The 112,809-nt window shown below is 60.0% G+C and carries 107 protein-coding genes and 1 riboswitch (2 of these 108 running past the window's edge); of the genes, 56 read left to right on the top strand and 51 right to left on the bottom strand.

The window, feature by feature from the left end; translation table 11 throughout:
- The 5 genes from QA646_RS23750 to QA646_RS23730 all read left to right on the top strand — a co-directional run.
- Positions 1–122: the end of a DUF2282 domain-containing protein gene (locus tag QA646_RS23750; RefSeq protein ID WP_104826442.1), read on the top strand. It extends 193 nt beyond the left edge of the window; 122 of the gene's 315 nt are visible here — the last part of the coding sequence; its start codon lies off the left edge, out of view; it ends in the stop codon at positions 120–122.
- Between the two features lie 33 nt (positions 123–155).
- Positions 156–1,082 carry a DUF692 domain-containing protein gene (locus QA646_RS23745; RefSeq protein ID WP_283059195.1) on the top strand — a complete coding sequence of 309 codons (927 nt, stop codon included), beginning with the start codon at positions 156–158 and terminating at the stop codon, positions 1,080–1,082.
- Positions 1,069–1,884 (top strand): DNA-binding domain-containing protein, encoded by an 816-nt coding sequence (locus tag QA646_RS23740; protein ID WP_283059194.1) that lies wholly within the window; start codon positions 1,069–1,071, stop codon positions 1,882–1,884. The genes QA646_RS23745 and QA646_RS23740 overlap by 14 nt, the downstream gene beginning before the upstream one ends.
- A 70-nt stretch (positions 1,885–1,954) precedes the next feature.
- Positions 1,955–2,422, top strand: coding sequence for a DoxX family protein (locus QA646_RS23735; protein WP_283060548.1), 468 nt, complete (start codon positions 1,955–1,957; stop codon positions 2,420–2,422).
- A 101-nt stretch (positions 2,423–2,523) separates the two neighbouring features.
- Positions 2,524–2,979, top strand: a complete 456-nt coding sequence (locus tag QA646_RS23730) for a DCC1-like thiol-disulfide oxidoreductase family protein (RefSeq protein ID WP_283059193.1) — start codon at positions 2,524–2,526, stop codon at positions 2,977–2,979.
- Positions 2,980–3,047: 68 nt separating this feature from the next.
- On the opposite strand, the gene QA646_RS23725 is transcribed toward QA646_RS23730, so the two are convergent.
- The 3 genes from QA646_RS23725 to QA646_RS23715 all read right to left on the bottom strand — a co-directional run bounded on the left by QA646_RS23725 (position 3,048) and on the right by QA646_RS23715 (position 5,332).
- Positions 3,048–4,052 carry an inorganic phosphate transporter gene (locus QA646_RS23725; protein WP_283059192.1) on the bottom strand — a complete coding sequence of 335 codons (1,005 nt, stop codon included), beginning with the start codon at positions 4,050–4,052 and terminating at the stop codon, positions 3,048–3,050.
- Positions 4,052–4,669 (bottom strand): DUF47 family protein, encoded by a 618-nt coding sequence (locus QA646_RS23720; RefSeq protein ID WP_283060546.1) that lies wholly within the window; start codon positions 4,667–4,669, stop codon positions 4,052–4,054. Before QA646_RS23720 ends, QA646_RS23725 begins: the two co-directional genes overlap by 1 nt.
- Positions 4,670–4,936: 267 nt before the next feature.
- A complete protein-coding gene (locus QA646_RS23715) occupies positions 4,937–5,332 on the bottom strand; it encodes a hypothetical protein (RefSeq protein ID WP_283059191.1) in 396 nt (131 codons plus the stop codon).
- 537 nt (positions 5,333–5,869) lie between these two features.
- On the opposite strand from QA646_RS23715, the gene QA646_RS23710 reads away from it, so the two are divergent.
- Positions 5,870–6,340, top strand: a complete 471-nt coding sequence (locus QA646_RS23710) for a hypothetical protein (protein ID WP_283059190.1) — start codon at positions 5,870–5,872, stop codon at positions 6,338–6,340.
- A 196-nt stretch (positions 6,341–6,536) separates the two neighbouring features.
- Here QA646_RS23710 and QA646_RS23705 read toward each other — a convergent pair whose 3' ends face one another.
- A complete protein-coding gene (locus QA646_RS23705; RefSeq protein ID WP_283059189.1) occupies positions 6,537–7,184 on the bottom strand; it encodes a response regulator transcription factor in 648 nt (215 codons plus the stop codon).
- Positions 7,181–8,605, bottom strand: a complete 1,425-nt coding sequence (locus QA646_RS23700; RefSeq protein ID WP_283059188.1) for a sensor histidine kinase — start codon at positions 8,603–8,605, stop codon at positions 7,181–7,183. The genes QA646_RS23705 and QA646_RS23700 overlap by 4 nt, the downstream gene beginning before the upstream one ends.
- 305 nt (positions 8,606–8,910) lie before the next feature.
- Here QA646_RS23700 and QA646_RS23695 point away from each other — a divergent pair, with 305 nt between their 5' ends.
- Positions 8,911–9,609 carry a hypothetical protein gene (locus QA646_RS23695; protein WP_283059187.1) on the top strand — a complete coding sequence of 233 codons (699 nt, stop codon included), beginning with the start codon at positions 8,911–8,913 and terminating at the stop codon, positions 9,607–9,609.
- Positions 9,610–9,951: 342 nt separating this feature from the next.
- The gene (locus QA646_RS23690) at positions 9,952–10,665 is read left to right on the top strand and encodes a sterol desaturase family protein (RefSeq protein ID WP_283059186.1); all 714 of its coding nucleotides are present in this window, start codon (positions 9,952–9,954) and stop codon (positions 10,663–10,665) included.
- Positions 10,666–10,732: 67 nt separating this feature from the next.
- Here the strand turns inward: QA646_RS23690 and hutC are convergent, their stop codons facing one another.
- Positions 10,733–11,488 (bottom strand): histidine utilization repressor, encoded by a 756-nt coding sequence (gene hutC / locus QA646_RS23685; protein WP_283059185.1) that lies wholly within the window; start codon positions 11,486–11,488, stop codon positions 10,733–10,735.
- 193 nt (positions 11,489–11,681) lie between these two features.
- Here hutC and QA646_RS23680 point away from each other — a divergent pair, with 193 nt between their 5' ends.
- The 6 genes from QA646_RS23680 to solA all read left to right on the top strand — a co-directional run bounded on the left by QA646_RS23680 (position 11,682) and on the right by solA (position 17,561).
- Complete coding sequence (locus QA646_RS23680; RefSeq protein WP_283059184.1) at positions 11,682–12,527, top strand: transporter substrate-binding domain-containing protein; 846 nt, start codon at positions 11,682–11,684, stop codon at positions 12,525–12,527.
- Between the two features lie 117 nt (positions 12,528–12,644).
- Entirely contained in the window at positions 12,645–13,367 is a 723-nt protein-coding gene (locus QA646_RS23675) for an ABC transporter permease subunit (RefSeq protein WP_283059183.1), read from the top strand.
- A 9-nt stretch (positions 13,368–13,376) separates the two neighbouring features.
- Entirely contained in the window at positions 13,377–14,081 is a 705-nt protein-coding gene (locus tag QA646_RS23670) for an ABC transporter permease subunit (protein WP_283059182.1), read from the top strand.
- Positions 14,082–14,113: 32 nt separating this feature from the next.
- Positions 14,114–14,890: an ATP-binding cassette domain-containing protein gene (locus QA646_RS23665; protein WP_283059181.1), complete on the top strand. Its 777-nt coding sequence runs from the start codon at positions 14,114–14,116 to the stop codon at positions 14,888–14,890.
- On the top strand, positions 14,887–16,383 hold the full coding sequence (hutH, locus tag QA646_RS23660) for a histidine ammonia-lyase (protein WP_283059180.1): 1,497 nt from the start codon (positions 14,887–14,889) through the stop codon (positions 16,381–16,383). The genes QA646_RS23665 and hutH overlap by 4 nt, the downstream gene beginning before the upstream one ends.
- An 8-nt stretch (positions 16,384–16,391) precedes the next feature.
- The gene (gene solA / locus QA646_RS23655; protein WP_283059179.1) at positions 16,392–17,561 is read left to right on the top strand and encodes an N-methyl-L-tryptophan oxidase; all 1,170 of its coding nucleotides are present in this window, start codon (positions 16,392–16,394) and stop codon (positions 17,559–17,561) included.
- 26 nt (positions 17,562–17,587) lie between these two features.
- Here solA and QA646_RS23650 read toward each other — a convergent pair whose 3' ends face one another.
- The 4 genes from QA646_RS23650 to QA646_RS23635 form a co-directional block, all read right to left on the bottom strand.
- Positions 17,588–18,361 (bottom strand): slipin family protein, encoded by a 774-nt coding sequence (locus QA646_RS23650; RefSeq protein WP_283059178.1) that lies wholly within the window; start codon positions 18,359–18,361, stop codon positions 17,588–17,590.
- 34 nt (positions 18,362–18,395) lie between these two features.
- A complete protein-coding gene (locus tag QA646_RS23645) occupies positions 18,396–19,751 on the bottom strand; it encodes a nodulation protein NfeD (protein WP_283059177.1) in 1,356 nt (451 codons plus the stop codon).
- A gap of 217 nt (positions 19,752–19,968) precedes the next feature.
- The gene (locus tag QA646_RS23640; RefSeq protein ID WP_283059176.1) at positions 19,969–21,288 is read right to left on the bottom strand and encodes an MFS transporter; all 1,320 of its coding nucleotides are present in this window, start codon (positions 21,286–21,288) and stop codon (positions 19,969–19,971) included.
- A gap of 147 nt (positions 21,289–21,435) precedes the next feature.
- Entirely contained in the window at positions 21,436–22,308 is an 873-nt protein-coding gene (locus QA646_RS23635) for a LysR family transcriptional regulator (RefSeq protein WP_283059175.1), read from the bottom strand.
- Between the two features lie 213 nt (positions 22,309–22,521).
- Between QA646_RS23635 and QA646_RS23630 the strand changes: the two genes are divergently transcribed.
- Positions 22,522–22,677, top strand: coding sequence for a DUF1127 domain-containing protein (locus QA646_RS23630; protein WP_283060545.1), 156 nt, complete (start codon positions 22,522–22,524; stop codon positions 22,675–22,677).
- A 24-nt stretch (positions 22,678–22,701) separates the two neighbouring features.
- On the opposite strand, the gene QA646_RS23625 is transcribed toward QA646_RS23630, so the two are convergent.
- From QA646_RS23625 to QA646_RS23615, 3 genes are all read right to left on the bottom strand, one after another.
- On the bottom strand, positions 22,702–23,736 hold the full coding sequence (locus QA646_RS23625) for a GH25 family lysozyme (protein WP_283059174.1): 1,035 nt from the start codon (positions 23,734–23,736) through the stop codon (positions 22,702–22,704).
- 162 nt (positions 23,737–23,898) lie between these two features.
- The gene (locus QA646_RS23620) at positions 23,899–24,177 is read right to left on the bottom strand and encodes a hypothetical protein (RefSeq protein WP_283059173.1); all 279 of its coding nucleotides are present in this window, start codon (positions 24,175–24,177) and stop codon (positions 23,899–23,901) included.
- 7 nt (positions 24,178–24,184) lie between these two features.
- Positions 24,185–24,982 (bottom strand): thioredoxin family protein, encoded by a 798-nt coding sequence (locus tag QA646_RS23615; protein ID WP_283059172.1) that lies wholly within the window; start codon positions 24,980–24,982, stop codon positions 24,185–24,187.
- Between the two features lie 122 nt (positions 24,983–25,104).
- Between QA646_RS23615 and QA646_RS23610 the strand changes: the two genes are divergently transcribed.
- The 8 genes from QA646_RS23610 (at position 25,105) to QA646_RS23575 (ending at position 33,272) form a co-directional block, all read left to right on the top strand.
- Positions 25,105–26,325 carry a helix-turn-helix domain-containing protein gene (locus QA646_RS23610; RefSeq protein WP_283059171.1) on the top strand — a complete coding sequence of 407 codons (1,221 nt, stop codon included), beginning with the start codon at positions 25,105–25,107 and terminating at the stop codon, positions 26,323–26,325.
- 9 nt (positions 26,326–26,334) lie between these two features.
- Positions 26,335–26,991, top strand: a complete 657-nt coding sequence (locus tag QA646_RS23605; RefSeq protein ID WP_283059170.1) for a PQQ-binding-like beta-propeller repeat protein — start codon at positions 26,335–26,337, stop codon at positions 26,989–26,991.
- 428 nt (positions 26,992–27,419) lie between these two features.
- Entirely contained in the window at positions 27,420–27,665 is a 246-nt protein-coding gene (locus tag QA646_RS23600) for a helix-turn-helix transcriptional regulator (protein WP_283059169.1), read from the top strand.
- A 368-nt stretch (positions 27,666–28,033) separates the two neighbouring features.
- Positions 28,034–29,560, top strand: coding sequence for an ABC transporter substrate-binding protein (locus tag QA646_RS23595; protein ID WP_283059168.1), 1,527 nt, complete (start codon positions 28,034–28,036; stop codon positions 29,558–29,560).
- A gap of 57 nt (positions 29,561–29,617) precedes the next feature.
- A complete protein-coding gene (locus QA646_RS23590; RefSeq protein ID WP_283059167.1) occupies positions 29,618–30,559 on the top strand; it encodes an ABC transporter permease in 942 nt (313 codons plus the stop codon).
- 8 nt (positions 30,560–30,567) lie between these two features.
- The gene (locus QA646_RS23585) at positions 30,568–31,428 is read left to right on the top strand and encodes an ABC transporter permease (RefSeq protein ID WP_283060544.1); all 861 of its coding nucleotides are present in this window, start codon (positions 30,568–30,570) and stop codon (positions 31,426–31,428) included.
- Positions 31,429–31,431: 3 nt separating this feature from the next.
- The gene (locus QA646_RS23580; RefSeq protein WP_283059166.1) at positions 31,432–32,634 is read left to right on the top strand and encodes an amidohydrolase/deacetylase family metallohydrolase; all 1,203 of its coding nucleotides are present in this window, start codon (positions 31,432–31,434) and stop codon (positions 32,632–32,634) included.
- A 140-nt stretch (positions 32,635–32,774) separates the two neighbouring features.
- A complete protein-coding gene (locus QA646_RS23575) occupies positions 32,775–33,272 on the top strand; it encodes a RidA family protein (protein ID WP_283059165.1) in 498 nt (165 codons plus the stop codon).
- A 15-nt stretch (positions 33,273–33,287) separates the two neighbouring features.
- Here the strand turns inward: QA646_RS23575 and QA646_RS23570 are convergent, their stop codons facing one another.
- A complete protein-coding gene (locus QA646_RS23570; protein ID WP_283059164.1) occupies positions 33,288–34,085 on the bottom strand; it encodes an IclR family transcriptional regulator in 798 nt (265 codons plus the stop codon).
- A 149-nt stretch (positions 34,086–34,234) separates the two neighbouring features.
- Between QA646_RS23570 and QA646_RS23565 the strand changes: the two genes are divergently transcribed.
- The 3 genes from QA646_RS23565 (at position 34,235) to QA646_RS23555 (ending at position 38,330) form a co-directional block, all read left to right on the top strand.
- Positions 34,235–35,434 carry an aminotransferase class V-fold PLP-dependent enzyme gene (locus QA646_RS23565; protein WP_283059163.1) on the top strand — a complete coding sequence of 400 codons (1,200 nt, stop codon included), beginning with the start codon at positions 34,235–34,237 and terminating at the stop codon, positions 35,432–35,434.
- A gap of 22 nt (positions 35,435–35,456) precedes the next feature.
- Positions 35,457–37,292: an ABC transporter ATP-binding protein gene (locus tag QA646_RS23560; protein WP_283059162.1), complete on the top strand. Its 1,836-nt coding sequence runs from the start codon at positions 35,457–35,459 to the stop codon at positions 37,290–37,292.
- A 117-nt stretch (positions 37,293–37,409) separates the two neighbouring features.
- Complete coding sequence (locus tag QA646_RS23555; protein ID WP_283059161.1) at positions 37,410–38,330, top strand: alpha/beta hydrolase; 921 nt, start codon at positions 37,410–37,412, stop codon at positions 38,328–38,330.
- Here the strand turns inward: QA646_RS23555 and QA646_RS23550 are convergent, their stop codons facing one another.
- Both QA646_RS23550 and QA646_RS23545 read right to left on the bottom strand, forming a co-directional pair.
- Positions 38,331–40,334: a CocE/NonD family hydrolase gene (locus QA646_RS23550; protein WP_283059160.1), complete on the bottom strand. Its 2,004-nt coding sequence runs from the start codon at positions 40,332–40,334 to the stop codon at positions 38,331–38,333.
- Positions 40,335–40,355: 21 nt separating this feature from the next.
- Positions 40,356–41,936: an ABC transporter substrate-binding protein gene (locus tag QA646_RS23545; RefSeq protein WP_283059159.1), complete on the bottom strand. Its 1,581-nt coding sequence runs from the start codon at positions 41,934–41,936 to the stop codon at positions 40,356–40,358.
- Positions 41,937–42,058: 122 nt separating this feature from the next.
- On the opposite strand from QA646_RS23545, the gene QA646_RS23540 reads away from it, so the two are divergent.
- A complete protein-coding gene (locus QA646_RS23540) occupies positions 42,059–42,844 on the top strand; it encodes a helix-turn-helix transcriptional regulator (protein WP_283059158.1) in 786 nt (261 codons plus the stop codon).
- Positions 42,845–42,905: 61 nt separating this feature from the next.
- On the opposite strand, the gene QA646_RS23535 is transcribed toward QA646_RS23540, so the two are convergent.
- The 9 genes from QA646_RS23535 to QA646_RS23495 form a co-directional block, all read right to left on the bottom strand.
- Positions 42,906–44,537 carry an ABC transporter ATP-binding protein gene (locus QA646_RS23535; protein WP_283059157.1) on the bottom strand — a complete coding sequence of 544 codons (1,632 nt, stop codon included), beginning with the start codon at positions 44,535–44,537 and terminating at the stop codon, positions 42,906–42,908.
- Positions 44,530–45,357: an ABC transporter permease gene (locus QA646_RS23530; protein ID WP_283059156.1), complete on the bottom strand. Its 828-nt coding sequence runs from the start codon at positions 45,355–45,357 to the stop codon at positions 44,530–44,532. The genes QA646_RS23535 and QA646_RS23530 overlap by 8 nt, the downstream gene beginning before the upstream one ends.
- Positions 45,354–46,361, bottom strand: coding sequence for an ABC transporter permease (locus tag QA646_RS23525; protein WP_283059155.1), 1,008 nt, complete (start codon positions 46,359–46,361; stop codon positions 45,354–45,356). The genes QA646_RS23530 and QA646_RS23525 overlap by 4 nt, the downstream gene beginning before the upstream one ends.
- A gap of 97 nt (positions 46,362–46,458) precedes the next feature.
- Positions 46,459–48,048: an ABC transporter substrate-binding protein gene (locus QA646_RS23520; RefSeq protein ID WP_283059154.1), complete on the bottom strand. Its 1,590-nt coding sequence runs from the start codon at positions 48,046–48,048 to the stop codon at positions 46,459–46,461.
- A gap of 127 nt (positions 48,049–48,175) precedes the next feature.
- The gene (locus QA646_RS23515) at positions 48,176–48,958 is read right to left on the bottom strand and encodes a carnitinyl-CoA dehydratase (RefSeq protein WP_283059153.1); all 783 of its coding nucleotides are present in this window, start codon (positions 48,956–48,958) and stop codon (positions 48,176–48,178) included.
- A 6-nt stretch (positions 48,959–48,964) separates the two neighbouring features.
- Entirely contained in the window at positions 48,965–51,022 is a 2,058-nt protein-coding gene (locus QA646_RS23510; protein ID WP_283059152.1) for an acetate--CoA ligase family protein, read from the bottom strand.
- 4 nt (positions 51,023–51,026) lie between these two features.
- Complete coding sequence (locus QA646_RS23505) at positions 51,027–52,187, bottom strand: acyl-CoA dehydrogenase family protein (protein WP_283059151.1); 1,161 nt, start codon at positions 52,185–52,187, stop codon at positions 51,027–51,029.
- Between the two features lie 12 nt (positions 52,188–52,199).
- Entirely contained in the window at positions 52,200–53,687 is a 1,488-nt protein-coding gene (locus QA646_RS23500; protein ID WP_283059150.1) for a carnitine 3-dehydrogenase, read from the bottom strand.
- A gap of 7 nt (positions 53,688–53,694) precedes the next feature.
- A complete protein-coding gene (locus tag QA646_RS23495) occupies positions 53,695–54,597 on the bottom strand; it encodes a 3-keto-5-aminohexanoate cleavage protein (protein WP_283059149.1) in 903 nt (300 codons plus the stop codon).
- Positions 54,598–54,695: 98 nt separating this feature from the next.
- On the opposite strand from QA646_RS23495, the gene QA646_RS23490 reads away from it, so the two are divergent.
- Positions 54,696–55,691, top strand: a complete 996-nt coding sequence (locus tag QA646_RS23490) for a GlxA family transcriptional regulator (RefSeq protein ID WP_283059148.1) — start codon at positions 54,696–54,698, stop codon at positions 55,689–55,691.
- Here the strand turns inward: QA646_RS23490 and QA646_RS23485 are convergent.
- Complete coding sequence (locus QA646_RS23485) at positions 55,666–56,541, bottom strand: LysR substrate-binding domain-containing protein (RefSeq protein WP_283059147.1); 876 nt, start codon at positions 56,539–56,541, stop codon at positions 55,666–55,668. The genes QA646_RS23490 and QA646_RS23485 overlap by 26 nt on opposite strands.
- Before the next feature lie 116 nt (positions 56,542–56,657).
- On the opposite strand from QA646_RS23485, the gene QA646_RS23480 reads away from it, so the two are divergent.
- A complete protein-coding gene (locus QA646_RS23480; protein ID WP_283059146.1) occupies positions 56,658–57,566 on the top strand; it encodes a DMT family transporter in 909 nt (302 codons plus the stop codon).
- 233 nt (positions 57,567–57,799) lie between these two features.
- Here the strand turns inward: QA646_RS23480 and thiD are convergent, their stop codons facing one another.
- Together thiD and QA646_RS23470 are read right to left on the bottom strand one after the other, a co-directional pair.
- Positions 57,800–58,603 carry a bifunctional hydroxymethylpyrimidine kinase/phosphomethylpyrimidine kinase gene (gene thiD / locus QA646_RS23475; protein ID WP_283059145.1) on the bottom strand — a complete coding sequence of 268 codons (804 nt, stop codon included), beginning with the start codon at positions 58,601–58,603 and terminating at the stop codon, positions 57,800–57,802.
- 180 nt (positions 58,604–58,783) lie between these two features.
- A riboswitch (TPP riboswitch) is annotated at positions 58,784–58,880 on the bottom strand.
- A 46-nt stretch (positions 58,881–58,926) separates the two neighbouring features.
- Positions 58,927–60,402 (bottom strand): DHA2 family efflux MFS transporter permease subunit, encoded by a 1,476-nt coding sequence (locus QA646_RS23470; protein WP_283059144.1) that lies wholly within the window; start codon positions 60,400–60,402, stop codon positions 58,927–58,929.
- A gap of 383 nt (positions 60,403–60,785) precedes the next feature.
- Here QA646_RS23470 and QA646_RS23465 point away from each other — a divergent pair, with 383 nt between their 5' ends.
- Together QA646_RS23465 and QA646_RS23460 are read left to right on the top strand one after the other, a co-directional pair.
- Complete coding sequence (locus tag QA646_RS23465) at positions 60,786–60,932, top strand: DUF1127 domain-containing protein (protein ID WP_283059143.1); 147 nt, start codon at positions 60,786–60,788, stop codon at positions 60,930–60,932.
- A 527-nt stretch (positions 60,933–61,459) separates the two neighbouring features.
- Complete coding sequence (locus QA646_RS23460) at positions 61,460–63,088, top strand: hypothetical protein (protein WP_283059142.1); 1,629 nt, start codon at positions 61,460–61,462, stop codon at positions 63,086–63,088.
- Between the two features lie 36 nt (positions 63,089–63,124).
- On the opposite strand, the gene QA646_RS23455 is transcribed toward QA646_RS23460, so the two are convergent.
- Positions 63,125–63,709, bottom strand: coding sequence for a cation transporter (locus QA646_RS23455; RefSeq protein WP_283059141.1), 585 nt, complete (start codon positions 63,707–63,709; stop codon positions 63,125–63,127).
- Between the two features lie 222 nt (positions 63,710–63,931).
- On the opposite strand from QA646_RS23455, the gene QA646_RS23450 reads away from it, so the two are divergent.
- Positions 63,932–66,001, top strand: a complete 2,070-nt coding sequence (locus tag QA646_RS23450) for an acyltransferase family protein (RefSeq protein WP_283059140.1) — start codon at positions 63,932–63,934, stop codon at positions 65,999–66,001.
- A 38-nt stretch (positions 66,002–66,039) separates the two neighbouring features.
- Here the strand turns inward: QA646_RS23450 and QA646_RS23445 are convergent, their stop codons facing one another.
- The 4 genes from QA646_RS23445 to QA646_RS23430 all read right to left on the bottom strand — a co-directional run bounded on the left by QA646_RS23445 (position 66,040) and on the right by QA646_RS23430 (position 72,224).
- Complete coding sequence (locus QA646_RS23445) at positions 66,040–67,644, bottom strand: DHA2 family efflux MFS transporter permease subunit (RefSeq protein ID WP_283059139.1); 1,605 nt, start codon at positions 67,642–67,644, stop codon at positions 66,040–66,042.
- Between the two features lies 1 nt (position 67,645).
- Positions 67,646–68,791, bottom strand: a complete 1,146-nt coding sequence (locus tag QA646_RS23440; protein WP_283059138.1) for an HlyD family secretion protein — start codon at positions 68,789–68,791, stop codon at positions 67,646–67,648.
- Positions 68,792–68,961: 170 nt separating this feature from the next.
- The gene (locus QA646_RS23435; RefSeq protein ID WP_283059137.1) at positions 68,962–70,350 is read right to left on the bottom strand and encodes a sigma-54 dependent transcriptional regulator; all 1,389 of its coding nucleotides are present in this window, start codon (positions 70,348–70,350) and stop codon (positions 68,962–68,964) included.
- Positions 70,347–72,224, bottom strand: a complete 1,878-nt coding sequence (locus tag QA646_RS23430; protein WP_283059136.1) for a sensor histidine kinase — start codon at positions 72,222–72,224, stop codon at positions 70,347–70,349. The genes QA646_RS23435 and QA646_RS23430 overlap by 4 nt, the downstream gene beginning before the upstream one ends.
- A 221-nt stretch (positions 72,225–72,445) precedes the next feature.
- On the opposite strand from QA646_RS23430, the gene QA646_RS23425 reads away from it, so the two are divergent.
- Positions 72,446–73,771: a dicarboxylate/amino acid:cation symporter gene (locus QA646_RS23425; protein ID WP_283059135.1), complete on the top strand. Its 1,326-nt coding sequence runs from the start codon at positions 72,446–72,448 to the stop codon at positions 73,769–73,771.
- Between the two features lie 345 nt (positions 73,772–74,116).
- On the top strand, positions 74,117–74,593 hold the full coding sequence (locus tag QA646_RS23420) for a hypothetical protein (RefSeq protein WP_283059134.1): 477 nt from the start codon (positions 74,117–74,119) through the stop codon (positions 74,591–74,593).
- 15 nt (positions 74,594–74,608) lie between these two features.
- Here the strand turns inward: QA646_RS23420 and QA646_RS23415 are convergent, their stop codons facing one another.
- From QA646_RS23415 to QA646_RS23400, 4 genes are all read right to left on the bottom strand, one after another.
- Positions 74,609–74,752: a hypothetical protein gene (locus QA646_RS23415; RefSeq protein WP_283059133.1), complete on the bottom strand. Its 144-nt coding sequence runs from the start codon at positions 74,750–74,752 to the stop codon at positions 74,609–74,611.
- 15 nt (positions 74,753–74,767) lie between these two features.
- Positions 74,768–75,061, bottom strand: coding sequence for a BON domain-containing protein (locus tag QA646_RS23410; protein WP_283059132.1), 294 nt, complete (start codon positions 75,059–75,061; stop codon positions 74,768–74,770).
- An 83-nt stretch (positions 75,062–75,144) separates the two neighbouring features.
- Positions 75,145–75,507: a hypothetical protein gene (locus tag QA646_RS23405; protein WP_283059131.1), complete on the bottom strand. Its 363-nt coding sequence runs from the start codon at positions 75,505–75,507 to the stop codon at positions 75,145–75,147.
- 67 nt (positions 75,508–75,574) lie between these two features.
- On the bottom strand, positions 75,575–76,300 hold the full coding sequence (locus QA646_RS23400) for an MgtC/SapB family protein (protein WP_283059130.1): 726 nt from the start codon (positions 76,298–76,300) through the stop codon (positions 75,575–75,577).
- A gap of 133 nt (positions 76,301–76,433) precedes the next feature.
- Here QA646_RS23400 and QA646_RS23395 point away from each other — a divergent pair, with 133 nt between their 5' ends.
- The 5 genes from QA646_RS23395 (at position 76,434) to QA646_RS23375 (ending at position 79,698) form a co-directional block, all read left to right on the top strand.
- The gene (locus QA646_RS23395) at positions 76,434–76,661 is read left to right on the top strand and encodes a hypothetical protein (protein WP_283059129.1); all 228 of its coding nucleotides are present in this window, start codon (positions 76,434–76,436) and stop codon (positions 76,659–76,661) included.
- A 175-nt stretch (positions 76,662–76,836) separates the two neighbouring features.
- On the top strand, positions 76,837–77,271 hold the full coding sequence (locus QA646_RS23390) for a CBS domain-containing protein (RefSeq protein WP_283059128.1): 435 nt from the start codon (positions 76,837–76,839) through the stop codon (positions 77,269–77,271).
- A 34-nt stretch (positions 77,272–77,305) separates the two neighbouring features.
- Entirely contained in the window at positions 77,306–77,953 is a 648-nt protein-coding gene (locus QA646_RS23385; protein WP_283059127.1) for a protein-L-isoaspartate(D-aspartate) O-methyltransferase, read from the top strand.
- A gap of 193 nt (positions 77,954–78,146) precedes the next feature.
- Positions 78,147–79,160: a substrate-binding domain-containing protein gene (locus tag QA646_RS23380; RefSeq protein ID WP_283059126.1), complete on the top strand. Its 1,014-nt coding sequence runs from the start codon at positions 78,147–78,149 to the stop codon at positions 79,158–79,160.
- A gap of 58 nt (positions 79,161–79,218) precedes the next feature.
- Entirely contained in the window at positions 79,219–79,698 is a 480-nt protein-coding gene (locus tag QA646_RS23375; RefSeq protein ID WP_283059125.1) for an NUDIX hydrolase, read from the top strand.
- Positions 79,699–79,725: 27 nt separating this feature from the next.
- Here QA646_RS23375 and QA646_RS23370 read toward each other — a convergent pair whose 3' ends face one another.
- Genes QA646_RS23370 through QA646_RS23355 form a run of 4 tightly spaced genes read right to left on the bottom strand, consistent with a single transcriptional unit; the run spans position 79,726 to position 83,893 of the window.
- A complete protein-coding gene (locus QA646_RS23370) occupies positions 79,726–80,928 on the bottom strand; it encodes an FtsX-like permease family protein (RefSeq protein ID WP_283059124.1) in 1,203 nt (400 codons plus the stop codon).
- 4 nt (positions 80,929–80,932) lie between these two features.
- Positions 80,933–82,084 (bottom strand): ABC transporter permease, encoded by a 1,152-nt coding sequence (locus QA646_RS23365; RefSeq protein ID WP_283059123.1) that lies wholly within the window; start codon positions 82,082–82,084, stop codon positions 80,933–80,935.
- Positions 82,085–82,089: 5 nt separating this feature from the next.
- A complete protein-coding gene (locus tag QA646_RS23360; RefSeq protein ID WP_283059122.1) occupies positions 82,090–82,800 on the bottom strand; it encodes an ABC transporter ATP-binding protein in 711 nt (236 codons plus the stop codon).
- Positions 82,801–82,810: 10 nt separating this feature from the next.
- A complete protein-coding gene (locus QA646_RS23355) occupies positions 82,811–83,893 on the bottom strand; it encodes an efflux RND transporter periplasmic adaptor subunit (protein WP_283059121.1) in 1,083 nt (360 codons plus the stop codon).
- A 159-nt stretch (positions 83,894–84,052) separates the two neighbouring features.
- Here QA646_RS23355 and QA646_RS23350 point away from each other — a divergent pair, with 159 nt between their 5' ends.
- The 7 genes from QA646_RS23350 (at position 84,053) to QA646_RS23320 (ending at position 92,162) form a co-directional block, all read left to right on the top strand.
- Entirely contained in the window at positions 84,053–85,078 is a 1,026-nt protein-coding gene (locus QA646_RS23350) for an AraC family transcriptional regulator (protein WP_283059120.1), read from the top strand.
- 353 nt (positions 85,079–85,431) lie between these two features.
- Positions 85,432–86,316, top strand: a complete 885-nt coding sequence (locus tag QA646_RS23345) for an AraC family transcriptional regulator (protein WP_283059119.1) — start codon at positions 85,432–85,434, stop codon at positions 86,314–86,316.
- A 211-nt stretch (positions 86,317–86,527) separates the two neighbouring features.
- A complete protein-coding gene (locus QA646_RS23340; RefSeq protein WP_283059118.1) occupies positions 86,528–87,613 on the top strand; it encodes a sugar ABC transporter substrate-binding protein in 1,086 nt (361 codons plus the stop codon).
- A 92-nt stretch (positions 87,614–87,705) separates the two neighbouring features.
- Positions 87,706–88,527 carry an ATP-binding cassette domain-containing protein gene (locus QA646_RS23335; RefSeq protein WP_283059117.1) on the top strand — a complete coding sequence of 274 codons (822 nt, stop codon included), beginning with the start codon at positions 87,706–87,708 and terminating at the stop codon, positions 88,525–88,527.
- Complete coding sequence (locus QA646_RS23330) at positions 88,524–89,774, top strand: sugar ABC transporter permease (RefSeq protein WP_283059116.1); 1,251 nt, start codon at positions 88,524–88,526, stop codon at positions 89,772–89,774. The genes QA646_RS23335 and QA646_RS23330 overlap by 4 nt, the downstream gene beginning before the upstream one ends.
- Before the next feature lie 25 nt (positions 89,775–89,799).
- Entirely contained in the window at positions 89,800–90,528 is a 729-nt protein-coding gene (locus tag QA646_RS23325; RefSeq protein WP_283059115.1) for an SDR family oxidoreductase, read from the top strand.
- A gap of 2 nt (positions 90,529–90,530) precedes the next feature.
- Positions 90,531–92,162 (top strand): FGGY-family carbohydrate kinase, encoded by a 1,632-nt coding sequence (locus QA646_RS23320; protein ID WP_283059114.1) that lies wholly within the window; start codon positions 90,531–90,533, stop codon positions 92,160–92,162.
- Between the two features lie 33 nt (positions 92,163–92,195).
- Here the strand turns inward: QA646_RS23320 and QA646_RS23315 are convergent, their stop codons facing one another.
- The 9 genes from QA646_RS23315 to QA646_RS23275 form a co-directional block, all read right to left on the bottom strand.
- Positions 92,196–93,128: a dihydrodipicolinate synthase family protein gene (locus QA646_RS23315; RefSeq protein WP_283059113.1), complete on the bottom strand. Its 933-nt coding sequence runs from the start codon at positions 93,126–93,128 to the stop codon at positions 92,196–92,198.
- A gap of 10 nt (positions 93,129–93,138) precedes the next feature.
- Positions 93,139–94,092, bottom strand: coding sequence for an oligopeptide/dipeptide ABC transporter ATP-binding protein (locus tag QA646_RS23310; protein WP_283059112.1), 954 nt, complete (start codon positions 94,090–94,092; stop codon positions 93,139–93,141).
- Entirely contained in the window at positions 94,093–95,109 is a 1,017-nt protein-coding gene (locus QA646_RS23305; RefSeq protein ID WP_283059111.1) for an ABC transporter ATP-binding protein, read from the bottom strand. It lies immediately after the preceding gene.
- Positions 95,110–95,117: 8 nt separating this feature from the next.
- Entirely contained in the window at positions 95,118–96,035 is a 918-nt protein-coding gene (locus tag QA646_RS23300) for a dihydrodipicolinate synthase family protein (RefSeq protein WP_283059110.1), read from the bottom strand.
- A gap of 19 nt (positions 96,036–96,054) precedes the next feature.
- Complete coding sequence (locus QA646_RS23295) at positions 96,055–96,933, bottom strand: ABC transporter permease (RefSeq protein WP_283059109.1); 879 nt, start codon at positions 96,931–96,933, stop codon at positions 96,055–96,057.
- 2 nt (positions 96,934–96,935) lie between these two features.
- Positions 96,936–97,895, bottom strand: coding sequence for an ABC transporter permease (locus QA646_RS23290; protein WP_283059108.1), 960 nt, complete (start codon positions 97,893–97,895; stop codon positions 96,936–96,938).
- A 61-nt stretch (positions 97,896–97,956) separates the two neighbouring features.
- The gene (locus QA646_RS23285; RefSeq protein ID WP_283059107.1) at positions 97,957–99,540 is read right to left on the bottom strand and encodes an ABC transporter substrate-binding protein; all 1,584 of its coding nucleotides are present in this window, start codon (positions 99,538–99,540) and stop codon (positions 97,957–97,959) included.
- Positions 99,524–100,267 carry a FadR/GntR family transcriptional regulator gene (locus tag QA646_RS23280; protein ID WP_283059106.1) on the bottom strand — a complete coding sequence of 248 codons (744 nt, stop codon included), beginning with the start codon at positions 100,265–100,267 and terminating at the stop codon, positions 99,524–99,526. The genes QA646_RS23285 and QA646_RS23280 overlap by 17 nt, the downstream gene beginning before the upstream one ends.
- A 268-nt stretch (positions 100,268–100,535) precedes the next feature.
- Positions 100,536–101,540, bottom strand: a complete 1,005-nt coding sequence (locus QA646_RS23275; RefSeq protein WP_283059105.1) for a LacI family DNA-binding transcriptional regulator — start codon at positions 101,538–101,540, stop codon at positions 100,536–100,538.
- A 218-nt stretch (positions 101,541–101,758) separates the two neighbouring features.
- Here QA646_RS23275 and QA646_RS23270 point away from each other — a divergent pair, with 218 nt between their 5' ends.
- The 9 genes from QA646_RS23270 to QA646_RS23230 all read left to right on the top strand — a co-directional run bounded on the left by QA646_RS23270 (position 101,759) and on the right by QA646_RS23230 (position 110,986).
- Positions 101,759–102,898: a sugar ABC transporter substrate-binding protein gene (locus tag QA646_RS23270; RefSeq protein ID WP_283059104.1), complete on the top strand. Its 1,140-nt coding sequence runs from the start codon at positions 101,759–101,761 to the stop codon at positions 102,896–102,898.
- A gap of 80 nt (positions 102,899–102,978) precedes the next feature.
- Positions 102,979–104,517 (top strand): sugar ABC transporter ATP-binding protein, encoded by a 1,539-nt coding sequence (locus tag QA646_RS23265; protein ID WP_283059103.1) that lies wholly within the window; start codon positions 102,979–102,981, stop codon positions 104,515–104,517.
- Complete coding sequence (locus tag QA646_RS23260; protein WP_283059102.1) at positions 104,514–105,509, top strand: ABC transporter permease; 996 nt, start codon at positions 104,514–104,516, stop codon at positions 105,507–105,509. The genes QA646_RS23265 and QA646_RS23260 overlap by 4 nt, the downstream gene beginning before the upstream one ends.
- Positions 105,506–106,489: an ABC transporter permease gene (locus QA646_RS23255; RefSeq protein WP_283059101.1), complete on the top strand. Its 984-nt coding sequence runs from the start codon at positions 105,506–105,508 to the stop codon at positions 106,487–106,489. Before QA646_RS23260 ends, QA646_RS23255 begins: the two co-directional genes overlap by 4 nt.
- A gap of 99 nt (positions 106,490–106,588) precedes the next feature.
- Positions 106,589–107,365 carry a precorrin-6A synthase (deacetylating) gene (gene cobF / locus QA646_RS23250; protein WP_283059100.1) on the top strand — a complete coding sequence of 259 codons (777 nt, stop codon included), beginning with the start codon at positions 106,589–106,591 and terminating at the stop codon, positions 107,363–107,365.
- 78 nt (positions 107,366–107,443) lie between these two features.
- Positions 107,444–108,856, top strand: a complete 1,413-nt coding sequence (cobG, locus tag QA646_RS23245; RefSeq protein ID WP_283059099.1) for a precorrin-3B synthase — start codon at positions 107,444–107,446, stop codon at positions 108,854–108,856.
- A gap of 2 nt (positions 108,857–108,858) precedes the next feature.
- Positions 108,859–109,491 (top strand): precorrin-8X methylmutase, encoded by a 633-nt coding sequence (locus QA646_RS23240; RefSeq protein ID WP_283059098.1) that lies wholly within the window; start codon positions 108,859–108,861, stop codon positions 109,489–109,491.
- Positions 109,488–110,225, top strand: a complete 738-nt coding sequence (locus QA646_RS23235; RefSeq protein ID WP_283059097.1) for a precorrin-2 C(20)-methyltransferase — start codon at positions 109,488–109,490, stop codon at positions 110,223–110,225. Before QA646_RS23240 ends, QA646_RS23235 begins: the two co-directional genes overlap by 4 nt.
- The gene (locus QA646_RS23230; RefSeq protein WP_283059096.1) at positions 110,222–110,986 is read left to right on the top strand and encodes a precorrin-3B C(17)-methyltransferase; all 765 of its coding nucleotides are present in this window, start codon (positions 110,222–110,224) and stop codon (positions 110,984–110,986) included. The genes QA646_RS23235 and QA646_RS23230 overlap by 4 nt, the downstream gene beginning before the upstream one ends.
- On the opposite strand, the gene QA646_RS23225 is transcribed toward QA646_RS23230, so the two are convergent.
- Complete coding sequence (locus QA646_RS23225) at positions 110,950–111,720, bottom strand: cobalt-precorrin-6A reductase (protein WP_283059095.1); 771 nt, start codon at positions 111,718–111,720, stop codon at positions 110,950–110,952. The genes QA646_RS23230 and QA646_RS23225 overlap by 37 nt on opposite strands.
- On the opposite strand from QA646_RS23225, the gene cbiE reads away from it, so the two are divergent.
- Positions 111,719–112,809 carry the 5' portion of a precorrin-6y C5,15-methyltransferase (decarboxylating) subunit CbiE gene (gene cbiE, locus QA646_RS23220; protein ID WP_283059094.1) on the top strand. It continues 142 nt past the right edge of the window, so 1,091 of the gene's 1,233 nt are visible here — the first part of the coding sequence; it begins with the start codon at positions 111,719–111,721; its stop codon lies off the right edge, out of view. The genes QA646_RS23225 and cbiE overlap by 2 nt on opposite strands.

Raw genomic sequence — 112,809 nt, 5'->3', positions numbered from 1 at the left:
GCACCTCGACCGTCGATTTCCAGGGCAACTCGTGGAAGTTTGTTCAGGGCGGCACCTGCGCCTCACTCGACATTCCCGGCGGCCGCCACGGTTCGCTGATGCCGCTCAAGCGCGATCTCTGATCGAAACATCTATCGGAAAGCGGAGAAGAGACGATGAACGCCCACAATCGAACCGTCGCTCCTGTCGTCGAAGCGGGTGCCAATCTCCGCTTTCCCTCCTATCCCGTTCACGGCTTGGCCGGGACGAGCTTCAAGCCGGAACATCTGTCCGCCATTCTTGCCGAAAAAGGACCGCAAGGCTTTTTCGAAATCCATGCCGAGAACTATATGGGTGCCGGTGGCCCTCCTCATCACGCGCTCGAACTTGTCCGCCGGGAGCACCCGATCTCGCTTCATGGTGTCTGCATGTCGCTCGGTGGTCCGCAGCCGCTGAACAAGGATCATCTCCGGCGGTTTCGCGAGCTGGTGATCAGATATGAGCCCGCCCTCGTGTCCGAACACCTAGCATGGTCGACCCATGAAAACGCCTATCTGAACGATCTGCTGCCCTTGCCTTACACAAGCGCTACGCTCACGCATGTCTGCGATCACATTGACGAAATGCAGACGGTGATCGGACGCCCCATTCTGCTGGAAAACCCATCGACCTACGTGCTGTTTTCCGAATCTTCGATGAGCGAAACGGATTTTATCGGCGAGATTGCAAGGCGGACCGGTTGCGGGCTTTTGCTAGACGTCAACAACGTCTTTGTTTCGGCCACCAACCACGGCTATTCGGCCCTGGACTATCTTGCCGATTTTCCCTTGCCGAAAGTCGGCGAAATCCACCTCGCGGGCCACGCGGAGCAGACGGATGACGAAGGCGAGCTGCTGCTGATCGACAGTCACGACGGACCTGTCGCGGACGCGGTCTGGCGTCTCTACGAGATCGTCATCGATCGATGCGGGCCAATTCCCTCGCTGGTGGAATGGGACAGCAAAATCCCCGATTGGCCGGTCTTGCGTGCCGAAGCGATTGCGGCGCAGGCGATCCTCGATCAGCAATCCCTGAGTTCAGGAAAATCCCATGCGGTCCGCTGAAGTCCTATCCATCCGGCACGGCCATCCGTCCTTCGCTTCGGCCTTTTCCAAGCCGCTGTTGGATCCTGAACAGCAAACGCCTGCTTCGGTGGTCGGCCCGCATGGGAAAGCCGCCGACAAGCGCTATAACGTCTACCGCAACAACGTCACCGTGAGTCTGATCGAGGCGCTGATTGCGATTTTTCCCGCGACCCAGCGCATAACGGGATCGGATTTCTTTCGTGCGATGGCGCGTTTCCACATTCGCGAGAAGCCGCCAACTTCGCCACTTCTGTTCGAATATGGCCGCGACTTCCCCGCTTTTGTCGATGCCTACGAATATGCACAGTCGATGCCTTGGCTGGGCGATGTCGCGCGCCTGGAGCGCGCCTGGTTGGACGCCTACCATGCTGCCGATTGCCCGGTCATCTCGGCGGATGATCTCGCGCGCGTTGCGCCGGAGGAGTTGCCCGCACTTCGATTTCGCGTCCATCCGGCCACAAGAATTCTCTCCTCCGAGTTCCCGGCCGTGACGATATTCGCCGCCAACCGGGGCTCCGAGCCAGTGCGACGCATCGAGCATATCGTTCCCGAGGATGCGTTGATCACGCGGCCGGAGCTTGAGGTCGTGGTCCGCCTGCTGCAGCCGGGCGGCGCGGCATTCCTCCTCTGCCTTGCCGATGGCGGCGCCCTCGGGGCGGCAGCGGCAGCGGCGCTGAACGTCAATCCTGCCTTCGATCTTGCCGGCATGGTCACGGAGATGATCGAAGCCGGGGCCTTTACTGAGATTTATGTGGAGAATTCCAATGTCGAAAACGCTTGACACGGCGGCTGTCCATAAGCCGTTCGCAACCATTGTTGCATTGGTCGAAAAGGCAAGCCGGCTGGTGCAGATGATTGCTCAGCCATCCCTCGTGCAACTCGTCCTTCGTGTCGGCTTGGCCGTGCCATTTTGGCGTTCCGGCATCCTCAAATGGGATGGATTCCTGCAGTTGAGCGATACGGCGGTCGAGCTCTTCACGAGCGAATTCATGTTGCATCTTCCGGGTGGGCCATATCCCTTTCCCGCGCCAGCGGTGATGGCATTTCTGTCGGGTTCAGGGGAGGTCGTATTTTCGATGCTTCTGGTGCTCGGCCTTGCCACGCGCTTTGCCGCGACCGGTCTTCTCGTCATGACCGCTGTCGTGGAGCTGACCGTTCCCGATGGATGGCCCGTTCATATCACCTGGGCGGCGATGGCGCTCGGTATCATGGCCTGGGGGCCTGGACGTTTGTCCTTGGACTATCTCCTCCGACGGTTTTTGGGGTTGGAGGCACAGTTACGGACGACCTCGTCTGCAGAAAGTGGCCGCAGGGCGTGAGTTGCTGGCTCTCGCCGAAATGACGTGTGCCTGACGGCTCCAACTTTCGCTTGACGCAAAACGTATCGCGACATTCACTCCGCTTCGGAGATATGCTGCCAATGACCGAACTTGCTTCATACAGTTTCAGAAATGACCCGAACGTGCCGTCTCACGATCATGACAAGGGTCTTATCGTTTTGGACCACGAGTGCATTTTCTGCTCCTCATTCATCCGTTTTGTCTTCGCCCACGACCCTTCCGGCCGTTTCCTGTTCACGGCCGCGCAGTCTCCGCTTGGACAGGCGCTTTATCGGCACTATGGCCTCTGTACGACGGACTTTTCGACCAATCTGGTGATCGTGGACGGCATCCTGCACACGAAAATGGATGCGTTTGCCACCGCCATGCGGTGTCTCGGCTTTCCTTGGAGCCTGCTTGCGGTGGTGAACCTGATGCCGCGGCGGATTGCTAATGCGGCATATGATCTGATCGCCAAAAACAGATACCGCATTTTCGGAAGATACGAGACCTGCCTTATGCCATCCAAGGAATTGAGAGCGCGCATTATCGAGTAGCATTGCCGGAGCGATTAGCCTTGCCGAGATGGTAGAGCCGGAAGACGCGGTTCTGGCGCACTCGGTTCCTACCCCACCCAGTTGGTGGTCCAATAGGTCAGAGCTGAGATGAAGGCTGCGGCGGGCAGGGTTATGACCCATGCGACGACGATGTTGCCTGCCAATCCCCATCGCACCGCCGAGACGCGCCGTGCGGCGCCGACGCCGATGATTGCACCCGTGATCGTATGGGTGGTGGAGACGGGAATGCCGAGCCATGTCGCGGCAAACAAGGTCAGCGCACCGCCCGTCTCGGCGCAGAAGCCCTGCATTGGATTGAGCCTGGTGATCTTCGAACCCATCGTGTGCACGATCCGCCAACCGCCGAGGAGCGTGCCGAGCGCCATTGCGGATTGGCAGGACAAGACGACCCAGAGAGGTACATGGAATTGCGCTCCGGTATGGCCCTGGGAGTAGAGCAGAACTGCGATGATCCCCATCGTTTTCTGCGCATCGTTACCGCCGTGCCCGAGGGAATAGAGGGAGGCGGAGACGAACTGCAGCACGCGGAAAACGCTGTCGACAGCGAAGGGTGTCTGGCGAACGAATATCCATGTCACGCAAAGAACGAGGAAAAGTGCGAGCAGGAAGCCCAACAGTGGCGACATAACGATGGCGCCGGCCGTCTTCAGCAGGCCTGACCAGACGATGGAACTTACGCCTGTCTTGGCCAATCCGGCGCCGACGAGACCGCCGACCAGCGCGTGCGAGGAGCTTGACGGAATGCCGAAGATCCAGGTCACGATATTCCAGACGATCGCGCCCACCAGGGCAGCAAAGATGACCTGCGGCGTAACGATGCCTGGATCGATTATACCGGTGCCGAGAGTTTCGGCGACGTGTAGCCCGAAGAATAGAAAGGCGATGAAATTGAAGAATGCGGCCCACAACACCGCGTATTGAGGCCGCAAGACCCGGGTCGACACAATGGTAGCGATCGAATTGGCGGCATCGTGCAAGCCATTCAGAAAGTCGAAAAACAATGCCACGGCGATGAGACCGGCCAGCAGCGGAAGCGCGAGGGTAGCCTCCATCAGACGTTCTCGATCACGATGCCACTGATTTCGTTGGCCACGTCCTCGAAGCGGTCGACGACCTTCTCCAGCTCGCCATAAATCTCGCTGCCGATGATGTAGGCCATCGGGTTCGTCCCGCCATGTCGGCGAAAGAGATCCTTCAGCCCTTGTTCGTGCAATTCATCGGAACGACCTTCGACCTTGACGACCTCCTCCGTGAGCGCACTCAGACGGGAAGAGTTGGCCCCTATCCGATTGAGGAGCGGAACTGCCTCGGCCACCAGCTTGGCGGCCTGAACGATCACGCCGCCCATCTCTTGCATGCCTGGATCAAAACTGGTTTGTTCGAACAACCGAATTGTCTTGACCGTCTTGTGCATCATGTCGATCGCATCGTCCATCGACATGATCAGATCCTTGATGTCGCCGCGGTCGAAGGGCGTGATGAAGCTGCGCCGAATCGCAAGCAGGACCTCGCGGGTGATATCATCCGCCTCGTTTTCGAGCTCAACGATTCGCTGACAATGCCGCTCGGTATCCTTGCCCGAAAGCAACTCGTTCAGAGCTTCTGCCGCGCCGACGATCGTGCGGGAATGCCGGGCAAAAAGATCAAAAAAGCGATCTTCCCTCGGCATCAATCTACGAAACCAATTCAATAGCAGCGCTCCAAAACACTTTAATGTCGTAAATCTGTCATAAATGACGGAGCAGGCGATGAAAAGACGATGCGCCATTCAAAACGCGTTCGCTATTGTACATGACTCGGATGGTGGAGGCTTTCGGGCTAAAGCAGCAACGAGCCGATGAAGCCCTCGATAAAGGTCAGGGCACATCCCATCCATCAGCTCGATGTTGCCGAGGTAAGACCATGTGCAGGTCTTCGGGCCGTACTGCGATCGAAGCTACAAGGATACGTGTCCGAAAGGGTTGCTCTCGATCGTTGTCGGCTGGGATGCTGCGGCGGGATGCATTGGGGTCAGGGATGCGTCGACGGCGTGCGATGCCGAAGGGCAATGCTGCAATTCGATGGCGAGAAGCGCCACGGCCTCCGCCAGTGCCTTCTCCGCATCGGTAAATGCAAGTGTCGAACCTGCCTCTCTCGCATGGCCATATAGTTCGGCGGATGCCATGATGCGCTCGGCGAGATAATGACACTCTGGGGTCGCCTCGACAAAGCTCAGGGAGATACGGAGGTTCATCGCCACCTGAAGGACGAAAGCCGCGGCTGAGAAATCGACAACGGCGCCGGGTGGCGTCGTCTGATCCAGATACATCTTCCACTGCGTTTTCATTTTCATGCCTTTCGCATCAGGCCAGCTCGAAATGAACCGGAAGAGCTGGCGGCAATTTCCATGCCGGCGCTCGTCCGGGCACGTTGGAGAGCGCCACGCGCACTCTGCGTCGCTTCCGCGACTGCGTTCAAAACAAGTGAACCGTAGAGCGCATCTACGAGAGAATCCCCCATCCCCATCTGCAGCCGGGCGTGACGAGAGACGTTTATCTTCGCGCCTCTGTCCGATGCACCGGCTATTTCCAGGTAGTAGTAAGGGCAGGTTGGGCGCTCTTTCAATGGCGCTTTTTGTGGTTGAGGCTTCAGTCGATTCCGCCTTGCGACTTTTGTCCGACGATGAGCCGGACCAAAGTCTTAGCCCCAAATTGCAAAAGTCCCGGTTGGATGTTTTTGGCTAGACAAAGGTTGACGGCTGTGCCTCAGAAACGATCTGGTATCGTTGCGGAAAGGTTGTTTTGGTGACAAGACCGAACGGTTCTTCATACGGTGTCCGAACAGTCTTTCCGCGCAGTGATTGTATTTATGAGCGTCCAGGAGGCAAGCCATGTCTTTGCACGGAAAGTCGATCGCCGTTCTTCTCGGGGCCTCTTTTACGCTTGTGATTGTGGCAACGCCTTACACCGTCGAGATTCGTGGACATTCCTTCGGGCTTGTCGCGCAAACCGCCGATGCAAAAAGCGGAGGTAATGGAAATGGCGGAGGCAATGGCAACGGCGGGGGGAACGGCAACGGCGGTGGTAATGGCAATGGCGGAGGCAATAGCGGAAATGGCGGCAGCAATGGAAATGCCGGTGGAAACGGCAATGGCAAAGCCAACGGAAAAAGCGCCACGCAAAGCGACACGGACGACTCAGCCGATGCGAATGATGCGTCGATGACAGTGCGCCACGATGATGGCATGAGTGAAGAAATAACGAATGGACGTTATGTCATGAAGGACTCGCGAGGCCGCACCATCATCAATCGGAGTGCGACCACGGCCGATCAGCAGAGGCTGCGGTCCTTCCTCCATTAGAGCATGATCCCAAAAAGTGCGCAGCGGTTTTTGGATAAGATCATGCAAAATCAAAGAGATAGGGTGTGGTGACGATTCGAAGAAAAGTCATCATGCTCTAGCATCCGCTTTCAGGTGGGATCACCTGCAAGCGGATAAGATGCTCTGGATTCAAAAAATTCAGAGCGACCTTTGCGCGTTCAACTAAACGCACGCCCTAACCACGGTTGTCGAGAGCATCGCGAAAGGCCATTGCAGCCTCCGTTCGATTTGCAACACCCAGTTTCGTGAAAATCTGGGTCATATGGTGCTTTACCGTCTTTTCGTGGAGATCGAGCTTCAGACCGATGTGCTTGTTGCTCAAGCCGGCTGCAACGAGCTGAAGTACCTCGCTTTCCCGGCCTGTCAGGTCGCGAAGAAGATCCGCTTTTCGCAAGGAGGCATCGCCGTCGCCGGAAATCAGGCGAGCGGAAAGGGTAGGGGCGACATAGCTTTCTCCCGAGGCCACCGTGCGGAGGATCTCAGCCAGCGCTCTCGAGCCTACGCCCTTCAGCACATAACCCTTCGCCCCGTTCTTGAGAGCCGCCGTCACATCGTCGCTGGCTTCGGAGACTGTCAGCATCACGATCTTCTGATCGGGCACCCGCTCGAGGATCAGCGAAAGTGCGTCCAGGCCTCCACCAGGCATCGAGATATCCAACAACAAAACGTCCGGACGCTCGTCATCGGCTATGCGAATCGCATCTTCCTTCGTGCTGCCTTCGCCAACGATCGCAAAGCCCTCGATCTCGCCAAGGCTGCGAATGACTCCTTCCCGGAACAGCGGATGATCATCGACCACTGCCAGACTGATTACCTTCATCATATCTGCTCCATCTCCATTGGGTTCAGCGACATTTGAACCACGGTGCCGTCTCTGGACGACTTTAATTCGAAAACGCCACCGAGACTTTCCACACGCTCTCTCAGGCCAGCCAAACCGATACTGCTTGGCGGTATATAGGCCGGATCGAAGCCGGGGCCTTCGTCCGATACCGCGATCGTGATCTGTCCGCCGTCGATAGTTTGTCTTACCCGCTGCGCTGCACCTTCACCGTGACGGTAGCCGTTGTTCAGTGCTTCCTGAACGAAGCGGTATATACATATCTTGGCGGATGTCGAAAGCTCTTGCGTCGTGTCGGAAACGGATAAGCCGACCGTGACGCCGGTTCGTTGCTCATGGGCGCGGACGGCGCGCTGCAGTAGTTCGGTCAGGTTCGCCGACTCGATGTGCGGCAGCACCAGTCCGCTGCAGATGCTTCTGATGTCTGCCATCGCATCATCAAGGCTTGATTTGATTGCGGCAAGCGACTGTTCTCTTTCCTGCGCCGGCGTGGCTGGATTGACTAGTGCCTCGCTGTCCAATCGCAATGATGCATAGGCAACGAGCTGGGCGGGTCCGTCATGCAGATCGGCGCCGATGCGCCGTAGATAGCTCTCGTTGAGGGCGGCGGTGCGTTGTGACGCTCTTTGAACGCGGGCTCGCAAAATCTCGTTCTGCTGCAGAAGCGACGATAGCTCGCCGATGCGCGCTTTCAGTGCGCGGCGCTGGCTTTCGATCGTCCGGCTTCCGCGAAGGACGATAATAGAAAGAACAAGAAAGAACGTCAGCGTGAACAAGGCAACAGCCATCCAGCTTCTGAAACGCACCTGGTTGAGGCTCCGCTCGAAGTCGTACGCCACCTCATAAAATTCGGAAACGGCCACGACTTTGCCTGACCAGGGCTGAAGGACGGGATTGTAAATCTCCAGAAGCGGCTTGCCGCTGTTGCGCTCGGCAATGCTTTCGACGTCGTCGAGCTGGTTGAACTGCGCCACCATCGTGCCTGCAAAGGCCGTCTTCAGATCATTGCTAAGCGGGAACTGCTTACCCATGAGCTTTTTGTCGTTGGAATAAAGAATGGTGCCGTCGCTGCGCCAGAGGCGAAACGACATGAGGCGGCTGCCAAGCGCGCCCTCACCGAGCGTTTCGTCGAGCGCGTGGGTCACCGTATCGTCCAGGACCTCGGTCTTCTGCATATCCGGAAGCAGGGGGGCGATAACGCTGTCGACATAAAGAGCGGTGCTGGCGGCGGAGTTGCGCGTGACGGCATCCTCGATGAGGTCGGTCACAAAGGCGCCGACGAGAAGCATCGCGCAGGCGGAAACGAAACCGCCGATCAGCAGAAATTGTTTCGCCAGCGATTGAGAATTCCAGCCGGCGAGTAAACGGACCGGCGACAGCATTGATTTAAGATTCATCTGCATGCCTGGCTACTTTCACCGATGGCCACCCTATACGCCATACCTATCGTAGCCGGGCGGCGCGTCAAATGGCGACTGGTTCTTATCACCGGCAGATCACAGGCTTGATGCAGACCAAACCGCTTCGAAACCGATGAGACTTTCGGCAACCTGCCATCGGCCTAAGGTCCGATCGCAGGCGGCATTGGTCTGACCCAGGTGGAAACTTTCTTTTTCAGCAATATTGTGGCGAACGACATAATTGCTCGTCCCGTGTCGTCGTCGCACGGCAGCGGAAGGGCGCACGTCTGGAATGAAAGGAAAAGCACATGAAATTCGGATCAGCCCTCGGAACGACCATGGTCGCCCTGACGCTAGCCGTCGCTCCCATCGGTGGCGCCGCCCTGGGTCTCGCTGGAATCGCATATGCCAAGGGCGGCAATGGAAACGGCAACGGTGGCGGCGGCAATGGCGGCGGCAACGGCAATGGCAACGGTAATGCTGGAAGCCACAGCAGCGCCAATTCGAGTCATGCTAAGTCCGACGACGCGGATTCGAGCGACACGGATGTGGATGCCGATGCGGATGTAGGCAACGCCAAGCGCACGACTCACGTCTCGAAGGCCGCGGCTGCCGACAAGAAGCTTGAGAAATCCAGCGTGACCAACGTCAGAACGCAGGCTGCGGAGCTTGGAAGCCTCAATTCTCTCAAGAGAAACTATCATGCCTATATGAATTCCAAGGATCCGAAGATGGCGGCCATCAGAGCCTATGTCATGGATTATGCCGAGTTCGAACTCAAGAATGGAACCAATGCTGTTCCGACGGACCCAGCCCTCAGCGACGAGGCACTGCGTTCGGCTCTGGCTCAGGAGTCTAAGACCGGCGTCGTGACAGACAAAACGCTGGCCGAGGCCAAGGACATCCTCGGCGTTGGCCCTGCCGTCGGAAAGATAGATCAGGTTCGCGATTCGCTGGAAAAATCGACTGCGGCGCCAACCGACGACGCAACAGACAGCGCTGATTGATTCACCGATGCGGCGGGTGTGAAAAGGCCCCCAACCGGAAGCACCCGCTGCTACGAGCGACCAACACGCCGCCAATCGTGTTGGTCGCTCTTTTGTTATCTGATGTAGCCGATATTGCCCGACCTTGGCGGCACGTCACTTGCTTGTCATTTTTTTAAGAGACATCTTATTCGGCATGCTTCTAAGCTGTTTCGCGATTGGCTGGTTTCAGCGCCGGGATCGCGGGCGAAATGGAGGGAAAGCGGCGTTAACCCTGTGCGAGCCGCTCTATCTCGGCCTTGAAGCGGCGTGCGCATAGGCTGTAAATCCCTTTCGATTTACCGCGTGTGTGCAAATATTGCAGTGCTTTCGCTTCTTTGCGCGTTCTCACAAACGGCGACAGAGGCATATGAATCGTTTTTGCCTGTAAAGAATGAAGAAGAATCTTATGACGAATCTTCGCAGTCAATGCAGCGAGCAAGCCACATGAGGCGCTCACTTTCGCGAAAACCAAATGCGATCGCTTATTATACGGATTTTGTCGTCTACCCGATCATCACTGTTGGACTGATCGCTGCCTATTTTGCTTGGGGCTATGATGGTCGGCCCTTGATATGGCTCGCCGCGATCGTGATCGGCACAGCCGCATGGACGCTAGTGGAATACCTCATCCATCGCTTCGTGCTGCATCATGTCGTCTATATACGCGATATGCATGTCCAGCATCACCACGCGCCGACCGAACTGATCGATACGCCGATCTGGCTCAGTCTGTTTTTCATGGTCGCGGCCGTGTTGTTGCCATCGTGGTGGGCTTTCGGCTTTGGCGTGGCGTCAGGCTTCACCGTCGGCATGACGCTTGGCTATCTCACTTACGGAACAATGCATCACGCCATGCATCACTGGCGGATTCCGCATGGCACCTACCTCTACCGCGCCAAGCGTTGGCATGCGCAGCATCATGCTTCCGCCGACGAAGGGAATTATGGTGTTTCGTCGCTTTTCTGGGATCACCTATTTGGCACGGTGCTGCCGGATCCGGCGATGAAGAGCAGGAGGAGGCGAGAGGGTGGCTGAGTGCGGCCGCTTCAAAGCGCTCCTCGCTTAAGCGCATGACCTTCCATATACAAGCTGATTAGTGTTTTTATTCCTCGAACATCTTGCCGCTGCGCGCTTCCAGCCGATACCGGTGTCCGGGATAGACGAGACGAGCGATGGAGACGACCTGTCGCGCCGACCAGGTACGTCGGCGGATGGCCAGGCAGGGTTCGGTCTTCAGAACCGTCAGGAGCTTGCATTCCCAAGGCTGTGGCATTGCGGCCTCGACGATGTGTTCCGAGCCGCTAAGTGGGGCCGCGGCCGTCAGATAGGCATTCGGCGTCAGTGTCGTGAAGTCCTGATCGAGATATTCGGGTGCTGCTTCCGGGTGAACGAAACGGTCCTCGATCTGCACTGGAACGCCGTTTTCGCTGTGGACGATCAGCGAATGGAAAACCGCCGCCCCGATCTCCAGCTCCAGCGCGTCGGCAACCTCGGGAGAGGCGGTTTCGCGGGCGAGAACGACGACGGAGGCTTCGTGGACATGGCCGCGCTCGGCGATCTCATCGGCGATGTTGCGCACCTCGAAAAGTGCCGAATAGCCTTTACGCTCCGCAACGAAGGAGCCCACGCCCTGGATGCGAACGAGTTCGCCTTCGTTGGCAAGCTCCCGCAGCGCCCGGTTGGCAGTCATCTTGCTGACGCCGAGTTCCACGACCAGCTCGTTTTCCGAGGGAACGCGATGCTTCGGCGGCCATTCGCCGCTGTGGATTCGATCCAGGATCATCTGCTTGACGCCGGCGTAAAGCGGGCCGGAGTCGTTGTCGGCCAGCTCACGTTTCCGATCGGTAGCGCGTTTCATTGCCTAATCCTTGTGCAGTCGCGAAATTCGCTTGTAAATCGACTTGGCACTTGCATAACATAAAATATCACATATGGTACCCTATACAACTATCCGATCGATGTGACCAGCGAATGAGAGTCACCGACCGGCAAGCCGGCGAAGACTGGTGTAGACAGAAATTGGCTATTTCGATCTCAAGAGGAGAACATCGATGAAGATCAGACATGCCCTTCTTTCCAGCGCCCTGGCGCTTGCTGTTCTCGCCGGCCCTGCGGCCCAGGCGAAGGACTGGAAAACCGTTACCATCACGCTCGAAGGTGCCTATGCGCCATGGAACCTCACCAACTCCGACGGTACGCTCGGCGGCTTCGAGCCGGAGCTGGCCAAGGTGCTGTGCGAGCGTGCCAAGGTCGAATGCAAGCTCGTGGCGTCCGATTGGGACGGCATGATCCCGGCTTTGAATGCCGGCAAGTTCGATGTGATCATGGATGCGCTGTCGATCACCGACGAGCGCAAGCAGGTCATCGACTTCACCGTTCCTTACGCCGCGACGCCGGCCGCTTTCGCGACGGCAAAGGACAGCCCGCTGGCCAACGCAGCCGGCACCGGGGCGACCGTCAAGATGACACCCGGCCAGACCGGCGTTAAGGAGATCGACGCGCTGAAGGCAGCCTTCAAGGGCAAGACCATCGGCATCCAGGCCGCTACCGTTTACGCCAAGTTCATCTACGACAACTTCGGCGACGTCGCGACGATCCGCGAGTACAAGACCGGCGCCGACCGTGACCTCGATCTGCAGAACGGCCGTATCGATCTCGGCTTCGACGATGCCGTTTATTTCCAGACGGCCTTCGATGCCGCCAACGGCGCGCTTGCCTTCACCGGCCCGCAAGTCGCCGGCCCGATCTGGGGCGTCGGCGAAGGCCTCGGCGTCCGCAAGTCTGACACGGACCTGCGCGACATGTTCAACGCGGCAATCAAGTCGGCACTGGCCGACGGCACCGTGAAGAACCTCTCGATGAAGTGGTTCAAGACGGACGTCTCTCCGCAGTCGTAATCGTTGGGCGGCGCTTCCGAATAGCGGGAGCGCCGGCTTTCGGCTTCAATGCCGATTCCCGCATGTTATGTTTGACTAATCAAGAAGACGGATCGCTCGGTACGGGGAACGAACGAGATGGCGATATTGCAATTGATCGGTTTCGGCTCGACCGGCTGGGGCGCTCTGCTTCTGTTCGGCGCGCTGATGACGCTGTGCGTCACTGCGGTCGCATTGGCGATCGGCGCCGTCTTCGGAGCCATCATCGCGGCGGCGAAGCTTTCCGGCAATATGGTCCTGAAAACGCTTGGAAACGTCTATACGACGGTTTTCCGCGGCGTACCGGAACTGCTCATCATCTATCTTATCTATTTCGGCGGATCGAGCGCGGTCACCAGCATCGGCAAGTCCTTCGGCTATGAAGGGTTTCTGGGCATGCCCTCCTTTGCGGCTGGCGCGCTTGCCGTCGGCATCATCTCCGGCGCCTATCAGGCGGAGGTATTCCGCGGCGCCTATCTCGCTATTTCCAAGGGCGAGCTTGAAGCTGCCTCGGCAATTGGAATGCACGGAGGCTTGAGATTTCGGCGCATCATCATGCCGCAGGTGCTGCGCTATGCTATTCCCGGCATGGGCAATGTCTGGCAGTTGAGCCTCAAGGATTCCGCGCTGATCTCGGTCACCGGCCTTGCCGAGCTGATGCGGACCAGCCAGGTCGCCGCCGGTTCGACGCGACAATATTTCCTGTTCTTCATCGTTGGCGGTGCGCTTTATCTCATCCTGACGAGCCTGTCGGATCGCATCTTCAACGGCGCCGAACGCCGCGCCAACCGCAGCATGCCCTCCGCAATGGGCCAGGCCTGAGGATCGATCATGGATTTCGCTTTTCTCGGACAGACGATGCTCACGCTGCTCGAAGCTCTGCCGACGACGCTGGCGTTGTTTTTCCTGTCGATCGCCATCGGCGGCGTTCTTGCGATCCTGATCGTCTGGATGCGGATCGGCGGCAATCCGGTCTTCACCGCCATCGCCAAGGGCTACATCTTTATCTTCCGCGGCTCGCCGCTGCTCATCCAGATGTTCCTCATCTTTTACGGGCTCGCCCAGTTCGGATTCATCCGCTATGGGCCTCTGTGGCCACTGCTGCGCGAGCCCTTCGTCTGCGCCGTACTGTCGCTGGCGCTCTGCACCGGCGGTTATACTGCGGAGATTTTCCGTGGCGGCATTCGCGCTGTCTCGCCGCGTGAAATCGAAGCGGCGCGTTCGATCGGCATGTCCGGTTTCCTGCTGGTGCGGCGCGTCCTGGCACCGATCGCCTTCCGTCACGCATTGCCCGCTTATTCGACTGAAATCGTATTGATGATGAAGTCGACGGCGCTCGCAAGTCTCGTCACCGTCTGGGAAGTGACCGGCGTCGCCCAGCGATTAATCTCGCATACCTACCGCACGATGGAGGTCTTCCTCTGCGCGGCCGCCATCTATCTCATCTTGAATTTCATCATTCTGCAGGCGCTCGGCCTGCTGGAATATCGTCTGTCCCGCCATCGTCGCGCCGTTCCGGCGGCGCTGAAGGCGTGAGGCAACTGGCCTAGATCTGGATTGGAGCGATCATGCCCGGCGTCGTCAGACTTTCGGTCCGCAATATCCGCAAGAGCTTCGGAACGCACGAGGTTTTGCGCGGCATTTCCCTAGATGCACAGGATGGCGACGTCATCTCGCTGCTTGGCGCCTCCGGCTCGGGCAAATCCACCTTTCTGCGCTGCATCAATCTTTTGGAGACCGCCACCGATGGCGAAATCTGGGTCGATGGTGAGCAGATCCGCATGGTGCACAAGGGCGGCAAAACCAAGCCGGCAAGCCAGAAGCAGGTCGACCATATTCGCTCCGAGCTCGGCATGGTGTTCCAGTCCTTCAATCTCTGGTCCCATATGACGATCCTCCAGAACGTCATCGAGGGGCCGGTGCATGTGCTGAAGCGACCGCGCGCCGAGTGCATAGCCGAAGCCGAGGCTCTGCTCGAAAAGGTCGGCATTGCCGACAAGCGTCATGCCTATCCGGCGCTTCTGTCCGGCGGTCAGCAGCAGCGCGCGGCGATCGCCCGCTCGCTCGCGATGAAGCCGAAGGTCATGCTCTTCGACGAGCCGACCTCGGCGCTTGATCCCGAGCTTGTCGGTGAAGTGCTGCGCGTCATGCGCTCGCTGGCGGAAGAGGGCATGACCATGCTCGTCGTCACCCACGAGATGAGCTTTGCCCGCAACGTCTCCAACCGCGTCGTCTTCATGCGCGAGGGCCTGATCGAAAGCAGCGGCCCGCCGCGGGAGATGTTCGGCAGCGGCGCCTCACCGGCTTTCCGCCAGTTCATCGGACATTTCGGAACGCCGTCATGACTATCACGCTGCGAACGGTGCTGAGCTGGCGGGATGTCGCCAGCGTGGCGGAAGGCGCGCCTCTATCGCTCGCACCGGCAGTCCGGGAGCGCATCGCCTATGCCAGCCGGATCGTCGAACGCATCGTCGAGACCGGCGTGCGCGCCTATGGTGTCAACACCGGCGTTGGCGCGCTGTCGGACACGGTGGTTGATCGTGAATCCCAGAGCCGTTTGTCGCGCAATATCATCCTCAGCCATGCCTCCGGCGTCGGGGAGCTGCTGGCGCCGCGCGAGGTGCGTGCCATCATCGCGGCCGAGATCGCCAATTTCGCCCATGGCCATTCCGGCGTGCGGCCGGAAATCGTCAGTCATCTCGCGATCTTTCTCGAAAAAGATTGCATCCCCGACGTGCCCTCGAAAGGTTCGGCCGGTTATCTGACGCACAGTGCCCATATCGCGCTGGTGCTGATCGGTGAGGGTGGTGCCCGGGTTGCCGGAAAGGCGATGAGCGGACGTGAAGCCTTGGCCGCAATCGGTCTCGAACCGCTCGTGCTCGGCGCCAAGGAAGGACTGAGCCTCGTCAATGGCACGGCCTGCGCGACCGGTCTGTCCAGCGTGGCGCTGGCTCGTGCCGAACGCCTGCTTGCCTGGGCCGATGCCATAGCGGCGCTGACGCTTGAGGCAGCCGGTTGCCAAATGGCGGCATTCGACCAAGCTGTGCTGGCGCTGCGTCCGTCTAAGGGTATTGCTGCAGTCGGTGCTTCGTTGCGCGCCCGGTTGCAGGGCAGCGGCCTCGTCGCCGCGGCTTTAGGCCGGCGCACGCAGGATGCCCTCAGCCTGCGCGCCATTCCGCATGCTCACGGCGCGGCGCGCGATGTCTTCGATAATTCCGCGCGCGTTGTCGATCAGGAGCTTGCCTCAGTCACCGACAATCCGGCAGTTTCCGGCACGCCGGAAAACCCGGTGGTTTCGTCAGAAGCCCATGCGGTTGCCCCGGCGCTCGGACAAGCCGCCGACGGCCTTGCTATCGCGCTCGCCCAGATAGCAGCGATGAGCGAGCGGCGCATGGACCGGCTGGTCAATCCGCTTGTCAGCGGTCTGCCGGCTTTCCTCGCCGGCGATGCCGGCAGCAATTCCGGTTTCATGATCGCGCAATATACGGCCGCAGCACTCGCCAACGAAAACCGCCGGTTGGCAGTACCTGCCAGCACCGACGGCGGGCTGACCTCCGGCCTGCAGGAGGATTTCCTCGCGCATCCAACAGCCGCGGCAAACAAGCTGCTCGCGGTGATCGACAATGCCGAATATATCCTGGCGATCGAACTGATGGCGGCGGCGCAGGCGCATGATTTCCTGAATGCCGCGGGAACGCGCGCCGAGGGAACCGACGCGATCTACAAGATGGTGCGCGCCCGCATCCCGCATTATGGCGACGTCCGTCCCTTGAGCGGCGACATGGAAGCCTTGCGAAACCTCATTCGCGGGACGCTGCCGCCGGATATCAGCGAATAGGATAGTTTATGACTGCTGAGTTCGACGTTGCCGTCATCGGCCTCGGTGCCATGGGAAGCGCGGCAGTTTCCTTTCTCTCGGCGCGCGGCGTCAAGACGATCGGCATCGATGCCCACTTTCCCGCCCACGCCTTGAGTTCATCGCACGGCGACAGCCGGCTGATCCGCCTCGGCTATTTTGAGGACCCGTCCTATGTGCCGTTGCTGCAGCGTGCCTATGAGAACTGGCGGGCGCTGGAAGCGCGGCTGCGCGCCGATGTCCTGACGATCACCGGCGTCCTGCAGATCGGCAAGCCGGACAGCAAGATCGTCAGCGGTACGCTGGCCTCCTGCGAACTGCACGATTTGCCTTACGAGGAGCTGGATCGGAAGGCGATGGCACTGCGTTTCCCGGTCTTTGCGTTGGACGAAGGGGAGATGGCGGTGCTCGATCCGCAAGGCGGCTATCTCCGTCCGGAAACGGCTGTCATGGGCTATCTGAAGCTGGCGGCGGAAGATGGGGCGGTCCTGCATTTCGGCGAGAAGGTGACGGCAATCGAGCCCGACGATGCCGGCGTGACGATTTCGTCTGCTGCCGGCCGCTATCGCGCCAGGAAGTTGATCGTCTCGACGGGCTCGTGGATTGCCGAACTGGTACCGCAGTTGCGGGAACATGCCAATCCGATCCGGCAGGTCGTCGCCTGGTATCAGCCGCGCGACGGCTTCGTGACGCAGCCGCATCGCATGCCCGCCTTCCTCCGCGATGAGGGCGAGGGAGGCTCTTATTTCGGCTTCCCGGCCATCGGCGTTGACGGCGTCAAGGTCGGCCGCCACGCCCATTTCATGGAGCCGATCGATCCGAACCGGCCAAATCCGCCTGTCAATGACAGGGATACGGCACTGCTGGATAGCTTTATCGCCAAGCGCCTTCCGGCCGCGGCGGGCGTTCGTGTGAATGCGGTCACCTGCCGCTACACGATGTTGCCGAGCGAGGATTTCCTGATCGATCTCATGCCCGCCGAGCCGCACGTCGTCGTCGCCTCACCCTGTTCAGGCCATGGCTTCAAATTCACGAGCGTTGTCGGAGAAATTCTTGCCGATCTTGCGATGGAGGGCGGCACAGAGCTGCCCATCTCGGCCTTCTCCTTCAAGGCGATGGAGAATTTCCTTGCCCCGCACAAGATGCAGGCTCACGGTTAGCGACTACAGGCCAGATTGCCAAGCGGTCATTGCGATGGTTTATCCGTCTTGGCGAGCAGGAGATTGGCGAATTCCATCGGGAAGGGGAACAGGATCGTCGAGCTCTTCTCGCTGGCGATGACGTTCAGCGTGCCTAAATAGCGAAGTTGCATCGCTTCCGGTTGCTTGGCCAGGATTTCGGCTGCTTCGAGGAGCTTCGCCGCCGCCTGCTGCTCGCCGTCGGCATTGATGATCTTGGCGCGCCGCTCGCGTTCCGCCTCCGCTTGCCGGGCAATCGCACGGATCATCGATTCATTGATGTCGACATGCTTGATCTCGACATTGGCGACCTTGATGCCCCAGGCATCGGTCTGGGCGTCGAGGATTTCCTGGATGTCGCTGTTGAGCTTGTCACGCTCGGCCAGCATCTCGTCGAGGTCATGCTTGCCGAGTACCGAACGCAGCGTCGTCTGGGCAAGTTGGCTTGTTGCCATCATGAAGTCCTCGACCTGGATCGTCGACCTCTCCGGATCGATGACGCGAAAATAGATTACCGCACTGACGCGGACCGAGACATTGTCGCGCGAAATCACATCCTGGCCGGGCACGTCGAGCACCCTGGTACGCAGATCGACCCGCATCATCTGCTGGACATAGGGGATGAGCAGAAACAGGCCGGGGCCCTTGACGCCGGTGAAGCGGCCGAGCGTGAACACAACGCCGCGCTCGTATTCCCGCAGGATTTTGATCGCCGATGCGAGGACGAGCAGCAAGATTAGGATGACCACAAGGTAGAAGGCGAGATCTGCGAACATGCCCATGACTTTTTCTCCTGCTTCCGAAGCTGCCAGTCTATCAAGTGGCGCGGATCACCTCGAGCGTCAGACCGTTGCGGCCGGTCACCTTAACGGCGTCTCCCGCCGCAAGCGGCTCCGAGGAGACTGCCTTCCAGCGCTCGCCACGCGCGATGACGTAGCCTGCAGCACCTGTCCAACTGTCGACCTTGCCTGACATGCCGATCATCTGTTCCGTGCCGGTGCTGACCTTGCGCCAGCGCGAGAGGATAGCGAGACGGGCGACGATAAGGCTGAACGCAAGGGCTGCCACGGCGATGCCGCCCAGCACGGACCAGGACACCTCAAAGCCAGGAACATCCGTCTCGAACAAAATGGCCGCTCCGAGCACGAGCGCAATGCCACCGCCCATGCCGAGGGCGCCAAACGAGGGCGAATGCGCTTCGGCCACGGTCAGCCCGACGCCGAGGACGATCAGTCCGAAGCCGGCATAATTCACCGGCAGCAATGCCAGAGCGTAGAGACCGAGCAGCAGGCATATGCCGCCGATCGTGCCGGGGACAAATGTCCCCGGGGTGAGAAATTCGAAGATTATGCCATAGATCCCGACCATCATCAGGATCAGCGCGATGTTCGGATCGGTAATCACGGAAAGCACACGCGTCCGCCAGTCCGGCTCGAATTCCCGAACGGCAAGGCCGGCGGTATCGAGGCGGACATCCGTCTGGCCGACGCGAACCGTACGTCCCTGCGCCTGGGTCAAGAGGTCTTGAATGGTGTTTGCCGTGAAATCGACGACGTGCTCGTGCACCGCTGCGGTCGAAGAAAGGCTCGCGGCTTCCCGCACGGCCCGTTCCGCCCAATCGGCGTTGCGATTGCGCAGTTCGGCCAGTCCGCGAATATAGGCGACGGCGTCATTGACCGCTTTCGCTTCGCTGGCGCTGCGGGAGGGCTGTCCTTGTGTGTTGCCTTGCCCGCTTGAATTTCCCTTGTCCGGTTCCGAACCGCCACCGAACGGGTTGCCGCCGATTGCGATCGGAGTGGCTGCGCCGATATTGGTGCCCGGCGCCATCGCCGAGATGTGGCTCGCATAGAGAATATAGGTGCCGGCGCTTGCAGCCCGGGCGCCGCTTGGCGCCACAAACCCCGCCACAGGTACGGGTGAGGCAAGGATCGCCCTGATGATGTCCCGCATCGAAGTGTCGAGCCCGCCGGGCGTATCGATCTGCAGAACGACGAGGGTCGCTCCCTCTTCGCTCGCACGTTGAAGGCCGCGCCGTACATAGTCTGATGTCGCCGGGCCGATCGCGCCGTTCACCTTCAGGACCATGGCAACGCGCTCCGCCGCAAATGTCGGTGAGGCGGTCAGGCCGAAAGCCGATGCCAGGGCCAGCGTCAAGGTGAGGATTGGCAGCATTCGCCGCCAAAACTTCAAACACTGAACCATCGTTCGCCAAGCATTCATGTGCATAAATATATGGCGCGCGCCGTCAAAGGGTAAGATGGAAACCATTCCGGCCGACACGGTCCGCTCAGCCGCCCGATGCAGGCGGCGGTCAGCGCCACCCTCAGACAAAGCCTTCGCCTCCATGCCCGAGACGATCGATTGTTCATGCCGCCTAGATGCCGGGCGATCAGATTTTCGGGGAGGCTGCTGCGGCCGCGATCTCTCTTTCTCTGGTGATCCGCTCCCTCCGGGATATCTGCTGTTCCACGACGAATACCAGCAGGCCGCCGATGGCCAGGCATCCGGCCAGGAAGAACATCGGGGCAATCGTGCTTCCCGTCGCGTCCTTGATCCATGGCACGACGTTCTGGGCAATGAAGCCGCCGAGATTGCCGACGGAGTTGATGGCTGCGAGGCCCGCCGCAGCACCCGCGCCTCTCAGAAACCGCGAGGGCAGGCTCCAGAAGACCGGCTGACCGGCAAAGATGCCTGCGGCGGCGACGGACAGGAACGCGAACTGCAGCCTGTGATCCGGGATCAACGCGGAAAGCAGGAGCGATACCGCTCCGACAAAAGCCGGGAGGACGATATAGGGCGTCTTCGATTTCGCCTTTGCCGCCATGGCGGGAACGACATAGAGGCTGACCGCGACCAGGAGCCACGGAATGATGTTCAGGAAACCGTTCTCGGTGTTGCCGACGCCGAAGCTTTTGACGATCGTCGGTAGCCAATAGCTGAGGCCATACGCTGCGAGCGGAAAGGCGATATAGCAGAGCGCCATCAGCAGCACGCGGGGATCTAAGAGCGCTTTGAAACCACTATCGGCGTTCTTGTCCATGCCGGCATTTTCGGAGGCGAGCCTGTCCTGCAGCCAGCGCTTTTCCTCGTCCGCCAGAAAATGCGCCTTCGCCGGATGATCGGACAGATAGAATATCGTCACCACGCCCAGAATGATGGCCGGAACGCCGGTCGCGATGAACACCCATTGCCAGCCGGCAATATTGTAGAGCCCGTTGAGATCGAGCAGCATACCGCCGAGCGGCGCACCGACGGCATTGGCGAATGCGCTGAAGATCATGAACAGCCCAACCATTTTGCCGCGATAGATCGACGGGAACCAGAGCGTGAGAAGATAGAGAACGCCGGGGAAGAAGCCTGCCTCGCACGCGCCGAGAAGGAAGCGCAGAATATAGAACATCGTCGCATTCTGCGTATAGGCAAGCAGCGTCGTCACGATGCCCCAGGATATCAGAATTCTGGCGAACCATCTGCTGGCGCCAAATCTATCCAGCATCAGATTGCTCGGCACTTCGAAGATGAAATAACCGATGAAAAAGAGAGAGGCGCCAAGGCCATAGGCATATTCACTCATCCCGAGTGCATCGACCATCTGCAGCTTGGCGAAGCTGACATTCTGACGATCGATATAGGCGACCAGGTACAAGAGCCCCAAAAAGGGCATCAGGCGCCAGGTGATTTTCGAGATGAGCTGCTTTTCGTCGACCATGGCCGTTTCTCCTTCATTGCATGTCCTGAGCACCCGAGGATGAGCAAGCTGATTATTTCGCTTTCTAGATGTAGCGGCAGGAGAGTGGGGCAATATGTGTGCGGCAAGTTCGTCGCCGATGGCGACAGCTTCGCTGTGGTTGACCACCTACCCCTTAAACTCTCGAAGGCATCTGATCACTTCCCTGAGGCCTTTTGTCAGATGCTTATCCCGCCGCAAGACGATCCCGAGCTGACGGACAAGGCGGGGCCTGACGGGAGAGGTTGTCAGCATCGCGCGATCGCGCTTGAGGGCCAGTTCAGGCAATACCGACCAGCCTAGTCCCGCGGCAACCAATTCCTTGATCGCCTCGACACTGCCGAACTCCATTGCGGTCTGAGGGCGAATACCCGCTTCGGCAAACCAGCCATCGGTCGTCGCGCGGGTGTTGCCGCCGTCGTAAAGCAGCAGGATTCTATCGCGGAGAAATGCGGCGTCCGGGCCGCCTTCGGGCATCTCGCTTCCTTTCGGCGCAACCGCCAACAATTCGTCTTCGTAAAACGCCTCGATTTCCAGCGAGCGGCCAGTGGCGGGCAGAGTGACAACGGCAAGATCGAGCGTATTTGTTTCGAGGTCGCGCAAGATCTCGTCTGTGTTGCCAATACGGACGGTGATCTCCAGACCTGGCATCCGCTTCTTCGCAGAGGCGATTGCGCGCGGGAGCAGATGGATGGATGCGGTGCCCCCGCTGCCGATCCTGACACGCCCCACAGAGCCCTCTCGGTATGGCGTCATCGAATCCCGAGCAGCGTTGCACTCTGCAAGGATTCGCCTGGCATGGACGACAAGCTCTGCCCCAGCCACCGATGGCTGAGCGCGACGGCCCACGCGCTCGATCAGGCGTACGCCCACGCTCAGTTCCAGTTGCTTGATCTGCTGACTGATAGCGGGCTGCGTGAGGCCGGCCTTCTCGGCCGCTGCGGTGAAGCTACCGAGTTCGACGACATCGACAAAGGCTGCGAGTTGGTCCAGACCGAACATAAATAATCCTTATGGTTTGCATAAATTTCATAAGCTTCTTTTGGTGATCGGACCAGCATAATTTGTACGTGGCCGGATGTGCCACGGTCCGCAGCTCCGAGGGCGCGGGACATTCGGCGAGGAAAATCAATCACCATCAAGGAGACAATGATGCCGGCGATTGAACTCGAAAATCTTGAGAGTAACCGCGCGCCCTTGAAAATCTGGGCAAGAATGACTGCTGCCTTAGTAAGACGCATTGGTCTTGAGCTGGAAAAGCGTCGGAGCCGTAACGCGCTGGCTGAGCTGACCCCGGATCAGCTCGACGACATTGGTATCACACCCGAAGAGGCGCGGGTTGAATGTCAAAAATCTTGGTTCTGGGACTAGGGCGACTTCGGGGTGTCCGTCGGCTCAATTCGAACGCGACGCCAGCCAGTTGTGCCATTCTTCCGCGCTGCCGTGGAAAGCATTGAGGTCGATCCGCCCTTCGACGCCGTGTGTGAGACCGGAACCGGAATATTGCCAGAAGAGCCATTTCCGTCCCGGATAGACCTGAGAGGGATGCGCGGCCACCGAGCGCAGCCAGAAGGGATAGTCGGTGAATTCACCCTTCAGATTGTCGCGGTAGAAATCCGGTGCGGTGTAAATGATCGGGCGCTGGCCGTAATACCTCTCCAGCCTGTCCATAAAGACCTGCATTTTTTCGAGAACATGCTCGCGTGAGGGCCGTCTCTTGCAGCTCGATTCGCCATTCCATTCGACGTCTATCACCGGCGGAAGGGCGCCTGCCTCCCTCGGAACGTTGCGGATGAACCAGTCGGCCTGTTCGCCGGCCGTTCGGCACCAGTAGAAGAAATGATAGGCGCCCCGCTTTAGCCCGGCCTCCTTGGCCCTACGCCAATTCTTCTTGAACATAGGATCGAGGTGATCGCCGCCGTCGGTCGCTTTCAAATAGACGAAATTCGCACCTTGCGCCTGCAACTTTTCCCAGTCGATTTCGCCCTGCCAACGGGAAACGTCGACGCCATGCACTGCCAGTTTTCTTGGTGAGGAACTGCCGAAATTGATGGGCTTGGCGTCGCGGAAACGACGGCTGTAGATTTGCATCCGCGTTTGCGGCGCTGCGCTGATTACAGGGTTCACCGGCATGAGCAGAGCGACTGGTTTGTCCGAGGGGATCGGTACGCTGTCGGTCTTGGCTGTTGGCAGGAAGGCCTGCGGCCGCGGTTCCGGCTCCGTCCATGTCAACGCCTGCTGCTGGACGACCTGCGGGGTGGCGCTGCCCACCTCGGCGGATGGCACGGGTCCGCTCGATCGGCTGATGGAATTGGTCGTCTCCTGCGACGGTGGCGCGACGACCATGACGTCTTCCGGACCGGAACTGGCGGCGCAGGCCGACAAGATCAAAGAGGTGAGAAAGATTGCTGACACAGCCGCTAGACGCATAGAAACCCGCACGCAAAACTAAAGTCGACGGCAGAATCCACGCCTTCGGAAAGCCACCGACGTGAATTGCTAATGGAGAATTACCAAAAAAGATTGAATCCAATCTTTACGATTCGACAATCGGGTTTCGCGTCCGCGACGGACCGTATGGCGAACGCCGGATCAGGCCCGGCGCGCACCGTTTCGTTGGCGAGACAGAAGTCTCAGCCAGGGCGCGACATGGAAGACGCTCATAAGGAGGTACATTGGGACCATTCCGCTGAGGGGTGAGGCCCCTTGCATGGAGCAGATCATATCGGCATCGCCGATTGTGGCCGTCAGCAGCGCCATGATCGCGAATGTCGGCGCCGCGGCGAGGGACAGCCAGTGAGTGATGCCGATGGCGGCAGCATCGCCTGCAGATCCGCTGCCGACGGGAAAAGGGTTGGATTGAGTAGACATCGAAACCTCAGCTCCGGCCGTACCGGTCATGATGGCGCCACCAGATCCCACTCTCGTTGCGTCCCTTGGGGGCACGGTCGAGCCATTGGTACATGCCCCAGAGGCCATCGAGCCCGCGCGCATAGCTGGAATAGGTGTGATAAACGACGCCGTCATCGAGTACGAAGGCGCTGACGCCCGGCCTGTCGCGCGTAAATGTGGCGGCGTCGGTCCCGGTCATAGCTGCTATTTGCGTCACTGGTTCCTCGCTGCCGCACGCTTCGCATCCCTGAACGGCCTTGCTTGCTGGAGGCTGAGGTAGAGGCGCCTCGCGGCGGAAATTGTACTCGATGCCGCCATCGCGTTGCTGCTCTTCGCTGAACCAGACGCCGAAGTCGCTATTGAAATCGCTGCCGAACGAGGACGCCCAGGGGAAGGTCCAGCCCATCCGCTGCTTGAAGGTCTGCAGCTTTGCCAGCGGCGCGCTCGATATCGCCGAGAAGGCGACATCGTGATTTTCGAGATGAACGAAGAAGCCGTTGAAACCATCCGCGATCGAAGAGCAGGACGGGCAGCCGGCCGTATAGTCGGGGCCGAACATGAAGTGATAGACGAGAAGCTGCGAGCGCCCCTTGAAGAGATCGACAAGCGAGGCGCTGCCATTCTCCGTCTCGAAACGATAGTCCTTGTCGATCCGCACCCAGGGGAGGGCTTGCCGGCGCAGCGCCAATTCGTCGCTCTGCCGCGTCAGTGCCTTCTCATCTGCGAGCAGGTCCAGCCTTGCGGCCAACCATTCCTTGCGTGTTGCTATCGCATGTGCGGTCATGATTTTTCTCCCTTGGCTATCTGCCGTCGTATCATTCAAGATACGGCGTGCTTTTTGGTGGTCGCGAGTAAATTACGCCCGGCTATCGATATGATGGGAGTTACAAGTTTGACGGGATTTCGATGGACTCGATGATCACCGCTGCAGCACGTGCGCTGGCGGGCGGCGATCCTCTCGGCGCGTTGAAGCGGGTTGCCCTGCGTGACGATGCGCCGGCTCTCGCACTCAGAGGTATCGCGATGGCGCAGCTCGGCGATCTCGGCCGTGCAAAGGCGCTTCTCAAAAGCGCTGCAAGCGCCTTTGGACCGAAGGAGGCCATGGCTCGCGCGCGGTGCATCGTTGCCGAAGCCGAGATCGCACTTGTCTCGCGTGACCTCACCTGGCCTGCCAAGGCTCTTTCTGCTGCGCGCGTAACGCTGGAGACGCATGGCGACCGATTGAATGCCACGCATGCCCGCAATCTCGAAATTCGGCGCCTGCTGCTGATCGGCCATCTCGATGAAGCCGAGCGCGTGCTCGCCGAGCTCGACCCGACACCGCTCCCTCCCGCCTCAAGGGCTGCTTACGAGCTGGTGGTTGCCGGTATAGCCATTCGCCGCCTGAAGACGAAGGCTGCCCGCGCTGCGCTGACACGGGCGGAGCAGGCCGCGCGCGCTGCGGATATCCCCGCGCTCACAGCGGAGGTCGAAGGCGCTTCTCTCGTTCTGAATACAGCCGCGGCGCGGCTGATCCTGCGTGGCGAGGAGCGTCCGCTCCTGCTTGAGGAGGTCGAAACGCTCCTGGAGTCCGGGACGCTCGTGGTGGACGCATGCCGGAATGTCGTTCGGAGCGCGGGAACGGTCGTTTCGCTCGCGACGCGCCCGGTCCTGTTTACGCTTGCTCGCGTCTTGGGTGAAGCCTGGCCCGGAGACGTGCCGAGGAGTACGCTCCTCGCGCGTGCCTTCCGGGCGAAACACGCCGATGAATCGCATCGTGCGCGGCTGCGTGTCGAAATGGGGCGACTTCGCGCGGAGCTGCGGACGCTGGCGGATGTCAAGGCGACGAAACGAGGCTTCGCGCTGGTGCCGCGCCGCTCGCGTGAGGTCGCCGTCCTGGCGCCGCCGGTCGAAGAGCAGCATGCGGCGCTGCTCGCCTTTCTTGCCGACGGCGAGTCCTGGTCGAGCTCGGCGCTGGCGATTGTGCTGGGGGCGAGCCCGCGCACGGTACAGCGGGCGCTCGAACAGCTTGCGGAAGTTGGTAAGGTACAGTCGTTGGGTCTAGGGAGGGCGCGCCGTTGGATGACGCCGCCCGTTCTCGGATTCCCGACAATCTTGTTACTCCCCGGTCCTTTGCCGAACGAATAGGATGACAGCATGAAACGATCTCAAGCCGAAATTCTTCGTGAATATGGACCCTTTTCGGGTGCCGACCGCGTGAATGGCGTCACCTTCGACGGCCAAAGCGTCTGGTTTGCCTCCGGAGACAAGCTGAACGCCTTCGACCCGGCAAAGGGGGAGGCGGTGCTGCGCTCGATCGAGGTCGCCTCGCATGCGGGAACGGCCTTCGATGGTCAGCACCTGTTTCAGATCGCCGAGGATCGCATCCACAAAATCGATCCGAAGACGGGCAAAATACTCGCCACGATCCCGGCGCCAGGCAACGGCGGTGACTCGGGGCTCGCATGGGCCGAAGGCACGCTCTGGGTGGGGCAGCACCGCGGCCGCAAGATCCATCAGATCGACCCGCAAACAGGGGCGATCCTCCGGACGATCGAGTCCAACCGCGTCGTGACCGGGGTCACCTGGGTCGACGGCGAACTCTGGCATGGCACCTGGGAAGGTGACGAGAGCGATGTGAGGCGGATCGACCCTGAAACGGGAAAGGTGCTGGAGAGGCTGGATATGCCGCCTGGCGCGGGCGTGTCAGGGCTGGAGTCCGATGGCGGTGATCGGTTCTTTTGCGGCGGTGGAGGCAGCGGTAAGGTGAGAGCCATCCGCCGGCCAAGCCGCACATCCAAGTCCAAGGGTTAGACCTTCAATCGCTTTTGGCAGTGCCGAGCAGATGTTGCGAGCGAGCGAATCGCTGATGGACTTGCTTGAAAATGCAAGCCACCCCGAGGTTCTTTGTGCGGGAATTCGCCTTCTCACCCCTCTATATTCACAGATATTTGCGATAAAGATAAGCCGAGCCTCGACCCTTCGCTATTGTATTGTGTGCACTCTATGATCGCGGAAAAATCCGTTAACTATCCGTCGTTTGGTCATCTGTCCTAAGCTGTCAGCCTTGGCACAGATGAACAGTGTCCCCCGCGCGGCCATAGGCTCGGCCGGCGCGGTGCGACGATTTGTGCTTGTTCACATTACAATGCTGAAATAAAAGGTTACCGGCGCCTTAACCGGAGCCTGTCCCGAAACTCACAAAAAGAATTCGTAAGAATCTATGCAGAGAAGGAGACGATATGTCCATTTCACTCAAAAATTTCAATGAGGTTCAAACGGAACCCGTGCAGGCGGACGATGTGGCGGCGCGTGTAAAGGCGGCGCGCGAAACCGTGGGCTACAGTATCGAGGATCTGGCGGTGACCTGTGGTCTCGCCAATGAAGAGATCATGCACATCGAGGATGGCGAGGATATCGATCCAGCCAAGTTGAAGCGGATCGCCGCTGCTCTTCAACTCCCGCCGTCGGCATTTCTGACGCTCTAATCTGATAAGGAAATCTGGTCGGCCTTGTTTCCCGCAAGGGCCGACCAGTACGATATTTATTCGCCCCGTTGGCGGGGGCACTTTGGCGCTGATGCATCCCGACGGTTTGCGTATTCTGCCGATTGCGACTGACGGCTCACACTTTGCCGTATCTTCGACATTTCTGCCTCAACGCAGGCGCCGGCCTTTTACAACACAGATTATGCTTCCGAAGATCGCTGCAATCGGTCTTGAGATCGCCGTCGAGCCTGTCGGCAAGGCCGGATCTCGTAATAACCCCACCATATTGACATCGCTCATCTCACAGCTATCATTCCATTATAACATTTGATATTCCGTAATAACGGAATAAATAAGGGGACGATATCGTGCGAAACAAATTTGCCTTTCTTCTGGGAGCAGCTCTTCTCGTCATGCCATCGGCGCTTCTGGCGCAGGAAAAGGGTGGGGTGATCAATGTCGCGACGATCGGCGAGCCGCCGACATTGGATCCGATGGCGTCGACGGCCGATTTGGTCGGCATCGTTTCGCAGCATATTTTCGAAACGCTTTTTACCTTCGACAAGAACTGGAAGGTGACGCCGCTCCTAGCGGAGAGCATGCCCGACATCAGCGCTGACGGCAAAACCTATACGATCAAGCTTCGCACCGGCATCAAATTCCACGATAATAGCGAGATGACTTCGGAGGATGTGGTTGCCTCGCTCAATCGCTGGACCAAAATCGCGTCTCGCGGCAAGCAGACGGCGGCGATGATCGACAGCATCTCGGCGGTCGATCCCTCGACGGTCAAGATCGTACTGAAGCAGCCCTATGCGCCGCTTCTTTCGCTGCTTGCTTTCAACAATTCGGCCGCGATCATCATTCCGGCTAAGCATCAGGAAGACCCGATGACCGCCTTCATCGGCACCGGTCCTTATATGCTGAAGGAGCGCAAGGCCGACCAGTATATTCAGTTGGTGCGCTTCGATGGGTATAAGTCCCGTGGCGGCGAGGCCGATGGTTATGGCGGCGCTCGGCACCAATATCTCGATGAAATCCGTTTCGTACCCGTTCCCGACGCCAACACCCGCCTTGAGGCGGCGGTTGCCGGTCAATATGATTATGTCGACTCGCTGCCGGTCGAATCCTTCGACCGCTTGAAAGGCTCGACGGCGTCCGAACCGGTCATGCTGAAGCCCTTCGGCTATCCGGTCTTTGTCTTCAATACGGCGAACGGCATCACCAAGAATGTCGATATCCGCAAAGCTGTGCGCACCGCGCTCAGCATGGAAGACATGCTTGCCGCCGCCTTCGGCAGCACCGATTTCTATTCGCTCGATGCCGCTCTTTATCCGAAGCCCTATGTCTGGAATACGGATGCCGGCACGAATGGCGCCTACAATGTCGCCGATCCCGAGGCTGCCGGGGCCCTGCTGAAGAAGGCGGGCTACAACGGCGAGCCGCTGCGTATCCTCACCAGTCGTCAGTATGAATTCCACTACAAGATGGCGCAGGTTGCCGCCGAATATCTGAAGCAAGCCGGTTTCAATGTCGACTTGCAGGTGGTCGATTGGGCGACACTCACGCAACGCCGTGCCGATCCGAAGCTGTGGGACATCTATATCACCCACAGCCCCTTCCTGCCGGAGCCGGCTCTGATGGGCCAGATGTCCACGAGCTCGCCGGGCTGGTGGGACACGCCGGCCCGAAAGACCGCCGTCGATGCCTTCAATTCCGCCGTCGACGCCGGCAAGCGCCAGGCAGCATGGGCTGATGTTCAGAAGGTGATCTACGACGAAGTGCCGCTGATCAAGATCGGCGACTTCAACGCGCTGGCGGCCAAATCGAAGAAGCTCGTAGGGGTCGAGGCTGCACCCTGGCCGTATTTCTGGAACGCGTCGATCAAGAAGTAGCATCCACAGGCTCGTTATTCCGGCCGCGACGAAAGCGGCCGGAGGATCGGACAAGACATGATACGCTATATCCTTCAGCGCCTCTTCGGCATGATCGTCGTGATGTTCCTCGTGGTCACGATCGTCTTCGTGATCGTGCGCGTCACCCCCGGCGATCCCGCCGCGGTCATGCTTGGGCCGGATGCGACCGCGCAGGACATCGCCAGCCTTAGGGCGCGACTCGGTCTCGATCAGCCGCTTGCCCTGCAATATTTCTATTATTTCGGCCAGCTTTTGCACGGCGATCTCGGTCAATCGATCTTTCTCAACGAGCCGGTGACCTCGGCGCTGGTCGAACGCGCCGAGCCGACCTTCTTTCTGACCGTATTCTCGCTGATCATCGCCAGTATCATCGCCCTGCCGATCGGCATTTATTCCGCCTATCGTCGCGGCTCGCTGTTCGACCAGGCGGCGACGGCGCTTGCCATGCTGGCGGCGAGCATTCCGAGCTTCTGGCTCGGCCTCATCCTCATTCAGTCTTTCGCCGTTCGCCACGGCATCTTTCCCGTCTCCGGATATGGCGGGCCGGGTTCGTCCTTCGTGGATCGGATGTATCACCTGGCGCTGCCCTCGATCGTTCTCGGCGTCGTCTCCTCGGCATTGATCCTGCGCTTCACCCGTGCCTCGATGCTGGATGTGCTTGGTGACGATTATATCCGCACGGCACGCGCCAAAGGGCTCGTCGAGCGCAAGGTCATTCTGAAGCACGCGTTGAAAAATGCGCTGATCCCGATCCTCACCGTCATCGGTCTGACTGCGGCGGTGCTGATTTCCGGCGCTGTGGTAACCGAGACCATCTTCAGCCTGCCGGGCATCGGCAATCTCGTGGTGTCTGCCGTGCTTCGGCGCGACTATCCGGTGATCCAGGGCGCGCTGCTCGTCATTGCCGGGCTCTATGTGCTGATCAATTTTGCGATCGACATGCTCTATCTGCTGGTCGATCCGAGGGTGCGCTACTGATGACCGCGATGTCAGACACCACCGCCGGCGCCGAGCGCCGCAAATTCGCCAGGCGTCTCTTCAAGCGCAAAACGGTCGTCTTCGGCGTTGCCGTGCTGACGATATTCGTTCTGCTCGCCGTCCTCGCGCCGCTGATTGCGCCCTATGCGCCGGGTAAACTGTCCATCGTCAATCGGCTGAAGCCGCCGAGCTTCCTTCATCTCTTCGGCACCGATGAGTTCGGCCGTGATGTCTTCACCCGCACCATCTATGCCGGCCGCCTGTCATTGCTGGTCGGTGGCGCGGTCGTCGCGCTGGCGGCTGTCATCGGCGTCACGCTTGGGCTGCTCGCCGGCTTCTTCAAGCAATTGGACACGCCGATCGCCCGGCTGGTCGATGCGATGATGGCTTTTCCCGACATTCTGCTGGCGATTGCGCTGGTCGCGGCCCTGGGACCGTCGCTGACGACGGTGATCGTCGCGCTCAGCATCGTCTATGCGCCGCGGCTCGCGCGCATCGTCCGCGCCTCGACGCTGGTCATCCGCGAATTGCCCTATGTCGAGGCGGCGCGTGCGCTCGGCGTTTCGACGCTGCACATCATGACGCGGCATGTGCTCAGAAACCTGCTGTCGCCGATCCTGGTGCAGGGCACCTTCCTGTTTGCCAACGCCATGCTTGCCGAAGCCGGCCTTTCCTTCCTCGGTCTTGGCGTGAGCCCGGATATTCCGACCTGGGGAACGATGATTGCCGCCGGCCGGCAATATCTCGATCAGGCCGATTGGATGACACTGTTTCCGGGCTTCGCCATCATCCTATCCGTCCTCTCGCTGCAGATGGTCGGCGATGGATTGCGCGACATTCTCGATCCCAGACTTCGAAAGGACCTGTAGCTCATGTCTTCCGGATATGCACCGAAACCGCCGCTGCTGATCGCCAATGTCAAGCCGATGGCTTTCGGGCAGTCGACTTCCGGCAGCGTCGTTGACGTGCTGGTCGGCGCGGACGGGCATATCGCAGAGGTCGGACCGTCGCTTGCCGTCTCGGCCGATGTCGAAAGGATCGACGGCAAGGGCGCTTGGATGTCGCCGGGCTGGGTCGACCTGCATGTCCATATTTGGCATGGCGGGACCGATATTTCCCTGCGCCCATCGGAATGCGGCCTCGAACGTGGCGTGACGACTTTGGTCGATGCCGGCTCGGCGGGCGAAGCCAATTTCCACGGTTTCCGCGAATACATCATCGAGCCGGCGCGCGAGCGCATCAAGGCGTTTCTCAATCTCGGCTCGATTGGTCTCGTCGCCTGCAATCGCGTCAGCGAATTGATCGACATTCGTTCGATCGATTTCGACCGCATGCTTCAGGTCTATGCCGACAACAGCGAGCATATCGTGGGCATCAAGGTGCGTGCGAGCCACGTCATCACCGGCTCCTGGGGGATTACGCCCGTCAAGCTCGGCAAGAAGATCGCCAAGATATTGAAAATCCCGATGATGGTGCATGTCGGCGAACCGCCGGCACTCTATGATGAAGTGCTGGAGGCCCTCGGACCCGGCGATATCATCACGCATTGCTTCAACGGCAAGGCCGGCAGCAGCCTCGTGGAGGACGAGGATCTCTTCGATCTCGCCGAACGCTGCGCCGGCGAGGGTATCCGTCTCGATATCGGTCATGGTGGCGCGTCCTTCTCCTTCCGCGTCGCCGAGGCTGCCATCAAGCGCGGGCTTCTGCCGTTCTCGATCTCCACCGATCTGCATAACCGATCGCTGAATTTCCCGGTCTGGGATCTCGCGACGACGATGTCGAAATTGCTGTCGGTCGGCATGCCCTTCGAGAAGGTGATCGAAGCGGTCACGCATGCGCCGGCCTCGGCCATCAAGCAGCCGCTCATCAATCGGCTTGCCGTCGGAGAACGGGCGGAATTCACGATCTTCGATCTTGTGGAGTCCGATATCGAGGCGGTGGATTCGATGGGCGACACCGCCATGTTGAAGCAGCTTTTCGAGCCGCGTTACGCGGTCATCGGCGCTGAGGCTTTTGTCGCGAGCCGCTACATCCCGCGGGCGCGAAAACTGACGCCCCATGGCCACAGCCATTAATGCATGTCGCGCAAAAGTGTGCGGCAGTTTTGCGAGAGCGACATGCAAAAACAAAGAGATAAAGCGCCGGAGCGAATCTGAAAGATCGCGACGAGCTTTAGCTGAGCTTCGAATTTTATGATTGTACGACAGGAGTTTGCGTGAACCAGTCTTCAGCCACCGCCGAGAGCGCATCGGGTTCGCCCTATGAGCGCCTCTCCACCCTCGGCATCGAACTGCCGCCACCGCCGCCGCCGATCGCCAATTTCGTGACGCATGTTCTCGAAGGCAATATGCTTTACCTATCCGGCCAGGGTCCGCGCGAGGCCGACGGCACCCTGCATTTCGGCAAGGTCGGCGCAGAGGTCGGCATCGAACAGGCTTACGGCCATGCCCGGCTGACGGGCATCAATCTGCTGGCCGTCATGCAGGATGCACTCGGCGATCTCAAGCGCGTCAAGCGGGTGGTGAAGCTTCTGGGCATGGTCAACGCCACACCCGATTTCGCCGATCATCCAAGCGTCATCAACGGCTGCTCCGACCTGTTCATCGAGGTTTTCGGAGCGGCCGGCCAACATGCCCGTTCGGCTGTCGGCTTCGGCTCATTGCCGGGCAATATCACCGTCGAGATCGAAGCAATCGTAGCGTTGCACGGCTGAGGGAAGGACAGGACGTCAATGGCTGCGCCAGCCCATCAATTTTTCGATTTTTTCCGCGGAGTTTCGAACCCGTGCGACGTAGTGGCTTTCGTCGGAAAAGGCCTTCTGCTCCGGCAGAACGATGGAGATGGTGGCAACGCATTGGCCGTCTCGATCGCATATGGGCGAGGCAATGCAGGCGACGGCATAATCGGATTCGCCAGCCTGGATCGACAGGCGCGATTCCAGTGCTTTTGCCGCCGCCGTCGACAACGTCACGGGATCGACATCGGCGCGGCCGGTCGGAGAGGTGCGGGCGCAGTGCCGGAAAAGCGCGATGCGGTCTTCTTCCGGCAGGTGACCGACGAGCAAGCGGCCGGACGCCGTCCAGTTGAGAGGTACCCGCGTGCCGACGCGCGAGGCGACCTGAAAGTGGCTCGGGCCATCGGCCATGGCGAGAACGAGCATGTGGTCGCCGTCGCGGCCGCAGACTTGAACGGTTTCCCCGGCCTGGCGGCAGAGATCGTGCATTTCGTGGGTGGCGACGCTCATGAAATCGAGCGATCGGGCATAGGCGAGACCATAGTGGTAAAGACGGGCGCCGAGCCAGATCGTGCCATCGGGATTGCGGCTGAGAAGGTTTTTCTCCACGAGGTCGTCAACGATGACGTAGACGGTCGAGAGCGGTGCGCCGATCGCCTTGGCAACCGCGTAGACACCGCAGGGCGCGCCGGTTTCGTAGAGATAATCGATGACCTGCATCGCCCGATCGATGCCGCTGACGCGCGAGCGCCGCGGTCCCTTGGCGGCATCGCCATGGTTTTCATTGGCCATCCCGTTCTCGGAGTAGCCGATGGGTGATGTCTTTGCGTCCAAAAACCGAACTCCCGTGCAAATCGGTAGTGTGTTACATAATTATGGCATAGCTGTCGATGGCTCGGTACAGCAAGCACCGGCCCGCAGCAAAAAAATCTGGAGATCCCATGCCGAATGAAGACATTCGTCCGTCCGCCGGACTTCGCCCCGTCATTAATGTCTCGGGCACGATGACGAGCCTTGGCGCATCGATCGTCGTTCCGCAGGCGATTGCGGCGATGGGTTCCATCCTGCCGCAATTCGTCGAGATCAACGACCTGCAGCGCAAGGCAAGCGCGGTCATCGCGCGGCTGACGGGGGGCGAAGCGGGTTTCGTCACCGCCTCCTGCTCGGCGGGGATCAGTCTGGCGGTCGCCGCCACTATCACCGGCAATGACCTTGCCGCGATCGAGCGTCTGCCCGACGTGCGCGGTGACAAGAACGAAGTCATCGTTCAGATGGGGCATGTGGTGAGCTACGGCGCGCCGGTCGATCAGGCGGTGCGGCTTGCGGGCGGCAAGGTCGTACTGATCGGCCAGGCAACCTCGACATACCGCCATCATCTCGAAGGTGCGATCACCGAGAAGACAGCGGCCGCCCTCTATGTCGTTTCGCATCATGTCGTGAATTACGGCATGCTGAGCCTCAAGGAGTTCTGCGAGATCGCTCATGCGAAGGGCGTGCCGGTCATCGTTGATGCGGCTTCCGAATATGATCTGCGCATCTTCCTGGAGCAGGGAGCGGACCTTGTTCTCTACTCCGGCCACAAATTCCTCGGCGGCCCGACTTCGGGCATCGTTGCCGGGCGCAAGGACATGGTGCGCAACACTTTCCTGCAGAACCTCGGCATCGGCCGCGGCATGAAGGTCGGCAAGGAAAGCATTTTCGGCGTCATGGCGGCGCTTGAAGCCTGGGAGACGCGCGACCATGCCGGCATCCGCGAGCGCGAGACCGGCTATCTCCATCTCTGGCATGATCGCTTCGACGGCCGCCCCGGCGTCAAAGCCGTAATCGAACCGGACCCGACCAACAATCCCCTCGACCGGCTGCGTCTCACCATCGATGCCCGAGAGGCGCACATCACCGCCTGGGACCTCGCCGACGCTTTGGCGCGCGGAACCCCGCCGATCATCGTTCGCGACCACGAGATCGAGCACAATTATTTCTACCTCGATCCCTGCAACCTGCATCCGGGCGAGGAGGTGATCGTGGCGACCCGCATCGGTGAAGAACTCGACAGGGCGCAAGCCTCCAACGAGATCATTGCCACCTCCCTGGAAGATCGCAGCCGACGCCGTTTCGACGGTCTGTTGCGTTGGCCGGATTGAGGCGGTGAATGAGGGAATGATGATGGCGAGCAGCGACGCACAGACTTCACAGATTGCCAAGCCCGTGCTTTCGGTCGAGGGAATGACGACCTCATTCCTGGTGGAGGGAGCCTGGAAGCCGGTGGTGCGTGACGTCTCTTTCACGGTGGCGCCGGGTGAGACCGTGGCGATCGTCGGCGAATCCGGTTCCGGCAAGAGCGTCACCTCGCTGTCGATCATGCGTCTGCTGCAGCAGGATATGAGCCGCGTCACGGGCCGCGTCATGCTCGGGGGGCGGGATATTCTGGCACTGTCGGAAAGCGAGATGCGCAAGGTGCGCGGCAAGGATGTCGCGATGATCTTCCAGGAGCCGATGACCAGCCTCAATCCGCTCTTCACCATCGGCGATCAGATTTCCGAGGCACTGCTCTGCCACGGCGAAATCTCCAGGGCCGAAGCGAAGGCCGAGACGATCCGGCTGCTGGAACGCGTGCGCATTCCATCCGCCGCTTCGCGCTTCAACGAATATCCGCACCGTTTCTCCGGCGGCATGCGCCAGCGCGTGATGATCGCGATGGCGCTCGCCTCGCGGCCGAAGCTGCTGATCGCCGATGAACCGACGACTGCACTCGATGTCACCATTCAGGGCCAAATCCTCGATCTTATCAAAATGCTGCAGGAAGAGCAGGGAACATCCGTACTGTTCATCACCCACGATATGGGCGTGGTCGCTGAGATCGCCGACCGCACCATCGTCATGTATCGCGGCGAACAGGTCGAGACAGGCGAGACCAGCGAGATATTCTTCCATGCCAAGCATCCCTACACACGGGCACTTCTTTCAGCCGTTCCCGTGCTCGGCTCGATGAAGGGACACGAGCGGCCCCTGCGGTTTCCGGTCGTCAACAGCAAGACTGGCCAGGCGGAGCCGCTGACGGAGGCAGCTGATACTGTCGCCGCTGCACAAAGACCGGTGCTGCAGGTGAAGAATCTTTGCAAACGGTTCGACATTCATTCCGGTCTTTTCGGCCGGCTGCAGGGCAGGGTGCATGCGGTCGAGAACGTCTCCTTCGATCTGCGAGCCGGCGAGACGCTGTCGCTGGTTGGCGAGTCCGGCTGCGGCAAATCAACGACGGGCCGCACCATCATGCGCCTGATTGAGCCGCAAAGCGGCTCCGTGCTGGTCGACGGCGAGGAGATGCTGTTCCTCGACCGCAAGGGTTTGCGGGATATGCGCCGCAAGGTGCAGATGATCTTTCAGGATCCCTTCGCCAGCCTCAACCCGCGCATGACGATCGGGGCTGCGGTCGCAGAACCCTATCTCGAACACAAGATGGGAACGGGAAAGGAGGCACGTGACAAGGTCGCCGACCTCCTGGTGAAGGTCGGCCTCTCGCCGGATATGGCGACGCGCTATCCGCATGAGTTTTCCGGGGGGCAGCGCCAGCGCATCTGCATCGCCCGAGCGCTCACCCTCGATCCGAAGGTGATCATCGCCGACGAAAGTGTTTCCGCCCTTGATGTTTCGATCAAGGCGCAGGTTATCAACCTGCTGCTCGACCTGCAGCAAAGCCTGAACCTCGCCTTCCTGTTCATTTCGCACGACATGGCCGTCGTCGAGCGTGTCAGCCACCGGGTCGCGGTGATGTATCTTGGCGAAATCGTCGAGATCGGGCCGCGCCAGGCTGTGTTCGAAAATCCGCAGCACCCTTATACCAAGAAGCTGATGTCAGCGGTGCCCGTTCCAGATCCGGCGCGGCGGAAATTGAAGCACGGCATAGCCGCCGACGAGCTGAGGAGCCCGATCCGGCCTCCACACCACAGGAAGCAGTCGCTAAGATACGTGGAGATTTCGCCCGGCCATCAGGTTGCACTTTAACGGCCGGAACTTTAGCCTGCTTATGTCGTCACAGCAGCGTCGCAGGCCGTCCCTGAACAAGCTGCGTCCGTCAATGATGTTGTGGTTGCATAACGAGCCTTATCATGAGGATATTCCATGGACTTTTCCCAGCGACCCAGACCGACCGAGGCGGGCATTCTGCAATTCATGGAGATTTGCGATTCCTTCTATCCGCCTGACGCGGTGACGGCTTCCATAGAGCAGCAGCGGCAATGGTACGATGCACTTTGCGGCCGTTTCGATCGCCCGTTACCCGACGGCATGCGCACGCAGGATGAAATGGCGATGGGGAGAATTCCAATCAGGCGTTATCAGCCGCGGACGATCCGGACCTCTACATGCCTGCTCTATCTTCACGGTGGCGGCTTCGTGGTCGGTTCGCTCGAGAGCCATCATGCGATTTGCGCCGAGATCGCCGATCATGCCGGCGCCGAGCTGTTGTCGGTCGATTATCGTCTGGCGCCTGAACATCGCTGGCCCGCGCAGACGGATGATTGCTATGGCGTTCTCAAGTCTTTGCTTGCTGCGGGAAAGACCGTCGTGCTGATCGGCGACAGCGCCGGCGGCAATCTGGCGGCGGGGCTCGCCGTTCGCGCAAAGGGCGATGGGCTCTCCGGCATTGCCGGGCAGGTCCTGATCTATCCGACGCTCGGCGGCGATCTTGTGTCCGGCTCTTACGAGGAGATGGCGGATGCGCCGGGGCTGACGACCGCCGACATTGCCTATTATCGCAGCGTATTGCAGGCACCGGCTGGCGATCCGATGGCCGAGCCTCTTGCCCAACCGTCTTTTGCCGGCCTCCCGCCGGCCTTCATAACGGTCGCGCATTTCGACCCGCTGCGTGACGACGGCCGCAACTATGCGGCAAGGCTCGCCGCGGCGGGCGTCGAGGTCTGGTTTCGCGAAGAGCCGCAGATGGTGCACGCCTGGCTGCGCGCGCGGCACATGAGCGACGGCGCACGCGCTGGTTTCCGCGTGATATGCGCGGCTGCCAGCCATTTTGCCGGATCGAACTGATCACATCAGATCGCGCGGGATACGCTTTGCCTCGAAGGTTTTTTCGAAGATCTGCGTATTGCCTTCGAAGGCGATGACGGACGCACGGATGATCCATTCGGTTGCCGTGCAAGAAATCGTCGCCATTGCCACCGTGCGGACGAACCATCCCGGCCGCCGCATGTCGCATGTCCAGATCGAGGTCCCGCCCATCGACAGGGGATCGTCCGGCGCGATGGACCAGACCTCTTCGCGGAGCTGGCGTGTGGAAAGTCCGGTGCCCGGATGCTCGAAAAGGCCGGTATCCTCGCGGATTTCATAATGGGTCTTGTTGGCGGAGAGATCGCGCACGACCTGACGCTTCGTCGCAGCCGGAGCATGTTCGAGATATTTCGGCAGCGGGTCGGGATTGTCCGGCTGCTTGATATTGATGATGTCGTAGGCGCCGAGTTTTGGCAGGGCGAAGCCGATGGAGGCGAGATCGATCGTCAGCCCCGGATTTTCCGGCGGCGGCAGGATCATCGGCCAGTATGAGGTGGAGAGCGAAAGGGCGATACGATGACCTTTCCGGAACCGATAACCGCAAGCATCCAGCACCAGCCTGATTGTGGTGCGTTCGCCCTTCTTCATGGATTTCGGCTCGGCATTGCCGTCACGATGGGCGAGGTTGAGCACGCCGAAGGAGACCCGCGTCGCGGTGCCGTCGGGATGGAGATCGATAAGCCGGGCGCAAAGATTGGCCGTTTCGGCATCACAGCGCAGCGAGAGAGTAACGACCGGACGGCCGAGATAGTCATGATCGGCCGATAATGGCGTGGTCTGGAAAGTCAGCGATCCGGCATCGTCGAGACGCTGGTCGATCGCCATTTCGGCATCGGGTTTCAGGGTGAAATATTCGCCGGAGGTCGTCCCCGTATCGAGAGGCGAGCGCAGATAGACGGCATGTTCCGGCGCATGCGGGATTGGCATGCCCTCCATCAGCGTGCCAAACTGCTCGACATAGAAGCACTGCATCTCTGGCTTTTGCCACTCGCGCTTGGCGATCCAGAAGCCGGGATCGAAATCGCGGCGCGGCGCGGGCTTCATCGCGTCGAGAATATAGGCGCGCACCTGCGGCAAGTTCTCTGCACCGTTCCGGTCGCCCCGCAGCCAGCGGTTCCACCAGGCAATTGCCTCGCTATGGAAATCGGCGCGGGGCTTCGGCCAGGCAAAGTGCGGATATTTGTGAACCCACGGACCAATCAGCGCTTTCGCTTTGTCGCCGAGACCTTCGACGGCCATCAGCGGCGTGTTGCGATAGCCATCCGCCCAGCCCGCAATGACAAGAGCGGGAATGTCGACATCAGCGAAATTCTCGCAGATTGAACCATGCCGCCAGAAATCATCGCGGCGCTGGTGCTGCAGCCATTCCTCCATAAAGAACGGCTCGTTCTCCAGGCGTTGCAGCCACATATCCTTCCAGCGGTCGCCGACGATCTCGGGGTCGGGTGAGCGGGACTGATAACCGAGCATGGTCGCAGCCCAGGAGAGCTGCGCCGAGAGATGGCAGCCATTCTTGTAATGGATGTCGTCATTGTAGCGGTCGACCGTGGAGGCGATCGAGATCACCGCTTTGAGCGCGGGCGGGCGCAGCGCCGCGACTTGCAAACTGTTGAAGCCGCCCCAGGAAATGCCCATCATGCCGACGGAGCCGTTCGACCAGGGCTGCGCCGCGATCCAGGCGATCAGCTCGCAGGCATTGGCGAGCTCCAGTTCCGTATATTCGCCGTCGATAACGCCATCGGATTCGCCGGAGCCTCTGATATCGACGCGCACGCCGGCAATGCCGGCTGCGGCAAAGACCGGATAGGTGGATTCATCGCGGGGGCTCGTGCCGTCGCGCTTGCGGTAGGGTAGAAATTCGAACACCGCCGGCACGGGGTCGCTCTCGGCGCCGTCCGGCATCCAGATGCGTGCGGCAAGCCGTGTCCCATCCTTCAGAGTGATCCACTGATTTTCTATGGTGGTGAAGCTGCGGTCGGTCATGGTCACATATCCCGAAGAGGTTTAAGCATTAAACCACACGCGGCTGCCGATATAGCCGTTGGACATATCGTTGCCGATGTCGTCGACATATCCCTTCAGCGTTTTCGAAGAGGCCATGATGTAGTCGTTGAAGACGGGCAGGATCAGACCACCATCGTCGCGCACTGTCAAAGCCAACTGGCGGTAAAGCGCCTTGCGCTTAGCCTCATCGAGCTCGGACCTTGCCTGCAGCACTATCTTGTCGAAATCAGGGTTCTTGAAACGCGTGTCGTTCCATTCGGCGGTCGATATGTAGGAGGTAGAATAGCGCGAATCCTGCGTCGGGCGGCCGCCCCAGAAGGAGGCGCAGAAGGGCTGCTTGTTCCAGACATTTGTCCAGTAGCCATCTTCCGGTTCGCGCTTGACGTCGATCGTAATGCCGGCCTTGCGCGCACTTTGCTGGAACAGGATCGCCGCATCCACGGCGCCGGGAAAGGCTGCATCGGAGGTAAGCAGCTGAACGGGACGGTTGAGGCCCGATTTCTTGAAGTGGAAGGCGGCCTTTTCCGGATCATACGGCCGCTGCTCGATATCGGTCGGCGCGAGGGCATAGTTGGAATTGACCGGATAGTCGTTGCCGATCGTCCCGTAGCCGCCCAGAACCTTATCCAGGATCGACTGGCGATCGATGGCATATTTCAGCGCAAGCCGAAGATCATTGTTGTCGAAAGGCGCTGTGTCGCAATGCATCAAAAAACAGTAGAAGCCCTTGCCGGGATTTCGCACGATATCGGCATTCGGTGCTCGCTGCAGCATGGGGATCGTCTTCGGATCGACATTGTTGACGAAATGGACCTGGCCGGAGGCAAATGCTGCAATGCGCGCGGTGTTGTCGTTGATGACGAGGATTTCGACGCTGTCCACAAAGCCGCGATCGGAGCGCCAATCTTTCGGATTCTTCTCGAAGGTCGCGCGAACACCGGGTTCAAAATTCTTCAAGATGTAAGGGCCGGTACCGATGGCCGCCGCCGGCTTTTCGACGCCACCTTTCGGCTGGATGATCAGGTGGTAGTCGGTCAAAAGCAGAGGCAGGTCCGCATTGCCTTCGGAAAGCGTCAAAACAAGATCGCCTGCCTTTTCTTCGATGCCTGTAACTGACGCCATGAGTCCAAGAGCACCCGACTGCGAATTTTTGTCCGCATGCCGCTTCAGCGTCGCGACGATATCGGCGACGGTCATCTTGCTACCGTCGTGAAACTGCACGTCCTTCCTGATCTTGAAAGTCCAGACGGACGCATCGGCGGATGGCGTCCAGGACGTTGCCAGCGACGGCAGGGGTGCACCGGTCTTGGGATCGGATTCGACAAGCGTATCGCCCCACAGGCGGCCGATGACGAACAGAACGGAGGCGCTGTAGGTTGCCGGGTCGAGCGCATCGCTGGTGGCTCCGCCCTTAAGGCCGAGCTTCAGATGGCCGCCATGCTTTGCTTCCTGCGCGCGGGCTTCGCGCGGTATCAGGAGGCCGGAGGTGAGGGCCGGCAAAGCGCCCAGCGCGACGGCCCCGCCCAGGAAGTGGCGGCGGCCGATTTTCAGTTGTGAGGATTGATCCTTTTGTTGCGTCATTGCGGTTCCCTCGTTTTCCTTTTTGTAGGTCGGAACGTAGAGGTTGAGCCGGCTCACGCAATTTCGCGACTTGACGCGCCTTTAAGCGAGTTTACGCTAGGCTTTCCGAGACGGAGTAACTGATGCCTTATTTGGTCGATAACCTCAAAATTGCCTGTGCAACGCAGCGCTCCATTTCGCATCTGTGCCGTGCAATTGATATCAACCGGCAACAATTCAACCGATACATCAACGGCCAGACGAGACCGTCGGCCCATAATCTGGCGCGCATCGCCAAGTATTTCGATCTCGACGCAGCCGACTTTGGTCTCGCGCCCCGGCTCTTTCGCGAGCGGCTTCGCAAACCGAACCTAGACCTCAACCAAAGTTCCGAGCTCTTAAAAGCGTTCCCCGGAGATCTGACCGCGCTTCGGCGCCATATCGGCTATTTCCAGACCTATCATCGCTCGCCGTCCTGGCCCGGAATGGTTGTCTGTTCGTGCAGCCGTCTTATCGAGCAGGGTGGGCTGGTGCATGTCAAATCAATGGAGCGTCTGCGGGACCCTGGAAACGGCATCCAGCAGTTTTCGAAATATGTGGGCTTGGCCGCCTTCTATCGAAACCGGATCTTCATTACGGAGCGCGTCGTCGGCCCGAACCCCATACTGTCACAGACGATCCTGCTGCCATTCGACGAGTACCAGCGCGTCTACTTGCGTGGAACGACAATGGGAGTTTCCTGGCGAAAGGAAAACCTCCCTTATGCGTCGCGTATGATTTGGCGGCATGTCGGCGCCGAGCCGGATCTGCGTGAACTTCTCTCGCGCTGCGGACCTCTGCCGCTATCGTCACGCCAGCTGCCGCCGACGGTACGCTCGTTTCTCGCCGATCCATCCGCTGAGGTGTATGCGGTTCCAGCGGAGTATTGATGATATCGATATCAGCAACGAGGCCCTCAAATCCGGCCTTGGAGTTCGCGATGTCGAGCTTTCAATTTCCGGCACTCTCCATTTTCCGCGTCGCCAGCACACGCTCCAGCCAGCCGATCTCCATTTCCGGCACTGATTTCAGCAGCAGATCGGTGTAGTCGTCGAAAGGCGGCGAAAGCACTTTCGATTTCGGCCCGAAGCGCACGAGCTTGCCGCGATGCATGACGGCCACACTATCGGCGATGGCGCGGACGATCGCGATATCGTGGGTGATGAAGATGTAGGAGAGCTGGGATTCCTCCTGGAGCCGCATCAGCAGTTTCAGGATGCCTTCGGCAACGAGCGGATCGAGCGCCGAGGTTGGCTCATCGCAGAGGATGAGGTCTGGCTTGGCCGCAAGGGCACGTGCAATCGCGACACGCTGCTTCTGGCCTCCGGAAAGCTCGGCCGGATAACGGTCGATGAAACCGTTGCCCATTTCGATCTGATCGAGCAGTTCTTTCACGCGCGCCGTCTTTGATGCGCCTCTTAAGCCATAATAGAAGGTGAGGGGGCGGCCGATGATATCGCGCACGGTCTGGCGGGGATTCATGGCGGTATCGGCCATCTGGTAGATCAATTGAATGCGCCGGAGCTCGTTGCGCGAGCGGTTTTTGAGTGCCGGCGTCAGCGGTTTTTTGTCGAAAGAAATCCTGCCGTCGCTGGGCGGCAGCAGTCCGGTGATAACGCGCGCAAGCGTCGATTTGCCGGAACCGGATTCGCCGACGATCGCGAGCGTCTGGCCTTTCGGCACATGTAGCGAAACATCGTGCAGCACCTTGAAGCCGTTCGAATATTCAGCGCTGACGTGTTCGACTTTTAAAAGCGTATCGGATTGATCCGCGGCCTCTTCCCGTGCGGTCTGGCGGACGTTGACGAGAGCGCGGGTATAATCTTCCCGCGGTGCCTCGATGATTTGCTGCACCGGACCGTATTCCACCTTTTTGCCGTGCCGCAACACCATGATGTCGTCTGATATCTGCGCGACGACGGCAAGGTCGTGGGTGATGTAGAGCGCTGCCGTATGGGTCTCCTCGATCGCATGTTTGATCGCCGCCAGGACGTCGATCTGCGTCGTCACGTCGAGCGCGGTGGTCGGCTCATCGAAGACGATGAGTTCGGGATTGGAGCAGAGCGCCATCGCGGTCATCGCGCGCTGAAGCTGGCCGCCTGAGACCTGATGGGGAAAACGATCACCGAACGTCTCGGGGTTGGGCAGACCGAGGACCCGGAAGAGGTAGAGTGCGCGTTTCCTTGCTTCGTCCTTCGTCATCAAGCCATGCTTGACGGAGGCTTCGATCACCTGTTCCCCAAGCTTGTGGGCCGGATTGAAGGCTGCTGCGGCCGATTGGGCTACATAGCAGACGCGCGCGCCGCGAATCCTGCGGATGCCCGATTTGTCAAGCGGAAGAATATCGACGCCGTCGAGCAGCACCGTGCCGCCGGTGATCTCCGCGCCGCCGCGGCCATAGGCCAGCGCCGAAAGGCCGATGGTGGATTTGCCGGCGCCGGACTCGCCGATCAGGCCGAGCACCTTGCCCTTCTGGAGATCGAAGGAGACGCCGTCGACGATCGTGACGCGCTTCGGGGGCTCGCCGGGCGGATAGCTGGTCGCTTCGATCTTGAGATCACGAACGGAAAGAAGCTCAGGCATCGCCACGTCCTCCCTTGAGGCTGGAGGTGCGCTTCAAGAGCCAGTCGACCACCAGATTGACACAGACTGCAAGCGCCGCAATCGCGGAGCCCGGCACGAGAGCAGCGGAAATGCCGAAGATTATGCCGTCCTTGTTGTCCTTGACCATGCCGCCCCAATCGGCCGACGGCGGTTGGATGCCGAGCCCGAGGAAGGAGAGCGTCGACAGGAACAGGATCGAAAAGGCAAAGCGCAGGCCGAACTCCGCCAGCAATGGCGAGAGCGTATTCGGCAGGATTTCGCGGAAGATGATCCAGACCTTGCCTTCGCCGCGCAGCTTGGTGGCTTCCACGAATTCCATGACCGCCACATCCAGCGCGACGGCGCGGCCGAGGCGGTAGACGCGCGTGGAATCGAGGATCGCCATGACCAGGATCAGCACGACAAGGTTCTGTGGCAGCACTGCCAGCACCACAAGCGCGAAGATCAAGGTCGGGATCGACATCATCAAGTCGTTGAAGCGCGAGAAAACCGTGTCGACCAATCCGCGCGAGACGGCGGCGGTGAAGCTCAGGATGATGCCGAGCGAAAACGAAATGATTGTCGCCGCCAGCGCCACGAACAACGTGGTGCGGGCGCCGTAGATCAGTCGCGAAAGAATATCGCGGCCGAGATTGTCGAGGCCGAAGAAGTACTGCGCGTCGGCGGGCTGCCAGACGTTGCCGACGACTTCGGTTTCGCCGTAGGGCGCGATCAGGGGTGCAAAGATCGCACAGATGAAGGCGAGTAGTATGCCGATGATGCCGACCCAGGCGGTGATGGGGATGTCTCTCAATCTCATCGCGGATGCCTCAGGCGCGGGTTGGCGACGATCGCCAGGATATCGGCAACCATATTGAGCAGGATGTACACGGCGGCAAAGATCAGTCCGCAGGCCTGGACCACCGGCATGTCGCGTACGGTGACGGCATCGACCATATACTGGCCCATGCCGGGATAAACGAAGACCACTTCGACCACCACGACACCGACGATGAGATAGGCGAGGTTCAGAGCCACAACGTTGATGATCGGCGCCAGCGCATTGGGTGCGGCATGTTTGACGATGGCGCGAAAGGCGCTGAGGCCCTTCAATTCCGCTGTTTCCATATAGGCGGACGACATTACCGAGAGGATCGCGGCCCGCGTCATGCGCATCATATGGGCGAGGACGACGAGTACAAGCGTTGCCGTCGGCAGGGCGATGGCCTTCAGCCGGTCAATGAAGTCCATGCCGTCATAGACGGTCGCGGGGAATGTCGCGATGCCGAACTTCACTCCGAAAAACAGGATGAGCAGGTAACCGATGAAAAATTCCGGCAATGAAATCGCCGCCAGTGAGATCACGTTGATGATCTTGTCAGGCAAACGGTTTCGGAAATGCACGGCCAGCATGCCGAGCCCGACCGCGAGCGGCACCGAGATGACAGCAGCACAAGCCGCAAGGAAAAGCGAATTGCCGAGACGCTTGCCGATCTGCTCGCTGACGGAGTTCTTGCTGGCCCAGGATGTTCCGAAATCCCCCCGGACCGCATTCCCCAGCCATTCGAAATAGCGCGTAGTCACGGGCCGGTTGAGGCCGAGTTCGGTGCGGATATTGGCTACGGCCTGCGGTGTTGCCGACTGGCCGAGATAGGTCGTCGCGAAATCGCCCGGCAGGGCTTCAAGGCCGCCGAAAATCAGGACCGAGACGGCGAAAAGCAGCACGAGGCTGAGCAAGAAGCGCTCGATAATGAGGGACAGCAGCGGAAATCGCTGCTTGAACCGCAATCCGGGCAGCACTGTGCTGGGTTGTATATTGGACATTGCTGATGCCTCGCGCTGAAACGTCAGGAGGACCGCGGAGATTTTCCGCGGTCCCGGCTCTGCTAGAGATGAGGGCATTCCCGCCCTGCTTCGGGCATCAGGACTCTAGCCAGACGCGGGTCGCGACGTAGCCGTTCGACATGTCGTTGCCGATATCGTGAACATAACCCTTCACCTGCTTGGTGGAGGCATTCACGAAGTCGTTGAACATCGGCAGAATGACGCCGCCCTCGTCGCGGACCATCATCGCCATGGCGCGATAGAGCTCCTTGCGCTTGGCTTCGTCCAGTTCGGAACGGGCCTGAAGCAGAAGCTTGTCGAAGTCCGGACGCTTGAAGCGCGTGTCGTTCCAGTCCGCCGTCGAGAGATAGGCGGTGGAATACATCTGATCCTGCGTCGGTCGTCCGCCCCAGTAGGAGGTGGAGAAGGGCTGCACATTCCAGACGTTGGTCCAGTAGCCGTCGCCCGGCTCGCGCTTGACCTCGATGTTGATGCCGGCCTTCTTGCAGCTTTCCTGGTAAAGAACGGCGGCGTCGACGGCGCCGGGGAAGGCGACTTCCGAGGTGCGCAGCAGCACGGAGCCGTCGTGACCAGACTTTTTGTAGTGGAAGGCGGCCTTATCCGGATCGTAGACACGCTGCTCGATGCCTTCGGGGAAGAGCGCATAGGTGCTGTTGATCGGGAAGTCGTTGCCGACTTTGCCGTAGCCGCCGAGGATCTTCTTCACCATGGTTTCGCGGTCCATGGCATATTTCAGCGCCAGGCGAAGGTCGTTATTGTCGAACGGCGCGGTGGTGCAATGCATGATGAACACGTAATGCCCGCGGCCGGCGGTCGATAGGATTTCGACGTTGGGTGCGCGCTTCAACAGGTCCACCGTCTTCGGATCGACGCGATTGATGTAATGCACCTGGCCGGACGACAGAGCGGCAATACGTGCGGTCGCATCGTTCATGCCGATGATTTCGACGGTATCGACATAACCGCGATCGGTGCGCCAGTCGTCCTTGTTCTTCTCGAAAGTTGCGCGTACGCCGGGCTCAAAACTGACGAGCTTGTAGGGACCGGTGCCGATCGAGGCGAGGGGATCGTCGTTGCCGCCATTCGGCTGGATGACGAGGTGGTAGTCGGAGAGCAGCAACGGCATGTCGGCGTTGCCTTCGGTCAGTGTCAGGACGAGGCTGTCGCCGTCGGCCTTGATGTCCTTGATCGATTTCATGACACCGAGCGCGCCGGATTCCGACTTGCTGTCGGTGTGGCGCTTGAGCGTGGCAACGACGTCGTCGATGGTCAGATCCTTGCCGTTGTGGAACTTGACACCCTTGCGGATCTTGAAGGTCCAAGTAACAGCGTCCTTCGATGGTTCCCAGGATTCGGCAAGAGCCGGCACGGCGGCACCAGTCAGCGGATGGGATTCGACCAGCATGTCGCCCCAGCAACGGCCGACGCAGAACATGAATTGCGACAGGAATTTTGCCGGATCCTTGGAATCGGTGGCGGCACCGCCTTCAAGTCCAAGCTTAAGATGGCCGCCACGCTTCGGTTCGGCCGCCACCGCGCTTTCGGTGAAAAGCTGGTCGGCAAGTGCCAATGTCATGCCGGCCGCCATGGCGCGCCCCATGAATTCACGGCGGCTGAGACCGCCCGAGGTCACACGGCTTGCCAAGTGTTTCGTGTAGTCTTTCATTCCCCTGTTCCTTCTTCTTGACGTGTTGATAGAACTTTCGAGCAAGGCTTCGGATGCGGTTTCCTCTCCGCCGGAAGCCTGATTGCCCGTGATCATGCGGGAAAATAATGCAGTTGTCGCTGCTTTCTCACTTTCCTTTCCAGATTGGGCTTCGCTTCTCCGCGAATGCCCTTGCGCCTTCCAACTGATCCTCGCTCGAATAGAGGGCGTCGACGGTAGCAAACTGCCGTTTGGTGATCTTGTTCATGGCAGTCTGAAACGTCGTTCCCTCCGCTTCGCGGACAATTTCCTTGATGGCTGCGTAGACGAGCGGTGGGCCGCTTTCGAGAAGCCGGGCAAGTTCCCATGCCCGGTCCATCAATCGGTCCGCAGCGACGATCTCGTTGACGAAGCCCCAACGATGAGCCTCGGCAACGTCGAGCCAACGGCCGGTCAGGAGCATGTCCATGGCTATATGATAGGGAATGCGCTTCGGCAATTTGATCGATGCAGCATCTGCGACGGTCCCCGAGCGAATCTCCGGAAGGGCGAAGGTCGCGTGCTCGACGGCGATGATCAGATCGGCGGAAAGAGCAATCTCGAGGCCGCCGCCGCAACAGATGCCGTTGACGGCACAAATCACCGGCTTGTTGAGATCGCGAAGTTCCTGGAGGCCGCCGAAACCGCCGACGCCATAGTCGCCATCGACCGCATCGCCGGCGGCAGCCGCCTTCAAATCCCAACCGGCAGAAAAGAACTTCTCGCCGGCACCTGAAACGATCGCGACGCGCAGATCGGGGTCATCACGAAAATCGCGGAAGATCAAACCCATCTCGCGGCTTGTCGCGAGGTCGATGGCGTTTGCCTTCGGCCGGTCGATGATGACCTCCAGGATACCGTTGTCACGCCTGGTACGAATGGGGCTTTGCAACTTCCGCTACCTCCTTCGCCGGATGAGGGCATCTGCGGCGACGACGCCGTGATTTTCCGGCAGAACCATCAATGGATTAATGTCCAGTTCCTCAAGTTGCGCGGCATTTTTTACGACATATTCTGCCGCTGATAGGATGGCGTCGGCAACTGTGTCGAGATTGCCCTTCGCACCGCCGCGGTAGCCTTCGATCAATTTCCTGATCCTCAGCCGTGAAACGGCGTTCAAGACCTCCGTCTTGGTTACGGGAAGGGCTAAAATGGCAGAATCTTCAAGCAATTCCACCAGAATTCCGCCCGCTCCGACCGTCAATGTCAATCCGAGGACGGGATCGCGCACGGCGCCGACGATCAACTCGGCAACGGGCCGCTCGATCATCCGTTCGACCAGGTATCCGGAGGCAATGGAGGCCATGCGCTCTGCCGCGTTTCGCACCGCCTTTGCATCCCAGAGGTTGAGTACGACGGCTCCAACTTCGGACTTGTGTTCAACGCCCAGTGCCTTCAGCGCGACAGGAAAGCCGAGGCGTTGTGCCTGCTCGGCGGCGTCATTCGGGCTGGCTGCCGTAGCCCCCAGTGGCACGGAGAGGCCGGCGGCGGACAACTCCGCCTTAGCAACCGCCTCGCTGAGGGTTTCGACTTCACCTGTGCCCGAGGGGATATCAAGCAACGGCAGAGGTGACTGAGCGTGCCAGGCCGCACCGATGCGGCTTGCAACTTCCGCTGCGGCAATGGTTTCGCTTATGCCGCAGAGAGGCACTATGCCATCTGCGATGAGCTGCATGGCAATTGTCTCCGGCATGTTTTCCGGCAGTGTCGCCAGAATGCCCGCACGGGCGCCGGTCAGCTTTGCCGCGGCTGCGACGGCGGCAATCGTCGTCATCCAGTCCGCCGCATCGCAACGATCGTCGCGTGGAAAATCGAGGACGATCAGATTGAGCGCATAGTCGCCTTCAAACATGGCGGTGAAGGCTTCTGTTTGGCGCGAAAGGTCGCCCCAAACGAAGGTGTGATAATCGAGGGGATTCGAGAGCGTGACCATCTCGCCGAGACTGCGTCGCAAGGTGGGCAATTGCTCCGGTTTCAGATCGCGGAAATCCACGGCCCGGCCGGTCGCGGCATCGGCCATTAGCGAGGCCTCGCCGCCGGAACAGCTCATCGAAGAAATCGCATTGCTTTTAAGCGGGCCGGTTACGTGCAGCAGTTTCAGCGTTTCGATGAGTTCCGGCAGCGTTGCTACCCGGCCAATACCGAGGCGGGCGAGAACCGCATCGGCAACGGCGTCGCTGCCGGAAAGGGATGCCGTATGCGAAACGGCGGCGCGCTGCGCCTGCTCGGATTTGCCGACCTTCAGGGCAACGACGGGTTTTCGCAGTTCCCTTGCACGCATGGCAAGTTTTTGCAGCGTCTGGATGTTGCCGAAGCCCTCGATATGTAGGCCAATCGCCGTAACGCGGGGGTCTTCCAGGACGGCGAGGGCGAGATCCGACAGTCCAATCTGCGCCTGATTGCCGGCCGTTATCAGATAGCTGATGGGCAGGCCTCGCTTCTGCATGGAAAGATTGATGGCGATGTTGGAGGATTGGGTGAGAATGGCGACGCCACGGTCGACCCGCACCATGCCGTGCTGGTCGGGCCAGAGCAGGGCGCCGTCCAGACCGTTGATCACGCCGTAACAATTCGGCCCGACGATCGGCATGTCGCCGGCAGCACTGACCAAGGCCTCCTGCAGCGCGGCACCGTCAGATAATTCGGCGACCGCTTCGCTGAAGCCGGACGCGTAGCAGACGGCGCCACCGGCGCCTCTGGCTGAAAGTGCGCGCACGATATCGATGGTCAGCATCCGGTTGACGCCGACGAAGGCGGCATCGGGTGCGGCAGGCAGGTCTTCCACCGATCGATAGCAACGGCGCCCGAGCACGGTATCGAGCGTCGGGTGCACGGGCCAGATATCTCCGGCAAAACCCATGCGATCGCATTGTTCGATGACGCGGCGCGCTTCACGACCGCCGAAGACGGCGATCGTTTGCGGTCTGATCAGGCGATCGAGCGGGCGTTGCGTCATCCGATCACGCTCCGAATGGCCGCAGCAGATCGCGGCTGATGATGTGGCGCTGGATCTCCGAGGTTCCGTCCCAGATGCGTTCGACGCGCGCATCGCGCCAGAAGCGCGCCAGCGGCAGATCGTCCATCAATCCCATGCCGCCGAAAATCTGGATCGCTTCGTCGGTAACCCGGGCAAGCATCTCCGAGGCGTAGAGCTTGGCAGATGCGATTTCGCGATTGGCGGGAAGACCGGCGTCGAGACGCCACGCAGCGGATAGAGTCAGCAGGTCGGCGGCGTCGATTTCCGTGATCATGTCGGCAAGCTTGAAGGACACGCCCTGATTGGCACCGATCGGCCGGCCGAACTGCTTGCGCTCCGCGGCATAGGGCAGCGCCAGATCGAAGACACGGCGAGCACGCCCGACACAGCTTGCGGCGACCGTCAGGCGCGTGCCGTAAAGCCACTCATTGGCAATATCGAAGCCGCGATGCACCTCACCGAGTACCTGCGACTTGGGCAGACGGCAGTCCGTGAAGCTCAGGATGACGTTGTGATAGCCGCGATGCGAAACCGAGTCATAGCCTTTAAGGATTTCGAACCCTGGCGTGCCGCGATCGACCAGAAAAGCCGTGATCTTCTTCTTGGTGCCCTTCGCCGTTTCCTCTTCGCCGGTAGCGGCAAAGACGATGACGAAATCGGCAACGTCAGCATGAGAGATGAAATGCTTGGTGCCGTTTAGAATGAAATCGTCGCCGTCCTGCCGTGCCGCGCATTTCATGCCGCGCATATCGGAGCCGGCGTCGGGTTCGGTAATGGCAAGCGCGTCGATCTTTTCGCCGCGTACCGCCGGCAGGAGATACCGTTCGCGTTGCTCGCCTTCGCAGGCCATCAGAATTCCGGAAGGGCGGCCGAAGAAGACGGTGAGCCCCATCGAGCCGCGGCCGAGTTCACGCTCGACAAGCGTGAAGGTCGCGTGGTCGAGGCCGGCGCCGCCGATCTCCTCGGGAAAATTGCAGGCATAGAAGCCGAGTTCGATGCATTTGCGCCGGATTTCCTGGCCAAGCTCCGGCGGCACGGCGCCGGTGCGCTCGACCTCATTCTCATGCGGATAGATCTCCGCCTCGACGAAGTCCCTGACCGTCTTGACGATCATTTCCTGTTCTTCGCTAAGCCCGAAATTCATGACCGCTTCCTCCTAGCGCTTTTGTCCGACATGGCGCCCGACGCCTTCAGGCACAGGCAGTTTTGCGTGGACCGCGGCAATCGGCTTTATTTTGCCCAGCACCTCCTCCGGCGCGGGAGCGGCTTTTCCGGCCTTGGCATCGACATGCAGCAGCATGTGTTCGGCGGTGGCGATCGCTTCGCCGCTTGCCGTGTCGTAGATCGTGTGAAACACATGCAGCCGCTTCTCGTCGGAGCCGAGGATCTGCGCGGTCGAATGGATGGCCTGACCGAGCTTGGCTTCGCCGAGATGACGAATATGCGTCTCCACGGTGTAGTAGCTGTGACCGCGTTCCACATAGGCGAAGTCGACGCCGATCAGGCGCAGCAACGCGTCCGACGTGTCGCCGAACACCTGCAGGTAGCGGTGCTCGGTCATATGACCGTTATAGTCCACCCATGCCGGGCTGACTTTGGTTTCGATCAGCCGCAGGGGCTGCGCGACGTCCGCGAGCTCGTCGCCGCCGGTGGAGGCCCAGAGGTCCTGCTCGAAATCCTTGAGCAGCTTGCCAGCGCCCCAGCCCTTGCCGCCATGGCTTCCCTTCAGCGTCTGCAGGATGCCGACGAGATTTTCATCGCGAATACGCTCCAGCTCGCGGATCGACAGACCATCCGCCTGCTCATCCGACTGCTGGCCGATCTTTTCGACCAGCGCGTCGTCGAGATCGACGACATCCATCAGCTTCGTCCAGTTCCATTTGAGCGCCGGACCGAACTGCGCCAGGAAGTGCCGCATGCCCGCTTCGCCGCCGGCGATGCGATAGGTCTGGAAAAGACCCATCTGCGCCCAGCGCAGGCCGAAGGAATAGCGGATGACGTCATCCAACGTCTCGACGGTGCAGATGTCGTCCTTGATCAGCCACAGCGCCTCCCGCCATAGGGCTTCCAGCAGTCGATCGCCGACGAAGGCCTCGATCTCCTTGGCGATGTGTACGCCCTTCATGCCGATCGGCGGCAGCCGTTCCATGGCGGCCTTGATCGCTTCCATGGACGTCTTTTCGCCCCCGACGATTTCGACGAGCGGCAGCAGATAGACCGGGTTATAGGGATGAGCAACGAAGAGGCGTTCTGGATGACGCATGTCGCGTTGCAGATCGGTCGGCAGCAGCCCCGAAGTGGATGAGCCGATCAGAGCATCCGGCTTTGCTGCGGCATCGATTTGCGTCAGGACTTTACGCTTGAGATCGAGCCTCTCGGGTACGCTTTCCTGGATCCAGTCGGCATTGCCAACGGCCGCTTCAAGCGTGTCCCTGAATGTGAGCTTGCCGCGCGGCGGAAGCGGCGCGCCGGTCAGCATCGCGTAGGCTTTTTCAGCGTTTGCCAGAACTTCGCCGACGATCCGGGTCGCTTCCGGATGCGGGTCGAAGACATCGACGTCGATGCCGGCCAGCAGAAAGCGGGCGATCCATCCGCCGCCGATGACGCCGCCGCCGATGCAGGCTGCCTTGTTGATCCTGGTCATCGGGGCCTCAGCGCTTCGTCAGTTTCAGTTTCTTGCGGACATCCTCGGGGCCGATGATGCGCGCGCCCATGCCTTCGACGACCTGCACCGCCTTTTCGACGAGCTGGGCGTTGGTGGCGAGCATGCCCTTCCCGACATAAAGGTTATCTTCCAGGCCCACGCGGACGTTGCCGCCGGCAAGCACGGCTGCAGCCGGGTAGGCCATAGCATGGCGGCCGATGGAAAAGGCCGAGAAGGTCCAGCTCGAGGGAACGTTATTGACCATCGCCATGAAGGTGTTGAGGTCATCGGGCGCCCCCCAGGGGATGCCCATGCAAAGCTGGATGAGGACCGGGTCCTCAATCAGACCCTCCTCGGCAAGCTGCTTGGCAAACCAGAGATGACCGGTATCGAAGGCTTCGATCTCAGGACGCACGCCGAGATCCGTCATCTTCTTTGCCATCGCCCGTAGCATGGAGGGCGTGTTGGTCATCACATAGTCGCCGAGACTGAAGTTCATAGTGCCGCAATCGAGCGTGCAGATTTCCGGCAGGCATTCGGCGACATGGCTGACGCGCTCGGTGGCGCCTGCCATGTCGGTACCCCGGACGTTCAGGGGCAGGGGGCTTTCGACATCGCCGAAGATCAGGTCGCCGCCCATGCCGGCGGTCAGGTTCAGCACAACATCGACATCGGCCGAACGGATACGGTCCGTGACCTCCTTGTAGAGATCGTTGCGGCGGCTGGCAGCGCCAGTTTCCGGATCGCGGACATGGCAGTGGACCACTGCCGCCCCAGCCTTGGCGGCGTCGATCGCGGATTCCGCGATCTGCTTGGGAGTGATCGGAACATGGCTGGATTTCGAGACTGTATCGCCGGAGCCGGTGACGGCGCAGGTGATGAAGACATCGCGGTTCATCGCAAGAGGCATTTTTGTTCTCCCTCGTATTGAGGACATTACGAGGCAAGCAGCGCCTTCTTGCTTTGCATTATCGGAAACAAACGATACATTATCGGAAATAGCGGAGAATGCCTGTGCTCACCTCATCCAACGCGCCGCTCGAGATCGATCTGCTGGTGCTTCCGGAAACGAACCTGATCCTGATTGCTTCGGTGATCGAACCGTTGCGTGGAGCGAACCGAATTTCCGGAGCGGAACTCTATCGCTGGCGCTTATTTACGCCTGACGGCTCGCCCGTCGAAACGACAAGCCGCATCCCGGTTCCCGCGTCCGGCGACTTCAAGCCGACCGACTCCGCTCCGCTCTTCGTGCTCGCGAGCTACAATTGGCGAAACAGCGCGACGCAGGGGCTGAAGATGCAGATATCGCAGACGGCGCGGTATCGTTCGATGATCGCGGGCATCGAATCCGGCAGTTGGCTGCTGGCGGAAGCAAGCCTTCTCGATAATGTGTCGGCGGCTGTCCACTGGGAAGATTTCGACGATTTCGCGCTGGCCTATCCGCAGGTGCGTGCCGTCAAGGACCGTTTCGTGATCGATGGCAAGCGCATCACCACCGCGGGCTCATTGCCGACCGTCGACCTGATGCTGGAGATCATTCGGCGGCGGCAAGGCTATTCTCTTGCGCTGGAAGTGAGCCGGCTTTTCATCTACGAGCCCGCCAATATGCAGAGCGCGGCAGAACTTTCACCGTCGACCGCCGGCCTGCGCATGCGCGACCCACGCGTGGCTCAAGCTATACGGCTGATGGAGGAAAACATTGAGCAGCCGCTGGTGCTTGCGCGCCTTGCGCGACGCGTCGGTGTCAGCGCCCGTCACCTTCAGGCGCTCTTTCAGGAAAGCATCGGCGCGCCTCCGCATGTGCATTACCTGGCCCTCCGGCTCAATGCAGCGCGACGCAAGGTGATCGAGACGAAGGAGTCCTTCGCGGAGATCGCCGCAGCAACTGGCTTCAACTCGGCCTCGGCATTTTCCCGCAGCTATCGCGCCAGCTTTTCGGAAAGCCCTTCCGGCACGAGACGGCGGCTACGCGGGCGCTCTATGGCTGCAGCAGAGCCGACATAGGCTGGAAGGCTTCGCGCACCATCTCCGCCAATTCGCGGATCGCCTCGCTGGAATGATAGGGGTTGCGGCGAAGCACGACGCGCGAGGAATCGACCGGCGGGAAGCCGTCATCGCTCGCCAGCTCCCGGCAGCCATGCGGGATGTTGCTGCGGGATAGTGTCGTGACGGCAAGCCCGGCGGAAACGGCGTTCTTCAAGCCGGAACTCGTGTCGGCGATGAAGGCGATACGATAGCGCCGGCCGATTTGCTCCAAAGATTTCAGGGCAAAATCGCGGCACCATGTCGAATCACGATAAACGGCGATGGGCAGCGGCGTCGCCTCGTGCACGCGATGGACCAACGATGTCACCCAGACCGTCGGGTCGATACAGAGCACCTCGCCTTTGCTCTGGTTATTCCAGTCAAAGACGACGGCCAGGTCCAACTCATCCTTTTCCAGCGCGGCCAGGTTATGTGCCGTGTAATCACAGGAGACGGTCACTTCGACGGCAGGGTGCCGGACGGCGAAGGCGGCGAGCGCCGCCGGTAGGACAGTCTGGCTATATTCCTCCGGAATTCCGATCCGGACAGGTCCGTTCAGCGGCTTGGTGCGGATGGTCGCGGCGGCTTCGTTCAACAGATCGACGATCCGTCGCGCATAGGGAAGCAATTGATTTCCGGAGCGGGTCAGCACAACCCCCCGCGCGCTTCTTTCGAACAGAGCCTCGCCGACAATTTCCTCCAAGCGCTTGATCTGCGCACTAACAGCGGATTGCGTGCGGCCGATGCGTTGCGCGGCAACGGAAAAATTCAACGTCTCGCTGATGACGAGAAACGTCCGGAGCAGATCGCTTTCGATGGGTTCGCGCATGGGCAAGCCACAAAAATTTCCGATGGCACATATCTCTACTATTCGTTTGTCTGATGTCAAATATCGGCGCACACAAGGACAGTCCGTTCAGGTGCTTCGCTCCCGAGATACCGCACATGACCATTCAGACCCCGGCTCGATCCTTCTCCGCCAATGAATACGAAAAGGGCGTCGCTCTCGTCGTTGCGGCAACGCTCGCCTGGAGCGCCAGCGGCGTCTATACGCGGCTGCTGACGACGGATATCTGGACGGCGATTGCCTGGCGATCCCTGTTCGGCGGATTGTTCCTGCTGATCCCGAGCTTCTTTCTCGAAGGCGGCTTCTCGCGTCGCCAGTGGAGTTCGATCGTTCACCCGTCGGGACTTGCGATGATCGCATGCCAGACCTTCAGTCAGGCCTGCTTCATCGGCGCACTCTATATGACCACGGTTGCAAACGTGACCATGATCTATGCCACGGCGCCCTTCATCGCCGCCTTGCTAGGCTGGGCGATCCTGAAGGAGCGCGTGCCGAGGCGAACCCTTGTTGCCGGCGGCGTCTGTTTGGTCGGCGTAGCGATCATCGTCGCCGCCTCAGTCGGCGGCGGCACCGGTCTCGGTGATCTCCTGGCGCTCGGCATGACGGCTTCGTTCGCCCTGATTATCATCATTCCGCGCATCGATCGCAGCGTACCGAGCCTGCCGCCGACCATCGTCAGCGCCTTCCTGACGCTCATCATCTTCGCGCCGTTCGGCTCGGCCGGCTCGCTCGATCTGCACAATTGGCTGGTGCTTGCCGCCTTCGGAGCGACCAATTTCTCCTTTGCGCTCGTGCTATTTCTAGCCGGGGCAAAGCGCATGCCGCCGGCGGAAGCCGCGCTTATCGGGACGATGGAAATCGTGTTGACACCTTTCTGGGTCTGGCTGTTCTTTTCCGAAAGACCGCCGGCTGCGACGTTTTTCGGCGGCGCCATCATCCTTGCTACGATCCTGTGGCACACGTTCATCGACCTCCAGCATAGCCGGCGCCGGCACAAGGCGAGCTAGAGCAGCCTATCCATCAAACCTATATTGCGGTGAAGATATTCGCCTATAAGCTGTATGTTGTTCAGCTGCCATTCATTTAGTGGAGAGCAAATAAATAATCGCCGCAACGCCTTGCGGTTGATTGAGGCTCGGCTACCGATACAACTCACGAGGCAGGTGGTCGGGCCTCTCAAGTCTCTGCGGACGAGGGCGATGGTCGCCCTAAGGACCTGTCTGCTCTCATCCCGCCTCACCTATGCTGGCCAAAGCGCATAAAAGTGTTGCACGGGTCCGTGCCCTGTCCCGACGGACAGCGTTTCGGCCGCGGCAACCGCGCCTGCAAGATAATCTTTGGCGGTGGCGACGGCTTGCGGCAGCGCCGAGCCCTTGGCGATCTCGGCCGCCAACGCGCTGGCTAGCGTACAGCCGGTTCCGTGCGTATTCCCCGTCGGAACGCGGCCGGCCTCGAACCAGATCAGGCCCTCCGGGCTTGCGAGCACGTCCGGGCTCTCATTGCCGGCAAGATGTCCGCCCTTGACCAGAACAGCCCGCGCACCGAGCCTTATGAGGGCTTCCGCCTGCCGGGCCATCGTCTCGCGATTTTCGGCCTCCGATTCGTGCAGAAGTGCGGCTGCTTCCGGCAGATTGGGCGTCAACAGCGTGGCCAGCGGAAGAAGCCGCTCAGTCAGGATGTCTACAGCATCCGCGGCAAGCAGCGCTGCTCCGCCCTTGGCGATCATGACGGGGTCCAGCACGATCGGAACGCCTTGGTGAGGAGCGAGTGCATCGGCAACGGCTTCGGCGATTGCGGCATTGGCGATCATGCCGATCTTGACGGCATCGACGCGCACATCGGCAAAGATCGCCTTGATCTGTTCGGCGACGAATTGCGGAGGAACAGGGTGGACGGCGGAAACGCCCTGCGTGTTCTGGGCCGTCAACGCGGTCAGCGCCGCCATGCCATAGACGCCCCGGGCAGAAAATGCCTTGAGGTCGGCCTGGATGCCGGCGCCGCCGGAAGGGTCGGAGCCGGCGATGGATAGGACGTTTCGGATCATGGGCGTGCCTTTCTGATCCAGCCGGTGGATAGTGCACCGGAGATCGCGACTAAGTTGGTGATGCAAGGCACTAGCGGAGGGTTTGACCGCATTGCTGTCATCAGTATGCCGGGAACAGTGTTGTTTTGCATATTGCCCCGTTCGGGCGGGGCGAGGCGCGGGGATGACGACAAGAGCACGCCGAGACCCCGAGCGACTCCCTCCGCCAGCATTATCTGGTTCAGGTTCAAAGGGTGCTTCTCAGCCCATCACACGACGGGCGCCCCTGTCTCTCATCGGCATCTTTTTCGCAGAGAAAGACCGTCCTGTCATTAACAAATCGTCTAGTGGCGGTGTCCCATATCCGGCCCGTGTTCCGGCTTTCTGATAAACAACGCAGCTACGATCGCTCCCAGGGAGATGATCGTCCCGCAGAGAAATGCCGCCTTGATGCCGCCGGTCGTTGCGGCCAGGGCACCGACGCCGCCGGCGGAGAGGCTGGTGGCTCGCAGGGTCATGATCGCGACGAACAGCGCGGTGCCGGCGGCGCCGGCGACCTGTTGGGTCGCGCCGAGCATGGCGCTGCCGTGCGAATAAAGGTTTGGCGGCAGCGATCCCAGGCTGACGGTGAACAGTGGTGTGAACATCAGGGCAAGACCGATGCTGAGCACGATATGGGCGACCAGCAGCATCCAGAATGGTGTATCCTGCTGTATGAAGACCAGTCCGCCCATCACCACGCTGAGTATGATCGCTCCCGGAATGATCAGCGGCGCCGGGCCGAATCTATCGAACAGGCGCCCGACCGTTGGGGCGCAAAGGCCCATGATCAGCCCACCGGGGAGCAACAGCAGCCCGGTTTCCAGGGTCGACAATCCCAGCACGTTTTGCAGGTAGATAGGCAGTAGGATGAAGACGCCGAACATCGACATCATCAGCACCGCCATCATGGCCGCGGCGATCGTGAATGTCTTTGTGGTCAGAGTACGCAGATCGAGCAGCGCTCTATTTTGTTTTTGCAATTGCAACTGACGCAATATGAAAACCGCGATGACGACAGCGCCGGTCAGAAGCGGAATCCACGGCGATATCGCCGGCGGATGAAGTGCCGCTTCACCCAGACCGCTAAGGCCATAGACGAAGCCGCCGAAGCCGATGGCGGAGAGGAAGATCGAAAGAATATCGATCGGCGCCGTGGTCGGAACCGTCACATTCTTTATCCGTAAGGCGCCGAGCGCCAATGCCGACAGCGCGATCGGCAACACCAGGAGGAACAGCCAGCGCCATTCGAGTGCGGAAAGAATAAGGCCGGAAATGGTTGGCCCGATGGCCGGCGCTACCGATATGACGACAGAGATATTGCCCATGGTCCTGCCGCGGGATTCCGGCGGTACCAGGGTCATCACCGTCGTCATCAGCAGCGGCATCATGATCGCCGTGCCCGATGCCTGCACAATGCGGCCGATGACAATGACGACAAACCCAGGTGCCAGCGCCGATATCAGCGTGCCGGCGCTGAACAGCGACATGGCGAGAATGAAAACCGGCCGAGTGTTGAGCCGCTGCAGCAGGTATCCGGTGATCGGGATGACGACGGCCATAGTCAGCATGAAGGCGGTGGTCAGCCACTGAGCAGCGCTTGCGGTGATATCGAGATCACCCATCAGATGGGGCAACGCGACACCCATGATGGTCTCGTTGAGAATGACGACGAAAGCCGACACCAACAGCAAGGCTATAACGAGTTTATTGCGGGCACTATGATCTTCCACGGTCGGTACATCCTGTTCCGCATCGGCAAAAGTTTCGCTCTCGGTCATTATGGTGCTGCCTTGGGTCATTGGAGGAGGCAATGACATTGCCCGGGACGGTAGAGTGTTTGATTTTTTCCTTTGACGAACGGCCGCTTGTGATTGCGACATGTGCAGCGAATTATTTTCGCGCTGGCGGCTTGCAAAGCAATCTGCGCAGCAGCCCAATTCGATCAAGGCAAGAATGGGAAAAGGGTAACGAAGGTCAACCCTCAGATTTCGAGTTAAGCGATCGGGAGGTTGCTATGACTGACCCATGCGCTTCTTGCATGGGTGCAGTGATACCTTGGCGCTGCAATATCAGAGTGTCTCATATTATATACCAGTCATCGAAGCGAAGGGAGCGCCAAGGACGGCAGCTCAGCTTCGAATCCCAAAGAAAGGGGACCATCATGAACATCACACGCTCTTTCAACAACTGGCGCAAGTATCGTCAAACGGTCGCCGAACTGGGTCGTATGTCCACGCGCGAACTGAATGACCTCGGTATCGGCCGCGGCGACATTCACAACATCGCTCGCGGGGCGGTCGTTCGCTAACGGCTCACAACGCCATCAAACTTCGACTTTTCGTCAGCGCCTGCTTCCTCCCGAGCGGGCGCTTTTGTTTTGCGTTTTCCGCAGGCGGGCTCGCATATTTCCAGTGAGGATCCCGGTGTAGCGTCCCGCTTTTCGCATAACGCATGGCTGCCCTGCAAAGAAATGCCTATGAACTGAGCAAATAAAAAGTATGATGTATCTATCGAAGCGGTGCACCTCCTCCCGCATCCCTTCGTGATGCAGATGACCTACTCCTCCTCCCAAGGTCTTCTGCGGGAACAGTAGCACTCCTCCTCCCAGCTACTGTTCGGTTCTTTACGAAAGCCTGCCGCACCTCCTCCCGCGGCAGGCTTTTTCGTTTGAAGCCAAGGCAGCGCCGCGCTCGCCGTCATCTCTATCCATCAGCAAGTCAGCTTCGCTCCATCTTATTTGTCCTAATGTTCCATGCCCGAAACCATCCTGTGGGCGATATGGAGATCGTGGCGCTCAACGCTTCGATTTCAGGACTGTAAGAGGAATGTTTCCGCATGCTGAAGACCTTTGACGACGACGCCCACGGCCTTGCCCCGAGCGGCAAATTGGCTGAGACCGCAGGCGGGCCGTTGAAGCCGACTGACAAGGGCTGGGACGCACTTCTCAACTGCCTGATCTCCGGCGGAGACGAGAGATTGGAATGCGAATCGGCGACTGGCCTCAACATGTATGGCCACGGCCCATCGCCCCGGCCGCAGGACCTAGCCTTCGGCTCCTCGACGGCATCGACCATTTCCGCGCCAGCTTTCGCGGCGGTCGGCGCCTATCATGCGGGTCTTTTGCAGGAAATGGAAACGCGGCCTGCGGCCGACATCTACGCTCGGGAGATCGCGCGTATGCGGGCGAAACTGCTGCGTCTGCTCGGTCTCGATCAGAGCTCAGGATCGTCGCAGGTGGATGCCATCATGGCCACATCCGGCACCGATATCCATCTCTTCGCCGCGGCGCTGCTGGCCCGCCAGGACGATCGGACCTTGATGACCATCACGCTGATGGGCAACGAGACCGGGAGCGGGGTGATGACCGCCGCATCCGGCCGCCATTTCATGAGCCGCGTCAGCAACAATCGCCCCGTTGCCAAAGGCGAGGAACTGAGCCCCGGACACGCCACGCGAAATGCTACGGTCGCAGTGCGCAATGCCGACGGCACGCTACGGAGCGATGAAGAGATAGAATCGGAATTGAGAGGGCTGATCGAACTTGCTCGCGCGGCTGAACTCAGATGCCTTTTGGTCGTCACGGACGTTTCCAAGACCAGTCTGCTGGCACCAGGCCTCGAAACGGTCTTTCGCCTGAAAGAGCGCTTCGGCGCCATGCTCGATATCATGATCGATGCCTGCCAGTTTCGCGTTTCCGCGGCCACGATCCGCGCCTATCTGGCCCAGGGCTTTCTGGTGGCGGTCACCGGCTCCAAATTCCTGGCCGGTCCGATTTTTAGTGGAGCGCTGCTCTGTCCGCCGCAAATGTCTGATCGCCTGAAGCAGCGGCCTTTGCCGCTGGCGCTTGCCGATTATTGCGCCAAAGCGGATTGGCCGGAAGGTTGGGTGGCGCGGGACGTGTTGACGGATCACGCTAATTTCGGCCTCCTGCTGCGATGGAAGGCGGCGCTGTTCGAACTCGAGCGCTTCATCAGCATGCCTGAGGAAAAGGTGATTGCAGTGCTCTCCGCCTTCGCCGAGGCGGTCGGTGAGCGGCTCAAGCGGGACGGCGCATTTGAGCTGCTTGACAGTCGGCCGATAGACCGGAACCGTTTATGGGGAAGATCGCATGCGGCCCGCTGGGATGAAATGCCTTCGATCTTTTCGTTCTATCTGCACAATCCCCATCGGGGCGGCATCCTGACGGCGACAGAGACCGCCGCAGTCTACAAGAACCTGGCCGCCGAGCAGAGCGGCCTTGCACCGGTGCGTCTCGGTCAGCCTGTTCGCTGCGCCGATTTCGGTGACATGCCCGCAAGCGCCCTGAGGATATGCCTGAGTGCGCCGCTGATCGTGCAAGCTTCTGAGAGCGTCGATGCGCTGAACTGCATGATCTCGCAGGCTATGACGGTTTTGGATCGAACCGCTGGCATGGCCGCGCAATTGGCATCGCAGACGAGCATCGCCCGAGCATCGGGCGTCTAAGGGCAGCATCCCAACCGAGCGGCATAGCAGGCCGTCTCAGGCGGCTGCGCTATGCTCGCCCCTGGCCGCTGTCCAGACCTCGCGTGCCGCGTCGGCGTTCATGGCGGCGATGGCGAGGCCGACGATCAGGTCCGGCCAGGCGGACGTCCAGACAAATGCGGTCACAAGACCCGCTGCGATGATGGCGATATTGGCAAGCACATCGTTGCGGGCGGAGAGAAATGCGGCTCGGGTAAGGCTGCCGCTATGCTTGCGAAAGCGAACCAGCATCATGGCGCAAGAGAGATTGACGGCGAATGCGCCAAGCCCCGCCAGTGATAGCGGCAGCGGATCCGGCGCAACCGGCGTCATAAATTTCTGCCAAGCGGTCCAGACGGTCGCCAGTCCGGGAACCAGCAGGATTACGGCAAGAGCCATGCCGACGCGGGCGCGGTTGCGGGCGCTCCAGCCGAGCGCCATCAGGATCAGGAGATTGACTGACGCGTCTTCCAGAAAATCGACGCTGTCGGCAAAGAGCGACACCGAACCGATGGACAGAGCCACCACAAACTCGACACAGAAATAGCCGAGGTTCAGAAGCGCCACACGTTTAACCACGTTGCGGAGCGTAATGTCCGTCATCCTGCTTCATTCTCCTCGCCGACCCCGCTCATCAAAAGCGATCAGGTCTCTCTTGCAACCCGCCGACATCACTTAAACCGCAGCTATGCGGCTGAACAAGACGAATAGAGGCCGGACTTAAGTCGTAACCGGGTAGTTTTTCAGCCTTACGTCAGCTCACCGCTATAACAGCTTAGCCGGGCCAGGCCAGCCCCAGAACCTCGTGGCTTTCGGAGAATAAGTTTGAATCTTATATTATTGCGTAACTCCCCTACGGAGTTCGTACACCGCCTTGCCCCAGGCCACCTAAAATATCGAGCTGACATCGACGGGCTTCGCGCATTGGCGATCCTGCCTGTCGTGCTTTATCACGCTGGCATCCCGGGATTCAGCGGTGGCTTCGTTGGCGTCGATGTTTTCTTCGTCATTTCCGGGTTCCTGATGGCCTCGCTGATCTCGGGTGAAATCGCGGAAGGCGATTTCAGCATTTTGCGCTTCTACGAGCGGCGAGTGCGGCGAATTTTTCCTGCGCTCTTTGCCGTTCTCGCGGCTTCGGCTGTTGCGGCTTGGCTGCTTCTGATGCCGGTCGAACTGGAGTATTTCGCCCACAGCCTGAAGGCCGCCGCATTGTTTACCTCGAACATCCAATTCGAGAAGGAAAGCGGCTATTTCGACATCGGTGCGCAGTTGAAACCGCTGCTGCATACCTGGTCGCTCGCGGTCGAGGAGCAGTTCTATATCCTGTTTCCGCTGCTGCTGTTGGCGATCAGCCGGTTTGCGCGGCGATATACGGTACACATTCTGCTTGGCCTGTTGATCGCTTCCTTCGCAGCGACTACCTGGACGGTATTCCGCACGCCTGTAGCGGCGTTCTATTTGCTCCAGTTCCGCGCTTGGGAATTGCTGCTCGGCGCTTTGCTGGCTTTCAATGTGATACCGAGGCCGGGCCGGCCTATGGTGCGGGAAAGCCTGGCAGCTCTGGGCATAATCCTGATCGTCATCGCCGTGTTCGGTTTCACCGACCATACCCTGTTTCCCGGCCCGGCCGCTTTGCTGCCCTGTTTCGGTGCGGCTCTGATAATCTATGCAGGCGCTGAATATGGGTTGGCCGGACGGGCGCTGCGGGCGAGACCGATGGTGATCGCCGGGCTGATTTCCTATTCCCTCTATCTCTGGCATTGGCCGATCATCGTCTTCAGCCGCGAAATCCTCGGCCGCGAGCTTTCCCCGGTTCAGGGCGGCTTGATCGTCTTCGCCTCGCTCGGTCTTGCAGCATTTTCGTGGCGGTTCATCGAACGGCCGTTTCGCGGCCGCAGCAGCCGCCTGGGCCGAAGACCTTTGTTTGCGGCAGCAGTGGCGGTCATGGTCGTCATGATCGGATTTGGCAGCTATGTCATTCACGACAGCGGCGTGCCGAGCCGCCTCCCGGCCGATGTGCAGAAAGTCTATGCCGCGACATACGACATCAGCCGCTTCGGTGTGCCGCCGTGCTTTGCAGACTCCGACACGACAGGTCCGTCTCTCTCCGACATCCGTGCCGGAAAGCTTTGCCCGCTCGGCGCCGAAGGAACGGGTGCTCCTGCCTTTCTCGTATGGGGGGATTCGCATTCCGGAGCCATGTCTCCGGCGATCGATGGGGCAGCGAAACAGGCCGGTGTTTCCGGTCTGTTTGCAGGGCACGCCTCATGTCCGCCATTGCCGGACGCACAGCTTCCAGCCCGTGGTGATGTGAAGCGATGCGGCGACTTCAACGCCGCGGTTCGCGATCTCGTCGCATCGAGGCATATTCCACTGGTGTTTCTGATCGCCTATTGGCCGAAATATGTGTATGACGCCGAGTTGCCGCATGAGGGCGTCTACTTCGATCCATCGGTGCCGCCGCCATTGCAGGACAAATCCGCGCCGGTGACGGAATCCCTTGACCGCCTGATGGCCGAGCTGACGCGGCAGGGAACCAAAGTCGTGTTGGTCATGGATGTGCCGGAAATGGGCCGCTACATGCCGGAAGCCGTCGCCAAGGCCGTGATGACCAAGACATCGACGGATGTTGCCCCGCCATGGGATTACGTTGCGAAACGCCAGGCATTGCCGCGCGCCATTCTGACCCGCCTTGCGGCTAAATATGGGGCTGATATCGTCGACCCGTTGCCAGCGATCTGCCACGATGGACATTGCGATGCGACACAGGACGGCATGCCGCTCTATAAGGATGCCGATCATATCACGGCCGCGACGTCGAAAAGGCTCAGCTACCTGTTCTCTCCTATATTCTCGGCCCCGAAGCGAACACCCGCTGGCTCCGGCAACTCATAATGGTTCGACGCAAGGCTTAACAAAGATGTCTTGACCCTTCAGTGCATCCCGCCGCCGCCTTCTCCGAGTTCGACATTGCTGAGGATCAGGGCAAGCGGGATTGCCGAGAGCGCGATCATCGTCAGCACGTAGAACACGTCGATATAGGCCAGATAGCTCGATTGCATCTGCACCTGTTGTCCGATCCACGCCGTTGCCTGCGATTGCGCGTCGGCCATGGTCGCGCCTTTTTGCGCAAAATAGCGCGACATGGTCTGAAGGGTTTCGTGGTAGGCCGGCGATGACGGGACTATGTGTTCGACCAGCCGGCTTTGGTGCCATTGCTGGCGATGCGCCAGAACGTTCAAGGCGATGCAGACGCCGATCGAGCCGCCGATATTGCGCGCTGCATTGATCATAGCGGAGGCCTGATTGGTCTGGTCCGGTCTCAGGCCATAATACGAGGCCGAGGTGATCGCGATGAAGATCAGCGGCAGGCCCAATCCGATATATAGGCGCGACAAGACGAAGAATGCGAAATTGAGGCCGGGACTGAGCTGGGTCAGCCACCACATCGAGCCTGCAATGATCAATGCACCAGTTGCGATCATGTATTTCGGCTGGACCACCGTAGTCAGGCGACCGGCAACGAACATCATGACCATGGTGACCAGGCCGCCCGGCGACAGCGCCAGGCCGGCCCAGGTGGCAGTATATCGGTAGTCCTGCTGCAGAACCTGCGGAAGGAATTGCGTCGTTGCGATGAGGATCGCACCGGTTGCCATCATGACGATAAAGCAGGATCCGAACTGCTTGGTTCCGAGCCGACCGTCGATGATCGGATTGGATTTCGTCAGCACCCAAGGAGTTGCCAGGGCAAAGGACAGGACACAAAGCGCTGTCATGGCGATAATGAAATTCGAATCGAACCAGTCTTCCGTCTGACCGCGATCGAGAACCAGTTCGAGCGAACCGAGAAATGACGCGACAAGCAGGAAGCCGATGAGATCGAAGCGGACGCCCTGCCTGCGAAGCTCCTGCCGTTTTCGGCGCATTTCCTGCGACTTCTCCACCAGAAAATAGACGAGGATGAAGGCAAAGACACCCACTGGACCGTTGATCAGGAAACACCAGTGCCAGGAGAAATTATCCGAGAGATAGCCGCCGAGCGTCGGACCGACCACGGGCGCCACCACGACGGCGACCCCGAACATCGCGAACGCCTGGCCGCGTTTGGCTGGCGGAAATGAATCGGCAAGGATCGCCTGCGACGTGGGCACCATGCCGCCGCCGGCAAATCCCTGGATCATGCGAAAGATAAGAAGCGATTGAAGATTCCATGCCAGCCCGCAAAGAATGGAGGCGATCGTGAAGGTCGCAAGGCAAACGAGATAGAAGCGACGCCTGCCATATCGTTCGGCGATGAAGCTGCTGGCCACCAATATGGTTGCATTGGAAACGAGATAGGTCGTAACCACCCAGGAGGCCTGATCCGCGCTGACTGCGAGACCGCCCGAAATGTAACGCAGCGCCACATTGGCGATCGTCGTGTCCAATACCTCCATGAAGGTCGCAAGCGAGACCACGACTGCGATCAGCCATGGATTGGTGGCGCCCGCGGGGGATGCGGCTGCTCCGCCGGACGTCGTATTTGCGCCGCTCATGTCAATGCCTCGGTCGGACGGTGACCGTGGGGACCACCGACATGCCCGGGCCGATCGCGACATCTGCCGGCCAATTGTCAACGACGATCTTCACCGGCACGCGTTGGGTGACTTTCACATAGTTGCCGGTTGCGTTCTCAGCGGGAAGCAATGAGAACGCCGTGCCGGAGCCCGGTTGGATCGAAGCGACCCTGCCGTGCAGCTTGTGATCCGGATAGGCGTCGATCGTGACATCAACCGGCTGGCCTGGTCGCATGTCGGTCAGCTGCGTTTCCTTGAAATTCGCGGTGATCCAGATATCGTCGGGGACGAACATCGAGATTGCCTGTCCCGCTTCGATATACTGCCCTTTGGCACCGGTAAGGCGGACGACACGGCCTGGTTGGGCTGCGACGATCGTCGTATATTTGAGGTTCTGCTGCGCTTCTTCGGCCTGTGCCTGAGCCTGGCTCAGACTGGCGGCGGCACTCGCCTTCTGGGCTTCGGCAACTGCCTTGTTCTTTTGCGCCGAAGTTATGTTTGCCTCGGCCTGCACCAGGCTCGCCTGGCTCTGCTGCAGGGTCGAGGCCGCCTGCTGCACCGCCTGCACGCTGCCTGACCCGCTCTTGACCAGTTGCTGTTGGCGCGCGGCTTCCTGCTGCGCGTACTGCAGTGCTGCTGCCGCTGAATTCTGCTGAGCCTTTGCGACTTCGATCGCGGCGCCTGCGGCTTCGATCTGGGCATTGGCGCTTTGTACAGCGGCTGCGGCCACATTCACCTGTCCCTTGGCTTCGTCGAGAGTGATCTGATAGTCGCGCGGATCGATCTTCAAGATCACATCGCCGGTCCGGACATGCTGATTGTCGGTCACCGGAACATCGGTGACGTAGCCGGAAACCTTCATGGCGAGCGCGAAGCTGCGCGCATCGACGAAGGCATCGTCCGTCGATTCATAGGGATGAAAATAGATCTGCCAGACGAGCCATGCGGCAGCGACAAGGGCAGCGATAGCCAGGATGCCGAGCAAGATCCAGAAAGGATGACGGCGGACAAAAGACGGACGTTTTTCCTCCGTCCGGTCAATCTGCTGATTATCGCCTGGACGGATACGCTCAATCCGAGGTTCGGTCTGGTTGTCTTTCTGAGCGAGATGCTGATCATCGACCACGGCACAACTCTCATATTTGTTGGCCACAGGGTCGGTAACGTTTAGGTGGAGGATGAGTTCCTGACGGGTGCGAATGGCGCCCGGCATGGCGGTTTTGTCGCAGGGTCGAATACCCTGCCGTTGAGGTCGGGTGACTGCCAGATTGTTTGTTGATGAAGTGTCACAGCACCCTATTGATCACCCATGCGCGTGCGCCGCTCTTCTCCGTCTAAACCCGCAAAATCTCCCCTGACGATGCCATGGCGCTGGAGCTTGTCGTAGAAGGTCTTCCGTGGGATGCCGAGGGCCTCGATCGTGCTGCGGACATCGCCGCCGTTTTGGGCAAGAGTCTCGCGGATGACTTCGGCTTCGTAGCGCTCGACGCGGGCGGGCAGGGGTAGTGACGCATCGGCGGAGAGGATTTCGTTTGTCTTCGGCTCCGCCGCCCCTTCCAGGCCGAGAACGAAACGCTCAGCAAAATGCGAGAGTTCGCGAACATTGCCTGGCCAATCGTGGCTCTGCAGACGATGCCGGATAACGGCTGAAATGGCGGGAACTTCGCGCTTGAAGCGGTTGGCGGCGCGGTCAGCGAAATAACCGAAGAGCAGGGGGATATCATCCCGCCGGTCGCGTAGTGGCGGGATGGATATGGTGACGACGTTTAGGCGGTAATAGAGATCTTCACGGAAGTCGCCGCGCTGGCGCGGGTCGCCGAGATCGACTTTTGCGGCTGCCACCACGCGAAGGTCGACCGGGCGCACCTCGTTGGTGCCGAGCGGAGTTACCTCCCGCATTTCCAGAACACGCAGCATCTGCACCTGCACTGCCGGCGGCATGCTCTCGATTTCATCCAGAAACAGCGTACCGGCGCTGGCATGTTCGATGCGGCCGACACGCTTCTTCTGCGCGCCGGTAAAGGCGCCGGGCTCGTGGCCGAAAAGCTCGCTTTCAATGACTGTCTCCGGCAGCGCGCCGCAATTGAGCGCCACGAAATTGCCCTTCGCGCGTCGGCTCCAGCGATGCAGGAGGCTTGCGACCACTTCCTTGCCGCTGCCGGTCTCGCCTGTGACAAGCACATCGACGTCCGTATCCGCGATCTGTCGCAGCGTTCGGCGCAGCCGTTCCATCGCAGGCGTCTGGCCGATCAAGGGCAGATCGCCCTGCGCCTGTTCGGCCGCAATACGGAGGGCGCGGTTTTCCAGAACAAGCCGGCGCTTTTCCGCTGCCCGCCGCACGCTTTGCACCAGCCGGTCGGTGGCGAAGGGTTTGGTGATGAAGTCATAGGCGCCGTCCTGGATCGCCTTGACCGCCATCGGAATATCGCCATGGCCGGTGACCAGGATGACCGGCAGATCTGCGTCCTGCTCTTTCACGCGGCTGAAGAGCTGCTGTCCATCCATCTGCGGCATGCGGATATCGGAGACGATCACGCCGGCAAAACCGGCGTCCAGCGCACCGAGCGCATCTACTGCCGAGGGGAAGGCGGAGACGGAAAAACCGGCGAGTTCAAGCGTTTGTTTTGTCGCCTTCAACAAGTCCTTGTCATCATCGATCAGAAAGACCGGGGAAACGTCGCTCATGAAATCGCCTTGCGCAGATGAATGGTAAAACGGGTGCCGTTCTCGCTGCTGTCGACCTCGATGCGGCCGCCATAGTCGGCGACGATGTCCTTGGAGATGACAAGACCGAGGCCGAGGCCCTTTTCCTTCGATGTGTTGAAGGGTGTGAACAGCGAATGGAGGATCGCCGCCGGAATGCCGGGGCCGTTGTCGGAGACGATGACGTCGACACCTTCGGACGTTTCCTGCGCCAAAACCTCGACTTTCGCCTGTTCGCGCCCTTCCAGCGCTTCGAGTGCGTTTTGGAAGAGGTTGATCAGCACCTGCTCCAGCCGAACGCGTGTGCCGACGACCGTCAATCCGGCAGGCGGCAGATCGATCGCCAGCGCATCGAGCCGGCCGGCAAAACGGCTTCTGAGCAGGATCACGGCGCCTTCTATGACGCTCCTCAGTTCCACAGGCTCCGGCGCGGTCCGCCCCTTGCGGGCAAATGCCTTCAACTCTTCGGTAATCGTGCCGATCCGCTCCGTGAGGGCCGCGATGGAGGAAAGATTCTCCTTCACCGGCGCGATCTGCTGCCGCTCCAGGAAGATATGGGCATTGTCGGCATAGGCGCGAATGGTCGCGACCGGCTGGTTGATCTCATGGGCGACGCCGGCGGCGACCTGCCCGAGGATTGCAAGGCGATTGGCCTGCACCAATTCCTGCTGCACGATCTGCAGCTTCGCCTCCGTCGTCCGGTGATCGGCAATTTCCGCTTCGAGACGATCGCGGGCGCGGCTGAGATCTTCGGTGCGCTCCAATACGCGCCGTTCCAGCTCCTCGCGAGCCATCCTGCTGATGGCGATCTGCATCGCGGACACATGGCGGCGCCTCAGCAGGAAGGCGGCAATCGCCAGAATCGGCACCAGAACGGTCAGTGTGAGATAGCGTGTTTCGCGAACGGTGGAGGAAATTGCCTGGTCCGTCGGGACGAGATAGTCCAACTGCCACGGCGTCGAGGGGATCGATGTCGTCAAGCGCAGATATTCCGCAGCGCTGCTGCCCGGCAGGACCGCACGCACGATCGCGACGTCCGGACCAATCGCATCGGGATGGGCGATCGGCAGAGGCGTCAGGGGCGCATCGCCGAATTGCAGGCTCTTGCGGATGGCGGCGAGAGTGTCGGCAGGCAGCGGCGAGGCCGTCATGAAGCGCCATGAGGGCATGCTGGTGATCAGCACGACGCCATGATCGTCGGTGACATAGGCCGGACGGCCTGCCTCCCGCCAATCGGCTTCGAGCTGGTCGAATTCCATCTTGACGACCACGACACCCAGCGCACCTGCCGCGTCGCCGACGCGACGGGAAATGTAAAGCCCGGGACGGTTGCTGACGTTGCCGAGTGCGAAATGCTCTGCGGTTCCCGCCTCCATCGCCCGGCGGAAATAATCACGGAAGGAATAATCGTTGCCGACAAAGCTCAGCGGCTCACGCCAGTTGCTCGATGCGATCGCTACTCCGTCCTTATTGGTCACATAGAGCACCGAGGCCTTGGTGCCGGAGACGAGACTTTCGAGCTTGCGGTCGAGCGTGGTGACGGCATCGCCCTTCGCCGCTGCGAGCGCGTCGCGCACCTGCTGGTCGTCTGCCAAGAGAAGCGGCAAGGCGCGGGGGCGTTCGAGGACGGCTCTCAGCAGCGCGACCTTGAGGTTCGCGTCGGTACGACCCTGATCTTTCAAGGCCTCGATTGCGGTCGCACGACCGTAAACGCCGGCACCGTAGAACGCGGCCGCAATGATGATCGCGCAGAAAATCGCAAAGACCAGCCAGACACGGCGAGAGCGCCGGCCTAGCTGCTCCGGCGTCGAAAATCGTTCCGTGGCAGGCCGCTGCAGCATCGCTACATTGTGCATGATTTCGCGCGCGCCGCAATTCGATCTGTGCGGATTGTCGCACAAATTCGGAGAATTAACTGCAGGACTTCCTAAAATCTGCTTTTATATCAATAAATTATTAGGAAATCCTTCATCTGGCACGCCCGTTGCAACGATCCGCCAAACAGTCGGAGGCTGTTGAAGATTCGTAGTCGTTGCCCGGAGGACCGAGGGATCGGTTGGGCATAACGGAGGATATCATGATTGCACCCGTCGTTGCCGAGACACGCGGCAAACTTCCCTTTTACCGGCATCTCTATGTTCAGGTTCTTGCCGCCATCACCGCCGGTATCCTGCTTGGACATTTCTATCCGCAAATCGGCGCATCCTTGCAGCCGCTCGGCGATGCCTTCATCAAGCTGGTCCGCATGGTCATCGCGCCGGTCATCTTCCTGACGGTCACCACCGGCATCGCCGGCATGTCGGACCTCAAGAAGTTCGGCCGCGTCGTCGGCAAAGCGTTCATCTACTTCCTGACTTTCTCGACGCTGGCGCTGATCGTCGGCCTCATCATCTCGAACGTCGTACAGCCTGGTGCTGGTATGCACATCGATCCGGCAACGCTGGATACGAAGGCCGTCAACAACTATGCGGCTCAGGCACATGACGCTTCCGTCGTCGGCTTCCTGATGAACATCATTCCGGACACGATCGTCGGCGCCTTCGCCAAGGGCGACATCCTCCAGGTCCTGTTCTTCTCGGTCGTCTTCGGTATCGCACTCGGCGCCGTCGGCGAGCGTGGCCGCCCCGTGATGGACTTCCTGCAGGCACTGACCACGCCGATCTTCCGAATGGTTGCCCTGCTCATGAAGTTCGCGCCCATCGGTGCCTTCGGCGCCATGGCCTTCACCATCGGCAAATACGGCATCGGCACGATCGCCAATCTGGCCTTCCTGATCGGCACCTTCTACGCCACATCGCTACTGTTCGTGCTGGTCGTTCTGGGCGCCGTCGCTCGTTACAACGGCTTCTCGATCCTGGCGCTGATCCGCTACATCAAGGAAGAATTGCTGCTCGTTCTCGGCACCTCGTCGTCGGAAGCAGCGCTTCCCGGTCTGATGAACAAGATGGAACGCGCAGGCTGCAAGCGTTCGGTCGTCGGTCTCGTCATCCCGACCGGCTATTCTTTCAACCTCGATGGCACCAACATCTATATGACTCTGGCGGCGCTGTTCATCGCGCAGGCAACCGACACATCGCTCTCGCTCACTGACCAGATCTTGCTGCTGCTCGTGGCCATGCTGAGCTCCAAGGGGGCTGCCGGCATCACCGGTGCCGGCTTCATCACGCTGGCCGCTACCCTTGCCGTTGTGCCCTCGGTTCCGATCGCCGGCATGGCGCTCATCCTTGGCATCGATCGCTTCATGTCGGAGTGCCGTGCTCTGACCAATTTCGTCGGCAACGCCGTGGCGACAGTTGTCGTCGCACGCTGGGAGAGTGAGCTCGATCAGTCGAAATTCGCTGCTGCCATGGCCGGACAACTGACCAGCGATGTCGATACGCCGGCACTGCAAGCGGCCGAATAGCAACTCTGTCGCCATATCCGGAAAAATTCGAAAACGGCCTCCCTTCCGCAGGAGGCCGTTTTTTAATGTCTGCAGCCCCTGTCCAGTTGCCTCTACGCTTGGTGCCAGTTCGCTCATTTCGTGATTTCATCAGCCCCGCTGATGCGACATTGGCGTCGCGAATTAAACCGGAACATCGGTCGCCACCAGACGTTAGCCATAGACACTGCAGGCCGTGCTAAACGGACATGATGGTGCTGAAGAACATGGGGATTTTTCCGTTTTCTCTCCATGGCCGACGAATAGGCAGACGAGCTTCCTATCCATCCGGTCTGCAACCCTGCATTTTCACCGATGGAGAACAGTATGGACGCGAGCTTCAAGCTTTGTCGGCCGGTTCCGATCGCGACAGCCGGCAATCCGAACGCCGGACACATCATGAGCGTGGTGTCGTCAACGGCAAGATCAGCAACGATGCCGTCATCTGCACCGAAGTCCGACGCAGTGCGCAGACCGTTTGGACGGTTTCTGCTGTTGGCGGCTGCGCTGACATTCGCTGTGCCAACGGTCATATCCGCACAACAGCTACAGATGCCGAACAGCGAGCGCTGCAGGGCTCCCGACCCCAATAAGCAGAGCGAAGGTGAAAACCAAACCGCACCGCCGCCGCGTTCTCAGGAGAACGCCAGTAAAGAACTTTCGGACTGCGGCGGCGTGTTGAAACCGCCAACGACCGGAGACAGCGCAATGGAAAAGCAGGCGCCGCGTGGCGGTAAAACACCGGTCATTCCGCCTAGCCAGGTACCTGGCCAGCAGGAGCAGCAGACGCCGCAAGCGAAGTGATCCGCTATGGCACCTTTACGGCTTCGGTTCCGGTTGCTCGATGGTCTTCTGTGCGACTTGAGAATCCTGGTTTTTTCCGGTCACGAACGGCTTGATGACGAGGATGCTGAGGATCGAGGCCACCATCAGTCCGATAACGATGATCAACAATGCACGCATACCTGCCTACGCTTTCTATCGCGGCTTGCGAACACAAAGATTACTATCGTGACCGCTGATGCCGCTCACTTGACGCGAATGTGTCTCGATGCGCCGCTTAACCTCATCGTTTTCGACCGATCCTTCGAGGAGAACGCGGCCGCTGCTGACGCTGACGAAGATGCCGGTAATATCCAGCAGCGGGTCTTCGCTCAGTCTCCTCTGGATTTCGGCACGGATTTCCGCATCCGGCCGCCATTGCGACTCGGGCGCCTTGAATGGGTTTTGCTCAGACTTTGCCGACGCATGTGACGTGTGTTGACGTTGCATGACACCCTCCCTCCTTTGGGCTCATGGACGCAACAAGAAAAACGCCATAAGGTTCCATCCCGCAGCCTGCATTCGGAAGCCGCTTAGCGACCCGTGAAAACCCCATGCAGCAAAAAGCCGGCGAGGCCGCCGATTGCCAGAATTGCAACATTGCGCGTCGTATGGCGCTCCCGCGGCCGCGAGGCTCTAACCGCCGCTGCAATCCGACCCGCGGCCATATCCAGAGCTTGCTGGCGCTGCCTGTCGCAATCCGGAGTATCTGTCGACCGCGAGTCGTCCGAGCCGGGTTCCGAGTAGGAGAAGTTCACTTCCAGCGTCTCTGCGCCCGGCGTACGAGTATCGATCTCTCCGGCGCCGCCCGCAGCCTGATCGAGCGCCTGCTGCGTACGAATATCGGCTTTAGCGGAGGGGGCATCGTTGGTTTTCGCCTCTCTGATTTTAACCATGGCATCCTCCTTTCGTTCGAAGGGCAAACCCACGCCGGGCGAGAATGTTCCCAGTGAGCATTCTTGGTCATGTGGTCGTTGTCGTCATCTCGAAAGATACGACCTTGTAGCGCTCTTCGATGGCAGTCAGGAGTTCCGTTGCGCCGCCGCTGATGCCCGCGTGTTTCCATCGCACTTGATAAGTGGCATGAACCGTACCATCGGTATCGTTTATCGATTTATCAGTAAAACAGAAGGAATATCCGAGTGGATCGAACGCTGTTTCGATCTTTGCGATATAGGCGCTGCTGGTAAGCTCAATGATCACGCGCGCCTTTTGCCGTCGCGATATCAGCTCATCGAACCATTTGAAGAGCGAGAGCACGATAAAGGCCACAACAGCTCCGGCAGACCCAACCACCAACTGGCCGCCACCAATGCAAAGGCCGATCGCCGTCATGATCCAAAGCGTTGCCGCCGTCGTCACGCCAGTGATCAAATCGCCGCGCTTGAGAATGGCGCCGCCGCCGATGAAGCCGACACCCGTCAATATGCCAAGCGGAAAGCGCAGTATGTCCATGCGGACGAATGACTGAGGCGTTTTGCCCATCGTGGTGAGCAACAGGTTGGCCTGGATCATGGCCAGGCATGCCGCCAACCCCACCAGGATCGTCGTCCGGAATCCGGCCGCATGCCCGCCGGCCTCGCGATTGAGGCCAATCAACGCGCCGGCGGCGACGACCAACAGGAGGCGTATCGCGATGTCCACCCATGTAGGGTTCAAAGGCATGAGCTCGATCATCGTGCTCGGCATCGTACCCTCCTCACATCCATTTCATGGTCGATCTCCAATGCCGGAACAAAGCTGGGGGGATTTCGTTCCGCCCTCGAGGAGATGAACGGGTTCCGGCGCGATTCTGCGCCCATGAAACCTCAGGAGAACGCACATGACTATGACCGCAAAAGACATCGTCTCCGTTCTTGGACCTGTCGATGAAACCTTGATGGCCGATATCTCCGCGACCGGCGCGACGCTGGGCGAACTTGCAGAGGCATGGGCCTGGTTCAACAATGACGAGGCTCTGATCGGCGAGGGCAGGACGCTGCCAAGCGGCAAGGTGGCCGAGCTTGTCGATTTGCTTTCTGCCGGTGAAGACGACGAATTCGAGATGTAAATTTGATAATCCGCGCTGTCGATGGGAACAGATCGGCGCCTCGCCTGTTGTTGTAACGGGCTCTCATAGGAGGGTTCCGCGACCAGTGGGGAACCGGGCGCCGCCCGAGCTGAGGTCGCTGAAGAGATTATCCTGCCTAAGCGGCGGGATGAGGCGTCCGCTCATGGAGGAACCAATGAAAGTTCGAGACGCCATGACGCATGACGTGCGTATCACCAATCCTGACGAGACGATCCTGCAGGCCGCCCAGACGATGGCGGATCTCGACGCGGGCATCCTGCCTGTCGGCGACCATGACCGCCTGGTAGGCATGATCACCGATCGCGATATCGCCATTCGTGGCATCGCCAAGGGCAGGGGGCCGGATGCGAAGGTCCGCGATGTCATGACATCGGAGGTCAAATATTGCTTCGATGATCAGGAGATCGATGAGGTCTGCCGCAACATGGGTAGCATCAAGGTCCGGCGCCTGCCGGTGCTGGATCACAGCAAGCGGCTCGTCGGTATCCTCTCGCTCGGCGATATCGCCCTGGCCCAAAGTAACGGTGGGGCCGGCCAAGCGCTGAGCAGTATCTCGCGCCACGGCGGAGATCACAGCCAGACCGCGTAATAATGGGATGTTCCGGACGTGGAGACAGCCGGCCATGCACGAGCGTCTTCGCATGGTGGAAAAACAGATCGCCGGGCGCGGCATTCGCGACCCGGCATTGTTGGATGCCATGCGCCTGGTGCCGCGGGAAGCCTTTGTCGAGAAGGGCTTCGAGATGTTTGCCTATAACGACTGTCCGCTGCCGATCGGTAAGGGGCAGACGATCTCTCAGCCTTATATGGTCGCGCTGATGATCGAGGCCGCGGAGGTCAAACCCGACGATACGGTTCTCGAAATCGGCGCGGGGCTTGGCTACGCGACTGCTATCCTGAGCCGCATGGCGGGCCATGTCTTTGCCGTGGAACGCCACGCCTCTCTGGCGGCTGGAGCGACCGAACGCCTGCAACGTCTCGGCTACGACAATATCGATTTGCGTTGCGGAGACGGTTCAAAGGGATGGCCGAAAGCCGCTCCCTTTGGGGCCATCCTTGTTTCGGCCGCCGCGCCGGAGGTGCCGCAAGCCCTGAAAGAACAATTGGCCATAGGCGGTCGGCTGGTCATCCCTGTGGGACGGGAAGAGCACAGGCAGACGCTCCTGAAAATCCTGCGAAAAGGCCCGGATGATTTTACAACTCAGACTCTCGGCGCCGTGATTTTCGTGCCGCTGATCAGCGAGCGGGGCGGGACTGAAGACTATAGCTGAGATCACATCGCTTTTACCGCGAAGCACGCTTTGCCAAAGCCGCATTCCTTCATCTTGCAAGCGCGTGCAAATGCCGCACAGCCCTGCTGTACCAATTAACAGCTTCCTTCATAAAACTGTCATGACAGTGGCTCAGAGGATGATGCACGCAATTGCAAGACTGAGTAAGCTCGCATGCCGGCGGGAGAGAAGCGTGTCGCAGAAAGTGTTCGTGAGCGCACAGGAGGTAGCGGACCGCGCAGGGGTCTCCCGCTCGGCCGTTTCACGCACGTTCACACTGGGGGCGAGCGTGTCGCCGGAGACGCGCCGCAAAGTGATCGAGGCAGCCGATGCACTCGGCTATCACGTCAATCATCTCGCCCGCGGGCTGATGCGCAATGAAAGCGGCATCGTCTGCCTGATCGTCTCGGACATGGCCACACCACATCGAGCCGGCCTGATCAAGGCGCTGACGCAGGAGCTGCAGCACAGCGGCAAGATTGCAATGCTCGTCAACACCGACCTTTTGGACGGCAGCGTGGACATGGCGCTGCGCCAGGCAATCCGATATCGCGCCGATGCCTCGATCATCGTCTCGGGGATGCCTGACAAGTCGATCACGCAACTCTGCCTGAAGAACGGCCAGCGTCTGGTGTTGATCAACCGCGACGACGAGCAGGACGGGCCTCTGCGGATCAATCTCGATGACGAAGAGGCTGCCGGCCGCGTCGTCACGGCCTTCCTTCGCGCCGGCTGCCGAAGGCTCGCCTTCGCCAATTCGGAGGCCGGTACGCCAAGCCTGATGGCGAGGGAGAACGGCTTCGTCGCCGCGGCCAGGGCGCACGGTCTCGAGGTCGTCGTCGAACGTTACGGGTGGACAAGCTACGAGAGCGGCAGGGTTCTTGCACAGCGGCTTCTGACACTTTCCGCGCGGCCGGATGCCGTGTTCTGCGCCACCGATCTCCTGGCCTGCGGTTTCATAGACGCCGCCCGCCATCAGTTTTCGATCCGTGTTCCCGACCAACTTTGTGTTGCCGGTTTCGACGATATCGAACAGGCGTCCTGGGCATCCTATCAACTGACGACCTTTGCTCAGCCGCTTGCCACGATCGCACGGGAAGCAGTCTCATGGCTGGAAAGCAACGAGGCCGCAAAGCCGGAGGGACAGGCCCACGCCATCCGCCTTCACGCCGATCTCGTCTGGCGTGGCTCGATCAGGGGTGGCTGACGGCATGGCACCCTTGATTCCAGGTCAGCCGAAATTCTCCGGGGCAACGGATAGATTTTTGTCCGATCTCGCTCCCCACGCAGATGCGCTGTTCCACGGAGCCATATACGAACAATATGCGGCGATCTGTTACCGGAGAAACCGGGAGCTTGGCACGGCGGAAGTGCTTCTCGTCACCAGCCGCGAAAGCGGGCGCTGGGTTATTCCCAAAGGCTGGCCGATAAAAGGGAAAAAGCCATACGAAGTGGCGGCAATCGAGGCGTTCGAAGAAGCCGGGGTTCGCGGCAAGATCAAGAAGAAACCTTTCGGCTATTTCACCTACCTGAAGCAGCTCGCGGACGGCAACCGCGTTCCCTGCATCGTGCAACTGCATCTGCTCGAAGTCGAAAAATCCTGCGAGAATTTTCCGGAAAGAGACCAGCGTCGCAACGAATGGCTCTCTTTCACCGAAGCCGCAGGCCGTGTTCGAGAACCGGAACTCAAGGGCCTTCTTCTGGCGGCTGAACGAAAACTGCGACGGTCGAAAGGGAGGAAGTAGCGTTTGGCTCCGTTCTTCGCCCATCCGTCAGCCAATCTCTGTTCGCCCGCTCATCGCCAACCGCAGTGGAATCCGCGCTGCCGCCGCTGCAGGCAATGCGCCGCCGACGGCGCCGATGATCAAGGATAGCCAAACGGCCTTCATCACCAGCGAGGGAGACAGGACCAGTTGAAAGCCGATTTGCGTATGATCGGCGCTCATCGTTGACGCGGTCCAGCGGTTGAGAACGGCATAGGAAAAGCCGACGCCGACCAGGCATCCGAAACAGGTGAGGATCATGGCTTCGATCCAGGTGCCGGCAAAAGCGGCACGCCGGCTGAAGCCGATTGCCCGCACGGTAGCGATCTCGGTGCTGCGATCCGACACGGAGCTGAACATGGTCGTCATCGCGCCGACAACCGCTCCCACGGCCATAATTACCGCCAGCGGCCAGCCGAGAAGCAGGATCAGCTTCGACGTGCGCTCTGCAAGGCCTGCGAAATAATCCTGTTCCGACCGCAGCGTCAGCCCGATCTCCGGCGTATTTGCTGCCATGGACTGCAGCGCCGGCAAGCTCTCCGGCGAGGTGAGCTTGATCCTGATACTCTGGACCAGATTGGGACGGTTGAACAGCGTCTGCACCACGCCGATATCCGCCAGCATCTCGGATTCAAAGACGGAACCGCCGGCGTCGAAAATGCCGACGACCGTCCATTTCGATGTGCCGAGCGTGAGCTGTTCGCCGATTTCCAGTCCATTGTAATCAAGACTCAGTCGGCGCCCGACGACGATCTCGCTGCTGCCGGGACTGAACATCCGCCCATCGACAATCCTGACATTTGGCCGCAGGCTGAGACCGAACGCACCGATGCCGCGCAAGGACAATGTCGAAAGCGATCCGCCCGTCCTCTCCGGCACATCCACCGGCACGACCATTTCCGGCGACATCACTGAAGTCCTTGCCGCATCGGTCGCGATGCCGGCAGCGCCGTCGAGATAGTGAAGCTGCGACGGTTCGATCCGGCTGCCGAGTTCCGTTGCCGCACCTTTGCCAAGGGCAATGGCGATATTCTTGGAACCGGCTTGCATCAGCGACATTCGAAAGCCATTCGACATCGCCAGGAAGCCCAGCAGAACCGTGACGACCATCGCAACGGAAAATACCAGCGAAAGGGAAATCCATATCCGGCGGTGCAACGATTTCAGATTGGATATGGTCAGGGCCAGGGACTGATTGATGATTGTGCTCATCGTCTCATCTTTCTCTCAGAGCGGCGTTGGGCGGCACGCGAATGGCATTGAAAGCTGGCGCCACACCCGTCGCCAGGGCCAGCAGGACGGCGAAGCCGGTTGCCTGAAGAATGATTGGGGGCGTAAGCACGAGATCCGGCACGATCGTGCGCAGCGGTTCCCGCAGAAACATCACGGCCATAAATGCAAAACCGAGACCGAGGCTGAGGCCCACGGCAAACAGGGCGAACGTCTCGGCCAGGATGTTGCAGAGGATGAAACGCCGCGAAAAACCGAGGACCTTCAATATGCCGATTTCCCTCGTCCGTTCGCGGATCGCGAAGAACATGGTATTGGCAACGATCATCAGGATTGTCACGAACGCCACGCCGATCACCAGGCGCACGATAGTCGCAATATCGGCAAACTGCGCGATGAAGGCCCTCATGAATTCGGCTTCCGTCCGCGTCCGGGTCTCGTAGGCGGAATTGGCAAAGAGGGTATCGACTGCTTTGATGACATCGTCGGCGCGAACACCGTTCTTCGGCACGATGCCGAAGCTGCTGACGGTGTCGCGGTCGGTACTGCGCTCGGAATTGATATAGTCATACCGCGCCATCACGAAATGAGTGTCGGCGGATTTTTTGCCATCCAATATGCCGACGATCTCGAATTCGAAATCCGAACTGCCGTCGGCCTTGAAGAAGCTGGAGGTATTCAGCGTGATCCTCTGTCCGACCACCCAACCTTCCTGCATTGCGATGCTGCGGCCGGCAATGGCGCCATTCCGAAGCTGGTCGAAACGGCTAATGGCGTCAGCAGGAATATCGTATTGATCGCCAATAAAGGCCGCGAAGCTGCCGGGCTCCGCCGCCGTCAGGCCTAGGAAATTCGTTGGTGTCCGGTAGGTCGCTCGGCTGTGCGCGATGTAGGTCGCCTCCGCGATATCGGGGAGGGCTCGGATCTTGTCGTAATAGCCGATCGGCAAAGGCAGCGCGTCGCCAACCTTGTTGGTCACGACCAGCCGCTCCGAGTCGACTTCGCCGCCCAAAAAGCCGTGTTGGAAACTGGTCAGGATGAGGTGGATGAAAAAGGCGATGGCGATGCTCGTGATCAACAGGGCGCTGCGCATCGGTTTGCGCCCCATGGTGCGGCGAATGAGAGTAAAGCGGCTCATGACGATTACGCAGCCTCCCGTTCGACAAAGCGGCCCTTATCCAGACGCAACACGCGTCTGGCGGAACGCGCCGCCGCGTCGTCATGGGTGACCATGACGATGGTCTTACCGAGCTCCGAATTGAGGATGCGCAGCATGGTCAGCACGTCTTCGGCGGAATCGCGATCGAGATCGCCGGTCGGCTCGTCGCAGAGCAGCAGTTTCGGGTCGCTTGCCAAGGCCCTGGCGATCCCCACCCGCTGCTGTTGACCGCCCGAAAGCTCCGACGGCAGATGTTTGCGCCGGTCGGTGAGGCCGACAAGCGACATGATCGTCTCGACCCGCTCGCGACGTTGGCGCCGGGTCAGGCTCGTCAGCAGCAACGGAAGCTCGATATTCTGTTCCGCCGTCAACATCGGCATCAGATTGTAGAATTGAAACACGAAGCCGATATTGGCGCCTCGCCATTTTGTCAGGGCGCTTTCGTTCATCCGGCTGATGCGCGCATGTCCGAATGTGATCTCGCCGGCATCGGGGCGATCGATACCGCCGATGAGGTTCAGAAGTGTGGATTTGCCGGAGCCGGAAGGGCCGACGATCGCAACGAAATCGCCCCCGCGGATCGTCATGGTCAGATGCGAAAAGATCGTCACGGCGTTCTTTCCGATCCGGTAGTCTTTGCGCACATTGGCGATCGAAATGCTGCCGTCTTCCGGCATCGATGCACTTTCGTCCATCTCAAAATCCTCATTTGTTCAGGTTCGCTTGAAGGTCCGGAGCGTCCAAAGTGACCTTTGCCGCCATGTTCGGCAGCACCCGGGAAGGCGGCGTCAGGAATTCCAGCCGGGTGGTCACGGTGCCTTTCTGCAGCGAAGCTGCAGGCACAATCGTCCGCACCCGCATTTTGAAAGGCCGGTCCGGAAAGGCATCGAGAATGGCGACCGCCGTCTGGCCGGGCTGTAGCCGAGCGGCATTGGACTGTGCGATGTCGGCATCGATGGTCAGGGAGGTCGGGTCGAGAAGAATTGCGATTCCGTCTCGCGGCCCGCCGCCATCTGTTCCCGAGGCGACCGTGTCTCCGAGGCCGGCCAGCCGGGAGACGACCACGCCGTCGAAAGGCGCAATGATCTGGTGGAGGGACAGGGTTCTTTCCTGCTTATCCACCTGCAGTCGCGCGGTTTCGGCCGTTTGCCGCGCGACTTCGAGATCGCTGGTCAACTGCACGACCGCTAAGCTGTCGGCATCGAGGCTGCTGGTCGCGACAGCCCCGCGCTCGATAAGGAGTTTGGTGCGATCGAGAGTCTTGCGGGCTTGCTCCAGCGAGACCTCGACCCGGCGCGCCGCAGCAGTGGCAGCGACGGCCTGCGAGCTGGCGATCCTCAGGTCGATTTCGTCCGTCGTCGCATCGAGACGCGCAACGACCTGTCCCGCAACGAATTGATCGCCGACATCCAGCGGCAGGTCGACCACTCTGCCACCGATCTCCGGCCGTAGCGTGATCATCCGCCCGGCAACGACATAGCCGGAACCGACAATGGCCTGAGACAAAGGTTTTGCAGGCTCTTGGATGGTGGGGGCTTTGCCTTGTGAAGACGGCGAGGCCTCCTTTGCCGGCGCGGATACGGTTCCTGAGGCAAGGGCTTCCGAGAGCGCATTGGCGGATGGCGCGGGCATGAAATACGCAGCTGCTGCCAGTGCTGCGGTCATGCCTGCCAGTGTCACACCGAGCGTCCGCAATCGGCCGCGGGGCAACGAGGCGCGGGGAGGTGGCTCAAGGCGATCGATCGATAGCGACCGAAGCCGAGTTGCGATATTCGCTTCAGCATTCATGACAGGTCTCCAGACGTTTACGCCGTCAATCTCTGCTGCCGAGGCGTCCGGTGCGACCTCGATCATGATTCAGCACGTCTCGGATCGCGATCTGGATCGCCGGAAGCCGCGAGTCAGGCCATAGTAGCGGCCAATATGGTTGTCCGGGGAAAGGGTCTCATGCTGTTCGTGCCGCTGCCGTTCGTCGTTGCTCTCCTGCTCCTGCTGCTGTTTCTGGCCGTGGTGCGGCGCGATGACGAATTGGCGGCAAACCGCCCGTTTCTCATCCTGCTTCTGGTTTGCGCCTTGCAATCGGTTTTCGTGGGACTGCGCTGGGGTTACGGTTTGCAAGCGGTCGGCCATCTGACGCTCGCCTTTGCGACGATCATGCCGCCGCTTGTTTATGCCGGCGTTCGCAGGCTGGGCGCAGACACCCGCCGCCGCTGGCCCGTTCTTCTGACATTCTACAGCCTTCCCGCTGTTATCATCGCCCTGCTGGTTGTCGTCTGGCCGGAGGCCATCGATATTGGACTGATCCTGATTTACATGGCCTACGCCCTCGCGTTGCTCTGGCTTGTCCGGTCGGGTCCGGATGTGCTGCGCCTTGCGCCGTTCGAAGCGGCGCAGCCAGCCCATCGGGCACTCGTCTTCGCCGCTTTCGCCTTGTGCTTCTCGGCAATGGTCGACGCTCTCGTGCTATTCGATTTCGAATCGAACCATGGCGCGCATGCCGGCATGATCGTCAGCATTGCCAATCTTCTCGGACTGTTCATCCTCGGCATTGCAGCCGCAGCCGCGAGCCGGAATTCTACGCCCGCCGAAACCTTGGAGAGCGCGCCTCAATACGACCCTGCCGAAGACAAGGATACGATCGCCAAAATCCATGAGCTGATGCAGGAAAAAAGGCTGTATCGCGATGCCAATCTCAATCTTGAGCGTCTGGCCCGAAGGGCCGGGATACCGTCCCGGCGCATCTCGACTGCCATCAACCGGATCATGGCCAAGAATGTCTCGCAATATGTCAACGACTATCGCATTGCCGAGGCGTGCAGGCTGCTCGCCGAAACGGACCGATCCGTAACCGAGATCATGCTGGAAGCCGGCTTCCAGACCAAATCGAATTTCAATCGCGAGTTCCGCCGTGTCACCGACATGACGCCTGTCGCCTGGCGCGAGAAATGCGCTTGTCCCGTAAGTCCCGCTTAGCGCCTAAAGCGCGTCGCGATCTTTCAGATTCGCTCCGACGCTTTCGCTCTTTGTTTTTGCATGTCGTTCTCGCAAAACCGCCGCATACTTTTGCGCGACATGCATTAAGCCTTGTCCAGGGAGACAAAAGCCATAGATCAGCAACTATCCATTGCGAATGGCTGCCTCTACTCCTGTGCGATCGGACGACAAATCGGCATAGAATTGTCAAAAAAGTATCAGCCCGGCGTTCATGGCGTAGTAGCGGCGATGAATGTCCGCGCGTAAAGTCGGATCGTTGGAAAAGAACAACGGCCTCTGGGAGGAGGTGCCGGTGCGGGAGAAACCCGACGGCGGGCAGGCAGGAGGACGACATGAATCCAGATTTGGAAGTGGTCGCAATCGGCAGTGCCGAGTCCTTCAAGGCATGGGAACACGGCTATCCCTACCGCACGGTCCGCTGGCATTTCCATCCCGAATATGAAATCCACCATGTCGTCGCAACGACGGGACAATATTTCATCGGCGATTTCATCGGCGAATTCGAGCCCGGAAACCTTGTGCTGACAGGCCCGAATCTGCCGCACAACTGGGTGAGTGACGTGCCGCCAGGCACGTGCCTGCCGCTGCGCTGCCGGGTCCTTCAGTTCTCCGAATCCTTCTTTGCCGACGCTAATAGGGTTTTTCCAGAGCTTTCCGGATGCATCGACATCCTAGAGATGAGCCGCCGCGGCGTGCTGTTCACGCCGGAAACGGCAGCGCTCGTCGGGCCGATCCTCGGTGAGCTGGTCGAAGCCAAGGGAATTCGTCGCATCGAGCTTTTCATGAATGTGCTGAATGCTTTGAGCAGTGCTCAGAACGCCAGCACTCTCGCCAGTGCACGTTATCATCCCGATCCTTCAGGCTTTATGTCGGCCGGGGTCAACCAGGCATTGGCCTACATCAATACGCATCTGACGGAACCGTTCAGTGAAGCCGATCTTGCGGAGTTGACCGGCCAGAGCCCGAGTGCGTTCTCACGCAGCTTCCGCCGGCATACCGGCATGGCGCTCGTTCAATATGTCAATCGGCTGCGGATCAACTTCGCCTGCCATCTGCTGATGAGCAAAGTCGAGATGTCGATAACCGACATCTGCTTTGCCGCCGGCTTCAACAATATCTCGAACTTCAATCGTCGTTTTCTGGAGCAGAAGGGCATGGCGCCCTCGCGCTTCAGAACTTTGCTGGCCCAAAACGTAAGAGCGGTGGAGGCCGCCTAAAAGAGGAGGACCGGGAGGAGAGACCAGACAATCGGGGCAAGATGGAGCGGCATGAGAATTGCCCGAACGGGAACACTTGTCCGCATGTCAGCCCCAACAAGCATCGCCGCAGGGTCTGCTTTAAAGGCTGCACAACGGAACAGGCGTCGAGCTGAACACATGAGCTTGAGGCGTTATCAAAACAACTATCATTTGGAGCGGAGGAATTCCAATGACCCAATTCGCATTGAAACTGGCAGGTGCTGCAGCAGTCGCCATCGGCCTTCTGAGCGGCACGTCCGCATTTGCACAGTCCGCGAAAGTGACCGATGCGACGGTTGCTTTCCTGATGCCCGACCAGAGCTCGACGCGATACGAGGAGCATGACTATCCGGGTTTCCAGGCGGAGATGAAGAAGCTCTGTGCTGGCTGCAAGGTGATCTATCAGAATGCAAACGGTGACGCCTCTCGTCAGCAGCAGCAGTTCAACTCCGCCATTTCTCAGGGCGCGAAGGCAATCGTGCTCGATCCGGTCGATTCCACGGCGGCGGCTTCTCTCGTCAAGATGGCGCAGAGCCAGGGCGTAAAGGTCATTGCCTATGACCGTCCGATCCCATCGGCGGTGGCCGACTACTACGTTTCCTTCAACAACGAGGAAATCGGCAAGATGATCGCCAAGTCGCTGGTCGATCATCTGAAGGCGAAGAACGTAAAGGCTGGCGATGGAGGCCTTCTGGAAATCAATGGCTCGCCGACCGATGCGGCCGCAGGGCTGATCAAGAAGGGTATTCATGCCGGTCTCGCTGACGGCGGCTATCCGGTGCTTGCCGAGTTCGACACGCCGGAATGGGCGCCGCCGAAGGCACAGCAATGGGCAAGCGGCCAGATCACCCGCTTCGGCAAGAAGATCCTGGGCGTCGTTGCGGCCAATGACGGCACCGGCGGCGCGGCCGTCGCAGCCTTCAAGGCTGCCGGCATTGATCCGGTGCCGCCCGTCACCGGCAACGATGCGACGATCGCCGGCCTGCAGCTCATCATCGCCGGCGACCAGTACAACACGATCTCCAAGCCGAGCGAGATCGTTGCTGCGGCAGCGGCAAACGTCGCGATCCAGTTGCTGTCGGGCGAAGCGCCGAAAGCCGATACGAAGCTCTTCGATACACCGACGCAACTCTTCGTTCCGGCGCTCGTTACCTCGGAGAATCTGAAGGCCGAGATCATCGACAAGCAGGTCAACGGCAAGCCGATCCAGACTGCGGACCAGCTCTGCGGAGGCCGCTATGCGGAAGGCTGCAAGAAGCTCGGCATCATTAAGTGACCCATCCTCCCGCCAAATTCCCCGGCCGCTCCAGGGCGGCCGGGGAACCGGGAACCTATCCTGCTCCATACATATAGAAAGGCTCGCGACATATGACTGATGCTCCCGACCAAACAGCCGCGACAGGCGAGTTGGTGCTCAGCCTGCGAGGCATCTCCAAACATTTCGGCGCGGTGTCGGCGCTGACCGATATCGATCTCGACGTGCATGCGGGCGAAGTCGTCGCTCTCGTGGGCGATAACGGTGCCGGCAAGTCGACGCTCGTCAAGATTCTTGCCGGCGTTCACCAGCCGAGTGCCGGCACGATCAACTTTCGCGGCTCGAAGGTGACGTTGAGCGACCCGAGCACCGCCCTGCATCTGGGCATCGCCACCGTTTTCCAGGATCTGGCGCTCTGCGAAAACCTGGATGTCGTCGCCAATATATTTCTCGGGCGAGAACTCAGCCCCATGAAACTTGACGAGACCGCGATGGAGGTTCGCGCCTGGACGCTGCTGAACGAGCTTTCGGCGCGCATTCCGAGTGTCCGCATTCCGATCGCATCGCTCTCCGGCGGGCAGCGTCAGACAGTTGCGATCGCGCGGTCGCTGCTTCTGGAGCCGAAACTCATCCTGCTCGACGAGCCCACGGCAGCTCTCGGCGTCGCTCAGACAGCCGAAGTTCTGAATCTGATCGAGCGCGTTCGCGACCGTGGACTCGGAGTCGTCATGATCAGCCACAATATGGAAGACGTCCGGGCCGTGGCGGATCGTATCGTCGTGTTGAGGCTCGGCCGAAACAATGGAATTTTCTATCCCGATGCGTCCAATCAGGAACTCGTCAGTGCCATCACCGGCGCCAGCGAAAATGCAGTTTCGCGCCGTGCCGGGCGCCGTCAGGCGCAGCAGCAATTAGGGCAGGAGGGTCAGATATGACCAGCGACATCAAACAGGCGGGAACGCTCCTCGACCGCAGCGATATTCGCGTCAAACACCAAGCCGGTCTTGGCGGCACGATCCGTTCGTCGATCGACAAAGTGCGCTCCGGCGATCTTGGCTCGCTGCCGGTGGTCGTTGGCCTGATCATCATCTGGACAGTCTTCGGTACTCTCAATCCGACGTTCCTTTCGAGCAACAACCTCGCCAATCTTCTCTTCGATGCATCGACGGTCGGCGTCATCTCGCTCGGAATCGTCTGCGTCCTGATGGTAGGCGAAATCGATCTATCCGTCGGCTCGATCAGCGGCTTTGCCTCCGCCATGGTCGGCATGCTCTGGGTCAACGAGGGTTGGCCGGTGGCCGTTGCCGTTATCGCCGCGCTCCTCGTCGGCGGATTGATCGGATCGCTCTACGCATTGCTTTTCAACCGACTGGGAATGCCGAGCTTCGTTTCGACGCTGGCGGGCCTGCTGGCGGTGCTCGGCATGCAGCTCTATCTGCTTGGCGCCACGGGTTCGATCAACCTGCCCTATGGGTCGTCCATCGTGAATTTCGGCCAGCTCATGGTCATCCCGCGGCCGCTCGCCTATGTCTTTGCGCTGCTTCCCGGTATCGTGATGCTGGTGACAGGCTATCGCGCGGCTCTCCGCCGCCGCGAGGCCAATCTCTCCTCCCGGTCCATCGGCGGCTTGGTAGCACGCGCCGTTGCGATCAGCGTCGCGCTCGAATTCGTCGCCTTCTATCTCAATCAGGATCGCGGCATCCCGTGGATGTTTGCACTCTTCGCCGCCCTGGCCATCGTCATGAACTATGCACTGACGCGGACCCAATGGGGACGTTCGATGGCCGCCGTCGGCGGCAATCGTGAGGCGGCGCGCCGCGCGGGCATCAACGTCCGGCGCATCTACACGAGCGCCTTCGTTCTTTGCGCGATGTTCGCAGCACTCGGCGGCGTGCTCGCGGCGGCCCGTCTCGCATCGGCGAGCCAGCAGGCGGGTACGGGCGACGTCAATCTGAATGCGATTGCAGCCGCCGTCATCGGCGGAACGAGCCTCTTCGGTGGCCGCGGCAGCGCGTATTCGGCGCTGCTCGGCATCATCGTCATCCAGTCTATCGCGAGCGGGCTGACGATGCTCGATCTGTCCTCGGCCCTTCGCTACATGATCACCGGCGCGGTCCTCGCTATAGCCGTCATCGTCGACTCCCTGGCACGCCGGTCGCGCGTTTCGCACGGCCGGGCCTGATATAACGACCAAGGTAAGGAATGATATGAGACAGGAACTTTCTGGAAAGGTCGCAGCCATTACCGGAGCCGCCTCGGGGATCGGTCTTGAATGCGCCAAATCATTGTTGCAGGAGGGCGTGAGCGTCGCCCTGATCGACAGGGCCGGGGAATCTCTGAGGAACCTGTGTTCCGAGCTTGGCCCGGAGGCTTTTCCTCTGGTCGTGGACCTCACCGATCCTGCCAGTGTCGCAACGATGATGCCGCAGATTTTGAAAAGGTTCGGAAAGCTCGACATCTTTCACGCCAATGCCGGCTCTTATATCGGCGGTGAGGTCGTTGATGGTGATCCCGATGCCTGGGATCGGATGCTGAACCTGAACATCAATGCGGCGTTCAGATCAGTGCAGGCAGTGTTGCCCCATATGGTGGAGAGAAAGACCGGCGATATCATCATGACCAGTTCTATCGCCGGCCTGGTTCCCGTCGTGTGGGAGCCGATCTACACGGCCTCCAAACATGCAGTGCAGGCCTTCGTCCATACCGTGCGAAGGCAGGTCGCGAAACATGGCATTCGCGTTGGAGCGGTCGCTCCCGGCCCGGTGGTGACGGCTCTGATCAGCGACTGGCCGAAAGCGAAGCTCGATGAAACGATCGCGGCGGGCGGATTGATGGAAGCGACGGAGGTGGCGGACGCGGTGTTGTTCATGTTGTCCAGGCCGCGTAATGTCACGATCCGCGACCTCGTCATCCTTCCGAACAGCACGGACCTCTAGAAATGACGCAATATTTCATCGGTGTCGACGTCGGTACAGGCAGCGCCCGGGCGGGGGTCTTCACCGAGAATGGCAAGCTGCTGGCTTCGGCAAAACGCCCGATCACGATCTGGCATGAGGCCGGCAGCATCGTCGAGCAATCCAGCGAACAGATATGGAAAGCGGTATGCGCCAGTGTGAGGGAAGCCGTCGCCTCGGCCGGAATCCCGGTCTCGGCGGCCGCCGGGGTGGGATTCGACGCGACCTGTTCCCTCGTCGCCGTCAAAGCTGACGGTGCGCCGGTGGCTGTCGGTCCCTCCGGTGATCCGGATCGCAACATCATCGTCTGGATGGATCATCGTGCAGCCGGCGAGGCGGCTGAAATCAACAGCGGCAATCACGATGTTCTGCGTTACGTCGGAGGCACTATCTCGCCGGAGATGGAAACGCCGAAGCTTCTCTGGCTGAAGCGCAACCTGCCGCAATCCTTTGCCGCCGCCGATCACTTCTTCGACCTTGCCGACTATCTGACCTGGCGTGCGACCGGCTCGCTCAGCCGATCGGTCTGCACGGTCACCTGTAAGTGGACCTATCTTGCCCATGAGAAACGCTGGGATGCGGCCTATTTTGAGGCAATCGGCCTGAAAGAGCTGGCGGCGGAAGGCTTTTCGAGAATAGGCAGGGACATTGTCGAACCCGGTACGGCGCTGGCGAATGGGCTGACCGAGGCGGCCGCCGCCGATCTGAGGTTGCCGATCGGAACCTCTGTCGGAGCGGCCTTGATCGACGCCCATGCCGGCGGCGTCGGCACGCTTGGAGGGGATGGGGCGGACGGATCGGCAGTGCAAAACAGGCTCGCTTACGTCTTCGGCACGTCGGCCTGTTCGATGGCCTCGAGTAACAATCCGATCTTTGTCGGCGGCGTATGGGGACCATATTACTCGGCGATGATACCAGGCCTCTGGCTGACGGAAGGCGGACAATCGGCCGCTGGAGCCGCTATCGACCATCTCGTCACGATGCATCCCGCATCTGCCGAAGCGCGCGCCAAGGCGGAGATGGAAGGTCTCTCCCTCGTCGCATGGCTTGACCGTCAGGCCACCGAATTGTCTCCCGATTTGGGGCGGGCCGTCGAGCTTGCAGGGTTGATCCATGTTGTTCCGGAATTTCTCGGAAACCGGTCACCCCATGCCGATCCCGATGCCCGCGCGGTGATCGCCGGCGTCGGACTTGAGATCGAGATCGCCGACCTGATTTCGCTTTATATCGCCGGTCTCTGCGGTATCGGCTATGGCCTGAGACAGCTTTTGGAGACCTTGTCACGAGACGGTATCGAGATCGGTACGATCATTGCGAGCGGCGGTGCCGCCCAAAGCAATCTCGTGCGGCAGCTTTTGGCCGATGCTACGAATGTCCCAGTCGCCATCGCCAATACCGATGAGCCCGTTCTTCTGGGTGCGGCGATGCTAGGGGCCGTTGCCGCAGGATGTCATTCTTCGCTGCTGCAGGCGATGAAGGCGATGTCGAGTCTCTCGACAGTCTTCTCTCCTGCAGGTGGCGCTATCGGGGCGCTCCATGAGAGGCGTTATCGCGCTTTCGAGCTGCTGCAGTCCGCGGATCGGGAAATCCGTAGGTTCTCCGCCGCCGGCGCATGAGCGCTACCGCTTGAGCACCACCAATTGCCCCGGTTACGCAAAAAGTTCGCTGAGTTCCATTCGGGCGATATCTCGGAGCCGAACCGCCTCGCTCATGTCGATCGAGCGGTACGGCCACCGTAGCCGGGTGCCGACAGGTCCCCAATTGCCGATGGCGCAGAGGAGCTTGTCGAGCGCAGCGTTCGAGTAGCCCAACCGCTGGCGATACGGGGCGATGTGCGTTTCCATGAACTTGCAAATTCGCCGCTCCAGATCGAGTGCGGCATGAATGTCGTTTTGCATCGATGCGGTCCATGCTTGCGCGCCGCGGGGGCTCAGACAGCAGACGTTGGAAAAAGATCCCGCCGCAACGCCCTCCATAATACCGGTTGCAAGATGGTGACCGGGGACAAAGAGTGAGAGTGCGGAAAGGTGCTTGCGTGCTTCCGCATACCATTGCTCGTCGCCGTCAGCTATCTTTGCGCCGATGACACCTGGCGCCGCCGCGCAGATTCTAGCCAGTTCTTCCGGCGTCAGGACACGTTTGGCATGCGGCGGGTTGTAGAGGATGAGCGGTATGCCGTTTGCCGCATCGACAGCGCGTCTCAGGAAATCGATCGCTTCCTGATCCGTCACGGGCCACCAGTCGGGCAGGATGACCTGGATCGCCAGCGGTTTCAGGAGTGCTGCGCGGCGAACCCGTTCCAGCATAATGTGGGCATCCGGCTGGCATGCGCCGATGACGAAGTTCATGCCGGCCTTAACGCATCGTTGCGCCAACATCAGTTGAATGCGGTCGAACTCGCCTTCGGTCTGACTATGAAATTCCCCCGCCGTGCCATTCGAATAGATGCCGTCGACACCGGCGGCGATCAGGATGTCAATCTCTTCGCCGAGCTTTGCGAATTCGATGTCGTCGTCCGCCCCGATCGGCAGGAGAAGGCTCGCCCAATTGCCGGCGATGGCATGCCGCTTGTTTGCTGTCACTCTATGTCTCTTAGTTCAAATCATCGCGAATGCAGGCCTTGAAATGGCCCGGTGCGACCTCTCTCAACTCCGGAACCGCCTTCCCGCAAGCGTCCAATGCATGCGGACAACGCGTACGGAAGACGCAGCCGCTCGGCGGATTGGCCGGGCTCGGTATGTCGCCTTTGAGGATCTGGCGGTTGCGCCGGACGTTTGGGTCGGTCGAAGGGATCGCCGACAGCAGCGCACGCGTATAGGGGTGCTGCGGTCTGGCGTAGAGGTCGGCACTCGGCGCTATTTCCATGATGCGGCCGAGATAGAGCACGATCACCCGATCGCAGATATATTCGACGACGGCCAGATCATGCGAAATGAACAGCATGGTCAAGCCGAGGCGCATCTGCAATTCGCGCAGCAGATTGATGATCTGCGCCTGGATCGAAACGTCGAGCGCGGAGACCGGCTCGTCCGCCACGATGAATTCGGGCGACAAGGTCAAGGCGCGGGCGATGCCGATGCGCTGGCGCTGACCGCCTGAAAATTCATGCGCGTAGCGATTGATCGCGTCGGTCGGCAGATCGACTTGGGCGAGGGCGGACCGCGCTCGTTCAAGCCGTTCTTTGCCGGTTCCGATGCGCTGGATCTTTAGACCTTCCGTCAGAATCTCCCCGATTGTCATGCGCGGCGAGAGGCTGGCGAAGGGATCCTGAAAAATATACTGCATGCGCGGTCGCGTGCGTCTTAGCGCGGAGGCGGAAAGCGTGGTCAGCTCCAAGCCATCGAAGCGAACGCTGCCGGCGGACGGCTCCACAAGGCGCAGGACCGAACGTCCGATCGTGGTCTTTCCACTGCCGGATTCGCCCACAAGCCCGACGACCTCGCCCTTACCTATATCGAAGGAGATGCCCTGAAGAACGTTCAGCTTGGTACCTCGAGACGTATAGTGTTTCCCAAGATCGCGAACGGAGAGCAATGGCGCGCTCATCTATATCTCCCGCCATCTGATGCAGCGGCTGCGGTGCTGCGAACTGACCTCTTCGAGCGCCGGAACGGCTGCGCGGCAGGCATCGATTGCGTATTTGCAGCGCGGGGAAAATGCGCAGCCGGCAGGCATATTCATCAGGCTCGGGACCACGCCCGGAATGGCGGCGAGCTTCTCGCCGGCCTGCTTCATCCGCGCCGCATCGCCGAGACGCGGCATGGAGGCCAGCAAGCCCGTCGTATAGGGATGGCGCGGATTGCTGAAGACCACGCCGACCGGTCCTTCTTCGACGATCCGCCCCGCATACATGACCGCAACGCGGTGGGCGATCTCCGCGACGACACCGAGATTGTGCGTGATAAACAGCATCGCCATGCCGCGTTCGCGCTGCAGCCGGAGGAGCAGATCCAGAATCTGTGCCTGGATCGTCACGTCCAGCGCCGTCGTCGGCTCATCGGCAATCAGCAATGTCGGTTCGCAGGCGAGCGCCATGGCGATCGTTGCCCTCTGCCGCATGCCGCCCGACAGCTCATGCGGATATTGACGGGCGCGCCGCTTCGCATCCGGAATACCGACGCTGTCGAGCAGTTGGACAGCCGCATTCATCGCCGCTTTCCGATCCGCGCCGCGATGAATGCGGATCGGTTCCGATATCTGGTCGCCGATCGTGAAAACGGGATTGAGGCTCGACATCGGCTCCTGAAAGACCATGCCGATATCGTCGCCCCTGATCCTGCGCATAGCTTCGTCTTCAAGGGAGACCAGATTGCGGACCGCGCCGTTCTTCGTCTTCAGGCGAATGCTGCCCGCGGCGATCCTGCCGATATTGCGGGTGAGCAAACGCATTATGGAAAGGCTCGTCACGGATTTGCCGGAGCCGGATTCGCCGACGAGCGCCAGGGTTTCTCCGGCGGCAACTGTCAGGTCGATATCGTGGACGGCCGTGATCTCGCTGCCGTGGACGCGGAAGATCGTTCGCAGCCCCTTGATATCGAGAACGGGATCGGCGGTCGGCTCCATTATGCGCCTCAGTTCAGAAGGCCGGTTGCACGCAGGATGTCGTCGATCCGGGCCGTTTCAGCCTCGTTCAGCGCAGCGCGCGGCCGCGGCATGACGGCGGTATCGATGATCCCCAGACTGCGCATGGCGGCCTTGAACGCGCCGATGCCCGATGCGCCGCCGCTGACGCGGCCTTGGGCGACCCAAACGATTTCGAAGAGGCGGCAGAGGCGCTCCTGCTCCTTTTTCGCCGCCGCCCAATCGCCGCGCTGGGCGGCATCCCAGAGGCGCACGTAGCCATGCGGATCGACGTTGGCGATGCCGGGAACGACGCCATGCGCGCCCATCAGCAGGGCATTGTCGACGACTATCTCGGAGCCGGTCATCAGGAAGATGTCCTTGTGTTCGGCGAGATCGAGCAGCGCATAGCGGAAATTACCGTCATCACCGCTGGAATCCTTGAGGCCGATGATGGTGCCTTCCTTGGCGAGCGTCACGACGGTTTGCCGCTGCAGCTTCACATGAACGCAGACCGGAATGTCGTAGGCAACCACCGGGACGTCTACCGCATCCCTGATATAGCGGAAATGATCGAGGATCTCGGACTGACTTGTGACCGTATAGAAAGGTGCGGTGACCACCACTGCATCGGCGCCCGAGGCCTTTGCGACCTTCGAATGCGCGATCACCCGATCGGTCGTCGGATCGATGACGCCGACGATGAGCGGCACGCGGCCATTCACCACCTTTGCCGAATGTTCGATGATCTCGCGCCGCGTCTTTTCATCGTGAAAGATAACTTCGCTCGTCGAGCCGAGCACGAACACGCCATGGCAGCCGGCATCGATCAGATGTTCGAGAACACGGGTGTACGACGGATAGTCGACGGTGAAATCCTGATTGAGCGGGGTTACGACGGGGGGAACGACGCCCTTCAATTTGGTCATTTTCGCTTTCTTTCGATTGTCAGTTCAGTTCGGCACGAGGGTCGAAGGCATCTCTGAGGCCATCGCCGATGAAGTTGATTGCAAGCACGGCAAGGATCAGCGCTCCGCCGGGAAAGAGCCATTGCCAGGGATATTGTTCGAGAACGGCGGTCGAGCGGGCGGCATTGAGCATATTGCCCCAGCTTGCGACAGGCGGGGCGATGCCGAGACCAAGGAAGGAAAGGCCGGCCTCCAGCAGGATGGCATTGGCGATCTGCAGCGTCGCGTAGACCACGAGAATGTCGATCGCGTTCGGCAGGCCGTGGCGAAACAGCAGCTGCCCAATGCCGGCGCCCATGCCGCGCGATGCCATGACGAAATCGCGCTCGCGCAGTTCCAGAAGCCGCGAGCGGACCATGCGCGCAAGAAGCGGCCAGGAGAGCAGCGAGATGACGAGCACCGTCGGCCAGATGCCGGTTCCGGCGATCGATGCGAGCACCAGCAGGAAGATGACGGGCGGCAGAGTCATTACCAGATCGACGAAGCGCATCGAGACCGCGTCGGCCCACCGGCCTGCCAGCGCGGAAATGGCGCCAAAAAGGAAGCCGATGATCGCCGAGAGGACAGTTGATGCGGCGGCGACAAGTAGCGAAATCCGTCCGCCTTCCAGAACACGCGCGAAGACATCGCGGCCGACGCCGTCGGTTCCGAACCAGTGCGTAGCCGTCGGGCCGCTATTCATGGCGAGCAGATCGATATCGTTCGGCTGGAACGTCCACCACACCGGATAGGACAGGATCAGCAACAGCATCGGAATGGCGACGCAAATGCCGGCGACGGCGGCGCGGTTGAGCAGAAAGCGCTCGAATGCTCGGGCAAGTGGCCCAGGGCTGCGGCGGAATGTCGAGCGAGCAAACATCGTCAGCCCACCTTGATGCGGGGATCGACGACCGCATAGGTGACGTCGGTCAGCAGATTGACGACGATGACGCAGATGCCGATGATGAGCGTCGCGCCCATGATCACCGGATAGTCGCGCGTCTCCACGGCATTGACGAGAAGCAGACCCATGCCCGGCCAGTTGAAGACGCTTTCGATGAAGATGGCGCCGCCGATTGCAAGCCCAATGGTGGAACCGATGAGGGTTACGATGGGAAGGAGGGCGTTGCGCAGCGCATGCTTGGTGATGACCCAGAACTCCTTAACACCCTTGGCGCGGGCTGTGCGCACATAGTCCTGATTGAGAACTTCGAGCAGCGAAGCGCGCATATAACGCGTGATCAATGCCGCCTGGGCGATGGAGAGCAGCGCGGCGGGCAGAATCAGGTGATGTAGGAGATCGCCGACCGAGAATTCCTCGCCTGGCGTCAGCATGCCGCCGGAGGGCATCCAATGCAGGCGGACGGAAAAGATATAGAGGCCGACAAGGGCGCTGAGGAATGCGGGACTAGAAATTCCGGTAAGCGCGAACACCGAGAAGGACAGATCGGCGAACGAATTGCGGCGAACGGCGCTGAAAACGCCGACAGCTATGCCGGCAATAATGGCGATCACCAATGCCGATCCCATGAGGAGCACCGTCGGTCCGATCCGAGACAACACGAGACCCAGAACCGGCTGGTCGAGACGCTTGATCGAATAGCCGAGATTGCCCGTCAGAGCGTTCTGCAGCCATGCGAGATATTGCAGCGGCAGGGGCTGGTCGAGGCCCAGGCTCCTGCGCAGATTGGCAAGGTCGGTCGGCGACATCGGGACGTTCGGATCGATATAGGCGTCGATCGGATCGCCCGGCGTCAGACGCAACAGCAGGAAGATCAGCATGCTCAGGGCGATGAGCATGCCTATCCCTATCATCAGGCGCCGAAGGCTGTATCGAAGCATTGTAAATCCGTCTTCTTAGGGTGGCCGAGGGCCACCCTCAGGGCTTTTGGAAGCGAGCGCCTTATTCGGCGATCGACCATTTCTGCGGATCGGCCTGATAAGGGCCGCCGCCCGGCGCCGGCGTCCAGACGAAATCCTTCACCTTGGACGAAACGATCCCGTAGCGCTTTGCCACCCAGAGCGTTGCCCAGGGCAGTTCCGTATTCATGACCTTGCAGACGTCCTGGTAGCGACCGTCGCGCTTCGAGCTGTCGGTCTCGGCAAGTGCGGCATTGAGCGCCGCGCTCAGATCCGGCATGCGCGCCCGAACGACATTCGCTCCGGCCGGTGGAATCTGGCTTTCGTTCAGCCCGACATTGATGCTTCCGGCATCCGGGCCGTTCTGAAGTCCGGCATAGACCATCTGGAACTGTGCGACATCGGGTTTTGGATTGAGCACGATGCTGTTATAGGTCGGCGCATCGACTGCACGCGGTACGACATTAATGCCGACCTGCGCGAGCATGGCTTGAACTGCAGCCAGAACATTGGTCGCGAGCGGCGTCGTGTAATAGGTCAGCAGTGTAATCTGCTTGCTGCCGTTGATCTGATCCCATCCCGCTTCCGTCAGCAATTGCTTGGCCTTTGCCGGGTCGTAGGCATAGTCGTCAATGCCTTTCGGTGCCAGTTGCTCGGCCACATAGGCGCAATTGGCAGGCTTGGCCGCGCCGCCATAAAGGTTCTTGATGATGGCATCGCGATTGATCGCGTACATCACCGCCTTGCGGACGCGCGCATCCTTCCAGATCGGGGATTCCTGGTTGAAGCCGAGATAGTTGACGACGAAGGAATCGCCTTCGATGACTCTAAAATTCTTGTCGTCCTTGAAAGTCGGCACGTCGTTGGAATCGACGTAGGTGAACTGGATTTCACCGGACCTCAGAGCAGCGATCGCCGCAGCCGGATTAGCAAAATAGCGATTGATGATGCGTTCGAGCGCCGGTTTGCCGCCGCGGTAGTCGGTGTTGGCGGCGAGCTCGACATATTGATCGGATACGTACTTCGTGAACTTGAAAGGTCCGGTGCCGATCGGCGTCGTGGACCACCATGTACTCTTCGCCAACTGATCGGCCGGTATCGAGGACAGGGCATGCTCCGGCAGCATCATGACCTTGGTCATGGTGTCGAGAAAACTGCCGGTCGGTGCGCTCAGCTTGATGACGACCGTGTGCTCGTCCGGTGTTTCAACGGATGAGATGCTCTGCAGCCTGGCGGCAAGCACCGAACCGGTCTTGGCGTCCTTTGCGAGGCCGATGGTGAATTTGGCATCCTCGGCCGTGAATGGCTGGCCGTCATGCCATTTGGCGTCCGCCAGTTTGAACGTGTAGCTCTTCTGATCCGGGCTCACCTCATAGGAACTCGCGAGCTCGCCGACGACTTTTTGCAGCTTCTCGTCATAGGTGACGAGCGGTTCGTAATAGATGCTGAGCCAGGTGAAGCCGGCGGTTGCGGCAAGCGGATTGAAGTTGCCCTGGAAGCCGCCCGGGCCGACATCGAAGCCACCGGAAAGGGTCGCTGCCTGCGCCTCGCCAGCAAGGGCCGGAATTGCGGTTGTCGACAGCATGGCTGCAAGCGCAATGACGGATAATCTAAACGGTCCTCTCATGTGTTCCTCCCACATTTGAACTTGTCTTGTTGCTGGCAATCACCCGGGCAATGCCCTCGTAGTGGCGATCCAGACGCCTGCGCGCCTCCTCCAGATCTTTTGCTTCCACTGCATCCACGATCGCGGCGTGATCCCGCCACGTCGCCATCGGGTCGATGTTCTCCAAGTTGACGAAATCGGACGCCTTGTAGAAAGCGAGCCAGAAGACATCGATCAGCCGCACGAGCGTTTCATTGTGCTGGCAACGGAAGAGCAGCCGGTGAAAGAGCTGATCGTCTTCGGCGAAGGTCTCTCCGCGCTCAGCATGGACGCGCATCCGGTCGACCGTGCTGCGCAGTTCGGCGATGTCCTCCTCGCCGATCATCTCGATCGTCTTGCCGATCAATCCGACTTCCAGCGTACGGCGGATTTCGAGGACTTCCTCGATTTGCCGCAGTGCGCCGCCGAGCCCATAGGCAAGATTGTCGAGCAGCGGCTCGAAGGAAAAAGCCTTCACGAAGATGCCGACTCCCCGCCGCGTCTCCAGCACGCCGAGCGATTCCAGCGCCTTGATTCCCTCGCGTAAGGAATTCCGGCTGACGCCGAGCTGCGTCGCGAGCTCTCCTTCAGCCGGTAGAAGCGTGCCGGGCGCCAAACCGTTTTCATCGATGTAGGCGCGCAGACTCTCCTGGACCGAAACGTGCAGCAGAGGTGCTCGCGTCAAGGGTTTCATCGATTTCAAGGCCATCTTCGGTGTCTTCCAGGGAGTGATTGAGATAAAGTTTACATATCCACTTGTAGGATATCTGTCAAATAACGTTTCCGATCGGTAGTGAGAGGTCTTCGGCTTCGTCATCCCTTGGGATGAATTCGCTGTTCCGAGTGATGCTGACAACAAGCGGGCTGCGCCGAGAACTTTCGGGGCATCGTTCTCATTCGCGGTAAGCGGCGCCGGCCTTCAATGGCGTAGCTTCCGCGGTGGCAGTGTCAGTGTGTTAGCGGGGGGCGAGATGACTTCAGCCGCTGGTGCTCTCGCGGGGCAACAGTGCAAATCCGAGGTCCGTCTGTTCCATATCGGGCTTGGCTCCCGTTTCTAGCGCCGTAAGAACTTTCTCCGCCGCAAGCTTTCCGGTTTCATAGCGGCGTGTCGCGATGGAGGAGAGTGACGGGGAAACACAGGCTGCGAATTCGAGATCGTGAAAACCGATGATCGATATGTCATCCGGTACCCGGAGGCCCCGCTTGCGGCATTCCTGCATCGCGCCAAGAGCGAGACTGTCATCGGTGCAGAATATGGCTTCGGGCACTTTGCCGCGTTCATGCGCCATGGCAAAGAGTTCCGATCCCAGCGCCACCGAACTGTGCCGCGGCTTCGGGGCGATGATTTCCGCACTTGGCACGTCGGCATCTCGCATGGCCTTGTGATACCCATCGAAGCGCGACTGGGCACGATGATCAAGGTTTCCGGTGAGAAACGCGATCCGATGAAAGCCGCGTTCGATGAGATGGCGGGTCGCCGTGTAGCCGGCATGTTCCTGCGACATGCCGATGTTGAGATTTATCGGGTCGTCGGAAAGTTCAAAGGTTTCGACGACCGGCAGGTTTGCTTGCGTGAGAAGCTGCCTCGAAAGCGCCGTGTGGTGAATGCCGGCTATGATGATCGCTTCGACCCTTTGTCCCAGCAGCGCTTTGATCGCGTTTTCTTCTTCGATTTCGGAATAGCGGCTGTTGACGACCAGTACCTGGAAACCGGCGTCGATCAGAACTTCATGCAGAGCAAAAAGGTATTCGGCGAAGATCACGTTATAGAGGGTCGGCACGATCACGCCGATCGTGTGGGTTCGCGACGAGGCAAGCCTGCTCGCTGCAACATTCGGAACATAACCGAGTTCGTTGACCGCAGCATGGACGCGCAGGCGCAATCCCTCCGACACCGCCCCGGGCTTCCTCAGAACGCGGGATACGGTAATGGGGCTGACGCCAGCTAGGTTTGCCACATCGTCCAAGGTTATTCGGCGCATCAAGTATCGTTCACATGTTGTTGAATTCGAATTCAGCGAAATAAGAATATCTATAAATACTTCATAGTTGACAGCGCTAGCAATTAGAATTTGACAGCGCTGTCAACCATGTTACGCTCCCAGAAATTCGGAAGGGATGGGATGGAGCCTTTTCCGGATTCAATCATGCCGATCAAAAAAGAAGGGGCGATGCAATTCGCCCGAGGAGGAGGACTTCTATGCTGAAAGCTATCAAAGTAAGATCCGCTCGGATCGCCGTGTTTTCCATACCATTCATTGCATTGCTGAGTGGTGTTGCCTATGCGGAACCAAAAGTCGTATCCGGTCCCGCGGGCGACCCGAAATGCATGACGCCCTGGGCAGCCGATACGCAATTTCTGCAATTCCCGAAAAAAGAAGGTCCCTACCGGATCGCACTTGCCAACGGCTATATCGCCAATACCTGGCGCATTCAGATGGTGCAGACGGCCAAGGCTTATGCGGCGCAACCCGATGTTGCAGCCAAGCTGAAGGAGTTCAAGGTCGTGTCGACGGGGGAAGATGTTCCTGCCCAGATATCGGCAATCAACAATTTCATTGACGCAGGTTACGATGCAATCGTGGTAGATGCACAGAACCCGACCGCCTTCGGCCCTGTCATCAAGCGCGCCAAGCAGGCCGGTGTCATCCTGGTTGCTTTCGACAATACGCTCGATACCAAGGACGCCATCAACGTCAACGTCGATCAAAAAGGTCTGGGTGTCATTTGGGCCGATTGGCTCGTGAAGCATATGCCCAACGGCGGCAAGGTCCTCGAAGTGAGAGGCGTTGCCGGCACCTCCGTCGATACCGATCGGCACAACGGCATCAAGGAGACGCTGGATGCGTCCGGCAAGAAGTTCAATGTGACGGAAGTTGTCGGCAAATGGGACGACGGCGTTGCGCAGAAGGCGACAGCTGACGCCATCGCGACCAACGGTCCCTTTGACGGTATCACGGCGCAGGGTGGCGATACCGGTGTCGTACAGGCGATGATGGATGCCAAGCATCCCTTCGTGCCCTTCGGTGGCGAGACGGAAAATGGCTTCCGCAAGCTTTGCGCGGCGCATTCGGCCGATGGCCTCAAATGTGCGTCCGCGGGCACCGGACCGGCTCAGGTCGCGGTTGCTATCAAGACAGCGATCGCCGCTCTGGAAGGTCAGGTCGTACCCCAGGCCGTAAAGCTCCCGACAGCTCTTGTCGAAGATCCGAACTTCAAGGAAGGCCAGGATTATTATCCCAAGCAGTCAGATAATTTCTTCGTCGGCAATTCCTTCCCCACCTGTGGCATCAATTTCACGGCTCAGGAGATCATGGGCCAGACAAAGGAAAACCAATAATTACCTTTGATTCCGACGCTTGACTGCGGACCGTCGCGTCCGCAGTCTCGTTCTTGCGGCACCCGATGGGAGGTTGGGGCGTGAGTTTATCCGAACCGTTTTTCCGGATGGAAGGCATATCCAAGCGCTATGGCGGTGTCGTCGCGCTGAAAGAGGCCAACATCGCCATTCGGCCGGGAGCCATACACGCCGTTCTCGGTGAGAATGGCGCAGGCAAATCGACTCTCATCAAGATCATGGCAGGGGTCGTTGCGGCGGACGAGGGTCGCATGGTGTTCGACGGCAAAGAGGTATCTTTCGCCACGCCTGCAGCCGCCAATAACGCGGGTATCGTCTGCGTCTTCCAGGAATTATCGCTGATCCCTGATCTGTCAGTCGCCGACAATGTCGTCATCAGCAATCCGCCATTGCGGTTCGGCATGATTGATCGTCGCAGGCAGAGGCAGATTGCTGAAGAGGCCCTCGCGCGTGCCGGCGCTTCCGATATCCACCCGTCCTCTCTCGTCAAAGATCTGCCGCTCTCCCGCCGCCAGATGGTCGAGATTGCCAAGGCGCTTGCCCGTAAACCGCGGATCATGATCCTCGATGAAGCAACGTCGGCGTTGACCCAACCTGATGTCGAAAAAGTGTTCAGCGTGCTGAAGCGGCTGCGCTCCGAGGGCATGGCGCTCATCTACATTTCGCATCGTATGCACGAAATTGCGCAACTGGCGGATGAGTGCACCGTCTTTCGCAACGGGCGCAGCATCGAATCCTATCCGGCCGGTACGAAGACCGATCATCAGGTGATCGAGCTGATGATCGGACGCGAATATACCAGCGTCTTTCCCCCGAAACACACGGTCGGGAATGGACTTGCGCCGATCCTCTCGTGCCGGGATCTTTCCTGGGGCGACCGGCTTTCTGCCATAAGCTTCGATGTCAAGCCCGGCGAGATCGTCGGCCTCGGCGGATTGGACGGGCAGGGGCAGCGGGAGCTGCTGCTGGCCCTGTTCGGTGTGCTGCGCGACGTCAGGGGCGATGTGCAGATTGCAGGCCGAAGTGTCTCGATGAAAAGCCCGAAACAGGCAAAATCCGGCGATACGTCGATTGCGCTGATCCCGGAGGACCGAAAAACCGAAGGGCTCATGCTGCCCATGACCGTGCGCGAAAACCTGTCGATTGCGGCACTCGACAGCGTGTCGAGCAGGGGCGTGATCGACCGCGCCGCGGAAGCCGACAGGATCGACGAACTCCTCAAGTTGCTGGCGATCAAGGCCGCGACGATCGATATGCCGGTCGGAGCGCTCTCCGGCGGCAATCAGCAAAAGGTCGTCATTGCCAAGTGGCTGATGAACCGGCCGAAGATCGTTTTGCTGAATGATCCGACCAGAGGCATCGATGTCGGTACCAAGCAGGAAATCTACGTCTTGCTCCGCAAGCTTGCGGAAGCCGGCGTCGCGCTCATCTTCTATTCGACCGATTATGACGAGCTGATCGGTTGCTGCGATCGGGTACTGGTGATGTACGACGGCAGCATCGTCCGGGTGCTGGAGGGCTCTGATATCAATGAACGCGAATTGATTGGCAGTGCGCTCAACATCGGTGCACACCTGACGGAACAGAAGGTCGGCCAATGAAAGAGATACCACACGGCGAATGGCGCTTCTGGTATGCGCAACACAAGGGGACGCTGCTGGCCGCGGCGCTCTTTGCCGTCATGTTCGTGATTTATGTCTCGAACCACCCTGCGGGATTTACTCCCAATGTCGTGCAGACCGCATCGAACAAGGCTGCATTGCTGGCTTTCGTCGCGATGGCACAATGTTTTGTGGTGATTACAGCCGGCATCGATCTTTCCGTCGGCATGATCCTCATTCTCTGCAATTGCCTCGCCTCCTGGCTTGTCGTCGGAACGCCGTTTGAGACCGCCTTGGGTGTTGTCGCCGTTCTTTTGACGGGGCTCGCCTGCGGCACGCTGAACGGGTTGATCATCATCTTCGGGCGGCTGCAGCCGATCGTGACCACGATCGCGACAAGCGCAATCTTCTTTGGATTGGCCCTGGTATTGCGTCCGACACCCGGCGGTGCGGTGAACGAGACGCTGGCGGATGCCTTTACCTCCAAGCTTTTCGGTGTCTTTCCCGCAAGTCTGGTCGTGCTTGCTGCCACCCTCCTGGTCTGCTGGATACCGTTCAGCCGGTCGATTTTGGGCCGCGCCGCCTATGCAGCAGGGTCCGCCGAAAACGCTGCGTACATGTCCGGCATGCCGATCAAGCGTGCGAAGTTCGCAGCCTATGCCCTGGCCGGATTGATGTCGGCGATCGGCGGGCTTTATCTGACCTTCTTTTCCTATACGGGTGAAGCGGCCTTCGCGAGCGGCAATGCCTACACGCTTTATTCGATCGCCGCTGTAGTGCTCGGCGGCGTTTCGCTGGCGGGTGGAAAAGGTGGCGCGGTCGGGGCGGTCTTCGGCGCATTGGCTTTCCGCACGATCGGCGACCTGCTGTTCGTCTTCGATCTCGACCCCCTTTGGCAGCCCCTGTTCCAGGGCGTGGTGCTGATGCTGGCGATCAGCATCGGCTGCATGGGTCTTGCGCGGGTTCGCAACCGTCTGGAGTGGTTTCAATGAGCGAGGATGCATCCCTCATGCAGCGATCCGGCATACCTGCGCACTTGCGTCGCGTCGATCCGGCCGTGGCAATCGCCTTCGGCTGCATCCTTCTGCTGCTTCTCGGCGGCTCCATCTACTCGTCGAATTTCCTGTCGCCGGACTATCTGCTGCAGCAATTGAAGGTCGCTTCCTTTCTCGGTGTCATAGCGACCGGCATGATGATGGTCATTCTCATCGGGCAGATCGACCTCTCGGTTCCCTGGGTCGTTGCTGCCGGAGCGATGATGGCTTGCGCGGCAACTGCCTATGGTAGTGTCGGATCTTTTTTTGCCATCCCGTTTGGGATCTTGTGCGGCGCGGTGATCGGCGGGGTCAACGGCCTTGCGGTTGCCTATCTGCGCATCCCGTCGATGATCATCACGCTTGCGACGAATGCGGTCGTGCAAGGGCTGATGGTCGTCTATACCGGCGGGTTTGCGCCTCAGGATGCGGCGTCACCGGCGATGCGTTTTCTCGCGACCGGTTATGTCATACCCCCGATTCCGAACGGTGTGCTCGTCTGGCTGGTCGTCGGCCTTCTCGCCGTTTTCCTGCTTGTGAGAACCACATTCGGCCGTTCGCTATATGCGATCGGAAACAGGGAGAGAGCCGCCTACATGTCGGGGATCGACACGCGCCGCATCACTCTGCTGGCATTCGTCATTTCTGGCGGGCTCGGTGCTCTGGGCGGCGTACTTCTGGCTGGCTATGCCTCCAAAGCATCGCAATCGATGGGAGACGCCTATCTCTTGCCGTCGATTGCGGCTGTCGTCCTCGGGGGTACGCATGTGCTGGGCGGCAAGGGATCGTATCTCGGAACCGTCGCCGGCGTCATCCTGATCACCCTTCTTCAGTCCATCCTCTCGGTCATGCAGATCGAAGAAGCCGGACGGCAGCTCGTCTATGGCGTCGTTATCATCTGCATGCTGCTGCTCTATGGGCGACAAAAGCTGAGTTAGGAATGCATGGTTATAGCCTGCCGCGGCCAGCTTGATTGCCACCACACTTGAAATGCCCTTCGGCTTCCGGCAAACAGCCGGAAGAACGAGGGCGAGGAAATGAGACACATCTATCTTGTCGGCATCGGGACGGGTAATCCCGAGCACCTGACTGTGCAGGCAATCAATACGCTGAACAAAGCGGACGTCATTTTCATTCCGAGCAAAGGTGTGGCCAAGGCGGAGCTTGCGGATGTACGGAGAGACATCTGCCAGCGATACGTTACGAACAAGGCTGTCCGCTTTGTCGATTATGCTGTGCCGGTACGCCAGACCGGGGATCGCAGCTACGTCCAAAGCGTCGACGATTGGCATGCCGCGATTTCGTCAACCTACGAACGGCTGTTCCAGGACCATATCTCGGAACAAGGAAGCGCCGCCTTCCTCGTCTGGGGCGATCCCAGTCTTTACGACAGCACCATCCGCATCATCGAGCGGGTCAAGGCACGAGACCGCGTTGCCCTCGATTATAGCGTCACACCGGGAATCACCAGCATTCAGGCTTTGACGGCGAGCCACCGCATCCCGCTCAATCTAGTCGGAAAACCGGTGCAGATCACCACCGGCCGCCGACTGGCCGAGAGCTTCCCGGGTATGGTCGAGACAGCCGTCGTCATGCTCGACGGCGAGCAGGCTTTCAGCAAGATCGATGATCCCGATGCCTATATCTATTGGGGCGCTTACCTCGGCACCGAGGATGAAATCACCATCGCCGGCAGGCTTGCCGATGTATCTGACCGTATCATGGCGACTCGGGCGGAGGCGCGGGCGAGGCATGGCTGGATCATGGATATCTATCTGCTGCGCAAAGGATCAGATTTCGACGATCAGGCATGAGCTACTCTGCCGCGGCCAAATTGTTTGCCCACCGATGAGGATTATGTAAAGGACATCTCCTTCGGGAAGGATGGTCTCATGACAGTGACCGAGAGGCAGATGATGGCAGGGCATGATATTCCCTCGGGCGAGAATATCGACGCTATTGCCTGCGTTACGGACGCACCATCGATGGCACGCGGCGCCTGCCCGTCGCTCAGCGCCCCAATGATCACCGGTGACGGACTGCTCGTACGGCTGCGTCCGACGACGCCGGGCTTGACGATCGGTCAATTCCGAGCGCTGGCCCAAGCGGCCGAGAGACATGGCAACGGACTGATCGAAATCACGGCACGCGGCAATCTTCAGCTGCGCGGCATGACGGCGGAAAACATGCCCGGCCTCGCAGCGGATATCACTCATGCCGGGATCATCCCTGAAACAGGCGTCACGATCGAAACCCTGCCGCTCAGCGGATTGGACCCGCTGGAGATCGCCGATGCCCGCAAGTTGGCTACTCTGCTTCGCCAGCAGATCGCCGCGCTCGATCCCCAGCCGGCGCTGGCACCCAAGCTGACCATCATCATTGACGCCGGCGGGAGGCTGAACCTTGATGCGATCTCCGCGGATATCCGGTTGAGAGCGGCAAGAACCGCTGATAATTCGACCGTATGGGTTCTTGCAATCGGCGGTACGGCACAGACGTCGAGGCCTCTCGCATCTTTATCTCCCGAACAATCCATACCGGCGATCATCGAGCTGCTGAAAACCCTCGCTCTTATCGGGCCGCACGCGCGCGGCCGTGATCTCGATGTGGGCAGCCTGCGAATGGCGTATCGTTCGCCGGATGTCAGCGTGCTCGGCATTGCCGGCCGGCATGTTTCGCCGATCGGCATTCATCCCCTGGGCAGCGATCATCTTGCGCTCGGCCTGAGCCCGTCTTTCGGGCAAATCCACGCGAAAGCCCTTCTCAGTTTCCTCGCCATCGCCGAAGATGCCGGAGCAAGCGAAATCCGCACCGCGCCGGAGCACGCCATTTTGGTGCTGGGTCTCGATGTCCAGGCGGCGGGGACCGTTCAGTTGGCTGCAGCCGATCGCGGTTTTCGAACGCGCGCCGATGATCCGTCAAATCATGTGGACGTCTGCGCCGGGGCAGGGGCTTGCGCTTCCGCCTTCTACGCAACGAAATCCGCAGCCGCTGATCTTCTCGATCTGGCCCCCGCGCTGCTCGACGGCTCGCTCACGGTCCACTTGTCCGGCTGTCGCAAAGGCTGTGCCCACCCGGGCAACAGTGCTGTCACTATCGTCGGTGCGCCAATGGGCTATGGGGTTGTCGTAAATGGGTCCGCATCGAGCGAGCCAGTGGCCTACATCGGAAAAGAAGAGCTAAAATCCGCCCTGGCAGAGATGAACAGGCTGGTGCGGAACAACAAAGTTGCTGGCGAATCGACGAAAGAGTGTCTTACACGGCTCGGCACCGACGCGATCGTGACAGCGCTACGACAGGGGTAGGAATGCCTGACTATGATTATATCCGCGAGGGGAACGCGATCTACGAGCGATCCTTCGCAATCATCCGCAGCGAGGCCGATCTGTCGCGCTTTTCGGATGCCGAGGCCGATGTAGCCGTACGCATGATCCATGCCTGCGGCCTCGTCGAAGCATCGGAGCATTTCGTCTTCTCTTCAGATTTCGTCACGGCTGCCCGCACGGCGCTCACCAACGGCGCGCCGATCTTCTGCGATGCAGAAATGGTCGCCCACGGTGTTACGCGCGCACGCCTGCCGGCGGGCAATGAGGTGATTTGCACGCTGCATGATTCCCGGACAGTGGAACTGGCGAAGACAATCGGCAACACCCGCTCGGCAGCGGCGATGCATCTCTGGAAAGATCGTCTGGCGGGTGCAGTCGTCGCTATCGGCAACGCGCCGACGGCACTGTTCCATTTCCTCGAAATGCTGCGCGACGGCGCGCCGAAGCCTGCCGCCATCATCGGCATGCCTGTCGGATTTGTTGGCGCCGCGGAATCAAAGGACGCGCTGGCGGAACATTCCTATGGCGTTCCCTACGCCATCGTTCGTGGCCGTCTTGGCGGCAGCGCCATCACCGCCGCCGCAATCAACGCATTGGCGAGGCCTGGCCTATGAGCGCGCATTCTACTGGCCGGCTGATCGGCGTCGGCACCGGCCCCGGTGATCCGGAACTGTTGACCATCAAGGCCGTCAAAGCCCTGGAGAAGGCCGAAGTTGTCGCCTATTTCGCCAAGCAGGGGAAAAACGGCAATGGTCGCGGTGTCGTTGGGGATGTGCTCAGAACCGACGTGACGTTGTTGCCGCTCTACTATCCCGTGACGACGGAAATCGACAAGAACGAGACCGGCTACAAGAGCCAGATTACCGATTTCTATGATGCTTCCGCCGCGATGGTCGCCGCCTATTTGAAGGATGGCAAGACCGTAGCCGTACTCAGCGAAGGCGATCCGCTGTTCTACGGTTCCTATATGCATCTGCATGTGCGGCTTGCTGATCGCTATCAGACGGAAGTCATTCCTGGCGTAACGGCAATGTCCGGCTGCTGGTCTTTGGCCGGCGTGCCGATCGTGCAGGGCGACGATGTTCTTTCCGTGCTCCCGGGCACTATGGCGGAAGCCGAACTTGCCCGTCGTCTCGGCGACACACAAGCGGCCGTCATCATGAAGGTCGGCCGCAACTTGCCGAAAATTCGCCGCGCCCTGGAAGCTGCAGGACGCCTTGACGAGGCGATCTATGTCGAGCGCGGAACGATGGCGAACGGCGGAATGACGCCACTCGCGGAGAGGGGGGACGCCGAAGCGCCCTATTTCTCTCTGATCCTTGTTCCCGGTTGGAAAGACAAGCCATGAGTGGTCGTCTCTATGTCATCGGCACCGGCCCCGGAAACCCGGCGCAGATGACCCCGGAAGCGCTGGCTGCCGTGGCCGACGCGACCGAATTTTTCGGCTATGGCCCCTATCTCGATCGCCTGTCGCTGCGGCCGGATCAGATCCGCCAAGCCTCCGACAACCGCGAGGAGCTGGATCGCGCCAAGGCGGCGCTGGAGCGTGCGGTCGCCGGCGCCAATGTCTGCGTCGTCTCCGGCGGCGATCCCGGCGTTTTTGCAATGGCGGCAGCGGTGTGCGAGGCGATCGACAATGGACCGAGCGAATGGCGAAATGTCGATCTCGTCGTTGCGCCGGGTATCACCGCCATGCTTGCCGTCGCGGCTCGCATCGGTGCGCCTCTGGGGCACGATTTCTGTGCCATCTCGCTGTCGGACAATCTGAAGCCTTGGGATATCATAGAAAACAGGCTGCGGTTGGTCGCGGAAGCGGGGCTTGTGATCGCCCTCTATAATCCCATCAGCAAGGCTCGCCCCTGGCAGCTCGGCAAGGCTTTCGAAATCCTGCGCGACGTTCTACCTGCCGAGGTCCCCGTCATTTTCGGCCGTGCTGCGGGCCGGCCGGATGAGCGCATGACAGTTGCAAGGCTCGCGGATGCGGAAGCATCGAGCGCCGATATGGCGACCTGCGTCATCATCGGTTCGGCTGAGACCCGCGTCATTGCCCGGGAAACAAAACCCGATCTGGTCTATACGCCACGCTTCATCAAGGACGCGGCAAGATGATCGATCCGATGGAGTGCATCCTCGACAGTCTCGACCGCCGGCATATCGACGGCGGGTGCGCGCTCGATCATGATCACTTCGATGCCAAGTTGCCGCGCCGCCTCGATCTTCGCGTAGGTCGCACTGCCGCCACTGTTCTTCGTCACGATCATGTCGATACGATATTGCCGCAGCATGGCCAGTTCGTCTTCCAGGCGGAACGGACCCTTCGCATGGATATAGGTAACGTTGGGCACCGTCAGCGGCGGCTCGACTGGGTCGACGCTGCGCACCCAATAGTGATGGATAGGCTCCGCATTGGCCTGATGCGCCTCCTGCCGGCCGATCGCCAGAAAAACGTGGCGAGGCGAGGCCCCGAGCGCCGCAATTGCCTTCGAAACACTTTGCACCGAGCGCCAACGATCGCCTTCGGCAGGCAGCCAAGCTCGCCGGCGAAGTGCAAAGGCGGGGATACCGCTCAAGGCAGCGGCTTCCGCGGCATTGGCGGAAATGCGGGCGGCGAAGGGATGGGTCGCGTCGATCAGCAGATCGATTGCCTCGTCTCTCAAATAGCGTGTAAGACCCTCTGGGCCGCCGAATCCACCGCTGCGAACGGGAACCGGCTGCGTGGCCGGATCGGCGGTTCTGCCCGCCAGCGACAGCACGACGTCGAGATCGGCGCGCGGCGCCAGTGCCTCTGCCAATTGACGGGAATCCGCCGTGCCGCCCAAGATCAGAATGCGGGTCTTGCCCATGTCTGAAATACCTTCCCCTCATCGCTGGCTCACTCTTATCGGCATCGGCGAAGACGGTCCAGCCGGGCTTGGCGACGATGCCAAACGGCTGATTGCTGCGGCGCCTGTCGTCTTCGGCGGGACGCGTCATATCGAACTGGTACACACTCTGGTCGAGGGCGAGGCGCATAGCTGGCTGAGCCCTTTCGAGAAATCCATCGAAGCCGTGCTGGCCCGGCGCGGAATGCCGACCGTCGTCCTCGCGTCCGGCGATCCCTTTTACTACGGGGTCGGCGCAACGCTCTCGCGGCATGTTCCTGCATCCGAAATGGCCGTCATTCCGGCTCCTTCTTCCTTCAGCCTTGCCGCATCGCGCCTCGGCTGGCCGCTGCAGGACGTAACCGTTCTTTCCCTGCATGGCCGGCCGCTGGACCTCATCCGCCCGCATCTTCATCCGGGCCGAAAAATTTTGGCCCTGACTTCGGATGACCAAGGTCCCGCCGATCTGGCGCGCCTGTTGCAGAAGACGGGGTTCGGTCAATCGACGCTGACCGTTCTCGAAGCCCTCGGCGGGCCATATGAACGTGTTTCGACGCAGCGGGCAGCCGAGTTCGCACTCTCCGGCATCAATGATCTGAATGTTTGCGGCATCGAAGTGGCGGCAAGTGAAGGTGCTCGCATCCTGCCGCTCAGCGCCGGGCTGGACGATAGCCTGTTCGAGCATGACGGCCAGATCACCAAACGCGAAATCCGCGCCTTGACGCTGTCGGCGCTGGCGCCGCGTCAGGGTGAATTGCTGTGGGATATCGGCGCCGGTTCCGGCTCCATCGGCATCGAATGGATGCTGGCTCATCCTTCGATGCGGGCCATCGCCATCGAATCCTCCAGCGAGCGTGTGGCCCGCATCCGCCGCAATGCCGCAAGTTTCGGTGTTCCAGGGCTCAGCGTCGTCGAAGGACAGGCGCCCCATGCTGTTGCCGGTCTGCCGGCACCGGACGCGATCTTCATTGGTGGCGGCGGCAGCGATGCGGGCGTCATGGAGGCGGCCATTGCCGGATTGAAGGCAGGCGGGCGGCTTGTTGCCAATGCGGTGACGACCGAAATGGAAGC

This window comes from Rhizobium sp. CB3090, assembly GCF_029714285.1.
GTDB lineage: Bacteria > Pseudomonadota > Alphaproteobacteria > Rhizobiales > Rhizobiaceae > Rhizobium.
Note: the sequence above shows the minus strand (reverse complement) of the source record. Positions and strands in the feature narration are given on the sequence as shown.

What these genes read in the sequence shown, in the direction of transcription:
- QA646_RS23630 (WP_283060545.1), top strand. Translation starts at nt 22,522, where the DNA reads ATGACTGCTGCCTTAGTAAGACGCATTGGTCTTGAGCTGGAAAAGCGT.
- QA646_RS23725 (WP_283059192.1), bottom strand. Translation starts at nt 4,052, where the DNA reads ATGGAGGCTACCCTCGCGCTTCCGCTGCTGGCCGGTCTCATCGCCGTG.
- QA646_RS23560 (WP_283059162.1), top strand. Translation starts at nt 35,457, where the DNA reads ATGGCGAGCAGCGACGCACAGACTTCACAGATTGCCAAGCCCGTGCTT.
- QA646_RS23590 (WP_283059167.1), top strand. Translation starts at nt 29,618, where the DNA reads ATGATACGCTATATCCTTCAGCGCCTCTTCGGCATGATCGTCGTGATG.
- QA646_RS23335 (WP_283059117.1), top strand. Translation starts at nt 87,706, where the DNA reads ATGACTGATGCTCCCGACCAAACAGCCGCGACAGGCGAGTTGGTGCTC.
- QA646_RS23350 (WP_283059120.1), top strand. Translation starts at nt 84,053, where the DNA reads ATGCTGTTCGTGCCGCTGCCGTTCGTCGTTGCTCTCCTGCTCCTGCTG.
- QA646_RS23405 (WP_283059131.1), bottom strand. Translation starts at nt 75,507, where the DNA reads ATGGTTAAAATCAGAGAGGCGAAAACCAACGATGCCCCCTCCGCTAAA.
- QA646_RS23495 (WP_283059149.1), bottom strand. Translation starts at nt 54,597, where the DNA reads ATGCCTCTTGCGATGAACCGCGATGTCTTCATCACCTGCGCCGTCACC.
- QA646_RS23600 (WP_283059169.1), top strand. Translation starts at nt 27,420, where the DNA reads ATGTCCATTTCACTCAAAAATTTCAATGAGGTTCAAACGGAACCCGTG.
- QA646_RS23610 (WP_283059171.1), top strand. Translation starts at nt 25,105, where the DNA reads ATGGACTCGATGATCACCGCTGCAGCACGTGCGCTGGCGGGCGGCGAT.
- QA646_RS23465 (WP_283059143.1), top strand. Translation starts at nt 60,786, where the DNA reads ATGAACATCACACGCTCTTTCAACAACTGGCGCAAGTATCGTCAAACG.
- QA646_RS23485 (WP_283059147.1), bottom strand. Translation starts at nt 56,541, where the DNA reads ATGCGCGAACCCATCGAAAGCGATCTGCTCCGGACGTTTCTCGTCATC.
- QA646_RS23400 (WP_283059130.1), bottom strand. Translation starts at nt 76,300, where the DNA reads ATGCCGAGCACGATGATCGAGCTCATGCCTTTGAACCCTACATGGGTG.
- QA646_RS23300 (WP_283059110.1), bottom strand. Translation starts at nt 96,035, where the DNA reads ATGACCAAATTGAAGGGCGTCGTTCCCCCCGTCGTAACCCCGCTCAAT.
- QA646_RS23270 (WP_283059104.1), top strand. Translation starts at nt 101,759, where the DNA reads ATGCTGAAAGCTATCAAAGTAAGATCCGCTCGGATCGCCGTGTTTTCC.
- QA646_RS23355 (WP_283059121.1), bottom strand. Translation starts at nt 83,893, where the DNA reads ATGAATGCTGAAGCGAATATCGCAACTCGGCTTCGGTCGCTATCGATC.
- QA646_RS23410 (WP_283059132.1), bottom strand. Translation starts at nt 75,061, where the DNA reads ATGCAACGTCAACACACGTCACATGCGTCGGCAAAGTCTGAGCAAAAC.
- QA646_RS23285 (WP_283059107.1), bottom strand. Translation starts at nt 99,540, where the DNA reads ATGAGAGGACCGTTTAGATTATCCGTCATTGCGCTTGCAGCCATGCTG.
- cobF (WP_283059100.1), top strand. Translation starts at nt 106,589, where the DNA reads ATGAGACACATCTATCTTGTCGGCATCGGGACGGGTAATCCCGAGCAC.
- QA646_RS23425 (WP_283059135.1), top strand. Translation starts at nt 72,446, where the DNA reads ATGATTGCACCCGTCGTTGCCGAGACACGCGGCAAACTTCCCTTTTAC.
- QA646_RS23695 (WP_283059187.1), top strand. Translation starts at nt 8,911, where the DNA reads ATGAAATTCGGATCAGCCCTCGGAACGACCATGGTCGCCCTGACGCTA.
- QA646_RS23550 (WP_283059160.1), bottom strand. Translation starts at nt 40,334, where the DNA reads ATGACCGACCGCAGCTTCACCACCATAGAAAATCAGTGGATCACTCTG.
- QA646_RS23705 (WP_283059189.1), bottom strand. Translation starts at nt 7,184, where the DNA reads ATGATGAAGGTAATCAGTCTGGCAGTGGTCGATGATCATCCGCTGTTC.
- QA646_RS23390 (WP_283059128.1), top strand. Translation starts at nt 76,837, where the DNA reads ATGAAAGTTCGAGACGCCATGACGCATGACGTGCGTATCACCAATCCT.
- QA646_RS23275 (WP_283059105.1), bottom strand. Translation starts at nt 101,540, where the DNA reads ATGCGCCGAATAACCTTGGACGATGTGGCAAACCTAGCTGGCGTCAGC.
- QA646_RS23305 (WP_283059111.1), bottom strand. Translation starts at nt 95,109, where the DNA reads ATGGAGCCGACCGCCGATCCCGTTCTCGATATCAAGGGGCTGCGAACG.
- QA646_RS23530 (WP_283059156.1), bottom strand. Translation starts at nt 45,357, where the DNA reads ATGAGATTGAGAGACATCCCCATCACCGCCTGGGTCGGCATCATCGGC.
- QA646_RS23700 (WP_283059188.1), bottom strand. Translation starts at nt 8,605, where the DNA reads ATGCAGATGAATCTTAAATCAATGCTGTCGCCGGTCCGTTTACTCGCC.
- QA646_RS23290 (WP_283059108.1), bottom strand. Translation starts at nt 97,895, where the DNA reads ATGCTTCGATACAGCCTTCGGCGCCTGATGATAGGGATAGGCATGCTC.
- QA646_RS23240 (WP_283059098.1), top strand. Translation starts at nt 108,859, where the DNA reads ATGCCTGACTATGATTATATCCGCGAGGGGAACGCGATCTACGAGCGA.
- QA646_RS23570 (WP_283059164.1), bottom strand. Translation starts at nt 34,085, where the DNA reads ATGGCCAATGAAAACCATGGCGATGCCGCCAAGGGACCGCGGCGCTCG.
- QA646_RS23710 (WP_283059190.1), top strand. Translation starts at nt 5,870, where the DNA reads ATGTCTTTGCACGGAAAGTCGATCGCCGTTCTTCTCGGGGCCTCTTTT.
- QA646_RS23435 (WP_283059137.1), bottom strand. Translation starts at nt 70,350, where the DNA reads ATGAGCGACGTTTCCCCGGTCTTTCTGATCGATGATGACAAGGACTTG.
- QA646_RS23740 (WP_283059194.1), top strand. Translation starts at nt 1,069, where the DNA reads ATGCGGTCCGCTGAAGTCCTATCCATCCGGCACGGCCATCCGTCCTTC.
- QA646_RS23225 (WP_283059095.1), bottom strand. Translation starts at nt 111,720, where the DNA reads ATGGGCAAGACCCGCATTCTGATCTTGGGCGGCACGGCGGATTCCCGT.
- QA646_RS23460 (WP_283059142.1), top strand. Translation starts at nt 61,460, where the DNA reads ATGCTGAAGACCTTTGACGACGACGCCCACGGCCTTGCCCCGAGCGGC.
- hutH (WP_283059180.1), top strand. Translation starts at nt 14,887, where the DNA reads ATGACTATCACGCTGCGAACGGTGCTGAGCTGGCGGGATGTCGCCAGC.
- QA646_RS23605 (WP_283059170.1), top strand. Translation starts at nt 26,335, where the DNA reads ATGAAACGATCTCAAGCCGAAATTCTTCGTGAATATGGACCCTTTTCG.
- QA646_RS23230 (WP_283059096.1), top strand. Translation starts at nt 110,222, where the DNA reads ATGAGTGGTCGTCTCTATGTCATCGGCACCGGCCCCGGAAACCCGGCG.
- QA646_RS23345 (WP_283059119.1), top strand. Translation starts at nt 85,432, where the DNA reads ATGAATCCAGATTTGGAAGTGGTCGCAATCGGCAGTGCCGAGTCCTTC.
- QA646_RS23260 (WP_283059102.1), top strand. Translation starts at nt 104,514, where the DNA reads ATGAAAGAGATACCACACGGCGAATGGCGCTTCTGGTATGCGCAACAC.
- QA646_RS23565 (WP_283059163.1), top strand. Translation starts at nt 34,235, where the DNA reads ATGCCGAATGAAGACATTCGTCCGTCCGCCGGACTTCGCCCCGTCATT.
- QA646_RS23370 (WP_283059124.1), bottom strand. Translation starts at nt 80,928, where the DNA reads ATGAGCACAATCATCAATCAGTCCCTGGCCCTGACCATATCCAATCTG.
- QA646_RS23525 (WP_283059155.1), bottom strand. Translation starts at nt 46,361, where the DNA reads ATGTCCAATATACAACCCAGCACAGTGCTGCCCGGATTGCGGTTCAAG.
- QA646_RS23415 (WP_283059133.1), bottom strand. Translation starts at nt 74,752, where the DNA reads ATGCGTGCATTGTTGATCATCGTTATCGGACTGATGGTGGCCTCGATC.
- QA646_RS23540 (WP_283059158.1), top strand. Translation starts at nt 42,059, where the DNA reads ATGCCTTATTTGGTCGATAACCTCAAAATTGCCTGTGCAACGCAGCGC.
- QA646_RS23325 (WP_283059115.1), top strand. Translation starts at nt 89,800, where the DNA reads ATGAGACAGGAACTTTCTGGAAAGGTCGCAGCCATTACCGGAGCCGCC.
- QA646_RS23500 (WP_283059150.1), bottom strand. Translation starts at nt 53,687, where the DNA reads ATGACCAGGATCAACAAGGCAGCCTGCATCGGCGGCGGCGTCATCGGC.
- QA646_RS23640 (WP_283059176.1), bottom strand. Translation starts at nt 21,288, where the DNA reads ATGGTCGACGAAAAGCAGCTCATCTCGAAAATCACCTGGCGCCTGATG.
- QA646_RS23555 (WP_283059161.1), top strand. Translation starts at nt 37,410, where the DNA reads ATGGACTTTTCCCAGCGACCCAGACCGACCGAGGCGGGCATTCTGCAA.
- QA646_RS23505 (WP_283059151.1), bottom strand. Translation starts at nt 52,187, where the DNA reads ATGAATTTCGGGCTTAGCGAAGAACAGGAAATGATCGTCAAGACGGTC.
- QA646_RS23310 (WP_283059112.1), bottom strand. Translation starts at nt 94,092, where the DNA reads ATGAGCGCGCCATTGCTCTCCGTTCGCGATCTTGGGAAACACTATACG.
- QA646_RS23385 (WP_283059127.1), top strand. Translation starts at nt 77,306, where the DNA reads ATGCACGAGCGTCTTCGCATGGTGGAAAAACAGATCGCCGGGCGCGGC.
- QA646_RS23330 (WP_283059116.1), top strand. Translation starts at nt 88,524, where the DNA reads ATGACCAGCGACATCAAACAGGCGGGAACGCTCCTCGACCGCAGCGAT.
- QA646_RS23680 (WP_283059184.1), top strand. Translation starts at nt 11,682, where the DNA reads ATGAAGATCAGACATGCCCTTCTTTCCAGCGCCCTGGCGCTTGCTGTT.
- QA646_RS23735 (WP_283060548.1), top strand. Translation starts at nt 1,955, where the DNA reads ATGATTGCTCAGCCATCCCTCGTGCAACTCGTCCTTCGTGTCGGCTTG.
- QA646_RS23720 (WP_283060546.1), bottom strand. Translation starts at nt 4,669, where the DNA reads ATGCCGAGGGAAGATCGCTTTTTTGATCTTTTTGCCCGGCATTCCCGC.
- QA646_RS23520 (WP_283059154.1), bottom strand. Translation starts at nt 48,048, where the DNA reads ATGAAAGACTACACGAAACACTTGGCAAGCCGTGTGACCTCGGGCGGT.
- thiD (WP_283059145.1), bottom strand. Translation starts at nt 58,603, where the DNA reads ATGATCCGAAACGTCCTATCCATCGCCGGCTCCGACCCTTCCGGCGGC.
- QA646_RS23295 (WP_283059109.1), bottom strand. Translation starts at nt 96,933, where the DNA reads ATGTTTGCTCGCTCGACATTCCGCCGCAGCCCTGGGCCACTTGCCCGA.
- QA646_RS23235 (WP_283059097.1), top strand. Translation starts at nt 109,488, where the DNA reads ATGAGCGCGCATTCTACTGGCCGGCTGATCGGCGTCGGCACCGGCCCC.
- solA (WP_283059179.1), top strand. Translation starts at nt 16,392, where the DNA reads ATGACTGCTGAGTTCGACGTTGCCGTCATCGGCCTCGGTGCCATGGGA.
- QA646_RS23445 (WP_283059139.1), bottom strand. Translation starts at nt 67,644, where the DNA reads ATGAGCGGCGCAAATACGACGTCCGGCGGAGCAGCCGCATCCCCCGCG.
- QA646_RS23730 (WP_283059193.1), top strand. Translation starts at nt 2,524, where the DNA reads ATGACCGAACTTGCTTCATACAGTTTCAGAAATGACCCGAACGTGCCG.
- QA646_RS23650 (WP_283059178.1), bottom strand. Translation starts at nt 18,361, where the DNA reads ATGGGCATGTTCGCAGATCTCGCCTTCTACCTTGTGGTCATCCTAATC.
- QA646_RS23455 (WP_283059141.1), bottom strand. Translation starts at nt 63,709, where the DNA reads ATGACGGACATTACGCTCCGCAACGTGGTTAAACGTGTGGCGCTTCTG.
- QA646_RS23535 (WP_283059157.1), bottom strand. Translation starts at nt 44,537, where the DNA reads ATGCCTGAGCTTCTTTCCGTTCGTGATCTCAAGATCGAAGCGACCAGC.
- QA646_RS23490 (WP_283059148.1), top strand. Translation starts at nt 54,696, where the DNA reads ATGCCTGTGCTCACCTCATCCAACGCGCCGCTCGAGATCGATCTGCTG.
- QA646_RS23365 (WP_283059123.1), bottom strand. Translation starts at nt 82,084, where the DNA reads ATGAGCCGCTTTACTCTCATTCGCCGCACCATGGGGCGCAAACCGATG.
- cobG (WP_283059099.1), top strand. Translation starts at nt 107,444, where the DNA reads ATGACAGTGACCGAGAGGCAGATGATGGCAGGGCATGATATTCCCTCG.
- QA646_RS23340 (WP_283059118.1), top strand. Translation starts at nt 86,528, where the DNA reads ATGACCCAATTCGCATTGAAACTGGCAGGTGCTGCAGCAGTCGCCATC.
- QA646_RS23255 (WP_283059101.1), top strand. Translation starts at nt 105,506, where the DNA reads ATGAGCGAGGATGCATCCCTCATGCAGCGATCCGGCATACCTGCGCAC.
- QA646_RS23625 (WP_283059174.1), bottom strand. Translation starts at nt 23,736, where the DNA reads ATGCGTCTAGCGGCTGTGTCAGCAATCTTTCTCACCTCTTTGATCTTG.
- QA646_RS23635 (WP_283059175.1), bottom strand. Translation starts at nt 22,308, where the DNA reads ATGTTCGGTCTGGACCAACTCGCAGCCTTTGTCGATGTCGTCGAACTC.
- QA646_RS23675 (WP_283059183.1), top strand. Translation starts at nt 12,645, where the DNA reads ATGGCGATATTGCAATTGATCGGTTTCGGCTCGACCGGCTGGGGCGCT.
- QA646_RS23580 (WP_283059166.1), top strand. Translation starts at nt 31,432, where the DNA reads ATGTCTTCCGGATATGCACCGAAACCGCCGCTGCTGATCGCCAATGTC.
- QA646_RS23670 (WP_283059182.1), top strand. Translation starts at nt 13,377, where the DNA reads ATGGATTTCGCTTTTCTCGGACAGACGATGCTCACGCTGCTCGAAGCT.
- QA646_RS23510 (WP_283059152.1), bottom strand. Translation starts at nt 51,022, where the DNA reads ATGACGCAACGCCCGCTCGATCGCCTGATCAGACCGCAAACGATCGCC.
- QA646_RS23645 (WP_283059177.1), bottom strand. Translation starts at nt 19,751, where the DNA reads ATGCTGCCAATCCTCACCTTGACGCTGGCCCTGGCATCGGCTTTCGGC.
- QA646_RS23545 (WP_283059159.1), bottom strand. Translation starts at nt 41,936, where the DNA reads ATGACGCAACAAAAGGATCAATCCTCACAACTGAAAATCGGCCGCCGC.
- QA646_RS23620 (WP_283059173.1), bottom strand. Translation starts at nt 24,177, where the DNA reads ATGTCTACTCAATCCAACCCTTTTCCCGTCGGCAGCGGATCTGCAGGC.
- QA646_RS23615 (WP_283059172.1), bottom strand. Translation starts at nt 24,982, where the DNA reads ATGACCGCACATGCGATAGCAACACGCAAGGAATGGTTGGCCGCAAGG.
- QA646_RS23320 (WP_283059114.1), top strand. Translation starts at nt 90,531, where the DNA reads ATGACGCAATATTTCATCGGTGTCGACGTCGGTACAGGCAGCGCCCGG.
- QA646_RS23420 (WP_283059134.1), top strand. Translation starts at nt 74,117, where the DNA reads ATGGACGCGAGCTTCAAGCTTTGTCGGCCGGTTCCGATCGCGACAGCC.
- QA646_RS23430 (WP_283059136.1), bottom strand. Translation starts at nt 72,224, where the DNA reads ATGCACAATGTAGCGATGCTGCAGCGGCCTGCCACGGAACGATTTTCG.
- QA646_RS23395 (WP_283059129.1), top strand. Translation starts at nt 76,434, where the DNA reads ATGACTATGACCGCAAAAGACATCGTCTCCGTTCTTGGACCTGTCGAT.
- hutC (WP_283059185.1), bottom strand. Translation starts at nt 11,488, where the DNA reads ATGAAACGCGCTACCGATCGGAAACGTGAGCTGGCCGACAACGACTCC.
- QA646_RS23715 (WP_283059191.1), bottom strand. Translation starts at nt 5,332, where the DNA reads ATGAAAATGAAAACGCAGTGGAAGATGTATCTGGATCAGACGACGCCA.
- QA646_RS23665 (WP_283059181.1), top strand. Translation starts at nt 14,114, where the DNA reads ATGCCCGGCGTCGTCAGACTTTCGGTCCGCAATATCCGCAAGAGCTTC.
- QA646_RS23585 (WP_283060544.1), top strand. Translation starts at nt 30,568, where the DNA reads ATGTCAGACACCACCGCCGGCGCCGAGCGCCGCAAATTCGCCAGGCGT.
- QA646_RS23480 (WP_283059146.1), top strand. Translation starts at nt 56,658, where the DNA reads ATGACCATTCAGACCCCGGCTCGATCCTTCTCCGCCAATGAATACGAA.
- QA646_RS23360 (WP_283059122.1), bottom strand. Translation starts at nt 82,800, where the DNA reads ATGGACGAAAGTGCATCGATGCCGGAAGACGGCAGCATTTCGATCGCC.
- QA646_RS23470 (WP_283059144.1), bottom strand. Translation starts at nt 60,402, where the DNA reads ATGACCGAGAGCGAAACTTTTGCCGATGCGGAACAGGATGTACCGACC.
- QA646_RS23280 (WP_283059106.1), bottom strand. Translation starts at nt 100,267, where the DNA reads ATGGCCTTGAAATCGATGAAACCCTTGACGCGAGCACCTCTGCTGCAC.
- QA646_RS23745 (WP_283059195.1), top strand. Translation starts at nt 156, where the DNA reads ATGAACGCCCACAATCGAACCGTCGCTCCTGTCGTCGAAGCGGGTGCC.